The organism is Nonomuraea sp. NPDC049028, assembly GCF_043197735.1.
Taxonomy (GTDB): domain Bacteria; phylum Actinomycetota; class Actinomycetes; order Streptosporangiales; family Streptosporangiaceae; genus Nonomuraea.
On sequence record NZ_JBICTR010000015.1, the window covers coordinates 1 to 113,281 of the forward strand.

The window sequence follows — 113,281 nt, forward strand, 5'->3', positions numbered from 1 at the left end:
TGCGGCCGAGTCGATCGAACAGAGCAAGGAGGAACTGCACGCCGCGCTGACGCAGCTCGACCAGACGCTGGCCCAGGCGTTGCCGGACGACACCGGCGCGGTCCGGCTCGATGACGACGACAAGCTCGTCATCCCGCCGCTGTCGGCCGAAGACGTGCCAGGCGAGGCCAAGGAGCTGAGGGCGGAGCCGGCCGGGATGCTGCCGTTCGCGCCGATCGCCTCCCTGCTGATCGAGCTTGACGTGCGCACGCACTTTCTGGACTGCTTCACTCACGCCGGCGGCCGTAACCAGGCCCGCTCGGCCGATCTCAAGCGCAATATCCTCAGCGTGCTCATCGCCAACGCCACGAATCCGGGGTTGTCCAGGATGGCGGAGGCCTGCGGCATCGGCTATGACGTGCTGCGCTGGACGCAGGAGTGGTACGTGCGGGAGGAGACGCTGCGCGAGGCCAACACCTGCATCATCAACCACCACCATGGGCTGGATCTGTCGAAGGTGTTCGGCGGCGGCACCATGTCGAGCTCGGACGGGCAGCGCTTCCCGGTCCGCGGTAAGAGCACGACCGCCCGGGACATGACCATCCACGGCGGCCAGGTGCTGTCGTCCTACACGCACGTGTCCGACCAGCACTCCACGTTCGGCACGAAAATCATCGTGCCGAACGCCCGCGAGGCGCACTTCGTGCTGGACGACTTCCTGGGCAACGCCACCGATCTGCCCCTGTTCGAACACGCGACCGATACCCACGGCGCCACGTTGATCAACTTTGCCCTGTTCGACCTGGTGGGCAAGCTGCTCTCCCCGCGCATCCGCGACCTCGGCAAGATCACCCTGATCCGGGACGACACCCCCACCGAAGTGGTCAAGCGCTATCCCCACGCGGGCCCGCTGCTGGGCGCCCGCTGGAACGAAGACCTCATCACCGAGTGCTGGCCCGACCTGCTGCGCATGGCCGGGTCGCTGGAGTACGGGCAGGCCACCGCCTCGCTGGTGGTGGGCAAGTGGTCGGCCGCCTCCCGGCAGAACACCCTGGCCGCGGCACTGAAGGAGTGGGGCATGCTGCGCCGCACGCTGCACGCGGCGAAGTATCTGTCGGACCCGGCCTACCGCAGGAAGATCGCCCGGCAGCTGAACAAGGGCGAGAGCCTGCACGCGCTGCGCCGGGACCTGCACTACGCCCACCAGGGCGCCATCACCAAGCCGGCCTTGGCTGACCAGACGGACCAGGCATGGTGTTTGAGCGTTTTGACCAACTCTGTCATCGCGTGGACGACGGAGTACTACTCGCTGGCCGTACGGCAGCTGCGGGCGGCCGGCCGGGACATTCCCGACGAGCTGCTGGCCCACATCTCCCCAGCACACAGCGAGAACGTCAACTTCTTCGGCGTAATCACCGTCGACGTGGAGGCCGAGCTGGCCAAGCTGGACGGCGGCGGCTGGCGGCCGTTGAGGACCGCCCAGCTGCGGGAGCTGGGACTGGCGCCCTGAACCGCAGGGACGACAATGGTGATGGCACGCGTGAGGGGCGGGCCGTCACCATCGACGTGCGGTTATGCCTCACTGATGGTGGTGCTGGTGTCTGATGTCGCGGGATTCGCCGGCCCAGAGGAGGCGAACGGCTGTGCCGTCTTCTGGTGTTTCTGGTCAGCATCTGCCCGCAGGGCTTGGTGGCGGATGCGCAGGCTTACCAGCCCGGTCACGGCCAGGCCGGCCAGGCCCAGCGCCATGCCGATCCAGGCCGGTGCCGCGTATCCGTGCCCGGCCTCGATAGTGAGTCCGGCGAGCAGGGAGCCGAGGGTGTTGGCCAGGTTGAATGCACCGATGTTGGCCGCCGAGGCCAGGGCGGGCGCTTGTGAGGCGCTGTCGAGCATCCACGTCTGCAATGGCGGGATTGTCGCGAAAGCGGCCACCCCGAACAGGACGATCGCGGCGATGAAGGCCGGTTGGTTGTCCGCCGCCACGGCGACGATCGCCGATAGGGCGGTGAGGGTGCCGACGGAGATGTAGACCGCGGGTAGCACGGCCCGGTCGGCCAGGCGGCCGCCGAGAAGGTTACCCGCGACCAGGCCGACTCCGAGCAGCCCCATGACCACGGGCACCGTTCCCGGGGAGAAACCGCCCACGTCGGTCATCATCGGCGCGATGAAGGTGATCACCGTGAAGACGGGCGCGAATCCGAACACGGTCATGGTCAGCGCGAGCCACACGCCGCCCTGCCGGAAGATGCTCAGCTCGCGCAGGAGGCTCTGCTCTTGGGGGCGAGGGCGGGAAGGGACCAGCGCCGCCACCCCCGCAAGGCCGACCACCGCGACGGCGACGACGGCCCAGAAGGTGGCGCGCCAGCCGAACGCCTGCCCGATCGCGGTGCCGGCGGGCACGCCGAGGACGTTCGCCATACTCAGGCCGGAGAACATCACCGACAGCGCGCTGGCGCGCTTGGCCGGTTTCACCAGGTCGGCCGCGACGACGGCGCCGACGCCGAAGAAGGCGCCGTGGGAGAAGGCCGCGGCGATCCGCCCGGCCATCAGCACGCCGTAGGAGGGCGCCAGCGCTGAGAGGATGTTCCCGGCCAGGAAGAGGATCATCAGGGCGAGCAGCATGGTCTTGCGGGGCAGGCGCGCCCCCGCCATGGTGAGCAGGGGCGCGCCGATGACCACGCCGGCTGCGTATCCTGAGACCAGCAGCCCGGCGGCCGGAATGCTGACGTCGAAGTCGGCGGCCAGCTCGGGCAGCAGGCCGTTGATGATGAATTCGGTGGTTCCGATGCCGAATGCGCTGATCGCAAGGGCGAGCAGGGCCACGGGCATGAGGGGCTCCTGTCAGCAAAAAGAGAGAGGTCAGCGCGGGTAGGCGCCGCCGTCCAGGCTCAGCACTTGGTTGGTGAGATATCCGTTGCGCAGGACGGCCAGCGCTAGGTCGGCGACCTCCTGGGGTTGGCCGAACCGGCCGACGGGCAGTGCGCGGGGATCGGCGTTGCCAGGCAGCATGCGGGTGTCGGCGATCAGAGCGGGCGCCAGGGCGTTGACCGTCACGCCGCGGGAGGCGACGCGGGCGGCCAGGAAGTGGGTCAGGCCGTGCAGTCCAGCCTTGGAGGCGGCGTAGTCCGCGCCGATGATGCCGCCGGTGAAGGCGGCGACCGAGGACATGAACAGCACGCGCCCGTACCCGCGTGCGGCCATGCCCGGCAGGGCGTGCTGGGCCAGCAGGAAGGGGGTGCGCAGGTTAACCGCGAGCGTGCGGTCCCACGCCTGGAGTTCGAGCGTGGTGTAGTCCTGCTGGAGCGCATGGCCTGCGTTGGGGATCAGGATGTCCACGGGGCCGCCGAGCGCGTCGGCGGCCTCATTCAGCAGTCTGGCCGGCACGTGAGGGTCGGCGAGGTCGCCGGCGAGCGCGACCGCGTCGACCCTCGCGTTCTGGGCCTGGGCGACCAACGCGTGGGCCGGGTTGGAGTGTGAACCGTAGACGAAGGCGGTCTTTACGCCGGAGGCGATGAGGCGCTGGCCTAGTGCCTGGCCGATGCCGCCTGATGCCCCGGTGAGCAAGGCCACCCTGCCGGACAGGTCGTGATCGGTCATCTCCCGCCCTTTCCGGTGCACGCCGCGGTTGTACGGATGGTCGGGGGATCAAAGGTCTGCCGGGTGGCCTCCTCGCCGAAGGCATGGGACGAGATCCGCTCGTACGGGCTGATGACCGCCGGGCGGAATCCCGCCGTCCACGTCGGGATCGTCATGCCCGTGCCAGAGTGAAGCCGATGCCTGCGCCCATCCCCAGCCCGTACGCGAGCTGAATCAGCAGTTCCACGGCCGGCTCCAGGTAGCGGGCGTTGGCCAGCGGGCCGGCGTCCACGGCGTCGAAGCCGAGCTGCGTGCCCAACTCCAGCACGGTCTTCCTGGCGGCCTCATCGTCGGAGGCCACCGGCAAAAACAGGCCGGGGGTGTCCAGGGTGGCGGCGAACACGGTATTGAAGGCCTTGACCACCCGGGCGCCGGGCAGTGTGGCGGCGACCTGCTCACCCGCCGAGGTGGTGTGCCCGATGGTCAGCGACATGAAGTCGGCCGCCAGCGGGTTGGTGACATCGATCACGACCTTGTCCGCCAGGGCGGTCTTGATCTTGGCGTCGAGCTGGGCGATGGCGGGGAACGGCACGGCCAGCACGGTGACGTCGGCCTCGGCGACCTGCGCCGCGACCTGGTCCGGAGCGGTGGAAGAGTTCGCCGTGGTGACCGCGTGCCCGGCCGTGGCAAGACGGCGCTCCAACGCGGAGCCGACGTTGCCCTTGCCGATGATGCTGATCTTCATGAGTGGCCCTTTCCGAGATGTGAGGCGCGTCGATACACGACACGAAATGCGTCGAATTCGACGCATCGGCGCAACGGAGTCGATCGTACGGATGCGTCGAATTCGACGCAACTCCGGTAGGCTCCTCACATGAGCGAACCGCGGTGGTTGAACGAGACGCAGATGCGCGCCTGGACCGGCTTCCTGGAAACCTCCGGCCTGATCCAGCGCCATGTCGAACGCCAACTTCGAGACGACGCCGGCCTCACCATGATCCAGTACGAGATCCTGCACTGGGCCAACGAGTGCGCCCCCCAACGCCGGTGCATCACCGAGCTCGCCGACCTGATGATCACCTCGCGCAGCGGCCTGAGCTACCAGGTGGCCCAGCTGGAGAAGGCCGGCCTGCTACGCCGCGAAACCGACACCAACGACGAACGCAGGGCCATGGTCGTCATCACCGAAGACGGCCAGCGACTCCTCGAGAAGACCGCGCCCGGACATGTGGAGGCGGTCCGCGACGGCCTGATCGACCTCCTGATCGACGAGGAGATCGCCCAACTCGCCGACATCATGGACGGTGTGCGCACCCGGCTGCGTCCCCGTGTACTGCCGACCGCCTCCCGCAAAAGGGCCACCTGATCGGCACGCCGACCCGCGGCTCTCTCGCGCAGTCCCACCCAGGAACACCCGTCCCACCCAGGACCGCTCGGCAGCGTGACACAGAATGTGAATTATCTGTCACACTGGCTGCCGCCGGGTCACCTTCGCCCAGCTCGGCGCCCGCCGCCGCGCAGGCGACTCGGCTACATTATGTGTCACATCGCCTTTCGGGAGGCGGCTCCGTGTCCATCGTGGCGTTCCCCGGCCAGCCCGACCTTGCGACCGCCAGCGTGACGGTCACGGCTGCGGTCGAGCGTTTCCTCGACTCCCTCGCTGCGGCCACCACCCGCGCCGGCTACGCCGAGACCCTCACCCGGCTGACCGCGGCCACCGGCCCGCACCATCCGGTCGCCGTCCTGCAGCCCGAGCACTACGCCGCGGTGATGGACCACTGGAACGCCGCGGCCGCCGCGACCTGGAACCGGCACCTATCCGCGCTGACCTCGTTCACCGCCTGGGCCCAGCGCCAGGAACTGCTGGCCACCAACCCGGCCCGGCTGCTGCCCCGCCTGCTGACCGGCCGCACGACCGGACCGGTCTTCCTGACCGACCGGCGCGCCCCCACCTCTGGACGCCGAACGCCGACAGCCGCCGACATCTGCCCCGTCACCGGGCGAGGCCGACTGTCCTACCCGCGCGCCGAGTACCTGTTCAAGACCACCTCCGCAAAGCTCGACCCGCACCGGCAAGGGTGGACCTTGCACCAGCTCCGCCACTCGGCGCTGCAGCACCTCGCCCAAGCCGGCCGAACAGCGCCCGAACTGCAGGCCAAGAGCCGCCACCAGCATCTGGCCAGCCTCGGCCGCTACGTGCGACTCGGTGAAGAGACCTCCGCCCGCATCACCGCCGAAGCCGACCCCGTCCAGCGTCGCCGTACCCGCTGACCCCCACATCACCCGGTAGACCACCGCATCACGAGCCGTCCCGCACCAGCGGCACCTGATCATCGTCGGGGTCAGGCTCGACTCGATACCCAGCCTTCACCAGATCGACCCGATACCGCGTAAGCTCCGGCGCGGAACCTCGGCCTCGACGGCGCACGCGACAAGGAACGGCGCCCCGTCGTCCCCGCCCTCGACAAACCCGTCATGGCGTTCGCTGAATTCCCGCCGTTCCGCCTTGCGCAGCACCGTCCGGATGACCTCAGCGTCCCGATCCCGCGCGGTCCACAGCGGCCGACCGCTCGCGCCGTACCCAAACTCCGGCTTGTCGCTCATGGCCCACACGGTAAGTGAATCGAGACTGCAGTCACTTGGGCATGCATCGTCGCAGGTCAGGCAAATCCATTGGAAATTTCCCCAGGACTACAGCGAGGCCAGGGTGGGGTCGGGTTGTGGGCCCACGGTGTTCCCGGCGGGGTGCTCCGGGCTCAGGGGGTCAGGGCGTTGAGGCGGAGGCGGATGATGGTGGCGGTGGCCGGTCCCGCTTCCCAGTTACCGTCCAGCGGGGTGATGGTGACGTTGCCCGCGGCCAGCAGGGTGCGGTCGGCGTCGGTCACCGGGTCGGGGGCGGTGGCCGGCAGGGGCAGGATGCGGTAGCAGGTGGCGCACGCGGCGGAGTCGAGGGTGTAGTCGGTGGAGAACGGCAGCGAGGTTCCCAGCTTGGCGACGGTGACCTTGCCGTTGGGGGTGACGGGGTAGTTGACGTTCAGCGCGGTGCGGGCGGGCAGGACGGCGCCGCGTGAGGTCGCCGCCAGCCGGTCGACGAGTTTGACGGCGAAGGCGATCGACTGGTCGGCGCTGGGGAAGGAGCCGCCGCTCCTGGCGACGCTGACCGCTACGGCGGGGATGCCGCCGGTGATGGCGGTGATCGTCGCGGCGACGGTGCCGGAGTAGTTGGCGGTCGCGGCGACGTTCTCACCCGGGTTGGGGCCCGAGACCACCAGGTCCGGCGGGTTGCCGGCGAACACGACGCGCGTCCCGAACGCGACCGCGTCGCTGGGGCTGCCCCCGACGGCCCAGACGCCGGGCTCCTTCTGGGTGGCCTGCAGCGTGGTGCCGAACTTGGCGTTGATCGCCGTGCCGGTGATGCTGACGTCGCTGTCGGGGGCGACGACCGTCACCTCGTGGCCCGCCTCGATCAGCTTCTGGCGCAGTCCTTGCAGGTAGGCGGAGGTGTAGCCGTCGTCGTTGGTGAGCAGGATGCGCAGGTGGCGCGGCTCGTGCGCCTGGGCCGGGGCGGGGTTCGCCACTCCCAGAAAGGCGAGTAATAGCACAGGGATGAGGGCGATGCGCTTGAACACGGTCTGTCTCCTTGCCGGCTCTTACCTTCGCGCCCGACGCGGCCGCGGTGGCTGAGCGGCCTGATCTCGCTGGGCCGGTGTGTCCGCGGTGACGCTCGGGATGGGGTGACGCTTCGGAATGTAAGAGCCGGCGCGGCGGCGGGGGAAGATCGTGCGACCCCAGATGAACCCCTGATTAACGGGTGAGGCGGTTCATGCCGGGCGGACGGGCTGGCGCAGCAGTGTGCGCGGGTCGGGGTCGTCGAACGCCGTCAGGTACACCTCGTGGTGCGGCCCGTTGGCCACCAGGCCGTGCTCGTCCATGTACTCCTCCATCACCTTCAGGGTCGCGGGTTCCTCGCTGTAGGGGCCGTGGTGCAGCATCTGCACGCACTGTCCCTCGGTGAAGACGGCCACCCGTACGCGGTCGACGGCCGCGCCGCTCGCGCGTACGGACTCGCGGGCCTGTTCCAGGCGTCCGGGCTCGGGGGTGGCGGGCAGGGGCAGCAGCAGGTGCCAGCGCCACTGCTCGCGCGGCACCTGCAGCCCCGGGCGTTCGTCCTCCACCCACCACAGGCCTTCCAGCGGCCCGGCGGGGCCGCCCATCGCGCCGGCGACGGCGTGCAGGGCGCCGATCGCGGACAGGTGCTCGGCTCCGCCTGGCTCGCCCAGGCCGGTGACGTTCAGGCAGGTGACGGGGCCTTGGGTGATCAGTTCGGCGCTCATGGCTCGTCCTCCAAAGGGATCATCAGGTGGGTGATCAGCTGGTCGGGCGGGGTGTGGGCCGGGTCGGACACGTACACCTCGCGGATCGGGCCGCGCATGGGGTGGCGGCGTTCGGCGCACCAGGCCAGGACGGCGTGGGCGGTCAGGGAGATCTGGTCGTAGGGGCCGAGGTGGGTGGCGGCGGCGAAGGTACCGCCGGGCAGCACGTCCACCTGTGCTCCCCCGCCGGTGTGCCGGCCGTCTGCCAGGACGAGCGCGGCGGTCACGTCGAAGTCGTCGGTCAGGTCGACGGGGAACAGGCCGATCAAGTGCGGGCCGCCGCCCGCCGCTCCCCTGCCGGGCAGTGCTGGGGGCGTGTGGGTGTCGGTGTCGGATCGGGTCGCCGGCTCGTACAGCAGGCCGGCTGTCAGGCGTGTCATCGCGGCGGTGGTGGCGCGGGCGATGTCGGCCGGGCCGGTGGCGCGTTCGCGCACGAGTGCGACGCGGTGGGCCGGTTCGGTGACGATGCGGACCTGGGTGGCGGGCAGGCCGTCGGCTATGACGCGTTCCAGGGAGGCCAGTGTGCGCCGCCGCCGGGCCAGTTCGGCCTCCAGTGTGTCGTGTACGGACTCCAGGGCGCCTTCGGTGCCGGCCAGGACCTGGCCGACGACCGGCAGCGGCACGTCGAGGGAGCGCAGCAGCCCGATCGACATCGCCGCGCGGGCCTGGGCGGCGCGGTAGTAGCGGTAGCCGGTGGCGGTGTCCACGCAGGCGGGCCGCAGCAGCCCGATCTCGTCGTAGTGCCGCAGCTGCTTGACGCTCAGGCGGGTGAGCCGGGCGAACTGTCCGATCGGCAGGAGGTCGTCGTCCACGTCCCCCAGCATGGGGCCTCCGGCTGTGGGAGAGTCCAGCCCGGGCTTGTGCCTGACGTAACGTGAGGGTTCATGGTGGGGGTCATGAGCTTTTCCGTGGGGCAGGTGTCCAGGCTGGCCGGTGTCACCGTGCGGACGCTGCATCACTATGACGACATCGGCCTGCTCAGTCCGGGTGAGCGGACGGCGGCCGGTTACCGGCGTTACACCGAGGCGGATCTGGTCAGGCTGCAGCAGGTGCTGCTGTATCGGGAGCTGGGTTTCGCGCTGGAGGAGGCGGCCGTCATTCTGGACGAGCCGCGTGCCGATGAGCTGACGCATCTGCGCCGCCGGCATGAGTTGCTGGTGCGTAGGTCCGAGCGGCTGAGTGAGGTGATCGCCGCGGTGGAGCGGGCGATGCAGGCTCATACGATGAGCGTCGCGCTGAGTCCGGCCGAACGGCTGGAGGTGTTCGGCGGTTTCCGGCCGGAGGTTCACGAGGCGGAGGTTCACGAGGCGGAGGTGGAGCGGCGCTGGGGCGGCGGTGAGCGGTATGAGCAGAGCCGGCGCCGCGTCGCCGCCTACACCGAAGCCGACTGGGTGCGGCTCAAGGCCGAGGCGGCGGCGGTCGTGGAGGATCTGGCGGCGGTGTTCAAGGCGGGCCTGCCGGCGGACGGCGAGGAGGCGATGGACGTGGCCGATTTCCGCTCGGCCATCGCCGCCAACGCCCGCCGCTGAAGGCCGGTGGCGGGGCTCAGCCCGAGCTCGCTCTCGGGCGGCCCTTGCGGCGGATCTTGATGTCGCGCATGTCCGTGACCGCGACGCGCAGCACGTGGTACGGGTGTCCGTGGGCGTCCAGGGCGGCCATCGCGGCCGCGGTGGCCTCGTGCTCGCCGTCGTCGGGGCCCGCGGGGATCTGGCAGCGGAAGGTGAAGGCCGACACGCTCTGGTCGTGGGTGAAGGTTCCGGCCTCGGTGAAGGCGGCGCCTGCCGCGGCCCGTACGGCCTCACGCGTGGCCTCGTCCAGGCCCTGGAAGGTGCCGCGGATCGTCACTCTGAACATGGGTCAGTCCTTACGTGTGGCGTAGGTACGAAGACGGTCTCCGAGCAGGTCCTCGTAGACGTCGATGAGTTCCAGCACGGCCGCGGCGATGGCGTCGGGGCTCTGTCCTGCCGCGGTCCGTTTGCCGATCTCGGCGTAGACCAGCGCGTGGAAGCCGCCGATGTGCCAGGCCACCATGGCGGGCAGGGGGTCGCCGGGCGCGGCGCCGCTCTCCTCGGCCAGGACGGCGGCCAGTTCGTCGGTCATCTGCCGGCCGAGGTCGCCCAGGCGGGCGGTGAGGGTGGGGGCGGCGCTCATCATGTCGAAGACGCGGCCGAAGCCGTCGGTCAGGCCGAGCTTGCGTTCGCGCCGCCGTACCTCCTGGCGCAGGTGTTCCAGGACGGCGGGGACGGCGGCCTGGCCGGCGGGGCGGTGGCGCACGATGTCGGCCAGGCGCTGGGGTGAGGCCTCCTCGGGCGGCAGGACGAGGTCTTCCTTGGTCTGGAAGTAGTTGTAGACGGTGTTGACGGACACCTCGGCCGCCGCGGCGACTTCGGCGATGGTGACGTGGTCGAAGCCGCGTTCGACGAACAGGGCGGTGGCCACGTCGCGGATGCGGTGGCGGGTCTGCTGCTTCTTGCGTTCCCGCAAGCCCTCGGTCATGCCGAATAGCTTAACTCAACTCCAAACTTTAAGTCGATTGCAATTTTGGAGTGGAGTGTGGTTCTATCGGCGGCATGCCTGAACCAGCCATCCACGTCCGGGGCCTGGCCCGTACCTTCACCCTGGCCAAAGGCCCCGTCCACGCCGTACGCGGCATCGACCTGACCGTGCGGCGCGGCGAGATCCTCGGCTTCCTCGGCCCGAACGGCGCCGGCAAGACCACCACCGTCCGCATGCTCACCACCCTCCTGCCGCCCAGCGGCGGCCACGCCGAGGTGGCCGGGCACGACCTGCTCGCCGACCCCGCCGGGGTTCGCCGCCGCATCGGCTACGTCGCCCAGTCCGGCGGCCTCGACCCCGGCTGCGGCGTACGCGAGGAGCTCATCACCCAGGGCCGGCTGCACCGCCTGACCAAAAGCCAGGCCGGCGAGCGGGCCGAGGAGCTGGCCCGCGACCTGGCTCTGGTGGAGCTGATGGACCGGCCGAGCGCCGCCCTGTCCGGTGGCCAGCGCCGCCGGCTGGAGATCGCGCTCGGCCTGGTCAACCGGCCGCAGGTGCTCTTCCTCGACGAGCCGAGCACCGGCCTGGACCCCGGTAGCCGCGCCGAGCTGTGGGAGCTGGTGCGCCGCATCCGCGCCGAGCACGGCACGACGGTCTTCCTGACCACCCACTACCTCGACGAGGCCGACGCGCTCGCCGACCGCATCGTCGTCGTGGACGCCGGAGCGGTCGTCGCCGAAGGCACCCCCGCCGAGCTCAAGTCCCGCCACACCGGCGATCCGGCCGCCAGCCTGCAGGAGGCCTTCCTGGCCATCACCGGCCGCACCACCGCCGGCGAACCCCTGTCCATCTAGTAGACCCACAGGAATACGGACCCCTCATGACCCTCCTCGCCGACACCGGCATCATCTTCGGCCGCTACCTGCGCGCCACGCTGCGCTCCACGACCAGCCTGTGGTTCGGCATGCTGCAACCGCTGCTGTTCCTGGCGCTGTTCGGCCCGCTGCTGACCAGGCTCGACCTCGGCGTGGGCGGATCGTCCTGGCAGGCGCTGGTGCCCGGCGTGCTGGTGCAGCTCGCCCTGCTCGGCGGCTCGTTCGTCGGGCTCGGCCTGCTGATGGACCGCAACCTCGGCGTCATCGACCGCATGCGCGTCACCCCCGTCCACCCGCTGGCCCTGCTGCTGGGCCGCACGCTGCGCGACGTCGTGCAACTGCTGGCCCAGTCGATTCTGCTCGTCGGGCTCGGCCTGGCCTTCGGGCTGCGCGCCCCGCTGGCCGGGATCGTGCTGGGCCTGGCCTTCGTGGCCGTCCTGGCCGCCGCCCTGTCGGCCCTGTCCTACGGGCTGGCCATGAACGTCGCCACGCCGCCGGAGTTCGCGGCCATCGCCAACACCGCCGGCATGCCGCTCATGCTGCTGTCGGGCCTGCTGCTGCCGATGAGCCTGGCGCCGGGCTGGCTCGACGCCGCCTCCCGCGTGGTGCCCCTGCGCTACACCGTCGACGCGGTACGGCAGGTCTTCCAGGGCCACTACGCCAACGCCACGGTCCTGACCGGCGCCGCCGTCACCGTGGCCCTGGCGGCCGTGTGCGTGTTCGGCGGCGCCCGCCTGTTCGGCCGTAGGCGGGCCTGAGCGGCGCTCAGGCGCCCAGGCCGAGAGCCGCCGCCGTCACCGCCCGGGCGCGGCGCGGCTCCAGCAGCAGATCCACCGAGTCCGACAGCTGGTCCACGCACCCCACCACCGGCAACCCCTTGATCACCGGGTCCGACACCGATCCCAGCAGCGCCTGGACGAACCGGTCGCCGCCGATGACGCGGAAGGGCCGGTCGTGGAAGTCCCGTACCCGCTCATCCAGCGGCTCGGCCAGCGCCACCCGGTTCTGCAGCGCCGCCAGCCGCCCATAGGCGGCAGCCAGCCCGTCCTCCCGCTCCCGCCATGACCGGGCGGCCACCGCCAGTCCCAGCGACTCCCCCAGCTCCGTCGAGCCGGGCATCCGCGCCAGGGCGCTGCCCAGCCATTTGGCGTAGGGCGGGTAGCGGCGGCGCAGCAGCAGCGCCAGCCGCATCACCTCCCGGCTCAGCCGTGCCCCCACGACGGCCGAGCCGAGCTCATCCCCCACCTCTCCCGACCGGCCGGGGAACGGCTCCTCCTGGGCGATGCGCCGCCACTGGCACGCCAATACGTACCGCCACACATCGCCCGGATACCAGCGCAGCGCCGCCCGGGCCTCCTCCAGCCCGCCCAGCCCGTCATGGAACACCTCCCCCAGCGTCACCTCCGCCAGGCTCTGCCACGGCACCGACAGCCAGTCCAGCAGCGACACCCCGCGCCGCGGGTCGAACCCGAGCCGCTCCACCAGCCACGCCTCCAGATCGGCGACCACCACGCCCGGCCGCCGGGCACCGTGGTAGTCGAACACCGTCTCCAGTCCCCGAAACCGCTCGGGCAGCCCGGCCAGCACCTGCGCCTCCACCTGCGCCACCCGCTCCGGCTCCACGAACACCAGCACCCGCGGGCCCCAGTCGTGATCGGCGGAGCGGCCCGTGTCGAAGGCCAGCACCTCCGAGCCCGGCCCGATCAGCGCGGCGCTGTGCGGCACCCGCTCCACCAGCGGCGCCACCACCTCGGCATAAAAGTCTCGGGACAACTCGATACCAGGAACAAAATCGGACATCACACTGTCAACTGTGCCTGACGGCCTGCCGAACCTCATCCGATTTTCCGGCCACCCCGAATCCCGGCCCGGACGCCGCCTAGGGATAGCCCTGAGACCGCCACCGATGCGCCCCGCACCCGGCCCCGCTTACGTGGAAACGTCAGAATCCGTTCCCGCCAAAAGGGCTCAGCCATGGCATATCGCTGCTCCTTCGTCCCGCCCCACGTCCTCGACCACATCGCCAAGGTCCAGGCACAGCAGAGCGCCGAACCCTCACCCGCCCAGCGCTCAGCCGTCGTCTCCGCCCAGTTCCGCCGCGGCCGGCGCAGCACCGACGCCCTCCCCCTGGCCCAGCAGCGCATGACCGCCGAACCCGAAAGCGTCCCGCCGGGGCTCACCGTCCCCAAACCCGGCACCGGCGGACGCCTCGTCTACGACGACCTCAACCAGTGGACCTTCGACGTCACCTTCATCCGCGGCGAAGGAGACCCCGCCGTCGCCGCCCAGAACGCCAACGACGCCTACGACCGCCTCGGCACGGTACGCACCTACTACAAGGACCGGCTCGGCCGCGAGTCCATCGACAACGCCGGGCTCAACCTCGTCGCCAACGTCAACTTCGGCATCGCCTTCGACAACGCCTTCTGGGACGACTCGGGCCTGCGCATGGTGTTCGGCAACGGCAGCGGCCAGGTCTTCAAGGACCTGACCGCCAGCATGGACGTGTGCGCCCACGAGCTCACCCACGGCGTCACCCAGTTCAGCGCCAACCTCAACTACACCAACGACCAGAGCGGCGCCCTGAACGAATCCTTCAGCGACATGCTCGGCACCGCCATCGACGCCTACGCGGGCGGCCAGGACGCCCACACCCACAACTGGCTCATCGGCGACGAGATCATGGCCGACGACCTGTACGGCGAGGCGCTGCGCAACATGGCCGAACCCGGCACCGCCTTCGACAACCCTCTGATGGGCCGCGACCCGCAACCTCGCGACATGTCCGGCTACTTCGAACCCGCCGACCCGCACATCATGTCCGGCATCACCAACCGCTGGTTCTACCTCATCAGCCAGGACCTCGGCCTCGACGCCGCCACCGTGATCATGTACCAGACGCTGCAGAACCTGTGGCCCAACGCCAAGTTCGCCGACGCCGCCACCGTCGCCGTCGCCCAGGCCCGCATCCTGGCCCGCGCCGGCCTCGTCCCCCGCCAGTCCCCTCAGACCGTCCGCAGCGCCGCCAGGCAGCAGGGATTCTGGTAACCCTCTGTGCGCGGGTCCGGCGACAAGGCTTGCCGCGAGGGTTGCGCGGCCAAGCCCGCCCGGACCCGTGCGGAGCCCCGTACCGTGGGGTGAACAGCCAGCCGGAAGGACGCAGATGCGTGTCACGCTCGAAACCAGCGGCGGCTTCACCGGCCTGCGCCGTACCGCCACCCTCGACACCGACCTGGACGAGGCCGTCGACGACCTGCTGCGGCACCTCGGCTCCGGCGCGGCCACCGAGCCGCCCGGATCGTCCCAGCCCCGCTACCGGCTGACCGTCCACCGCCCCACCGGCGACCAGGTCACCGAGCTGACCGAGTCCGAGGTGCCCGCCGCCCTGCGCCCCCTGCTCACCGAACTGCTCCGCCACGCCCGCCCATAAGGGCGCAAAACCCGCCGTTCCCGTACGGCAGCGGCCCCCTCGACAGGCCCGCTCTACACCACCTGCGAGGCCATGAGCGCGCGGCGCCGGTAGCCGATCCGCTCGTACACCCCGATCGCCGCCCGGTTGCCCTCATCCCACCATCAGCGCCGCCCGGCCCCTCCCACCAGGTCGGCCTCACCCACCGGCCGATACGAGGGCCCCATCTCGCTCAGCGCGTGCCGTACCAGCCGCGTCGCGCATGCCGCGACAGCTCGGCGATCACAGAATCGAGCCCGGCTGGTAGGCCGCCGCCTCCGGATGGGCTGCCACGATCTCGCCCACCGACCGCGACACCGCCGCCACCTGCTCGGCCGCCGCGCCGGTGAACGACACCCGGTCGGTCAGCAGCGCCGCCAGAGCGTCACGGTCCAGCGGGAAACGCTCATCGGCCGCCAGCCGGTCGAGAAGTTCGTTGGCCGCGCCGCGCGAGCGCATCGCCAGCGCCGAAGCCACGGCGTGCTCCTTGATCAGCTCGTGTGCCCGCTCCCGGCCCACCCCGGCGCGGACCGCCGCCATGAGCATCTTCGTCGTGGCCAGGAACGGCAGGTAGCGGTCCAGCTCCGCCGAGATCACCGCCGGGAACGCGCCGAACTCGTCCAGGACCGTCAGCATCGTCTCCACCAGCCCGTCGAAGGCGAAGAAGGCGTCCGGCAGCGCCACCCGGCGTACCACCGAGCACGACACATCGCCCTCGTTCCACTGATCGCCGGCCAGCTCGGCCACCATCGAGGCGTAACCGCGCAGCACCACCGTCAGGCCGTTCACCCGTTCGCAGGAGCGGGTGTTCATCTTGTGCGGCATCGCCGACGAGCCGACCTGCCCCTCCTTGAACCCCTCCGTCACCAGCTCGTGCCCGGCCATCAGCCGGATCGTCTTGGCCAGCGACGACGGCGAGGCCGCCAGCTGTACCAGCGCCGAGACGACCTCGAAGTCCAGCGAGCGCGGGTACACCTGGCCCACGCTGGTGAAACGCCGCTCGAACCCCAGGTGCGCGGCCACCCGGCCCTCCAGCTCCGCCAGCTTCGCGCGGTCGCCGTCCAGCAGGTCCAGCATGTCCTGGGCGGTGCCCACCGGTCCCTTGATGCCGCGCAGCGGGTAGCGGGCGATCAGCTCCTCCAGCCGGCCGAAGGCCACCAGCAGCTCATCGGCCGCCGAGGCGAACCGCTTGCCCAGCGTGGTGGCCTGCGCCGCCACGTTGTGCGAACGGCCCGCCACCACGGTCGCCTCATGCTCCTCGGCCAGCCGCGCCAGCCGGGCCAGCAACGCCACCACCCGGTCGCGTACCAGCAGGAGGCTGTCGCGTATCTGCAGCTGCTCGACGTTCTCGGTCAGGTCACGCGAGGTCATGCCCTTGTGGACCTGCTCGTGCCCGGCCAGCGCGTTGAACTCCTCGATGCGCGCCTTCACATCGTGGCGCGTCACCCGCTCCCGCGCGGCGATGGAGGCCAGATCGACCTGCTCGACCACTTTCTCGTAGTCGGCGACCGCCTCCTGCGGGACCGTGACCCCGAGCTCCGCCTGCGCCCGCAGCACCGCCAGCCACAGTCGCCGCTCGGCGACGACTTTGTACTCGGGGGACCACAACCGGGCCAGCTCCGCGGAGGCATAACGGGCGGCCAGGACATCAGGGATACGCGGCTTGGAAGTCACGTCGGACAAGTCTATTCACACAGCTCCGCCCGTACGGCACCAGGCCGTACGGGCGGAGCACCCCTCTGCGTTACGGGGTCGGAGCCAGAACCTTCGCCGCTTCTTTCTTCGGCTCGGCCGGCTTGCGGCGCAGCCGCTCCTTGGCCCGCTCGACCATCGTGTAGAGGGTCGGAACCAGGACGAGCGTCAGCAGGGTCGAGGTGATCAGCCCGCCGATGACCACGACCGCCAGCGGCTGGGAGATGAACCCGCCCTGCCCCGTCACGCCCAGCGCCATCGGTGTCAGCGCGCAGATCGTGGCCACCGCCGTCATCAGGATCGGCCGCAGCCTGCGCCGGCCGCCCTCGATGACCGCCTCGACGATCCCCAGTCCCTGTGCGCGGTACTGGTTGATCAGGTCGATCAGCACGATCGCGTTGGTCACCACGATCCCGATGAGCATGAGCATGCCGATCAGGGCCGGCACGCCCATCGCCGTGTTGGTGGCCACCAGCAGCCCGACCGCGCCCGTCGCGGCGAACGGAATCGACACGAGCAAGATCAGCGGCTGCACGAAGCTGCGGAACGTCGCCACCATGATCATGAACACGATCGCGATGGCCGCCAGCATCGCCAGCCCCAGATCCGCGAACGCGTCCTGCTGGTCCGCCGACGCGCCGCCGATCTCGTAGGAGGCGCCCGAGGCGAGCGTGACGCCGTTCAGCTTCGTCGTCAGCGCCTGCGTCACGCTGCCCAGGTCCGAACCCGTCGCCTTGGCCGACACCGTCGCCGAGCGCTCACCGTCGATCCGGGTCACCTGCGTCGGCCCGGCCACCCGCTTGACATCCGCCACCGACGACAGCTTCACCAAGCCCGTCGCCGTGGCCAGCTTCAGCTTCTCGATCTCCTTGACGTCCTCGGGAGCCTCACCCACGCGCAGCACCAGGTCGCTGGCCCGCCCGTCCAGCGTCAGCTGACCCAGCGGCGCGCCGCGGAAGGCCTGCGCCACCGACTGGCCGATCTGCGCCTCCGACAGCCCCTTGGCGGCCGCCTTCTCCTTGTCGACCCGCACCTCGATCCGCGGGGCGCTGGCCTCCAGGTTCGACGACACATCACGCAGGCCCGAGACCTGGCCCATGGCCGTCTTGACCGCGTCGGCCGCGGTCCGCAGCGTCTCGGCGTCGGCCGCCTGCACGACCACGTCGATGGAGTCGGAGGAGAAGCCGCCGCCGCCCGAACCGCCGACCGTCACCTCACCGACGTCCGAAAGGCCGGTCAGCTTGTCGCGCAGCGCCTGCTCCACCGCCGGGGTGTCGGCGCCCTCCTTCAGCGTCAGCGAGTAGGACGCGCGATCCGCGCCGCCACCGGCGCCGCCGCGCATCGCGTTGCCGCCGCCGACGTTCACCTGGTAGGTCTCCACGCCGTCCAGGCCGGCCAGGACGCCCTCCACCTTCTTGGCGGCCGCGTCCGTGGTGGCCAGGTCCGTGCCCACCGGCATCTTCTGCGACACCGAGATCGTGTTCTGGCCGGCGGAGTCCAGGAAGTTGGTCTGCAGCCTGCCCGCCAGTCCCAGCGTGCCGACCATCACCGCCAGGCCGATCAGGATCGTCGCCAGCTTGAAGCGCGTCGCGAAGCGCAGTACCGGCAGATAGGCGCGCTGCAGCGGGCTGCGCAGCTCCTTGGCCTCGGCCGCCTCCCGCTGCGCCCGCGCCTCCTCCGGCGTCAGCACCGGCGCCTTGAGGAACCAGTACGCCATCACCGGCACCACCGTCAGCGACACCACCAGCGAGGCCAGCAACGCCACCGCCACCGTGACCGCGAACGGGCCGAACAACTCACCCACCATGCCGCCGACCACCGCGATCGGCGCGAACACCGCCACCGTCGTCAGCGTCGAGGCCGTCACCGCGCCCGACACCTCGCGTACCGCCGACAAGATCGCCGACAGCTTCGCCTCGCCGTAGCCGAGATGGCGCTTGATGTTCTCCAGCACCACGATCGAGTCGTCCACCACCCGGCCGACCGCGATCGTCAGCGCGCCGAGGGTCAGCATGTTCAGCGAATAGTCGCCCGCCCACAACGCGATCAGCGCGATCACCACCGACAGCGGGATCGACACCGCCGTCACCAGCGTCGAGCGCACCGACAGCAGGAACACCAAGATGACCAGCACCGCGAACGCCAGGCCCAGCAGGCCCTCGGTGGTCAGGCTCTCGATCGACTGCTGCACGTAGGGGGCCTGGTCGAAGACCACCTCCACGGCCGTCTCCGACGAGTCGCCCAGCGAGCGGCCCAGGTCGGGCAGCTTCTCGCGGATCGCGTTGGAGATCGACACCGCGTTGCCGTCGGGCATCATCGTCACTGACACGCCCAGGCTGGTCCGGCCGTCGGTACGGGTGATCGTCGTCGCCTCGGCCAGGCCGCGGGTGATGTCGGCCACCGAACCCAGCTTCACCGGCTTGAGCGGCTTGGGCTGGGCGAGCGCGGTCGTCTGCGCCGGACGGCCGCCCGGCTGCTGCTGCCCGCCCGGCCGGCCCTGCTGCGGCTGCGCCTGCGGCTGTGCTTGGGCCGGGGTGGCCTGCGGCTGGGCCGGAGTCAGGTACAGGTCCTTCAGCTTGTCGATCGAATCGACCCGCTCGCCCACCTGCACCGTGAGCGAGGAGGAGCCGGAGTTCAGCGTGCCCGCCGGGATCGGCGTCCCGTTGGCCTTGAGCACGTCCGGGATCTGCGCCGCCGACACCCCGGCCAGCGCCATCTTCTTCAGGTCCGGCTTGATCGTGACGACCTCGTCACGGGTGCCCGTGACCGTCGCCTCCCGTACGCCCTTCACGGCCTGCAGTTCCGGCACCATGATCTGGCGCAGCTTGTCGGCCATCGCCCGCTCATCGCCGCCGTCGCCCACCGCCAGCACCAGCACCGGAATGTCATCGGTGTTACCCGCGACCACCTGGGGTTCCACACCGGAGGGCAACTGCGGCTGCACCCGGCTGACCGCCTGCTGCATCTTGCTGATCGACGCCTCGATGTCGGTGCCGAAGGCGAAGGCCACCTGAACCTGGGTCATGCCCTCCTTGGAGGTGGAGGTCATCTGCTCCATGCCGTCAATCCCCTGGAAGGAGTCCTCCAGCGGCTTGGTCACCTGGTCTTCCACGATCTCGGGCGAAGCCCCGGGATAGGAGGCGATCACGAACGCGCCGGGGAACGACAGCGACGGCAGCAACTGCTGCTTGAGCTGCGGGATCGTGAACGCGCCGAACGCGGTGATCACGATCGAAAGTAAGATCACGAGGCTGCGGTTGGCAAGACTCAACCGGGCGAATGCGGTCATGAGCGTCCCTTCAGAATTCGCCCCAGACTAACACTTCGCCTTGTACGAATATTTAAGCTGCCTTGGCTTTCCTGATAACCTTCTCAGGAAGCGAGAGGTGAGTGTGGACGACGAACGCGAAGACCTGATCCGCCGGATCACCGAGACCCAGCGCGGCCTCGGGCGGGCCCTGAGCCAGACCCAGTCCGCCTTATTCACCTCCAACCTCACCATGCGGCAACTCAAGGTTGTCATGCTGCTGTCGCACACCGGTTCGGCCTCCGGGCAGGAGCTGGCCCACGACCTCGGCGTCGGCCTGGGCACCGTGACCGGCATCGTCGACCGGCTGGTCAGCCATGGGCTGGTCAGCCGGCGGGAAGACCCCCACGATCGGCGCGTGCGCCGGGTCGAGCTGACGGACGCGGGCGCCAAGCTCCTGGCCGAGATCAACGATGTCGGTCTCGACCACTACCGGCGCATCATGGACCACCTCGACACCGAGACCCTGCGCTGCCTGCTGCAGGTGACCACCCGCGTCCGCGAGGTCGCCGACCAGCTCTACCCGTGACCCTCCGTAAGCCTCTAGCCTCTAAATGAGGGTATTTATTCGATTATGTGTTTGGGTTTTTGTCCCGCCCGGACGCCTTTACAAAGTAGATTTTTTGGACATGCGGGACAAGACCGGCGGCAGGTCGTTCTCGTGGGTGATCGTCAGGCGGCGGGTGGCCCTGGTCACCGCCACATACAGGTCCTGGCCGCCCATCGGTGACTGCGCCATGATGGCCGCCGGCTCCACCACGACGACGGCGTCGAACTCCAGCCCCTTGCACTGGGTCACCGTCAGCACCACCACGGGCGCCTCCAGATCGCCGCCATCCGGCAGCAGCGCCGCCACCCGCGCATGAGCGGTGTCCGGGGTGATGACGGCCAGGCGGCCCTCACCGATCAGCGCCAGTTCCTCGGCCACCAGCGCGGGCAGCCCGGCCAGGCCCGTACGGACCGCGCGGGGCTCGGCCTCCCCGTCCCTGACCGACTCCGGCACGCTCTGGGACGGATCGACCACACGCAGGACGTCGGCCGCGACCCGCATGATCTCCGCCGGCGTCCGGTAGTTGACCAGCAGCCGCTCCTCCCGCCAGCGGCCACGCAGATAAGGGTCCAGCACCTCGCCCCAGGAGCGTGCGCCCGCCGCCGAACCCGTCTGGGCGATGTCGCCCACCACCGTCAGCGAGCGGGCCGGAACCCGGCGCATGACCATCCGCCACGCCATCGCCGACAACTCCTGCGCCTCGTCCACGATCACGTGACCGTAGGCCCACTGGCGGTCGGCCGCGGCCCGCTCGGCGGTGCTCAGGTCCAGGCCGGTGTCGGCGTGGCGATCGGCCAGGACGTCGGCCCGGTCGAAGATGCCCTCCTCCAGCAGGCCGGTGCTCTCCAGCACCTCCCGGGCGTAGCGCTCCTGCTCCTCCCACTCGCCCTCGGCCTGCCGCGACGCCGACCGGTCGGCCGAGTCGTCCTCGCCCAGCAGTTCGGCCGCCTCATCCAGCAGCGGGACGTCGCCGATCGTCCACGGCGAGCCCGCCGGCCGTACCAGCGCCTGCCACTCCAGTCCCGGAGGCGAGACCTGCCACAGCGTCTCCGGGGAGGCCAGCAACTCCCCGATCAGGCGCTGCGGCGTCAGCTCCGGCCACAGCCCCTCCACCGCCTCGTATATCGCAGGCTCCTGCCACAGCCGCGCGGAGGCCAGCGTGAGATCGACCTCGTCCAGATCGCGCTCCAGATCCAGCGGCTCGGCCAGCTCCGGATCCTCGAACTCCATCTCCGCCAGCCGCAGCGCCTCCTCCACCGCCCGCGCCTCGGCCCGCGCCAGCTCCTTCAGCACTTCGGTGACGAACAGCTTGCGCGCCATGTTGTGCGGCAACCGCACCGCCCGCGCCCGCTCCCGCAACGCCACGCACACCGCGCGCGGCACCCGCAGCACCCGGCCGTCCAGCAGCACCTCCAGATCGCCCTCGGGCAGGCGCTGCCGCTCACGCACGGCCGCCGCGACCACCTCGGCCATCCGCGCGTCGCCCTTGACCACCGCCGCCCGCGGCGCGTCGACGTCGACCGCGCGCACCCCGGGGAACAACTCCCCCACCGTCGACATCACCACCTGCGTCTCACCCAGCGCCGGCAGCACCTGGCCGATGTAGCGCAGGAACATCGGATTGGGCCCCACCACCAGCACCCCCCGCCGCTCCAGCGTGTCGCGGTGGGTGTAGAGAAGGTAGGCGGCGCGGTGCAGCGCCGCGACCGTCTTGCCGGTGCCGGGGCCGCCCTGCACCACCAGCGCCCCCTGCAGAGAGGCGCGGATCACCCGGTCCTGCTCGGTCTGGATGGTGGCCACCACGTCACCCATCCGCCCCGTGCGGCCCCGGCGCAGCGCCGCCAGCAGCGCCGCCTCGCCGACCAGCGTGCGGCGCTCGCCCTCGCTCATCCGCTCCAGGTCGAACACCTCGTCATCCAGGCCCACCACCGTGCGCTCGCGGGTGTGCACGTGACGGCGGCGCAGCAGGGCGCCCGGATCGCTGGCCGTGGCCACGTAGAACAGGCGGGCCGCCGGGGCGCGCCAGTCGATCAGCACCGATTCGTGCCCCTCATCGCGCAGCCCGATCCGGCCGATGTAGGTGGTCTCGCCGCCGCTGTCGTCGATCCGGCCGAAGCACAGCCCGCGCTCGACCCCGTCCAGCTGCGCCAGCCGCCGCGCCTGCTCCGAGGCGCTCACCTCACGCTCGACCCTGGCCTGGCGGGTGCCCAGCGCGCCGCCCCGGCCGTACACCTCACGCAGCACCGCCCGCGCCCGCTCACGCGCCGCGTCGAGTCTGCCGTAGAGCATGGACACGGTCCCCTGCTCGACGTCAAGGGCTTCCGCGAGAGCATCTTGACGATTAGCCATTCGCTGGTATACTCCTAACGGGAGGCTTGTATATAGCTTTTGGCTGAAGTGCCAAGTAAGTGAGCGTACCGCCCCTCCCGCCTTCCCGCAACCGCCTCGCCGGCCGGCATCGCGCCCGTCGCCGTGCACATCGACGCCCATGGCGGCCCCGAGTAGGCCGCCACCGCAGAGGTCACCGAGGAGGTCGGCCTGACCGTAACCCGCCTCCACCTGCTGCACCAGGGCTGGCGGTCCAACCGGTGCCGCAGACCCACCGGCGGCACCGTCGGCCACCAGTGGACGATCTTCGAGACCCAGACCTCCGGGCAACTCCACCCCTCGGCCCGCGAGGTGCGCGCCCCCCGATGGCTGCACCCCGACGAGCTCCAGCAGTACGCCCAGCGCACCGCCGCCTTCGCCGGACAGATCACCGCAGCTGAGTCCGCGGCCCGGCCGGGACTGGAACCAGTCTGGGTCCGCTTCCTCCAGACCTGCAACTCGTCGCCATGCCCGGCGAGGCGCTCGACCGGATCGACGATGTGATCTGACCATGTCCCGCAGCCGATGGTCAGTGCGCCCCGACAGCGCGAGCGGCCACCAGCCGGGCTACGTGCGCCCGGATCCGGTCGCGATCCTCGGGAAACACCGACCCCCACTCCTCATCGAGGGCGAACCAGCGCGGCGGCTACCCGCTCTCCCCGCTCAGCGGCGCATCGAGACCGACGATCGCGGCGTACGACAGGCCCAGCGTCGGCGACCAGTCCGAGCGGTAGGAACGCACGCAGACCGCGGCCGGCACCTCCAGCAGTTCCACGTGCAGCCCGGCCTCCTCCACCAGTTCGCGTGCTGCCGCGGCGCGGGGGGTCTCTCCCGGCTCGACCTTGCCACCGGGCGGCACAGAGCCGCGCACCCTGTGCTTAACCAGCAGAATGTGCCCGAAGCCTGGATCACTCACCCAGACATCCGCCGCCAGCGGCTCCATCGGGTGCCGACGCGCCTGCTCCAGCCAAGCCCGCGCGCCATCGAATTCAAGGGCCGCCAGGCCGACATCGACGGCCGCGGCATCCAAGATCGTCTCTTCGTCCTCGCGGTGGATCACCCGCACACCCTATGCCGCCACCTCCGTACGGGATGCCAGCCACCGAACGAACACGGAACCGGAAAGGCAGGTCCACCATGCATCGTGAAGTGACCACACGCGGGCCTGGGTCGTCTTGGGCGGAATCCACCTGCTCAACCAGACCACGCCGCGCCGACCGGACGACCCCATCGTCCTGGTCCAGGTCCCACCCCAGGAAGCGAGCGCTTCCCCAACTACCACCGTTGTCGTCCGCTGGGACGCGCTCGGCCTCTGCCCTGTCCGCCCGCTGACCGCCTCCGGCGACACGCTCGCACCGGACCGCGATATTGACGGCAGTGTCCTCTTCCCCGACGCCATCGCCGGTCCCGATCTGATGGCGATGGCCGGCCCCACCGTGGCTCCCGGCCTCGTACCGCTGTGCTACCTGGCGCAGCACACCGGCGGCTACCACGTCTTCGCCCAGATCCGCTTCCACCCTGAGGATGCCTGCTTCATCCGCATCACCCCCAGGCCGGTTGGCGATGGGCCGGTGGAGGCTCTGCGCTGGCTGCCCCCGCACTCGAGGCCCACGCCTGCGCGGCGCTCCGCCTGAACAACCGTAAGCGGTACTTCCAGACTCACTTCGCCGGGACCGAGTTGGAGTACAAGTTCAACCTGACGCCGGGAACGGGCATCTGGGTGGCCGCCATGGAGTTGCTGAAGGCTCTGCGTCACGGCGTCCTGGACGGCTGCCAGCCGGAGTACCGGAATGAGTTCCAGATCTACTTCACCGAAAACCACCTCTTCGACCTTCATCCAGACGGTGAACGGCGGCCACGTGCTGAAGCGGAAGTGGTATACGGAGGACACCTTCGCGCGCCGCGAGCAGATCTCCCCCGACCTGGACATTTCCCTGGGCGGCTTCGAGGAGTACTACGCGAGGAGATGGGCCTTCAGGTACGGGCCATGCCGCCCTTCCGCCGCGTCCGCTACGACATCCAGTGCGAATCCATGATCACCGGGCACATCTGCGGCATCTTCCTCGACCACTGTTCGCTCCTTGCCGCACCGGACGTGAGGCTCTCGCAATGCGAGCTGGAGTACCGACGCTCGCGCAGCCTCCTGGACCACGACCAGAACGAGGTGCTGGCGGAGATGGAACGCATCAGGAATTGGCTCCAGGACTACCTCACCGCGCGGCCTGACGCAGGAGCGCACCTACTACTCCAAGCGCACCTTCCTCCGCGACGTACTCGCCGTCCGGCTTGACCTCGCCCCGGCCACTGAGCACAGGCTGGGGCCGCTGCCGCTTGGAGGCGCCCGCGATAGAACTCGCCATCACGTAGGAAGTGAATCGATCACGGCAAGCCACGGATTGTCGGGCGTCTGAAACAGTTACGCACAGCGCTCGCTAAGGAGCCCTACGTGACGGCCCGGGGGGGTAAGGCAGTCCGTCGAGTGATGTTCAGGCCGTACGCGCAGTACCGCAGAGCACGCAGTGGCCTCGCCCCGTTCGCCCCCGCACCGGAAAGGAGCCCGCTGATGTGTCCGACAAGGCAACCGTCGCCGATCCCACCCCCGAACAGCACCAGCACGGCGAAGAACAGCAGCACAACGAAGAGCTGACGTTCAACTTCAACGGCGGCGACACCGAATGGACCGATCACCTCACCTGCGCGGTACCGCTCGTAACGCTCCAGAGCGGCGGCGGCACCTCGTACGGCGGCCTCGCTGCGCAGCAGGCAGGCGAGCAGCTCCTCGTCGTGTGGCCGATCGGCCGCGGCCTCCTCCAGCAGTGGCAGCGCCCCCTCGTGAGCGCCGCTCCGGCCCCGGGCTATCGCCGCTACCCGCCGCGCCTCGGCCACCCACTTCGCTGCCATGCTCCTCAACTCAGCGAGCGCGCCCGTGGCACCATCCGAGCCGCCTGCCACGAGAGCCATGCCCTCTTCGGCGCGGCGACGCGCGAGCGCCACGTCGTCCTCGCGCAGTGCGGCCCGTGCCTGCTCCACCAGCGCGCCGAGCATCAGCGCGTCCACCTGGCCGGCGGGCAGCCCGAGCTGGTAACCGCGCGGGATCCGGACCACGACATCGGCGCCGGTAGGCCGCCCTGGTCCGCGAGACGACCACCTGCAGCGCCTTCGTGGGGTTGGCCGGCGCTTCGTCGGGCCACAACTCCTCGACCAGGCGCTCGACACTGACTCCCGCGTGGCCGTGCATGACGAGCACGGCCAGCAGGGTGTGCGCGCGATCGCCGACCACGCGCACACCCCGCCAGCGGACGCCGTCCAGCAGGACCAGTGCAGGGGACACACCTTCAGCTTACGGACGAGTCACCAGGGAGGAGCGTGCCCACGCTTCACGCTCACCCGAATCGTGCTTACGATTGGTGCGATGCCAGGACCGCATTCGAGGTGAACCGAATGGCCATGGACGATAATCGCAATAATGAGGGTCTCGAACCTCTGGAAATTCCAGATCTTGATCTGCGGTCAATGGACGCCCTAGAGGGGACCGCCCTGGGTCAGATTCTCGATGAGCTGTACGGAGCGGACTTAGACGTCGCCGCGGAGAACGGACGGCTCGGCCAGATCTTCAGCTCCCACTCCTCGCACAGCCGGTTCAGTTCGTTCAGCTCCTTCAGTTCGTTCAGCTCTTTCAGCTCTTTCAGCTCATTCAGCTCACACAGTTCCTGGTCCGGACGGTAGCCAGAGTGCCCGGCATGGGACCGCCCCTGGTGACCGCCGAGCCATTCAAGTCGTTCATCTGCAAGGTGGCCTCCCGCTGCAACCTGGATTGCGACTACTGCTACGTGTACCGGCACGCCGACCAGTCCTGGCGTCGCCAGCCGCGGCGAATGTCGATGGCCACGGCCGCCAAGCTCGGGTCGCGCATCAACGAGCACGCACAGGCCCACCACATGTCGCAGGTCGATTTCATCCTGCACGGCGGCGAGCCGCTCATGCTTGGGCTGGACTACCTGCGCGAGCTGTGCACGACGGTGACCAGAAACGCGCCAGACGTGAGAATCCGCTGGAACGGCCAGACCAACGGCACGACGTACACGCCCGAAGTGCAGGAGTTTTGCCGGGAATGGGATATGTCTTTCGGGCTGAGCATGGACGGGCCGCGCGTGGCCAACGACCGGCACCGGTTGGACCACGCCGGACGGTCGATGTTCGACCGGCTGGAACGCGCGCTCGAGTTGCTGAGCAGCGCTGACGGGCGTCGGCTGTGGGGCGGGATTCTCGCGGTCATTGATCTGGCGAACGACCCGCTGGAGACGTACTCCTATTTCCGGTCGTTCAACCCACCGTCGATCGACTTCCTGCTGCCGCTCGGTCATCACGACCACCGGCCGCCCGGAAAGGAAGGCGACCTGTCGGCCACGCCGTACGCGGACTGGCTTCTGGAGATTTTCGACGCCTGGTACGCCGAGCGCCCGCAGCCCATTCGCATCAGGCGCTTCCGCGACATCATCGCCCTCTACTTGGGGGCCACCCGCAGCTCCGAGGAATGGGGCCTGCAACCGGTGGACTTCGTGGTGGTCGAGACCAACGGTGAGATCCAGGCCGTGGATACGCTGAAGGTCACCTATCCGAACGCGTGCGATCTCGGCATGAACATCTTCACCCACAGTTTCGACGCCGCGCTCGTCTCGCCCATGGTGCATGCGCGCCAGCAGAACTGGCACACGCTCAGCGACGTCTGCCGCGCCTGCGACCTGGTCAGGGTCTGTGGCGGCGGCTATTTCCCGCAACGGTATTCGCGGGCGAACGGATTCCGGAATCCGTCGGTCTACTGCGCCGACTTGATGAAACTCATCCGCGTGGTGACCGGTCGGGTCCAGGGAGACCTGCTCAGGATCTCTGCCCAGGGAGCGAGATGAACGCGGAGACGATCGCCTCGTTCGTGACCGCGGCCGGGTGGACCCCGGCCAATCAGGTGGCGTTCACGGCGCGGTACTACCACACCCTCGTCGGCATCCGGGAGCTGCGGCGGCGGCTGGGCGAGATCGCGCCCCGGTGCCTGGCGGAGTCGGGGTTCGAGGCGAGCTTCGAGGCGATCGCGGGCGCGCCAAGGGAGGTGCAGCGGCGCGTGCTCGGGCATCCGAGTGCTGGATTCTGGGTGGACGTGGCGTGGAACCTGCTTGTCCGGCGGGCTCCGGAACGATTCCCCCGAATGCATGTGGTCCCGCACCTGCGGGAGTTCGTCAGGTTCGCGGCCAGTGCGGCGCTGCTGGCGGGAAAGGGGACTGTTTCCGGGATGGTCCGTGCGGATCTCGTCGGCCGAGTGAGTCTGCCGGGTGCCGGGGTGAGCATCGGGGGCGGTCAGCCGTACACCATGGTGGAGCTGCGGGTGGACGGTGGCGAGTTGGCAGGGGAGCCACTCCGGGTGCCGCGGCTGGCGGCGGGCCCCGAGTTGAACTGGCTGGACGGGGATCTGCGGCTGGGTGGGAGAACGCCGTACAGCTTCGCGGACCTGGACGCGGCGCAGGCGCGGCACTGGCGGCAGGTGCTGGACGGGCACCTGGACACGATCGCGGCGGCCTGGCCAGAGCTGGCCGAGGAACTGGCCCGGGGGGTCGCGGCGATTGTGCCGATCCTGTCCCCCGACCCGGCGCTGCACGTCAGCGGCAGCTTTCGAGAGGCTCCTGGCATGATCGCTCTCTCCCTGGGGGAGCCGCTCGCCACCGTCGAGGCGCTCGTGCACGAGTACGGTCACCAGAAGCTCTACGCCGTTCTCATTCTCGACCCCTTGATCGTGAACGATCCGGGGGAGGCCGTGCACTACTCGCCCTGGAGGCCGGACCCGCGTCCGCTGAGCGGGTTGTTGCAGGCGACCTACACGTTCGTGCAGGTGCTCGACTTCTACCTGGCGCTGCTCGACGTACCGAACGAGCTCGACCGTACGGCGGTGATCGAGCGTGCCTACCAGGTCGGCCGCCAGGTGGAGACCGGTCTGGAGGTACTTACCGGGCAGGCGGCCTTCTCGCCGGCCGGTGAGGTACTGGTCACCACCATGGTCAAGCGCCTCAATGAGGTCCGTGACGCCCTGCCTCGACCGCCGATCGAGGTCCGCGACCGGGTGGACACGGCCTGCGCGGCCCACCGCGCCCGGCACACCCGGCACACCCGGCAGCCCCCCATGAAGACCGAGATCTCTGCAGACGGTGATTCGGAAACCCTCGCCTCGCTCGGGCTCCCCCCGAACTGGACGGCGGACGCCATCCTGGGCCGCTGGTACGCCGGGGACTCCCTCCTCGACGCGGTCCGCGCGGCCCCCGCCGATCTCGCCGTGCCCTCGGGAGACTCCCTGGTAGCCGACCTTGCCGCCGCTCATCTCGCCTACGTCCTCGACGACTATGCGACCGCCGCCGAACGGTACGCGGCCTGTGTCCGGCGCAGCCCGCGCACCCCCTATTTCTGGCAGTGCTACGCCTTCGCCCTGCGCCATCTCGGCCGAAGTGACGAGGCACTCCACGTGCTCACCCACACCCCTGCCCTGATGGAGAGCGAAGACCTGCCCACCGGACAGACCTTGCGCATCACCCTGCCCGATCCCGAGCCGAGGCCGGTCGTTCCGAACGAGCCGCCGCCGAACTTCACCGAGCTCTTGGGCAGCCCCTACGCCGTGCGGGAACTGTGGTCGAGCCGCTACCGTGACTTCGTCGAAGCCACCGGCGGCACCCAGTTCCCCACCCTGATCGCCGTCGCCTGCGGCCTGAAGCCGTCCATGGACCTCTGGATCCCGGCCGAAGGCTGGCAGGCGTTCCTGCGCGTCGTCCACGACGCGGGCTTGCTTTACTACGTGGACGCCTGCTTCGACCGCAACTCCCCCCAGATCACCCAGGTCCCTCCGGACCAGCTCACCACCACCCGCGCCGCCTTCTCCGCCACCCTGCTCCCCGGCACAGAAGCGCACGTGTTCCTCGCCCGTGATCCCGTTGCCCTCGACAAGGTCGTCGGGGCGGGCTGGTACCCGCTGATCATCGATGGCGTGGTCGTCAACAAACACCGCGCCGACCACGACAAATTCGGCGACGCGCTGGGCTATCCCCCCTGCTGCCAGGACTTCTTCCGCCACCGCAACAACTGGAACGACGACAACACCTACTATGCGGCCCTGCTGAACACCGAGGGCGTCCCTTCCCCCCTCTGCAACCCGTTCTTGAGGCACACCGTCTTCGGGCTCGTGCCGTACATGCCGTGCTCCTACTCCTGTCCCGCCACCATCGAGTACGCCTCCCGCTTGCGCGAGCGCATCGCCCCCGACCTTCCCGGCTACCTGGCAGCCACGGACCACGCCCTCCGCAAAACCGTGCTCTGCGTCTCCGAACTGCGTATGTACTGGTTCGACGGTGAGCGGGTGAACCGCCACGGCGGCCAGGTCGAGATCCGCTACGACGGCGTGGACTCCCTCTACCGCATCGAAGCCGAGGACCCGCTGCACGGACTCCTGAGCGCGGGCGACCGCTGCGTACTCGACGGCGAGGTTCTGCGCGTCCACCGTGGAAACGCCTATGTCGGCGGCTACCAGACACGAGGAGACCGACATGGCCCAGAGTGCCCATTCGTCATCTCCTTCTCCGGATAAATCTCCTTCTCCGGCTGACCGCGCGGCCCACAGGCGACGGCTGCTCGCGATCATCGGCTGCGCCTTCGTCGCGCTCGGCCTCGGCGGGTACGCGCTGTGGTCCGGGCTCGAACAGGGCGACCAGCTTGCCAGCGTGGTCGCGGCCATCTCCGGTATGGTCGGCCTCGCCATCACCGTCCACGATCGCCGTTCCCAGCGCGCGCCGGACGTCCCGCCCACCCCCAAGGCCTTCGTGTACGGCGATCTGCCGCGTGGACCGCTTGGCCGCCAACCCCGCGAACACATCCAGAGGGCGCTGCGCGACGCCTGGCCCGCGACCGGTAACGATCCCGTCGTCACCGTGCTCACCGGCATCCCGGGCGCGGGCAAGACGATGGCAGCGGCCTCCTACGCGCGCGCCCGTCAGGCCGAGGGCTGGCGGCTGGTGTTCTGGCTGTCCGCCCAGTCGGCCGACCAGATCCAGGCCGGGCTGAGTTCGCTCGCCCACCACCTCAACCTCCCACAGGAAGGCGAGGAGGCAGCGGTGTCCGCCGGGCGGGCCCGGCAGTGGCTGGCCTCCTTCGACGGCCCCGGCCTGGTCGTCTTCGACAACGCTGAGGAGCCCACCGACGTGACGCCGTGGCTCCCACCCACCGGCAGGCTGCACATCATCGTGGCCACGCGCAACCGCGCCTTCGACCGGGTGTACCCCTGTGTCGAAGTCGGTGTCTTCACGCCGGAGGAGGCGGAGAGCTTCCTGCGGGAGCGGACCCTGCTCGACCAGTCGGCCGAGGCGTCGGAGCTCGCCGCAGAGCTGGGCTACCTGCCCCTGGCGCTCGGCCAGGCAGCTGCGGTCATCCGACAGTTGCACATCGGCTACGACCGCTACCAGAAGCTGCTCCGCGGCTCAGCGCTGCGGTCCCGGCTCCCCGCCGTGAACGGCGAAGGCTATCCCGACAGCGTGGTGGACACGATCCTGGTCTCGGTCGCCCGGATCGAGCAGGTGGATCCCGACGCCCAGGTGCTGCTGGAGGTGATTGCGCTCCTCTCGCCCAGTGGCGTGCCACGGAACCTGTTCTCGGCCGCGCTCGGGGTCGCCGGAAACCGGCTCGACGACACCTTCGCGGTCCTCTCCGACGCTTCGCTCATCACCTTCAGCCAGGACAACGAGACCGTCCTCATGCATCGCTTGGTGCAGCGTGTGCTCCGTGAGCGCGCCCAGCCCAGGATGCCCCAGGTACTTCGGCACACGATCGGCCTGCTGCGTGGTTTCGACCGCCACCTCGCGCGCAACCCCGTGAGGTGGCGGGCTCGTCCCCAGATCGAGGCCCTGGCCCAGCAGGTCTCCACTGTGTACGGCGTGGCGAGGTCGCATGGTTCCACCGGCCTCGCGCTGTTGCGTCTCTGCGCCGCCACCGGGGGATACCTGCTCGAGCTGGCCGAGCCGACCCGCGCTGCCGCGCTGCTGGAACCCACCCTGGCCGACCAGGAACGCCTGCTCGGCGCTGACGACCGGGTCACCCTGATCACCCGCAATGACCTCGCCGAGGCATACCGGATGGCAGGCCACTTCGACCAAGCCCTGGACCAGTTCAGGGCCACGCTGGAGGCCCGGGAGCGGACGCTCGGTCCCGACCATCCGGAGACGCTGATCAGTTACAACAATCTCGCCGGGGTCGAACGGGCCAGGGGAAACCCCCGACGCGCCATCGAACTGCTGGAGGACGCGCTAATCAGGCTCCGCGCGGCGCTGGGTGACGAGCACGAGTACACCCTGGTCAGCCTGGGCAACCTTGCGGGCGCGCTGCGAGAGAGCGGCCTGGAGGACGAGGCGATCCATCTCTTCGAAGGGACCCTGGCCGAGCAGGAACGCCTGCTGGGGCAGGACCACCCGCACACGTTGTCCACCCGCGGCAGCCTGGGGACCGCCGTGGGGTCGCGCCGGCATCGGTCGCGGGAGGCGATCGCGCTGCTGGAGAAGACGGTAGAGACGCAGTCGCGGCTGCTCGGCGACACTCATCCGGAGACGCTGGCCGGTCGTGCGAGGCTCGCCGGGGTGCTGCTCAGCGCGGGCCGGAAACGCGAGGCCATCGCGATCCTACGGACCGTCCTCCCGGAACAGGAGGCCCTGCTCGGCGACACTCACCCGGACACGCTGGCCACCCGCAGCGGCCTGGCGAGCGCGCTGCGCGCGTCCGGCCAGGTGCGGCAGGCCATGGAACTGCACCAGCGGACGCTCGCGGGCCGGGAGAAGACGTTCGGGCCGGACCATCCCCTGACGGTCTCCAGCCGGGGCAGCGTGGCCGGGACGTTGTGGCAATTGGGACGGGAGCGGGAGTCCCTGCTGGTGTACGAGCGTGCGTTGGCCGACGCCGAGCGTGTGCTCGGCCCCGATCACCCGGATACGGCGGCCATCCGACGGAGGTTCGACCGAGCCCGCGCCCCCCGGACCAGCCGGTTCGTGCGTTGGCTCTCCTCTCGGCGGTACTACCTGCCGAGGCTGAACGTTTGAGCTGCAGGCCCCCATACATCGGGTGGAACGCCGCGTGAGCCAGTCACGTCGAAGATCACATGGAGGCCACCCCACGAAGGATCAAAATCGCGATCGCCTCGATCCTTTCCCCTGCCCCGGCCTGAACCGTGATGGCACTGATCACGCTGCTCGCCCACGCTCAGAGCTCACTCACCCTGCCGCACTACCAGGACCCGCGAGAGATCTCTGCGGCGATGTGGCACTCAGCGGCAAGCCAGTCCAGCACGGACCTCCGTGACCAGCTCCTCGGGCTGGGAATACTCGCCGCGGTGGCCACCGCGGCGTTCGGCGTGACCGCATGGAAGATATGGCGTGGCACACGCCGGCCCACGCTCCTCCTCGCCGTGGCCGCCGGACTGACCGCCCGTCGAGCAGGGCGCCTTCGTGATGGGCGGCGCCGGAGCCGGGCCGCAACGCGACCGCGGTGAACAGACCGGTCTCGGGTTCGACCGCGAGATGGGCTTTGAAACCGTCTTGGCGGTGCGTGCGGTCTTGTGCACATGCCGGGACTCGGGATCGATGGTGGAGACCATCCGATCAGGGGCGGTGCGCTGGGCGATGTGCCATCGCCCGTCACGGCCGTCGGAGTCGTCGGCCGGTTCCACGTCCTGGCCCGCTACCAGGGCCAAGATGCCCACCGCGTTCGCGGCTTTCTCTCCCAGAGCCTGCTCGGCAGATCCGCCAGCAACCGGATGGCATCGCTGACCAGCGCGTCCACCAGCACCACCCGGGCCTGCCCGTCATTCCAGGCGATGCGCGGCTTACCCGGATCGCTGCCCGGCACCCGAGGTCAGGGTGTGGGGGTGTCGGCGTTGTACTGGCTGGCCTGCAACGCCCACAGCTCGGCGTATTCGCCCGCCAATTCAAGGAGCTCCCGGTGGGTGCCGTTTTCGGTGATCACGCCGTCCTGCAAGACGAGGATCCGGTCGGCGTGCTGCACCGAATGCAGGCGGTGGGTGATGAGGACGACGGTGCGGCCGCCCGCCAGTGCCCGCACCCCGGCGAACGTCGCGGCCTCGGCGCGGGGATCGAGGGCGGCGGTGGGCTCATCGAGCACCAGGAGCGGCGCGTCGCGGAAGTAGGCGCGGGTGAGGGCGATGCGCTGCCACTGCCCGCCGGACAGGTTGACCCCGCCTTGAAACTCGGGCGCCAACAGGGTGTCCCAGCCGTCTTTCAGCCCTTCGATGAGGTCGACCGCGCCGGCCGATGCGGCTGCTCGGGTGAGGGCCTCGGCCGTCGGATCGATCTCATAGCGGCCGATCGCGACGTTGGAGCGGACGGTGAAGGGCCAGCGTTCGAAGCCCTGCGACAGCAGGGCCACGCTGTCGAAGGCGCGGTCGCGGTCGAGGTGGGCGGTGTCGACGCCGTCCCAGGTGACCGACCCTTCCTCGGGCAGGTACAGGCCGGTGAGGAGTTTGGCCAAGGTGGTCTTCCCGGACCCGTTGTGGCCGACCAGGGCGACCACTTCGCCGCGACCGATCGTGAGGTTCACCCCGTTGAGGGCGGGCTTGCCGGCGTTGACATAGCTGAAGCGCAGGTCTCGGACCTCGATCCGTTCCGGGCCGGTCGCCGGGGTGACGGTCCCTCCGGCGGGGATGGCCAGCTCCTGGGCCTGCCGGCAGGCATCCCTCCAGTCCGCGGTGTACAGGCCGTACTCGTGCATGTAGGCCAGCGAGCTGACCACGCTCCCGAGCTGGTTGGTGCCCGTGCGGATGGCCAGGACGGCGGTACCGGCGGCGGCCAGCGCCATCCGGCCGGTGGCCAGCAGCCAGCCGAGCAGCACGTAGGTCGCCGCTGTCGTCAGCCCGCTGAGAGCGCCCGCGACCAGATCGGCTTTGGCGTCGGCGCGGGCCAGACGCGCCTGCTCAACCGCCGAGTGGGTCGCGAGCCGGTCGTAGTGGCCCAGCAGGAAGTCCCCAGCGGCGTGAGCACGGATCTCCTCAGCCGGATCTTTGCTGGTCAACAGGCTGGTGAGGCTGGCTTGCTGCCGCATGTGCGACAGCCATGTCAGCCGGGACTCGTTGCGCATCCGGGTGGCGCGGACGGCGGCCCAGCCCCGGGGAACGACGATGAGAGGCAGAAGCGGGAGCAGCAGGGGGTGCAGCACCCCCAGGACGCCGGCGGCGGCGATGATGCCCATCACCGCGGTGACGGTCTTGATGAGCTGCTCGATCACCAGGTCGATCCACCCGGCCCCGTACTGCGCGGCATCCAACAGATCGTGGAAGTCGGCGCGTTGGAAGTGCAGGAGCTCCACCCGGGCGGACCTGGCCAGCAGTTCGGTGTAGGCCAGGTGTTCCACCTTGGGCTTGAGGCGGCCGGACATGGCGTTGGACCAGGCGGTCATCACCGCGATGGCGATGCCCGAGACGCCGACCAGCGCGAGCGCGGGCAGCGCGGCCGCGATCCGGTCCGGGGTCGGTCCCGCGGTCAGGAGTTGCTGCAGGACGCTGTTGGTGGCCAGGAGCCCGCCCGCTGTGGCGGCCCCGACCAGGAGCTGGCAGCCGGTGACGATGATCAGGGCGTTGCGGTCGGCTCGCCAGCTCAGCTTGAGGCAGATGCCGACCAGCTCGGGCAGACGGCGCATCATCCGGCCGAACCCGGCCGTCCTGTCCCCTTCGTGGCGGGCCCAGCCCATGGTGTAGCGGATACCGCTCCCAAACAGTGGATCGGGCGCGCCGGCCTGCGCGTCACCCTCCTTCGGGGTGTCGTGCTGCGAGGTGTCTTCTGCCTCAGGGGGGTTGGTCCTGGCACTCACTGACGAGCTCCGTTCAGTCGGGGGATGGACTCGCGGCGGGCGCTCGACGACAGGCCCGTCTTCGGTGCAGGTGAGGTCGTGGGCAGGCTCCTCCCGTTGCGTGATCAGTGATGCTTGGCAGGGCGGTGCGCCGTGGGCGTGCGGGTGCGCCGGTCCGTGTCGGGGCGGACCCGGTTGGCGTAGATGTCAGTGACCGTCCGGTCGGGTCCGGGCAGGCCGATGGCGTGCGTGTCGAAGGCGACCATGTTGGTGAGGATGTCCAGGACGGGGCGCGGTTCGGCGCGCGGCGGGCTTAGAAGATCACAGCCGCAGGCGAGGCAGTACCGCAGACCGCGTCGAACAGGACGGCGTCGGGGATCGCGTGCTCGGCGTCGGCCAGCACGACCGTGACCCGGCCTCCGTACCCGGTCGCATCCAGCAGCCTGGCCGCCCGGTCGGTCACCTCAGAGAAGATGTCGACACTGACCACCCGGCCGGCTGTGCCCACGAGCTCGGCGATGAGCGCGGCGTAGCACGCTCATGCCCGGCCGCAGGTCGGCGTGCTGCAGCATCAAGGCCTGGATCTGCGGGGCGGAGACCGAACTGATCGCGTTGCCGTGCTCATCCCACTTGGTGCGCACCGCCTCGTAGGGGGCGTAGGCCTGCTCAAGGGTCGCCGCGGAGGTGAACTCGTGCCGGGGCACCGTCCGCATCGCCGCTTCGACCCGCGCCTGGGTGATGGTGCCATCGGCCACGAGCGCGTCGACGAGCTGGTCACGCCACTCGTCCGGGGAAGCAGCGGCGGTGCTGGTGCTCACATCGGTCACGAGGAGTCCCTTCTCGGCGCAGCGCCAGACAACCCCAGGGCGGGGCGGCGGCGCACAGCCCGCACCCGACGGGCCGCGTGCATAGTCCTACCGGAGCGGCAGCCGCCGCGCCCGCACATCCGCGCTACACGACCGTGTCTGCCAAGGCGTCACCTTCATCCCCTCACGGCCTGGACGGGGGATCCAGCGCCGCCCCTGCCCAGGGTGCCGCGCGTAGGCGCGGATGCGTGCCCTGTCCTGCGGAAATGCGCTCTTCGAGTCGTGGTTCAAGAGGGTCCACGTTGCTTCCTGCCAGCTCTCCCCCACCGGGGGTCAGCGCAGGGATACCGGCGCGGCGCGCCGCCGCCGTCGCCGACTACGAGCAGGTGGGGCACGGGTACGCGGTCACGGCGCTCCTCCACACCCCGGACGGCCCCGACCCGCTCCTGTTCACCCGCAACCGCGCCGTCGAGCTGCCCCGCTCACCACCGAGCAGTGGGTCACCCTCGCCTCCGGCGCCGAGGACGCCCTGGAGGCGCTGATCGCCCTGCTCGGCGAGCGTCCGTCCGCACCGCCGCTGGGTCACATCGCCCGCGCTGCGAGGCTCCTGGCCGACCGCCTGCCCAAGGACCACCCCGCCCGTACGACCGCCGCCGCCCGCCTGCGTGACCTGCACGAACACGTCATCAGCCCGGACACGACCCTGCCCATCGCCGCCGGGGTCACCTCGGTCACCGCCCTGGAACGAGCCGCCGGAGCGACCGCCGCCCACCTCCCAGAGAGCAGGCTCGCCATCGGCGAAGCCCTCACCCTGGACCCCGCCGGAGACGGCTACCGCGTCCACCTCCGCCCGTCCCGCTGGTCCGACCTGGACGCGCTGACCCCGGCCCTCCGCCACGGCGGCGCCACCGATGTCGCCCTGGTCATGGAGGACCTGTGCTTCCTCCGTTCGTCCGAGCCACTGCAGGCCGCGGCCCGGCTGGAGGCTCTGAGGTCAGCCAACCCTTCAGCGGCGAGCTCCGCATGTGCCGTCCGCGTTGGTGCCAGGTCTGGTCAGTGCGCAGGTCTCCCTGCCGCCTTGCTGGATTAGGCGCAGGATGCGGAACTCGGCAGGAGGCTCACACTCAAGCCCACATCAACGATCAGGCGGCCGCTGCGTACGTTATAGCCGTACATCGTGACGGCCTTCGCTTTACCAGCTAGCGACCCTGACCTGGGCAAACTCAGCATCCCCCGCGTCGGTCGAACCGTTGGGGAGCGTCATGGCCACACTGCGCGCTGCCGGCCCCATGCTGGCACTCGCCATCGACCACCTGCCCGAACCGGCCAGTCGCCACGGAGGGTGTCTTTTACGAGCCGAAATATGACGGGTATCGCGCGTTGGCCAGGATCGACAACGACGGCGGCGTACAACTGCAATTGCGGCACGGCACCCGGCTCAACGAGATGTTCCCTGAACTCGCTTTCGCCCTATGGGAGCACCTCCCGAAACGGACAATCGTCGAGGGGGAGATCGTCCGTTGGAGCGAGGCGGGCAGGCTCGACTTCGAAGCGTTGCAGCGTCGCGTGGGCGGCGACCAGCGTTATCTTTGGTGACTCTCAGTCGTGCGGCAAGTACTTCAAGTAGTATTGGCGGCTACTTGACGCACAGTATCTGGGAGTCCATACGGCATGTTGGGCAGGTCAGGTGCGGCCGAGCGGCACTACCGGGCCGAACGAGCCGCAGCCGCCGAGGTCACCAGCGAGCGGCAGCGCCGGCCAACGCCACACCGCATGGGCCTGGTGATCGACATGTTCGGTAACATATGGTAACGATTTGGTGACATATAGTACCCGGCGGGCGTGCACCAGCCTCAAAGCCGCGAACAGATACGGAGATCTCCATGCGGGCAGCAACCACACGAACCAACTCCCGATCCAGACGGCCGATCACCGTCAGCGCGGCCGTCGGCAGCGCACTGTTGACGGCCCTCATGGCCGCACCGGCCTACGCCGGCGAAACGCCGAACGTCCCCGGCAAAGCCCGCGCATCCACGGCCACCGTAGCCTCCCAATCGGGAGGCCAGGAATGGATCCAGACCGATCCGCTCACCTTCAGCCACACTCTCACCGGCGCCGACCGCGTCTACGAGCAAATCTCCGAGGTCCCGGCACTCACGATTCCCTTTCCCGGCGTGTGGGAGTTCTCCTATCACGCCCGCCCGGTCGTTCAACCCACGACGAGCGGGGCGATGTACATCCGCACAGCGTTGTTCAAGAACGGCACGCGTATCCCCGGAAGTGAGGCCGTGACCGGCCTCACTGGCCCGAATCAGATAATTCAGGCCACCGCCGGACAGACGTTCACGCACACCTTCGCCGCCGGGGACGTCGTGACGCTCCACGCGGCCCGCATCCATCCTCAGGCTGGCGCGGCCTCCATCGCTAGCAACGAAGACGGACGCACCACAGTCACGGCGCACTGGGTGAGCCCAACCTGATCCGAACCAAAGCAACTCCCGCATTGAGGTGATCTCGCGCCGTCGGGGAAGCCGTGGCCTCGTTGCCCGCCACGGCACCACACGCGGTCCGGCTGGCCACCGACGGCCGCAGCGGGGAGACCGGGAACGACGGACGGCCATCGTTCCCGGATCTCGTCGACGTTCCCGCCTCGGCGCTCTCGTCGGCGTCACTCGAACCGGTGAACAAACGTTCCTGCTCCCGACGGACACGTCGGAGTGCAGTGACGCGCTCTTAGACCCCGAGGCGCTCTCCGCATGCCTGGTTCTTCTTTGGGTCCGGGCGGAGCTCGGTCAACTTGGCCTACGTGAAAGAAGAGATCATCATCCTCTGACCTGCTGGAAGGGTCCTACAACCCCAGATAAGGTGGGCGCCCGCCACCTGTCGACAATGGAGCCCTGCCGCTACGTGATCTTCGAACTGCTGGAGATCGACAGCGTCGACGTCCGCACTCAACCCCTGGCCGAGCGCCGCAAGCACCTGGAGAAGTTGTTCGCTGGCATCCCGGCCGCGTGCCCGCTTGCCCTGTCCATGCAGACGAGCGACCCCGGCGAGGCCAGACTGTGGTTCACGTCCCTGGCCGGGCACGGCATCGAGGGCCTGATGATCAAGCCTGCCGGTGAGCCGTATCAGCCGGGCGACCGGAACTGGTGGAGGTACAAGTCCAGGACCACCACCGAAGCGATCATCGGAGGGGTGACCGGCAGCCTGGCCCGGCCCTCAGGGCTTGTGCTGGGCCGCTATCCCCCTAAGGGAGGACATCTGCGGGTCGTCGGCCGGACTACCCGGCTGGGCCACGACCTGGCCGCCGAGGTGGCGGCGTATCTTCGCCCGGCCGCCGCGGCTGACCATCCGTGGCCCGAGCAGCTGCCCGCCGGGTGGGCGAGCGGCCTACACGGCAAAGGCGACCCCGTGACCTACAGGCGGATCGTGCCGGAGCTGGTGGTCGAGGTGCTGGTCGACGTCGCCCGCGAGCGCGGCCGGTGGCGGCACCCGATGCGCTGCCTGCGTCTGCGGCTGGACCTGTCCCCGGACGCTGTACCGCGCGGTACCAGGCCGGACGGCGGCCTGACGGCCACGCCGACGCAAGATGGGCTCCCGGTCAAATTTTGTCTTGAGCCCCGGCACCGATTGATCTTGCTCTCCCGCCTGCAGGAGTGAGACGACTTAGGTCAGCAGCCGGCGACTCCGGCACCGCCCGGCCAAACCACAGCTCCAGCGCACGCGATGGCCTGGACCGTGAGGCGCAATCACGGGCCGCCAAGAACGAGGGTGACGCCGCTGCCTGAGCGGGCGAGGTTGGACGAACGGCAGAGTTCGGTCCCCGCCGTACACGCTGAGGCCGTTCGATGCCCGGTGGTTCATGCCGGGCCTGGTCGCGGAGGCGCCCACGGCGGTCGACTGCTTCCTGTTCGAGAACGAGGACGGCACCGATTGGCGCATCCTGATGTGGGACGTGCTGGCCACCGGCTACGACCAGCGCAGCACCGTGGCGATCCCTTGCGCACGAGCACCTCCAAGGAGGTGTGGTCGAGGATCGCGATCCCGCCGGGCCCGTCGTTGCCGTCGGCGCCGCCGAGCGCCGACAGGTAGATCCCGCCGGGCCCGCAGTGCACGGTGTGGGGCCGGGAGTAGCCGGCCCGTTTGGCCAGTTCGTCGGCCTCGATGACCTTGACCAGTTCCGGGCTGAGGCGGTCCTTGGTGTCGAAGACGTGGATGCGTGAGGAGCGCAGTCCGGGCACGATGAGGTAGCGGCGTTCGACATGCGGGTGCGGGGCGCTGGGGCACAGGGCGGTGCTGCAGGCGTTCCAGCCGAAGTGGTGCAGCTCGTCGCCGGTGTTGGGCAGGTTGCTCCAGCCCACCACCTGGCCGTAGTGCGGCGAGGCGGTATCGGTGTCGAGTACGGCCAGCGCGTCCGGCCTGGTCGCCGACCGGTCGAAGGCGACGACATAGGCCAGTTTCTCGGCGGGTGCGCCGGCCGCGTCCCTGGGCGAAGGATAGAACGTGGGGTCCGGGGTCCAGAGGCTCATCCCTTCACGTGTCCACCAATTTCCTACGTCAACCGGGTATGGGCCACGTTTTGTGAATGATCACGCAGCGCTTCAGTTCGGATGCGGGTAGTCCGGTGAGCGATGCTGGAAGGACAGGATGGCGGGGTTCTGGATGACGCCGTCACGGATCTCGATGGCTCGCCGGATGGTGTCGCCCTCGTCCCAGGCCTTGGGGCCGGTGAGCACCGTCCGCAGATGCGGCAGCAGGGACTCGCTGATCTCCCAGGTGGCGGAGTCCCACAGGTAGGACGGGCTGTGGTCGACGGCGTAGTAATGGACCTTGTCCCCCACCTCGAACATCGGCTGGGTGAACGACGTGGGCCGCGCCCAGCTGAAGCCCATCCCCTCATCGCACGACACGTCCACGATGAGAGTGCCCGGCGCGAAGGCGGCCAGATCGTCCTCGTTGACGAACATCAGCGGATTGTCGGTGTTCTGGAGCACGCAGTTGACGACGATGTCATGGTCGGCGATGAACGAGGCGAGCGGTATCCGGCCGCTGTCGGTGAGCGCGTAACTGCGGTTGGGGTCGTCGGCCTCGTGCTCGAAACGCACGATGCGCGCCGAGTGGATGGGAGAGGCGACCGCGGTGACGTCGCGAAAGGTGAGCAGATCGATGTCGTTGACGCCGTGCGCGTTCAGTGCCGTCACCGCGCCCCGGCCGGTCGCGCCGAAGCTGATGACGACCGCCCGCAGCCGCCGCCCGTAGTCGCCGGTCTTCCCGGTGAGCGCCAGGGCGTGCAGAACCGAGCAGTAGCCGGCCATCTCATTGTTCTTGTGCAGGACGTGCAGGTTGAAGCTGCCGTCACTGTTCCAGTGGTTCATCGCCTCGAAGGCGATCAGAGTGAGTCGCCGGTCGATCGCCAGCTGTGTCACTTCCTCATCCTGTACGCAGTGCGGCCAGCCCCACAGGATCTGTCCGTCGCGCAACTCCTTGAGGTCCTGGGCCAGGGGCTTGGGGAGCAGAATGACATCGCAGCGCACCACCAGCTCCTCCCGTGACAGCAACCCGGCCACGTGCGGCGCCAGTTGCTCATCAGAGATGCCGAAACGCTCGCCGTAGCCGCGTTCGAGGTAGATGAGGTGCTGAAGATCGGCTTCGATCCGCTCAAGGTGCAGCGGGTGGATGGCCAGCCGGTGCTCGTTCTCCTTGCGGGAGTGTGCCACGACGCCGAGACTGAGCTGATCCATACGGGCTCCCTTGGGTTGACCCTATGTCTAGCAGGTCCACATCGGTGTTACGCGCAGTGGCCATCAGCGTGAGGGTTCCCAGCCTCGCCGAGGCGCGCGGGCGCTGGTGGGCTGGTCGGCGCGGCTGACGGTAGACGATGTAGGGGCGGGTCAGGTAGCCGATGGGCGCGGTGAGCATGTGCACCAGCCGGGTGAACGGCCAGATGGCGAACAGCAGCAGCGCGCTGAGCGTGTGCACCTGGAACAGGATCGGCGCACCGGCCATCAGCGCGGGATCCGGGCTGAAGAAGAAGATCGACCGGAACCACGGCGAGATGGTGGCGCGATAGTCGTAGCCGCCCCCGATGACGTTGGCCGCCACCGTGGCGGCCAGACCGAGCACGATGGTGATGCCCAGCACGGCGTACATGAGCTTGTCGTTGCGGGTGGTGTCGGTGAAAACCGGTCCGACGGTGCGTCGCCGGTAGATGAGTACGGCCAGGCCGCCGAGGGTGGCGGCGCCCGCGATGGTGCCGAGCGCGACGGCCGGAGCGGCAGCAAGCCGTCTACGAGGCGGTCACGTCCGCCTGCCCAAAGGTTCGTACCACCAGCCCGTGGCCGGCAGTAGCAGGGCTCCCCCGCACCGCCGGCCAGTGCTATGGGCTGCGATCGTGTCAAGTGCGGCGTCGCTCCTGTCCTTGGTCGGCCGGGCGGTTTTCGCCGCGGTAAGTTGGGCGCGGCGGCGGGCGTGCGGGCGGATCGAGGTCTTTTCCGGCAGAATCGGTGTGGTCCTGTCCGGCGGGAACACCGCCTGGACCACGTTGCGGTCGCTCCTCGGCCGCGCCGAGACTGCTGGGGGAGATGGTGGGGTGCCTACCCTGCACGCCTGGAGCGGGCAGCAGCCAGTAGGCGCTGCATGACGGTGTCGCCCTGTTCACCCAGTACATGAGCCCACAGCGGATCGGCGCCATCGCCTACGGGGGCGCCGATCCCGCTGATGACCCACGATGGCACGCCTCGGGGGCACGCACCCGCGCCGAGTACGGCCGCTGGTGCCGGCACGCGTGCGGCATGGCCTGCCTGCAGATGGCCCTCGATCACCGCGACGGGCACGCCCAGCCGCTGCTGGAGCTCCTGTGCGGCTGCCGCGCCTACGGCGGCTACGTCGAGCACGACGACGGCCGGATCAAGGGCCTGTACTACGCGCCGTTCGCCGACTACGTACGCGCCGCGCATGGCCTGCACGCCGAGGTGCACCCGCACCTGGCCGTCGCGGACCTGCCCGGCCTGCTCGCCGACGGGCACCTGGTCATGGCCTCGGTCCACAAGGAGATTCGCCGCCCCGAGCTGTCGGCTCCCGGCCGGGGCGGGCACCTGGTCCTGCTTACCGGCCACGACCACGGCCTGATGAGGGCGTAGCTGCGCGGCACCAGACGCTGCTCAACGGCGCGGCCCCAAAACGCCAGCGCCTCCACATAAGGGACGGCGTCGCGGTGGCCGAGGCCGCAAAAGCGTGGAGGGCGGTCGCCGGAATGCGGGATCTTCATGAAGGTATAGCCTCCTCGGACGGGTTTGAAAATCGATGCCGAGCAACGGTGTAGGCGATTCCGTGGTCCGTCAGAAAGGCGGCTCATCGGAGAAGTCAGCGGGTCAAGGGCAGGAGGCGGGGCGGTGCCCGGGGAGCGGTCGCCCGCCAGTCAGAAGAAGGAGCCCCGCACCGGAATCAGTCCACCGTAGGTGGCCCCTTCGGCACACGCCCGCAACATCAGCTCGGCGGGGTCCCTCTGATCATCGGTGAGCCAGCCCGGCGGCAAGACCAGCAGCACCGCTTGACGGCGGGCTTTGCCCGCCTTCTTCCACTCAACGTCGACGTTTCCGGTCGCGGCATCGGCCCGCCACCACGCTCCTGCACCGCGGCGGGTGATCTCGGCGACGCGGCCGCGCTCCATCCGCACCTGCCAGCCCGCGACCTCCTCGATCCGGTCGCGTGTCAGGTCGACCGGACGCAGGCCCATGGTCAGCATGTCGGCCACATGTCCGAGGGTGCCGAAAGGGTGAAGCTGGCCAGGCTGGATGATCAGCAGCAGATAGATCGTGCTGTGGTGGCGGACTCGGGTGGATCTCCTCCTGGCTCAGCAGCACGTCCATGCCCGCGGCCACGTGGTAGACCGCCAGAGCCATCGCCACGCTCGAAGTGGCTTCCTCCCCCAGTTCCCCGCCTGGGTTCATCGCCGGGTTCGGATGCGGTGCCTGTACGCATCTCTCCCAGGACGTCAATGAGGACCGGCACGAAATCGAGCACGTCCTCCAGCACATCTGCCAGGACCGCACGATCCAGGCCTCCCACGTGAACCACCAGCGTGCGCACACCGTCATCACTGTGATCGGTGGCCAACTGGTAGACGGCCGCGGTCGCATCACCGGAGAACTGTCCGGGAGGTCCTGGCAGCAGCGACAGCAAACCCAACCAGGCTCGTGGCGGCCACCCGGTCACCGTCCAGCACCCGGTCAGCCAGGGCCTCCTGACAAGCGCGGCACCCGTCCATCACCGCACGATCAACTGCCCGACAGCGTCCATGCGCACCAACCCCGGCCGTCCGAACGCGCTGGCGTCGATCGGCGGCACAACGGGGCCGCGATGCTGGTGCAGCGTCCCGGCGGCGACGTGAGAGAGAACTCGGTCATATCGCCCAGCTGCGTCGCCACGGTCATCGCCGACTCGCCGTTCACGGCAACGGCGCTGGCGACAGTGTCGGCTGGTCGGAACCTGCGCGCACGCGCATCCCCCTCGCACGAAGGCACGCACGCCGCTCCCTCCCGACAGGCCGCCCGGCCCCGCACGTCCACCGCATGGCGTTGCAAGCGGACGGCCCCCGCGCCGACGCGATGCGGGGGCCGAAGGTCTCCAGGCAGTGCTGGTGGCGTGCCGGCCGTGGTTCTCGCCGCCCCAGCGGCGGTCCTGGACCACACTTGCGCCGTCGGCGTGGCCCACATCGGCTACGTCCGGGCACAGACGCCTGACGCTCATGGGGTTCGGCGACGCCAGATCTGGTTGAGGCGATCCTTGCAGATCGCCTGCAGGACGTTGGCGCCATGGGCGCGGCTGGCGTCCTGAACGTCCAGGCACAGGCCGCTGTGCCGGGCGATCAGCTCGAAGGCGCCGGTGCCGCGCCATTTCGCCCCGGGCGGCGTCCGCATCCTCCACTGCTGGTTGTAGCCCGGCTCCCAGCACCTCGCCTGAAGGACGTTGGCGCCGTGGAAGCGGCTGGCGTCCTGGACGTCCAGGCACTTGCCGCTGTGCCGGGCGACGAGCTTGAAGTAACCGCTGTCGGTCGGCACGAAAGACCACTGCTGGTTGTATCCGCTCACGCAGTACGCCTGCAGGACGTTGGCGCCATGCGCGCGGCTGGCGTCCTGGACGTCTAAGCATCTGCCGCTGTGCTCGGCGACGATCTCGTAGTAGGTGGTTTCGGCGTGGGCGACCCCGGGTGCGGTGAGGGTGAGGCCGGCGGCCGCGGCCGAGGCCACGGCGAGAGCACGGCGGATTGCTGCGAAAGACATGATCATTTTTCCTCTCATGTGATCCAGAGTGGGGGTGAGGAGCCGATTGCTCATCCGTCGCACAGGCGCAACGACCGCCCCAGGTCGACGATGAAGCGAGCCAGTGCGGCCCGTGCGCGGAACAGGTCGTGCAGTTCGGGAGTGGGGTCATGGTCAAGGAGCTCCACGGGGATCGCGGTCCACGCACTGCGCAGCACGAGCGCGGCGGCGTAGCCGAAGGAGACCTCGCGGGGGTCGGCGATTGCGGCCGTCGCGGCGGCGTAGGCGGCCTCGATCACCTCATGGACGGCGGGCAGGTCCGCGGGATCGAGCTCACCGGTGTGGGCCCGGCCGACCAGGAGCTGGCCGAGGTCGAAGCCCACGGCCGCCGGGTGCGGCCAGCTCCAGTCGACGGCCACGAACTGCGCCGAGCCGTCGGCCGGGACCAGCAGGTTCATGGGGCCGGCGTCGCCGTGCACGAGGGTGTGCGGCAGGCGCTCCAGCGCCTCCAGCAGCGGGCCGATCCGGTCGGCCAGAGCCAGCAGGTCGGCCCGCAGCAGGGGATCGGCATGCCGGGCGACCAGAGGGTGGCGCCAGGTGGCCGGGTCCCGCAGGATCGGCAGGAACAGCCTGGCGACAGGACCCGCGCAGTACCAGCGCAGCCCAAGGTTGAGCGGCTCGCGCGGCGCCGACGAGCGGCCCGCCACGGGCCGTGCGGCGGCGAGGTCGCCGAGCAGGCGGGCGGCGGCGCGGTAGCGGTCCAGGCCCCACGCGGTGGGCTCGACCCGCACGTCCTCCAGCCACATGACCAGCCGGTCGTCCCCCAGGTCCTCCAGCCGGTACATCCGGGGCAGCCGCAACCCGTCGGGAAGCGGGGAGCGGGCCAGGTAGGCGTCCGCGTCGGCCCGCCAGGGGAACTGCGCCAGCGCCTCGGCCCGCAGCTCCTCCGGCATCCGCGCGAACCAGGCCGAGTGCTTGATCGCGTGGATCGACTTGACGAAGAACGACCAGCTCACGCCGCTGGTCGTCGTGCCGCGCACGCGGTGGAGCGAGGCCGTCGACAGCGACCCGGAACCGTGGTGGACGGGCTCGACGCGCTGCTCGGCGATCTCGGCCAGCGGATCGCCGAGGCTCGCGCGGACGAGGTCGGTCAGGCCGGTGGCCGGTGTGTTGGTCATGGCTCCAGCCTGCCGAGCGCGATACTGCCTCGCATGAGCACGGCCTACTCAAATAGGCTTTCGCCGTGGCAGCCTCCTGGCCGTTCGTCGGGCGTACGGCGCAACTCGCGGCCATCAGGTCCGCCGACCGGGGCGTGGTCGTCGCCGGACCGCCGGGCACGGGCAAGAGCCGCCTGGTGGCGCAGGCCGTACACGATCTCGACGGGGTGGCCTGGGCGCGGGCCACGGCGGCCGCCGGAGAGCTGCCGCTGGGCGCCTTCGCGCCGCTGCTGCCCGCCACGCCGCCCACCGGCAACCCGCTGGGCTGGGCGGCCGCCGCGCTGCGCGCCCCGGTGCTCGTCGTGGACGACGCCCACCTGCTCGACCCGGCCTCGGCCGCGCTCGTCCACCACCTCGTGACGCGGGGCGGCACCCGGGTGATCGCCACGCTCCGCAGCCGCACAGCCGTGCCGGACGCGGTGCACGCCCTGTGGAAGGACGGCCTGGTGCCGCGGCTGGAGCTGGAGCCGTTCTCCCTGGAGGACACCGCGGCCGTCCTGGAGGCCGCCCTGGGCGGCCGGGTGGAGTCGGCGACCGTGGCCCGGCTGTGGCGCGTCAGCCAGGGCAACGCGCTCTACCTGCACGAGCTCGTCCTGTCCGGGATCCTCATCGAGGACGGGCAGGTGTGGCGCTGGCGCGGGCCGCTGACGATCACGCCCACGCTGCGCGAGACCGTCGCCGCACGCATCGGTGACCTGACCGTGCGCGAGCGTGAGGCGATGGAGCTCCTGGCCTACGGTGAGCCGCTCGGCGCCGACCTGCTGGCCGTCCTGGGGTCCCTCGACGCCGTCCAGCAGCTGGAGGACCGTCAGCTCGTCACCGTGCAGCGAGACGGCCTGCGGCTCCAGGTACGGCTCGCGCACCCCCTGTACGGCGAGGTCATCAGGGACGGCTGCGGCGTACTGCGCGCCCGCACGATGATGCGCCGGCTGGCCCAGGCGGTCACCGAGGCCGGGCTACGACGGCGCGAGGACGTGCTCAGAGTGGCGCTGTGGCGGCTGGACGGCGGCATGAGCGGCGATCCCGGGCTGCTGCTGGCCGGCTGCGAACGCGCCAGGGTCATCCGCGACCTGGAGCTGGCCGTACGGCTCGCACGCGCGGCCGTGGCCGCGGGCGGCGCGACGCCCGCGCTGGCCGCGCTCGGCACCGTGCTGTTCTACACCGACCGGCACGCCGAGGCCGAGGAGATGTACGCCGGCGTCTGGGCGGCGGAGATGGGCGAGACGGCCCGGATCGACCTCGGCGTGCAGCGCGCGCTGAACCTGACCGTCGGGCTGGGGGACGTCGCACGGGCACGGGCCGTCCTGGAAGAGACCACCCGGCTGGCCCGCGGTGTCGAAGGACGGCAGGGCACGCTCATCATGCGGGCCGTGCTGGCCGCCCTCACCGGCGACATCGCCGCCGCCGAGGACCTGCTGGCACGGACGCGGGACATGGGCCCGCTCAGCCCGCACGGCCTGCGCATGATCGGCGGGGCCGAGGCGGCCGTCCTGCTGGCGCGGGGCCAGGCTACGGAATGCCTGGCCCGCGTGCAGGAGGCCGGCGCCCGGCTGGCGCAGCAACCAGACGCCATGCGCAGCCTGTCGGCCGCGCTGACCGGGTACGCCGCGAACGCCGCCCTGCTGCTCGGCGATCTGGACACCGCCGAGCGACTGGCCGACGAGGGATACGACCTGGGAGGCCAGTGGGGCAGCTGGACGCGGGCGATCCTGGAGTTCGGCGCGGCCAAGGCCCGCGTGCTGCGGATGCGCGGCCGGCTCACCGACGCCCTCGCCTGGGCCCGCGACACCGTCGTGCGGCTGCCCGTCCCCAGCACGCTGGCCGGAGCCTGCCTGGGCGAACTCGCGCACGCCTACGCGCTCCTCGGCGACGTCGCCGCGGCCGAGCAGGCGCTGGCGCGAGCGGAGGGCGCGGGCACGCCGATCGGCCCGTACGGCGTCCTGCCCCTGCGATTCGCCCGCGCGTGGACCATGGCCGGGCGCGGCGACGCCGCCGGTGCCGTCGAGGTCTGTTTGGAGAGCGCCGAGAGCGCGCTGCCGTGCGACGTGCCGTTCGCGCTGCACGACGTCGTCCGGCTGGGCCGCCCCGACCTCGTGGCCGCCCGGCTCGCCGCGCTCGAGGTCGACAGCCCGCTGGTCGCCCTGTTCGCGCGGCATGCCGCCGCCCGCGACGGCGCGCAGCTCGACGTGGTCTCGGAGGGCTTCGAACGGCTCGGCCTGCTGCTGTACGCGGCCGAGGCGGCTGCGCAGGCGGCGGCCCGCTACCGCGAGTCCAGGCTGTGGCGCGGCATGCGGGCGGCGCAGACCCGGGCCTGGCGGCTCTCCCAGCGCTGCCAGGGTGCCCGTACGCTCGCGCTGATGGACCTCGACGTCCCGGGCCTGACGCCGAGGCAGCGCGAGATCGCCGTGCTGGCCGCCCAGGGGCTGACGAACCGCGAGATCGCCGAGCGGCTCGTCGTGTCCGTTCGCACGGTGGCCAACACGCTGTACGCCATCTACGAAAGGACAGGCGTCAACGATCGCACCGCCCTCGCCTCCCTGCTGAGCGGGCCGCAGGGATAGTGCTGCCGGGTTCGGACGGGTGCTCACCGCGCTCATTCGCTGGTAGCCGCTCGTGCCTCAGCCTTGGTCGAAGTGCGGCCCGGCCGCCTGCCGCAGGGTCTGCAGGGCGTCGGCGAGCAGGGGGTTGCCGTTGGCCTGGCGGTGCAGGGCGACCACGGTGCGGTGGGCGGCGGGCAGGTCCAGGCGCGTCGCCACGACGCGATCGTCGGGGACATGGCCCAGAGCGGGCACCACCGCCACCCCCAGCCGGGCGGCCACCAGGTGGCGGACCACGTCATAGTTGTTGCTGCGGAAGGTGACCGCGGGCACGAACCCGGCCGCCGCGCACAGCCGGGCCAGCGACAGGGCGCCGCCGGTGCCTTCGCGGCTGGTGATCCAGCGCTCCCCGGCCAGCTCCGGCAGATCGGCACCCGGGGCGTGGTCGCGGGGCCGTAGCAGCAGCAGGTCCTCGCGCAGCAGGTGGTGGGCGGCCAGGCCGTCGGGCCACTGCTGCGGGGTGAGGCCGTACTCGTAGACCAGCGCCAGGTCCAGGGCGCCGTCGATCACCCGCGGGATCAGCTCCTCGGGCTCGCCCTCTTCCAGGAGGATCTCCGCGCGGGGGTAGCGGCGGGTGAAGGCCGACAGGGTGGGCGGCACCAGCCGTACGCTGGCGGTGGGGAAGCTGCCCAGCCGCAGCCGGCCGGTGGTGCCGGCGGCCAGTTCGCGCACCTCGTAGCCGAAGTCCTCCAGCGTGGCCAGCACCCGCTGGCTCAGCTCGACCAGCCGGTGCGCCGCGGCGGTGGTGCGCACGCCGCGCGCCTCACGCTCGAACAGCTCCAGCCCGGTGTCCTTCTCCAGCGCCGCGATCTGCTGCGACACCGCCGAGGCCGTGTAGCCGAGCTCGCGCGCCGCCAGCGCGAACGATCCGGTCCGGCACACCTCTCGCAGGGTGAGCAGATGCAGGGGTTTGATCATGCCGACTCCGCGCCGCCAGTAGAGCACCCTAAGCAGTTCTTGGGCTTTGGCGGGAAATCTATCGGTCTGCTGGGGCTTGGATTCACCCGGGATCGCCTCCATCGTGGACAAAGCCATCCGTACCTGGAGGAGATAACGCATGGTCATGGTCTCTCAAGGGCGGCTGCGCGCGGCGTTCGCGCGGCGCCTGTCGGAGATGTACGGGCAGGAGGTGCCCGCCTACCGGACGCTGGTGGAGGTCTGCCAGAAAGTCAACGACGGCGTGCTGCGGCGGGCGGGAGCCGGCGCCGAGCGGCTGGGCTCCATCGAGCGCGTCACCGCCGAACGGCACGGCGCCATCCGCGGCGGCACCCCGGCCGAGCTGCGGCAGGTCGCGCGGATCTTCGGGGCGCTGGGGATGCGCCCGGTCGGCTTCTACGACCTGCGTGAGGCCGCCGCCAGCGCCGTGCCCGTCGTCTCGACCGCCTTTCGGCCCGTCGCGGCCGACGAGCTGGCCGGCGATCCCTTCCGGGTCTTCACCTCGATGCTCACCCCGGCCGATCCCCGCTTCTTCGACCCGGATCTGCGCGAGCGGCTGGACAGGTTCCTGGCCGCGCGGCAGCTGTTCCCGCCGGAGCTGCTGGAGCTGGCCGATCGGGCCGGACGCCAGCGCGAACTGCCGCGCGAGCAGGCCGAACGCTTCACGCACCTGGCCGTCCAGGCGTTCGCGCTGGGCCGGGAGCCGATCGACCAGGCCTGGTACGAGACCCTGGAACGGGTCTCGGCGGTCGCGGCCGACATCGGCGGCGTGACCAGCACCCACATCAACCACCTGACGCCGCGCGTACTCGACATCGACGAGCTGTACGCGCGGATGACCGAGCGCGGCATCACCATGATCGACCAGATCCAGGGGCCGCCGCGCTGGTCCGGCCCGGACGTACTGCTGCGCCAGACCTCCTTTCGCGCCCTGGCCGAGCCGCGCGCGCTGCGCCGGCCTGACGGCGGCCTCACCACGGGATCGCTGCGGGTGCGCTTCGGCGAGGTGGAGGCGCGCGGAATCGCGCTGACCCGGGCCGGCCGCGAACGCTACGACGACCTACAAGCCAGAGCCGACGCCAACCTTGCCGACCGCTCGGCCGACCGCTCGGCCGACCGCCGCGTCGGCGGCGTCGACGGCCGTGCGCGGGCCGCCCGGACGCTCTGGGAGCGGGAGTTTCCCTCGACGGAGCGGGATCTGGCGGTCGAGCGGCTGGCGTACTTCACCTATCGGCCGGTGCCGGATCGCCCGCGTGACGGGCGGCGGCCCGGCACCGGGCTCGCCGACCTGATCGACCACGGCTGGGTACGCGCCGAGCCCATCGTCTACGAGGACTTCCTGCCCCGCTCGGCGGCCGGGATCTTCCAGTCCAACCTCACCGGGCAGGGCGTCAGGGACGACAGCCGCGCCGCCGCCGACTACGACAGCGACTGGCTCGCCGGCGCCATCGGGGCCGAGGTGCTGGACCCGTTCACCCTGTACGAGAGCCAGCAGCGGCGCTCGCTGGAGGACGCCGCCCACGCGCTCGGCCTGCCCGAGATCAGCTGACCCCCCGAGCCCGACCTCGTACTGCTACGGAGAACCGTTCATGACCACGACCACCCTGCCCGCCACCGGCGTCCTGCGCCGACGCGCCCTCGACATCCTGGCCCGCCTGGACGTCACCCTGAAGGAGGGCGACGACCTGCACGCCCGTACGCCGATCACCGGCGGGACCCTGCTCGGCCTCACCGCCGCGACGCCCGCCGACGCCGACGAGGCGATCGGGGCCGCGCACGAGGCGTTCCTGGCATGGCGCACGGTGCCCGCCCCCCGTCGCGGCGAGGTGGTACGCAGGCTCGCCGAACTCCTGCGCCGGCACCGCGACGACCTGGCCGACCTCGTCACCATCGAAGCGGGCAAGATCCGCTCGGAGGCGCTCGGCGAGGTCCAGGAGATGATCGACATCTGCGAGTTCGCGGTCGGTTTGTCGCGCCAGCTGTACGGGCGCACCATCGCCTCCGAACGGCCCGGCCACCGGCTGTCGGAGACCTGGCACCCGCTGGGCGTCGTCGGCGTGATCTCCGCGTTCAACTTCCCGGCCGCCGTGTGGGCGTGGAACACCGCCATAGCGCTGGTCTGCGGCGACACCGTCGTCTGGAAGCCGTCGGAGTTGACGCCGCTCACCTCCCTGGCCTGCGACCGGCTGCTGGCCGTGGCGGCGGCCGGCAGCGGCGTGCCCCGTGACGTGCACCGGCTGCTGCTCGGCGAGCGCGCCATCGGGGAACGGCTGGCCGACGACCGGCGGGTGGCGCTGGTCAGCGCCACCGGCTCGGTCGGCATGGGGCGCCAGGTCGGGCCGCGGGTCGCCGCCCGCTTCGGGCGTTCGCTGCTGGAGCTGGGCGGCAACAACGCCGCCGTGGTCACCCCGTCGGCCGACCTTGACCTGGCCGCCTCCGCCATCGTGTTCGCCGCGGCCGGCACCGCCGGGCAGCGCTGCACCACCCTGCGCCGGCTCATCGCGCACACCGACATCGCCGGCGACCTGATCGACCGGCTCACCACCGCCTACGCGAAGCTGCCCATCGGCGACCCGTTCGACGACACCACCCTGGTCGGGCCGCTCATCTCCGCTCAGGCCCACGAGGCGATGCGGCGGGCGCTGAGCGCCGCACGGTCCGAGGGCGGCGAGATCCTGGCCGGTGGCGGGCGCCGGCTCGCCGACGCCGCCCCCGCCGCCTACTACGCCGAGCCCGCCATCGTCCGCATCGACGCACAGCCGGGCAGCGACGGGCAATCGGGCATCGGCGCACAGCCGGGCATCGTCCGGGAGGAGACCTTCGCGCCCATCCTGTACGTGCAGACCTACCGGACACTGAGCCAGGCCATCGCCCTGAACAACGACGTGCCCCAGGGGTTGTCCTCCAGCATCTTCACCCGGGACCTGCGGGAGGCCGAGCGGTTCCTGGCCGCCGACGGCTCCGACTGCGGCATCGTCAACGTCAACATCGGCACCTCAGGCGCGGAGATCGGCGGGGCCTTCGGCGGCGAGAAGGAGACCGGCGGCGGGCGCGAGTCCGGCTCGGACTCCTGGCGCGCCTACATGCGCCGCGCGACCGGCACCGTCAACTACTCCGACCAGCTGACCCTCGCCCAGAACGTGAGCTTCCTCTAACAACCGCACCACGACCCAGACCAGCGATCCGGCCCACACCACCGGACCTGACCATCGGCCCTGCGGCGACCTGCCGCTCGACCGAGCCCGCGTCATCGGCGGCTGCTCCTCCCACAACGGCTGCTCCCAGACCGTCGGCCACGCCATCGACTACCGGACATGGGGACCGTCCTGGACCGACGCCTCGCTCACCGAGCTGATGCGGCACGCGGCTGCCAGACTGCGCGTCCGCCGGGACTCCGACGACGACCTCACCCGTTCCAGGCGGCGATGGAGGCCATGATCCTTTGTGGCGTACCGCGCACGGATGACCTGGACGACCTCTTCGGCGGCGCCGGCTGCGGACCTTCACCGGTCAACAACCCTGACGGCGTCCGCTGGAACAGCGCCTTCGCCTACCTGGACCCCGTACGCGACCGCCCGGAGCCGGGGCGGAGCGATCGGCGGCTGCGCGTGGTGGACCACGCGCTGGTCGACCGCCTCGAACTCCACGGCTCGGTGGTCCACCGCGCACACGTACGCCACGGGCAGGAGCGGCTCACCGTGGACCACCCCACCCTGGAGTTGCGGTTCGCCGCGAGCGAGGAACTGGTACGACGGCTCGCCGACTACAAGCGCGGGCGGCCGGTCCCGGACGAGCAGGTCATCGGAAAGGCCCTGTCGACCGGCGGCCGCGCACCCTACGACCTGCATCTCCTCCCGTGGACCGGCAAGGAGCCCGGAGGCTGGACCTGCGTACTGCCCGCCGCGTGTCTCACGCCGCGATCCCGGGGCACGCTGCGACTGACCTCACCCGACCCCGCGGCCAGACCCCTCATCGACCACGCGTACCTGACGGACCCCGGCGGGAGCGACCTTGAGGTGCTGCGGCACGGCATCGACCTGTGCCGGCGCATGGCCACCTCACCGGCGCTGGCCCCTCTCTTGGGGCAGCCTCTCGACGAGTTCACCGCGGCCTGGCTGGAGGAGTTCGCCGAGGACCCGCGCGACGGACTCGCCAGTCATCGACGCGAGAGGCACGCCATGGATCCGCGCGACGGGCTTGCCGCGGATCCCTCCCGCGACCAACCCGCAGGTCTGTCCGGCGGCAAGCTCACGGGCCCGCGCGAGGCCGCGATGCGCGCCGCCGCCGCTCACTACTGGCACCCAGTGGGCACCTGCGCGATCGGCACCGACCCGGCCGCGGGCGCCGTCGTCGACGCCACCGGGCGGCTGTACGGCAGCGACAACCTCTGGGTCATCGACGCCTCGATCATCCCGGTGATCCCCCGGGCCACGACCAACCTCCCGGTCGTCGCCCTCGCCGAACACCTTGTCCGCACCCTGCTCTGAGACTCCGCAACGGCGCTACCGGGCCGATCCAGGCGGGCGCGTCAGCCGGCCGAGCCGGCCGGCCGATGACGCGCCCCGGCTTGCCGACCCGCGAATCGGAGGGTTTCGGGTCGGCGGGGCTCAGGAGGGCTCGCCCTTGGCCAAGGCACGCGCCGTGAACCGCTCTGCGTCGATGATCACCCGCTCGTGCGTACCCTCCCCGATGACGTCCACCCCGTCACCGGCCGCCACCTCGAACCGCAGCCGCCGCCCCTCCACCGACACCAGCCGCACCCGGCAGGTCACCGTCATCCCCGCCGGCGTGGGCACCTGGTGGGTGATGTCGACGCGCGTGCCGACCGTCTGCTCGCGCGGCCAGTCCAGGTACGGCAGGACGGCCCGCACACACGTCCACTCCAGCAGCCCCACCAGGAACCCGGTGGCGAACACCGGCGGCATCACCCCGAACTCCGCCGACTCCGGATACAGCCCCGCCACGATCTTGCTCTCCGGCACCAGGAACGCGAACTCGTGCTCCAGCCCCGCGACCAGCCCTTCAGCCATGTACACCACCGATCATCCGGGCGGCCGCGGCCTTGGCCCGCAGCATCGCCGACCGATCCCCATCCACCACGACCCGGGCATTGGCCCCGTCGATGAGCAGCAAAAACGCATAACCCAGCCCGTCAGGGTCGGCCAGCCCGGCCTGCTCGGCCAGCTCGGTCAACCGCTGCCGCAACCACCCCTTGTACGCGGAGATCACCTTGCGCGCCGGATGGTCCGGATCGGGCAGCTCCACCGCGGCGTTGGTGAACGGGCACCCGCGAAACCCCTCGCTCCCATGCCCCCGCGCCAGCCAGTCGAACACCGCCAGCAGCCGCTCCTCGGCCGACCCGCCGCTGTCGAGAAGGAACTCGGTCAGCTCCGCCTGCCGTACGGCCCGCCGCCACTCCAGTACGGCGGCCACCAGGTTCTCCTTCGACCCGAACTGGGCGTACAGGGTCGGCTTGGACACCCCGGCCCGCTCCACCAGCGCGTCAACGCCGGTGGCCCGGATCCCCTCGGCGTAGAAGACCTCGGTCGCCACCTCCAGCAACCGCCGCCCGCCGGGACTGTACTTCTCCACCCCGCCATACTTACAGGTCTGTAAACCAGGCACAATCGCCCGCCTCTCGCCGACGCGAACAACTCGTGGAGACTGTTACGGGCTCATCGCTCGGCGTGCGATGCCCGGCAAGGGCGGCTACGGCGAACACGTGCTGACATCGGCCTGGCGGAAGGTTGCGCGCACGCACCTCGACGCTCTCGTCGAACCCCTAAGGGCCATCGCCGCCCGCCGAAGTGGCGTGCGCGGTGCCATAGTTGGCAGGCCACGTTCAGCCATGCGGCGGTGGCGATCGGCGACCGGCCGCGGGTGGAGCAAGCGCACCCATGCCGGCGTAGCCGAAGGCGCTAGCGCACCCAGCCGGTGTAGCGACGGCCGCCCTTCGGCTCCTCGCGCCATCCGGAACGGCGCCCTCCACCATCGGGTTCGAGTGCGGCCGAGACCGCCCGGACGAGCCAGGCGTTGACGGACAGCCCTTCGCGACCCGCCGCCTCCTCGATGCGCGGCTTGAGGCGCTCGGGGACGCGCAGCGAGATCCGCGACGTGCCACCGTCCTCACCCTCCTGCGGCACCCCCACACCGGCCGGCGCCCCAGCCTCCGAAGCCCCCCGCGCTCCTGGAGCGCCCGATACCCCTGGACCGCCCGAAGCTGTCCGCCGCCGACCACCCGCCACACCGGGCAACGCGTCAAAACCGCCCTCACCCCCGTCCTCGAATGGACGGTCCGTGGGCGGCGGCGTCACGACAAAGGAGGGGTCGCGCCCGCGCAACCGTACGTCGACCGAGCCCGGTGCGAGCTCCCGGGTGATCTCGTCGGCGGCGGCGGACAACGCCTCCAGCAGAACAAGCCGCGTCGCCGACTCCAACGGCAAGGTGAGGCGCTCGGCGAGGGCGCGCGCGTCATCGCCACCCGCCTCAGCGGCGACCGCGAGTTCGCGGCGCAGGTTGTCGACGTACGGCGCGAGATCCATGACATCACTATGACGCCATAAAGGCGCCATAGCAACTCTTACAGCTGGGGTGAAGCGCCGTTCACCTCTGACGTCATCGCCTGTGTACGGCTGCCGCCGCCATCACTCCAGCCGGATCGTGTCAGTACGGGACACGACCTCGCAACCGGCCGCGAATATAGCAGGATGATCACCCGGGGGACGGCGGCGCGAGCTGCCGCCCCGGCAGCGACGGAGGCATGACCTACCCCGCAGGCAGCATGGCTTGCCGCCCGGCTAGCGCGACTCGCCCCTCAGACACCGCGGCTTGTCGCCCAGCCAGCGCGACTTGCCCCTCAGGCGCCGCGGCTTGCCGCCCGGCTAGCGCGGCTCGTCTCTCAGGCACCGCGGCTTGTCCCAAAGACTCCGGCCGTTCGAACTCACCCGCGGCGATCATCATGCCGTTAACCGGCGCCGGGATACCGTACCCAGATGGAAACCGTCACCCTGGACCGCCTGGACCGCTGCCTGGCACACGCGCTCCAGATCGACGGCCGAGCACCCTTCAGCAAGATCGGCGAAGTGCTCGGCGTCTCCGAGAACACCATCGCCCGCCGATACCGGCGACTGCGTTCGGCCGGGATACTCCGCGTCGTCGGCGTGGTCGACGGGCTCCGGCTCGATCACGTCTCCTGGGCGATCCGACTGCGCTGCACACCAGACGCCGCGGGCGCCGTCGCCACCGCCCTGGCACGCCGCAGTGACACCGCCTGGGTGAGCCTGCTCTCCGGCGGTACCGAGATCGCCTGCGGCACACTGGCCCGCACGCCAGCCGAACGCGACGCCTTCCTGCTGGAGAAACTCCCCCGCAGCCGGCAAGTGGTGGGCGTCACCGCGCACCGCATGCTGCACAGGTTCGCGGGCGGCCCGGCAGGCTGGGCGGGCCTGCGGGCGCTGTCCACCGAGCAAGCAGCCGCACTCCTCGTCGATCCCACCGTGCATGCGGAAACCGCCCCGCCCATCGACGAAACCGTCCAGCTCGACGAAGCGGACCACGCGCTCCTGGAGACCCTGTCGAAGGACGGGCGTACCACCCATACCGACCTGGCCGCGATCACCGGCTGGTCGGAGTCGACCGTACGACGGCGCATGGCACACCTGCGGCAGGCCGGAATCCTCTACTTCGACGTCGACATCCCACCCGAACCCCTCGGCTTCCACGCCGAAGCCTGGCTGTGGATGTCCGTGAAGCCCGCCAAACTCGCCGCCGTGGGCGAGGCCCTGGCCCAGCACCCGGAGGTCACGGTCGCCGCCGCCACCACAGGTCCGGCCAACCTCTTCGCCGGCGTCACCTGCCGCAACTCCCGCGACCTGTATCGGTACCTGACCGAGCGCATCGGATCCTTGAAGGCCGTACGGCATGTAGAGACGGCGCCCCTGATCCGGACCGTCAAGCGAGCAGGCGCCATCCTGCCCGGCTTCCACTAGGAGAGACCCGATCCAGGAGGGACACGGTCCAGGAGGGGCCCGGTCCAGGAGGGGCCCGGTCCAGGAGGGGCCCGGTCCAGGAGGGGCCCGGTTCCCGCCGGGAGGAGTCCGCCTTCCCGCAGGGGATCCGGCCGACCTCCGCCAAGAGAGCCCCGGCCCCCGGCAGGAGAGGCCCCGCCTCCAGTAGGAGAGGTTCGACTTTCGGCAGGAGAGGTTCGACCCGATCTGAGACCGCTCGCCGGATTCCGGCTGATTGCCTGCCCATCATGCCGGAAACCGCCGCATCACAGCACCTGGATCGCCCTCGCCCGGGTCCGACGCCGACAGTTGCCGATGACCAGAAGGGAATCACCACCATGCATGTGATCGTCATCGGCGCCGGACTCGGCGGCCTGTGCCTGGCCCAACGACTGCGCCGTCTCGGCATCAGCGTTTCCGTACACGAGCGAGACACCACGCCGGTCTTCCGCCACCAGGGCTACCGCCTCCACATCAACGCCGACGGCCGGCGCGCCCTCGAACACGCCCTCCCGCCACAGCTATGGCGACTCTTCCTGGCCACGACGGGGACACCCGGCCCCCGCTCAGTGTTCCTCGACGAACAACTCCTTCCGCGATGGACAGCGGAGGCCGACTCCGGACCCGCGCCCCTGGCGGCCGACCGGCTGACCCTGCGTCAGATACTGCTGACCGGACTGGAAGACGTCGTCACCTACGGCAAGACATGCACCGGCTTCGAAACCACCCCGACCGACGGCACCGCGACAAACCACACCACCACCGCCACCGCGATGAACCACACCGTCATCCCGCGCAGCCGCATCACAGCGAACGGTCGTGACACCGCCGCGAACGATCCCGTTGCCACCGCGAACAGCCGCACAACCGCCCACTTCGCCGACGGCAGCACCGTGACCGGCGACGTGCTGGTAGCCGCCGACGGCGTGAACTCCGTCATCCGCCGCCAGCGGCTCCCCCACGCCCGCGTCATCGACACCGGCCTGCGCCAGCTCTACGGCAAGATCCCCTTGACCGCCCAGACCAGAGCGCTGTTCAGCGACGACATGTTCAACGTCTTCACCGCGATCGTCGGCCCCGGCAACGCCTTCGTCGGCGTGGCTCCAGTGGAGTTCCCGGAGCCGATGGACCAGGCCGTCGCCCGGCACGCCCCCGACATCCGGCTCCACGACGTACGGGACTACATGACCGTCAGCTTCGGAACCCGCCGCGAGCACCTCCCCCGCACCGACGACGAACTCCATCGGATGACCGGCACCGAACTCCGCGCGATGGTGCTGGACCTGATCGACGGCTGGCATCCCCGCGTCCAGCGCATCGTGCGGGAGTGGGATCCGGCCAGCATCTTCCCCGCCATCCTGCGTACCAGCGTCCCCATCGAGCCATGGCCCACCAGCGCCGTCACCCTGCTCGGTGACGCCATCCACGCGATGAGCCCGGCCGGCGGGGTGGGCGCCAACACCGCGCTGCGCGACGCGGCCACGCTGGCGGACGCACTGAACGAGGCGGCACACGGACGCCCGCTGGCCGCGGCGCTGGGCGAATACGAAGCCGCGATGACCGGCTACGGGTTCGCCGCAGTACGCGCCTCCGCCGACAACGGCCACCGCTTCCTCGGCCAGAATCCGCTCCCCACCGCATGAACCCCCGGGCCACCGCCCCTACAGAGGCCCCTTTGGCGCTGACTCGGACACCTGAGAGCCAGCAACCCGCCGACCCTGGTAGCAGGGCAATCCGCCGGTAAGCGCCGAAAGGCCCGGTCCACCGCTTCCTGCCAGTGGGGCGGTGACCGGTTCGTCGCCCGATGTGGTGGCTGGGGAGCAGCAGGCTGAGTCGGTCTCCTTGGTCAGGGTGCCGGCGTCGCCCTTGCCCCTCGTGAACTGGTAGACGTTGGCCGACGTCCGCCACCATCGGCGAGCCTGCGGACGAGGTGGACGTTGGACGGACACCGGCGTCGACCTGGCCGGCCCGCACCCCGACGATCTCCTGGAAGACTCCCGGTCGTACAACCAACAACCCCATGCCCCTCCGGCCCTGCCCCGTCGCGGACGGCCGTGCGCCGGATGCTAGCTTGACCCTTCGTGTCTGACTATCTTCGTGATCTCTTCTCCCTGGACGGCCGGCGAGCCCTGGTGACCGGCGGCAGTTCAGGGATCGGTTATGCCATGGCCGAGGCGATCGGCCGCGCCGGAGCCGAGGTGGTGATCGTGGCTCGCCGGGAGGCCGAGCTCGACAAGGCCGTGCACCAGCTGCGGCAGCACGGCGTGACGGCCTCCCGCATCAGCGCCGATCTCGGCGACCGCGCCGCCGTGGAGCGGGTCTGCGCCGGCGCCGGCCAGATCGACATCCTGGTCAACGATGCCGCCAACAACATCCGCAAGCCCATGGCCGAGCTCACCGACGACGACTATGAGCAGACCATCGCGGTCAACCTGACCGCCCCCTACCTGTTGGGCCAGCACTTCGGGCCGAGCATGGCCGAGCGGGGCTGGGGGCGGATCATCAATGTGGGCTCCCAGCAGACCGTCAGCGCCTTCGGCAACAGCGGTGTGTACGGTGCGGCCAAGGCAGGGATCGGCGGCCTCACGCGGTCGCAGGCCGAAGCCTGGTCAAGCCGGGGCGTATGCGTCAACACGATCATTCCCGGATTCGTGCTGACGCCGCTGACCGAGCCGGCTCAGGCCATCCCCGGCCGGGTCGAGGCGCTCGCCGCGCGCCACATGGTCGCCCGTAACGGCGTGCCAGACGATTTCGCCGGTGCCGCGGTGTTTCTGGCCGGTGACGCCTCCGCGTTTGTCACCGGACAGATGCTGTTTGTTGATGGTGGCTTTTTCGTGCACTGATTCAGCCGAGCGCCTTTACTTTGTAGATTACTTGCGGCGGATGTGTCGTACCTCCGCGCCTTCGTGCCAGGTGTCGATGACCAGTTCGTCGCTCTCGACCCGAGTCCACACCACCTCGGACAGGTCGATCCTGAACAGGTGCGAGTCGGTGCCGGGCAGGCCGGCCTCGGCCAGCACCTTCGGGTCGGTGATCTCCACCGCCCGGCCGGCCAGTTTCACGTCGCCGGCCCATGACGACGGATCCGCCTCATCAGGGTCGGGCGAGGTGACGTGGATGGCCATGCGCGGATCTCGCCGCAGGTCGAGCGCCTTGACCGCACCGGGCATGGACCCCATCCACAGCTCGCCGCCGTCAAGGCGCGACTCGGTGCCGCTCACCCTGGGAGAGCCGTCCTTACGGAGCGTGGCCAGCACCTTGTGCTTGTGACGCTCCATCACTCCCCGAGCGACCGCCGCCAGCTCGGGGGCCTGGATCTCGAACTCTTTCCACGACGTCATGTGAGCATCATGAACGAAGGCACCGACAAAAACCCCGGCCGGGAGGTACGGGCCCGAAGTACGGACCCACCGCGTCCATGCGACGGTCGAGGTCTAGACGGTCGAGGTCTAGACGGTGTTCTGACGGCTCGGCAGCGCGTTCCCCTCTCAGTCCCGGTCCGGCTCCTGGGACAGCTCGTGCGACAACTGTTCCAGCTCCGCTCCCCCCGCCATCAGCCCCGTCAGCTCCTCCCGCGTGATGTCCCCCTTGCCGTACTCCCCCAGGCTCGTCCCCCGGTTGAGCAGCAGGAACCGGTCCCCCACCGGATAGGCGTGGTGCGGGTTGTGCGTGATGAAGACCACGCCGAGACCCCGGTCGCGGGCCCTGGCGATGTAGCGCAGGACGACACCCGCCTGCTTGACGCCCAGCGCCGAGGTCGGCTCGTCGAGGATGAGCACCCGGGCGCCGAAGTGGACGGCCCTGGCGATCGCCACCGACTGCCGCTCGCCGCCGGACAGCGTGCCGACGGGCTGGTCGACGTCGCGGATGTCGATGCCCATGGCCCGCAGTTCCTCGCGGGCCACCCGCCGGGCCGTGGCGACGTCGAAGGCCAGGCCCTTGCGGGGTTCGGAGCCGAGGAAGAAGTTCCGCCAGACCGACATGAGGGGGATCATCGCCAGGTCCTGGTAGACGGTGGCGATACCGCGGTCCAGCGCCTCGCGCGGGCTGGCGAAGCGCACCTCGGTGCCGTCCACGAGGAAGGAGCCGGTGTCGTGCTGGTGCACCCCGGCGAGGATCTTGATGAGCGTCGACTTGCCGGCGCCGTTGTCACCCAGGACGCAGGTGACCTGGCCCGCCTCGACGCTCATCGACACCTCCCGCAGCGCCAGGACCGAGCCGAAGGTCTTGCCGATGTCGCGCGTCTGGATGATCAATGCTTCACCTCCTCGGCGTACCGCCGGACCAGGCGGTTGGCCAGCGTGGCCAGCAGGAGCATGGCGCCGAGGAAGAACTTGAACCAGTCGGCGTCCCAGCCCAGGAAGACGATGCCCTTGTCGGCCATGCCGAAGATGACCGCGCCGATGGCGGCGCCGATCGCCGAGCCGTACCCGCCCGTGAGCAGGCACCCGCCGATCACGGCGGCGATGATGTAGATGAACTCCTGCCCGATGCCGATGTTGGCCTGCACGGAGGTGTAGCGCAGGGCCAGGATGGAGCCGACGAGCCAGGCGGCGACCGCGGTGGTCATGAACAGCGCGATCTTGGTACGGGCGGCGGGCACGCCGACCGCGCGGGCGGCCTGCTCGTTGCCGCCGACCGCGAAGATCCAGTTGCCCACCCTGGAACGCATGAGCACCCAGGTCGCCGCGGCGGTGACCAGCACCCACCACAGGATCGCCACGCGGAAGGAGGTGCCGCCGATGTCGATGGTGCCCGCGAAGATCGTCCGGGCGGTCTCGTAGCCCGCCGCCCTGCGCAGTCCGCTGACCTGTACGGTGCCGGTCAGGGCCTTGGTGACGCCCAGGTTGATGCCCTGCAGCATGAGGAACGTGCCCAGCGTCACGATGAAGCTGGGCAGCCGCGTCCTGGTGACCACCAGCCCGTTGGCCAGTCCGATGAGCAGCGCGACGACCAGCCCGACGAGCATGGCCGTCCACACGTCGAAGCCGTAGCGGGTGGCGAGCGTGACCAGGATGAGCCCGGTCGTGCCGGTCAGCACGCCGGCCGACAGGTCGAACTCGCCGCCGATCATCAGCAGCGCGATCGCGACGGCCATGATGCCGAGCGTCGCGGCCGGGTCGAGCCAGTTCGCGATGCCCGCCGGCGAGCGGAACACCGGGGACTGGGCGGCGAAGAAGGCGAACACCGCGACCAGGCCGACGACCGCCCCCAGCTCCGGGCGGATCAGCAGCCGGCGGGCCAGGCCGACGCTGCCGATCCGTTCATCGGCGGGAACAGTGGTCACCTGGTGCCCGCTTCTGCCAGTTTGGCCACCTGCTCGGCGTTGTCCTTGGTCACGAAGCCGGGGCCGGTGTTGACGGGCAGGCCGCCACCGACGGTGTTGAGGTTGTTCTTGTACAGGTAGAGGAAGACGATCGGCAGGTAGCCCTGCAGGTACTGCTGCTGGTCGACGGCGAACAGGATCTCCCCGTCCTTGATCGCGGCCACCACGTCGCCCGACAGGTCGAACGTGCCCAGCTTGGTCTGCGTCCCGGCGTCCTTGATGGCGTCGCGGGCGGCGATGGCGACCGCCGGGTTGAGCGTGAGCACGCCGTTGAGCTGCTTGTCGGACTGCAGCTTGGCGGTGACCTTGGAGGTCACGTCCGCCAGGTTGCTCACGTCGACCTGCAGCCGCTCGACCGTGCCGCCCAGCGTCGCCTCGGCGCCCTTGCACCGCTGGTCGAGGCCGACGTTGCCGGCCTCGTGGATGACGCACAGCAGCTTGGTGACGCCGGCGGCCTTGAGCTGTTCGCCCGCGCCGCGCCCGGCCACCTCCTCGGACTGCCCGACGTGGGTGATGGCGCCGAACGCCTTGGAGGAGTCGGCGCCGGAGTTGATCGTCACGACGGGGATCTTGGCGGCGACGGCCTTGCCGATGGCCTCCTTGAGGGCGTCGGGGTTGGCCATGGACACCACCACGCCGTCGACCTTCTCCGAAACCGCCTGGTCGATGAGCTGCGACTGCTTGGCCGGGTCGCCGTCGCCCTGGTAGGTGACCTTCACGGCGTACTGCTTGCCGGCGGCCTCGGCGCCGTTCTTGACCACGTCCCAGAAGGAGTCTCCGGGTCCGGCGTGGGTGATGACGGCGAAGGTGCCGCCGCTCGCCGCGGCGGGCGCGGATCCTGCGGCCGGTGCGCTGCTCTGCGCGGCGGGTTGCGGCGCAGAGGAACAGCCGCTCAACGCCAGAGCGCCCAGCAACGCCACCACGATCGGGATTCGTCTCATCCGACACCTCCAAGACCAACGGGCTCGTCCCTGGTTCTACCCCAATGTCATCTGCTTGTATAGACATACGGACCAATGGTGACAATCATGGTTTCGTCCTGATGTCAGGACATGATGGTCGCCACGCATTCCAAGAAGAAGGAGCCGCGATCACCCTCGATTCTACGCCGCCTACCTGGCCGAACACCTGACAGTAGAACGGAATCGTACGTTCCCATATGCTAGGGGGATGACGACCCCAGCACCGATGAGCGGCCGCAAGGCACAGGCCGCCCGCAACGACACGTTGATCCTCCAGGCGGCACGGGCGGTGTTCACGGCCGACCCGGGCGCTCCGATCGCCGCCGTGGCCGAGCGGGCGGGCGTCGGGATCAGCGCACTCTATCGCCGATATCCCAGCAAGGAAGCCCTGTTGCAGAAGCTCTGCTTCGACGGGCTGATGCTGTACATCGCCGCCGCGGAGAAGGCGCTGGCCGACCAGGGCGACCCCTGGGACGCCTTCGCCACGTTCATGCGGGAGATCGTCGAGGCCGACACCCACTCCCTGACGATCGCGCTGGCCGGGACGTTCCAGCCGACGGAGGAGCTGTACGAGGCCGCCGTACGGGCCAGTGACCTGGCGACCCAGGTGCACGGCAAGGCGTCCACCGCCGGTGTGCTGCGGCAGGACGTCACGGTGTCGGACGTGGCCATGCTGTTCGAGCAGCTGGCCTCGGTCAAGCTGGGCGAGCACGAGCGCACCGAGCAGCTGCGGCACCGCTACCTGGCGCTGTTGCTCGACTCGCTGCGGCGGCCGCCGGCCCACCGGCCGCTGCCCGGCCCGCCGCCGCAGGACGCCGAGCTGCGGGCCCGCTGGACGCCCGGCTCGCCCTGATCCCGCCTCCGCCTTCCCGCCTTCCAGCGGAAGCCTCAGTCCTCCCCCGCCTTCCAGTGGAACAGGTACGACATCACGAAGCCGAACAGCCCGGTGGCCCCGGCCGCCACGGTCATCGCCAAGCCGAGGCTCGACACGGCGCCGGAGACCAGCCCCGGGGTGCCGGCGACCAGGCCGACGGCCTGGATCAGCACCACCACGACGCCGAGGACGAGGAACACGACGAGCCCGATCTTGAACAGCGCCATCGTCACGCGCTTGAGGGTGTCCACTGCGGATTCCTTTCGGGGAGATCAGATCAGATCGGCAGCACGCCGGTCGCCACCAGCACGCCGAGGGCCAGGATCGGGATGACGAACCAGATGATGAGCCGTCCGAAGGTCCTGGCCGGGTCCACCCCGGCGATGCCGCTGGCGATGTAGATGGGTGCCGCGCCGGGAGGAGAGGCGCCCTCGGTGGAGGCGAAGATCATGATGGCGGTGGCCGCGGCCACGGGCGAGACCCCGGCCGCCGTCAGGGCGCTGAAGGCCACCCCGCCGACGGCGGCGATCGTCGCGCTCCCGGTCAGCGGCGCCGCGATGATCACGATCAGCAGCCCGACCAGCGTGGCGATGACGGCGACCGGCGCGTTCAGCCCCTTCATGATGGCGGTGAGCTGGTCGACCAGGCCGAGCTCGCCCAGGCTGGCCGCGGCCGCGAAGGCGAAGAACAGCGTCGCGCCGATCACGGCGTAGCGCGGGGCCATGTCGCCCAGCAGCTCGTTCCAGGCCCGCCCGGTGCGCGGCAGCCGCTTCCAGGCCACGGCCAGCGTGGCCAGGATGGTCAGCACGGGGATCCAGACGACGATGCTGATGTCGTCCGCAGCCTCGCCGACGCGCGACTCCATCCACTTGACGCCGAAGTCGAGGGTCATGACCACCGGTACGGCGATGCCCGCGTACACCAGCAGCGACGTCCACCCGGCGCGCAGGGCGGCCCGCAACGGAATCAGGTCGGCGGCGTCGGTGGCCTCGATCCGGTGGCGCCGTACCCAGACGAACACGACGATGAAGCGGTAGAGCACGGTCCACAACCCGCCGACGAGCGCGGGCACGAACAGCTGGTCGGCCGTCAGCACGGGCGCCACGGCGGCCGAGCCGAGCAGCAGGAACATCGACGAGCTCGGCGGGATCGAGATGCCCAGCCCGGCGTTGCCCGCCACCAGCGCGGCGGCCAGGTCGGGCCGCCAGTTGGACCTGGTCATCCACGGGATCGTCACCGACCCCACCGAGGCGGCGATGCCGGACCCGGACCCGGCGGGCCCGCCGAGCAGCGCCGCGGCGGAGGTGGAGACGTACCCGGCGCCGCCGCGCAGCCGCCCGAAGATCGAGTTCAGTACGGTCACCTGCTCCTGGATCAGCCCCAGCTTGGTGAGCAGGTAGCCCATGAACACGAAGGCCAGGGCGGCGAAGACGACCTCCTCGGCCAGCGCGTCGGAGATGCCCGCCCAGGCCAGGCCGAGGAAGCCGGTACCGCCGAACAGGCACACCCCGAGGAAACCGATGAGCATGGCCTCACCGATGTTGCGTTTCAGCACGCCGTTCCAGACGACGATGATGGCGATATAGGCGACGAGCGCCCAGACGGCGATGCCCATGGCGAAATGGCCTCCGTTGGGGGTGGTGGCGAAAAGGGAGCTGCGGCTTATGGAGTCGGTGCTCGGGCGCGCAAAAGCCGGCCGCGGCGAAAGATCAGCCTTCGGGCGCGGGAAAACCAGCCGCCGCTAAAGGTCAGTCCTCGGGCGTGCGATGTCGGCCGCTGTGAAAGGTCAGCCCTCGGGCGCGAGCCGCTCGGCGAGATCTAACGTACGACGGGCCCTGGCGACGATCGGCGCGTCGACGAAGCGGCCGTCGGGCAGCGCGACAGCGCCCGCCCCGGCGCGCTCGGCCTGCTCGGCCGCCTGGACGATCTCGGCGGCCCGGTCCCTCTCCTCCCGTGTGGGAGCGAACGCCCGCCTGATCACCGGGATCTGGCGGGGATGGATCGCGGTCCTGCCGAACAGGCCCAGCGCGCGGCCCGCCCGGCAGGAGGCCGCCAGACCGGCCTCGTCCTTGACATCGGGGTAGACCGACATCGGCACGGGCGGCAGTCCGGCGGCCGCGGCGGCGATGACCGCCTGGAGCCGCAGGTGGTTCATGGCGCTCTCGTCGGTGATCGACAGCTCGGCGGCCAGGTCCTGCTCGCCGAGCGCGATGCCCGCCACGGCCGGGTGGGCGGCGATGGCCTGGGCGGCGACGATCCCGGCCGCGGACTCCAGCAGCGCGTACGCCCTGACGCCCAGCCCGTCCAGGACGCCGGCCGACTCGACCTTGGGCAGCCGGACCGCGTCGAGCCCCGGCAGGCCGGCCAGCGCGTCGAGGTCGTCGCGCCCGCGCCCGCCCGCCAGGTCGTTGATCCTGACGTGCACCTCGACGGATCCGCTGCGGCCTCGGCTCGCCAGGTAGGCGGCGGCGTTGGCCCTGGCCTCGTCCTTGCGGACGGGCGCGACCGCGTCCTCCAGGTCGATGATGACCACGTCCGCCCCGGAGGCGGCGGCCTTGTCGAACCGCTCGGGCCGGTCCCCGGGGACGTACAGCCAGGTGACGGGGGTGTTCACGCGATCACCCCGTCCTCGCGCAGCCGGGCTATCTCCTCGGGCCCGTAGGCGAGTTCGCCGAGCACCTGGTCGGTGTCATGGCCGAGGGGGCGCCCCGGCCAGGAGACCGCGCCGGGTGTGTCGGACAGGCGGAACAGCACGTTCTGCATGGTGACCGTGCCCAGTTCCTCGTCCGGCACCTCGATGAAGGTGTCGAGGGCGGCGTACTGCGGGTCCTTGGCGATGTCGGAGACGTCGTAGATGGGGGCGACCGCCGCCTGGGCCTCCTTGAAGCGGGCGATGACCTCGTCGGCGTCGCGTTCGGCGATCCAGGAGGCCACGGCCTCGTCGAGTTCGTCGACGTGCTGGACCCGGCCCTGGCCGCTGGCGAACCAGGGCTGCTCGACCAGGTCGGGCCGGCCGACCAGGGTGACCACGCGTTCGGCGATGGGCTGGGCGCTGGTGGAGATGGCCAGCCAGCGGCCGTCGCGAGTGCGGTAGGTGTTGCGCGGCGCGTTGCTGCTGGAGCGGTTGCCGGTGCGCTGGGGCACGACGCCGAGTGCCTTGTAGGCGCTCATCTGCGGGCCCAGGATGCCCAGGATCGGCTCGATGATGGCCATGTCGACGACCTGGCCGCGGCCGGTCTGCTCGCGGGCGCGCAGGGCGACCATGATCGCGTACGACATGGCCAGCCCGGCGATGCCGTCGGCCAGGGCCAGGGGCGGCAGGGTGGGCGGGCCGTCCGGCTGGCCGGTCATGGCCGCGAACCCGCTCATCGCCTCGGCCAGCGTGCCGAAACCGGGCTGACTGGACATCGGGCCGAACTGCCCGAAGCCGGTCATCCGCGCCACGATCAGGCGGGGGTTGATGTCCATGAGGTCGCCGGGGGCCAGGCCCCAGCGTTCCAGGGTGCCGGGGCGGAAGTTCTCGACCAGCACATCGGAGCGTTCGACCAGGCGGCGCAGGATCTCCTGTCCCTCGGCGCGCGACAGGTCGACGGCGGCGGCGCGCTTGTTGCGCGACAGCGTCTTCCACCACAGGCCCACCCCGTCGACCGAGGCGCCGTGCCCGCGCGAGGGGTCGCCGCGGCGGGGATGCTCGATCTTGATCACGTCGGCGCCGAAGTCGCCGAGCATCATCGCGGTGGATGGCCCGGCGAACAACGTCGCGGCGTCGATGACCCGCAGGTCGGCGAGGCTCGTCATAACGATGTAACTTATAAGAAATATGTCATAGGTCAATACGCTTCTCAGATTGCGGGACACTGATGGTCATGCCGACCAGCGAGCCGCGTCCTCCCTTGAGCAAAGCCGAATACGTCTACAACGTGCTGCTCGAGGAGATCCGCACGGCCAGGATCCCCGGTGGCACCGCCCTGCGCGCCGGAGCGGTGGCCCGCAGGCTCGGCGTCTCGGTCACGCCGGTCCGCGAGGCGCTGCGCAGACTGGAGAAGGACCGGCTGATCAGCTACGAGGCCCACCACGGCGCGACCGTGGTCGACCTGGGCGACGAGGCGGTGGAGGAGTACTACGGCCTGCGGGCGGTCGTCGAGGGCCTGGGCGCCCGGCTGGCCGCCACCCGGATCACCGCCGCCGACCTGGCCGCGCTGCGCGAGCTGCACGCCTCGATGATCCTTGATGCCGAAGAGGGCCGGCACGAGCGGCTGGGCGAGCAGAGCAGGCTCTTCCACCTGCGCATCGCCGACATCGGCGGTCCCGCCTTCCTCGGCCAGCACGCCAGGGCGGTCCGCGACAGTTTCCCCGTGCCCGCCGGGGCGTCGCTGTGGCTCGACGACGAGCAGGTCAAGCTGCAGCTCGACGCGCACGAGGGCATCCTGGCCGCCCTGGCCGCCGCCGACGGCGCCGCGGCCGAGCACATCATGATCGAGCACGTACGCCTGGCCGGCGACTACCGCAAGGGCCACTGACCGCCCTCAGCCGGACACCCCCGGCGGTGGTCCTCACAGGTCGGGCACGCGTCACCCAGTCGCGTCGAGGGCGGGACGGAGTTCGGCCCAGGCCCATGCTCCGAGCGTCGTGTCGGTCGTGGTCACGGGGGTCCTCGGCTGCTCGGGGACGAATCCATCGCGCAGCCCGGTCGACATGCCCATGATGGCCTCGACCCACGCCGGGGACATGCCGGCACCGGCCAGCGTGGCGCGCATCTCGTCGTCGGCGACGCGGTGGGCGGTGACCGTGCGGCCCAGGACGTCGCCGACCACGGCCACGGCGTCGTCCCAGGACAGGTCCTGTGGTCCGTGCACGGCCTGCACCCGGCGCCCCGACCAGTCGGCGCGCAGCAGCAGGGACGCGGCCACCGCGGCGATGTCGGCCGGCGCGACCCAGGAGAACCGCTGGCCGGTGGGCAGGAGCACGGCCACGGTGCCCGAGCGGATGCTGTCGAGCTCGAACAGCAGGTTGCTGAAGAAGTAGCCGCACCGCAGGTGGGTGACGGCGAGATCGGCGTGCTTGGCGACGACCCGGTCCAGCGCCTCCTCGGCAAGGGCCAGCCCGTCGATCTCACCGGCGCCCTCGCGCAGCTCCGCTCCGACGCTGCTCTGCAGGACGGTGCGGGGGACGCGGTTCTCGGCGACCGCGGCGGCGACGACCTCGCCGACCTCGGCGTACGCCGCGACGGGGTCGGCGGCCTCGCCGGGCGGCACGACCAGGAACAGCGCGTCGACGCCGCGGGTCGCCTCGGTGACGGCCGCGGCGTCCCGCAGGTCGACCTCGCGGGCGTCGACGAGGTCGCCCCAGGTCGCGCGGGGCTGCTCGGGGTGGCGGCTCAGCAGCCGCGGACGGATACCGGCCCGGACCAGGTGACCGACCAGGAAGCGGCCGACGTTGCCGGACGGTGCTGTGATTGCGATCTCCATGACCTCCACCGTATGGGGAGATGTGGCCGGATCCTGTCCGCGATTGTGGCGACACTGGAGTCATGACCGATTTCGCCCCTGCCGATGGCGATCCCGCCGGACGGACCCTCCTGCTGCTGGAGTTGCTGGCCGCCCGGCCGAGCTGGTCGGCTTCCGATCTGGCCGGGCGGCTCGAGGTCAGCACCCGCACTTTGCGTCGCGACGTGGCCCGCCTGCAGAGGCTCGGCTACGCCGTCGAGGGCCGGCCTGGGCCGGGTGGCCACTACGCGCTGCGCCCGGGGCACCGGATGCCGCCGCTGGTCTTCCAGGACGACGAGGTCGTGGCTCTGGTGGCGGCCCTGCGCATGGCCGAGGGGATCCTCGCCGGGGACGCCGCGCACCGGGCGCTGGCCAAGCTGTCGCAGGTGCTCCCGCGGCGGCTGCGCACCGTCCTGGACACCGCCGCCGCGGGCAGCGAGAACGTCGACGGCGAGGGTGAGGGCGTGGAACCCTCGACCCTGGCGGCGCTGCTCCATGCGGCCGATCAGGACCTCGTGCTGCGGTTCGGCTACCGCGACCGGCATGGGACCGCCAGCCGGCGGCGGGTGGAGGCGGTGCGGTGCATCTACACCCGCGGACGCTGGTACGTTCTCGCCCACGACCTCGACGCCGGCGACTGGCGGGTGTTCCGCCTCGACCGCGTGCGGGAGCCGGAGGCGGGGGAACCGGGGTCCGGCGACCGCGGCCGGCCGGCCGACGACCTCGCGACCTGGCTCGCCACGGACTTCGGCCGCCGGCCCAAGGACTGAGAGCTCAGGTGGTCGCGGCGGCAGCAGCGGTAATGAGCGCCGGGCCGCCGACGCGGACCGGCATCGCGACGCTCAGCAGACCGGCTGCCAACAGTACGGCCCCGCTCAGGGCGCCACCTCGGCGAGGGCGGAGCCGCGCAGGTCGAAGCCGCCCACATGCGCCAGATAGTCGCCTGCCTCCAGCGGGTCGCCGACGTAGACGCCGCCCGCCTGCCGGACCAGCAAAGCGCCCGCCGCCACGTCCCACGGGTGGGAGCGGGTGCCGTACGCGACGTCGGCCCACCCGGCGGCGACGTGCGCGAGCTTGAGCGCGGCGCTGCCCGGACGGCGTACGGCGGCGAAGGACTCCAGGAAGCGGCCGAATCGGCGCAGCGCCCGCTCCCCGTCGAGCTCCAGGTCCAGCGGCGTGGGGTAGCTGGACAGCAGCATCGCCTCCCTGTCACGGGTGGCCCCCTGGCTGCGGATCGGGGTGCCGTTGCACCAGGCGCCCAGCGTGGAGGCGGTGAACTCGTCCTCACGCACCGGGTCGTACACGACGCCCGCCACCAGCTCACCCGCCACCGCGGCGGCGATGGAGACACAGAAGAACGGCAGGCCGGCGGCGAAGTTGGCGGTGCCGTCGATCGGGTCGACGTACCAGCGCAGCTCGCCCGAGCCGGTGACGCCGCCCTCCTCCCCCACGATCGCGCTGCCGGGCCAGCGGGCGGTGATGACGGCGCGGATCGTCTCCTCCGCCGCCCGGTCATGCTCGGTGACCGGGTCGTGGAAGTCGCGCTTGGTGGCGACCGGCGGCCTCGACCTGAAGGCCTTGCGCAGCCTCGGCCCGACCGCCCTGGCCGCTTCCGAGGCGGTGTCGAGCAACTGTGTCGCGTCCATGTCTCCTCCAGGGGCACTTCACGCTCATCAGCACGGTCATGCCCAATTCCGGGCATTCGACGTACTTCTTCAATTATGTCAAGACAGCAGATTGTCATGACCTACTGCCTACGCGCGAGATTTGTCAGGACATTCTGACCTGGGTTAATCTGATCAGCATGACCGCGAACCTGGCGATCGACCTGGACCGCTCCAGCCCCGTGCCGCTCTACTTCCAGGTGGCCGAGCAGATCGCCGAGGCGATCCGGCGAGGCGACCTGGCGCCCGGCTCCCGGCTGGACAACGAGATCCTGCTCGCCGACAAGCTGGGCCTGTCCAGGCCCACGATCCGCCAGGCCATCCAATATCTGGTGGACAAGGGCCTGCTGGTCCGCAAGCGCGGCGTCGGCACCCAGGTGGTGCACGGGCAGGTCAAACGCTCGGTCGAGCTCACCAGCCTCTACGACGACCTGCGCCGCTCGGGCCAGGAACCGGCGACCCAGGTTCTCGCCCTGGAGCCGCGGCCGGTGAGCGAGGAGATCGCCGCCGTCCTGGGCGTCGAGCCCGGCGCCGACGTGCTCTACCTCGAACGGCTCCGCTTCGCCGCCGGCGAGCCGCTGGCCGTGCTGCACAACTGGCTGCCGCTGGGCCTGGCCCAGCTGACGGCGGCCGACCTGGAGGGCCGCGGCCTGTACGAGCTGCTGCGCGGCGCGGGTGTGCGGATGCGGGTGGCCAACCAGCGCATCGGCGCCCGCGCGGCGAACCAGGCCGAGGCCAAACTGCTGGACGAGCGGCGCGGCGCCCCGCTCCTGACCATGCTCCGCACCACCTACGACGACCAGGGCAGGGCCGTCGAGCACGGCTCACATGTCTACCGGGCCTCGCTCTACTCCCTTGAGGTCACCCTCATCGAGCGCTGAGGCCGCGCGCCGCTTGACGTACCAGGTGGTGGCGATGCCGCACAGCACCGCCGCCACGAGCCCCACCCATGAGAAGCCCTTCAGCCACTTCTCGGCGACCATGCCGAGATAGAAGATCACCGCGGTGGTGCCGCCCGCCCAGACGATCCCGCCGAGCACGTTGGCGATCAGGAATCGCCAGTACGGCATGCGCAACGCCCCCGCCAGCGGCCCGGCCAGGATGCGCAGCAGCGCGATGAAGCGCCCGACGAACACGGCCCACACCCCGAACCGGTCGAAGTAGTGCTCGGCCTTGCCGATGTGGTGGGGCCCGAAGTGCTTGGGGAAGCGCCGTCCGAGTCGCTCGAACAGTGGCTTGCCGCCCTTGCGGCCGATGGCGTAGCCGATGGAGTCGCCGACGATCGCCCCCGCGCTCGCGCAGACGCCCACCCACACGGGGCTGACGACGCCCTTGGCGGACAAGAGCGCGGCGCTGACCAGCACGATCTCGCCGGGCAGCGGGATGCCGAGGCTCTCGACCCCGATCACCAGGCCGACCAGGGCACACAGCCACGCGGGCGGGATGGCCTGCAGCAGTTCGTCGATGTGCACGCAGCAACCCTAGCCCGGCCGACCGCCATAGGCGGACGTTCGTCTTCAGGCGGTGGCCTGGTCGAGGAGTTCGAGCAGATGGTGGTACGGCCGGCCGGTGGCGCGGGTCAGGCCGAGCTCGCAGGTGCGGTTGACCGAGGCGTGCGCGGCGAAGTCGCCGGCTCGTACGGCGGCGGCTTCGGCGTGGGTGGCCGAGGCGGTGAGCTCCGGATGGAGCAGGCCGCGGTCACCGGCAAAGGCACAGCACTGCCACCCGTCGGGGACGACCACCCGCTCGGCGACCGCTTCGGCGATCCGGGTGATGGCGGCGTCCAGGCCGAGGCGGGTGGAGGAGCAGGTGGGATGCAGGGCCAGGGACGGGCGGCGGCGGAGTACGGTCAGGCGGGGCAGGAGGTGCTCGGCGGTGAAGGCGACCGCGTCGAGCACCCGCAGGTCCTGTCCCAGCGAGTCGGTCAGGCGGTGGAAGCCCTCGGTGCAGGAGGCGGCGTCGCTGACGACCGGGATCCGGCCCTGGCCGGAGGCTTTGAGCCCAGTGGCTTCGAGCCCAGTGGCTTCGAGCAGGGTGTCGGCCACGCGGCGGGCCATGAGGTCATGGCCATCGGTGTAGCCCTTGGACGACCAGGGAGTGCCGCAGCACAGGCCGCCGATCCCTTCCGGGACGTGCAGCCGCACGCCCGCGCGCGCGGCCAGGCGGGTGAACGCGTCCATTACGCCGGGGCCGCCGTCGGCGGGGGCGAACAAGGTGTTCAGGCAGGACGGGACATACACCGCGTCCGCGTTCTCCACCGGATCCGGCCGGCGGCGCTTCCCGCCCCGCGGCAGGTCGCGGGTCCACCCCGGAACGGCCTCGGAGCCGGTGACGGAGCGAGCGGCACGACTGGCCGCCTCCGGCAAAAGGGGCGGGACCGCCTTCGCCGTGTCCAACGCCAGGTCGAGCGCGCCGGTCACCCCGCTCCAGTGCTTGGCGGCGGCCTTCCAGCCCTTCTGGGCAAGGCGACCGTGACGCTCGCCGCGCAGGCGCTTGGTCAGGTCGCCGGTGTTGATCAGGACCGGGCAGGCGGTGGCGCACATGCCGTCCACGGCGCAGGTGTCCACGGCGTCGTAGCCGTACTCCTCCTCCAGTCGCCGGGCGAGCTCGTGGTCGCCCGCGGCCTGGGCGGCGGCCAGCTCGCGGCGCAGCACGATGCGCTGGCGCGGGGTGGTCGTCAGGTCGCGGCTGGGGCAGACCGGCTCGCAGTAGCCGCACTCCACGCACCGGTCCACCTCGGGCTCGACGGTGACGACGGCCTTGAGGTCCCGCAGGTGCGCGTCGTCGCGGTCGGTCAGGACGACGCCGGGGTTGAGCGCGCCGGCCGGGTCGCACAGGCGCTTGACCTCGCGCATCACCTCATACAGCTCATCACCGTACTGGCGGCGCACGAACGGGGCCATGACCCGGCCGGTGCCGTGCTCGGCCTTGAGCGTGCCGCCCCGGGCCAGGACGGCCCGCACCATGTCCTCGGTGAAGTCGGCGTAGCGCTCCAGGTCGGTGTCGAAGCGCTCGTTGAGCATGAAGTGCAGGTTGCCGTCCTTGGCGTGGCCGAAGATGACGCTGCGCTCGTAGCGGTGCTCGGAGAACAGGGCGATCAGCTCGTCGCACAGGTCGGCCAGGGCGGGCACCGGAACGGCGACGTCCTCCAGCAGAGCGGTGGTGCCGCTGGGGCGGGCGCCGGCGACGGAGGCGTACAGACCTTTGCGGATATGCCACAACGCGGCCCGGCCGCCCGCCTGCCTGCTCAGCCGGGCCGGGGCCGACAGCGCCAGCCGCGGGAACAGCTCCTCGGCCGCCCGTTCTCGTTCGGCCAGGAGATCCGGGTCCGCTTCCTGCCATTCGATCAGCAGGGCGGCGTGCTCGGCGACGGCGAGCGTGCGCAACACCTCGTCGGCCTTGGGGTCGGTCTGGGCCACGCGCAGGGATTCGGCGTCCAGCAGTTCGACGGCGGCGGGCGTGGCGGCGACCAGATCGGGCATCGCGGCCATGGCCTGGCGCAGGGTGGGGAAGACGAGCAGGCCGGTGGCGGCCAGCGGGTGGGCGGGGACCGTACGCAGCACCGCCTCGGCGACGAAGCCCAGGGTGCCCTCGCTGCCGATGGCCAGGTGGGCCAGGATCTGCGCGGGCGATGAGTGGTCGAGGAAGCTGTTGAGGCCGTAGCCCATGGTGTTCTTCAGCGAGAACTGGGCGGTGACGCGACCCACCGAGTCGGGGTTGCCGCGCACCCGGTCGCGCAGCCGTTCCAGGCCCTCGGCCAGCGCGGGCTCCAGGGCGCGCAGCCGCTCGTCGGCGTCGGGGGCGCCGGTGTCGATGACGGTGCCGCTGGGCAGTACCAGCGTCATCGACTCCAGGGTCTGGTAGGTGTTGGCGTGCGTGCCGCAGGTCATGCCGCTGGAGTTGTTGGCCACGACGCCGCCGATCGTGCACGCCGACTCACTCGCCGGGTCCGGGCCGAGCTTGCGGCCGTACGGCGCGAGGCGGGCGTTGACCTGCCGCAGCACCACGCCCGGCTGCACCCGCACCCGCGCCCCGCCGTCCAGCACCTCGATGCCGCGGAAATGCCGCCGGGTGTCCACCAGGAGGTGCTCACTGACCCCTTGCCCGCTCAGGCTGGTGCCGCCGGAACGGAAGGTGAGCGGCAGGCCCGTACGCAGCAGCGCCGCCACCTGCTCCGCGCTCTCGGGCACCAGCACCGCCTGCGGCGTGAGCAGGTAGTGCGAGGCGTCGTGCGCCATGCCGAGCCGGTCACTGGCCCTGGTGCGGGCGATCCCGGGGACGGCTGCCTCCACCGCCGACAGTACGGCGGCATCGGGGACGGGCATCGTGCTGCTCACGCGTGCTTCTCTCACAGTCGCGGATCTCACAGTCGCGGATCTATGTGGATCTTCGGGCCGGGGCCGGCGTCGTCAGGCCGGTGCCCGGCCAGGACCTCGGCCGTCGCGGCCAGGCCGACCGTCGCGGCCACCAGCGGGCGGGGGGCCGGCGAACCGTCGGCGTAGGCGGCGATGGCGCCCGCCAGCCCGGCCGAGCCGCCGAGGATGCCGACCGCGGTGACGTCCCGCAGCAGCAGGTCGCGGGTGTCGAGGGTACTCGGTGTCCCGGCCAGGCCGATGTAGACGACGCGTCGCGCGGGCTCGACGAGGTCGAGCGCCAGGGCGGGCAGCTGCGGGGCGTTGGAGGCGTCGACCACGGCATGCCACGGCAGCTCCGGCAGCGTCTGCCGGGTCCAGACGCCGGTGAGTCCGAGGGCCCGCGCGACATCCGGGGTGTGCAGCCCCATCAGGTGCACCTCTACGCCTTCCGCGCGGGCGAACAAGGCCACGAGCAGGCCGATCGCGCCCGTGCCGAGGACCAGCAGCCGCTCCCCCGGCCGCAGCCCGGCGGCGCGGAAGGCCCTGAGCGCGTTGGCGCCCGGCTCGACCAGTGCGCCGAGCGTGGCGTCCATCATGTCGGGCAGCGCGTGCAGGGCCGTGGCCGGCACGGCGAGCTGCTCGGCCAGGGCTCCGGGACGGCCGCGGCTGATGCCGATCTCCACCATGTCGGCGCAGACGTGGTGGTTGCCGGCCTGGCAGCGGTCGCAGTGGCCGCAGCCGAGCATGGTGTCGCCGGTGACCCGGCGGCCCAGCCAGCCGCCGTCCACGCCCTCGCCGACCGCGCTGACCACCCCGGTCCACTCGTGACCGGGGCGCAGCGGGTACCAGGACCGGCCGGTACGCAGGTAGCTCATCTCGCCGGTGAACAGCTCCACGTCCGTGCCGCACACGCCGACCCGCTCGACGTCGACGACCACCTCGCCGGGGACGGCGAGCGGCGGCTCCACCTCCCGCACCTCGGCCTTGCCCGGGCCGGTCAGGACGAGGGCACGCACTAGCGGGGCCCTACGACCTGCTGGCGCTGGCTGCCGAGCCCGTCGATGCCGAGCTCCATCACGTCGCCGGGCTGGAGCCAGATCTGGGGGTAGTGACCCATGCCGACGCCGGGCGGGGTGCCGGTGTTGATCAGGTCGCCGGGCTCCAGCACCATGAACTGGCTCAGGTGGTGCACGATGACGTACGGATCGAAGATCATCGTCTTGGTGGTGCCCGTCTGGCGGCGCACGCCGTTGACGTCCAGCCGCATGCCGAGGTCGGTGACGTCGGCGATCTCGTCGGGGGTGACCAGCCAGGGGCCGGCCGGGTTGAACGTCTCGGCGGACTTGCCCTTGCTCCACTGCCCGCCGCGCTCCATCTGGAAGGCGCGCTCACTGACGTCGTTGACCACGCAGTAGCCGGCGATGACGTCGCGGGCCTGCTCGACCGAGTCCAGGTAGGAGGTGCGGCGGCCGATGACGATGCCCAGCTCCACCTCCCAGTCGGTCTTCGTCGAGCCGCGCGGGATCCGCACCTCGTCGTACGGGCCGACCAGCGTGTTGGGCGACTTGGTGAACAGGATCGGCTCATCCGGGACGGCCTGGCCGGTCTCGGCGGCGTGGTCGCTGTAGTTGAGGCCGATGCACAGGATCTGGTGCGGCCGGGCGATCGGCGCCCCGACCCGCTCGCCGGCGAACTCCGCCACCTGACCGGCCGCGATACGTTCGGCGACCGGCCCGGCCAGCAGAGCCGTGCCGTCGGCGCCGAAGAAGCGCTCGTCGAAGTCGGGCGTCAGATCAGAGACGTCCACGTAGTGGGTGTCGTCCACGCGGACGACGGGCTTTTCGGCGCCGGGGGCGCCGATGCGCATGAGGTACAAGATCAGTCTCCGTGAATCTGCGGTAGGGCGGTGGCGGGCCTCACGAGAGGTCCTTGCCGGACACGATGGCTCGGATGGCGGGCAGGTCGGCGACGAGTTTGTCCAGTGGCGTGCGGTAGGCCAGGCCGCTGACGCTGATCGCGCCGCTGGGCACGGCGGGTGAGTTCAGGTACGCCGGGACCGCCAGGCAGTTGACGCCCGGCTCGTTCTCCTGGTCGTCGACGGCGTAGCCCTGCTCACGGACGCGTACCAGCTCGGCGTGCAGTTCCTCGGCCGTGCCGACCGAGCGCTCGGTCGGCCGCTCCAGCGTCCGGCCGCCCACCCACGCGCGCACCGCGTCCTCGTCCGGCAGGGAGTGAGCGAGCAGCATCTTGCCGACACCGGTGCAGTGGGCCGGGTTGCGGCCGCCGACGACCGAGGTCAGCCGCACCGCGCCGGCGGCCGGGTCCAGCTTGGAGCGGTAGACGACCGAGGTGCCGTCCAGCACCGCGTAGTGCACCGTCTCGCCGTACCGCTCGCACAGCGCCTTGAGGATCGGGGTGACCCGGACGTGGTCGGGCCGGGCCTCGTGGTGGGCGAAGGCCATCCGCAGGAACTCATCCCCCAGCACGTACTGGCCGTGGCCGTTCTGGGTGGCGAACCCGGCGCGGCGCAGCGCGGCCAGGGCGCGATGCGCGGTCGGCTTGGGGCTGGCCACCGCGCGGGCCATCTCCTCCAGGCCGATCCCGTCGGGGTGGCGGGCCAGCTCGGCCAGCACCGCCAGCACCCGGTCGGACCCGACGAGCTTGGGTTCCTCCATAGGCTCGGACATGATTCCGAATGTTAGACCATCATTCCAAAAGCACGAAGTTCTCCTCTCAACCAGCTTCAGCCGAGTGCTTGGGCGAGGGCCGCCACGACGGACTTGCCGCGATCCCCATCGCCCATGCGGTTCGTCAGATAGGCGAACCCCATCCGTGCCTCAGGATCGGCGAACGCCACCTGTCCGCCCGCCCCGTCATGCCCGAAGGACGCCGGTGAGAGGTAGCGCTGCCAGTCCGAGGGCACCATGACCCCGGCGCCCCAGGACTGATAGGGCGGCTCCACGAAGAAGTACGGGGCTCCCTCGCTGCGCACCTCGCAAAGCGCGTGCACGGAGTCGTCGTTGATCAGGCGCACGCCGTTCGTCGGCGTAACGGTCGCCGACCACATCCGGGCCAGTCCGCTCGCCGTCGCCGTGCCGGTCACGCCGGCCAGGCCGGCACGGCGGAAGCGCGGTTCGGTGAGGTGGTCGATCGTGAGACCACAACCCAGGTTTATCGCGCGTTCCAGCCAGAAGATCGCCTCGGGGTCGCCCGTCGGCGTTGCCTCCTCCAGCGCGTCCGTGACGACACGGGCCACGCGTGGCTCCTCCGAGTCCGGAAGCCCGATCCAGACGTCGGCTTTCAGCGGGCGAGCGACGTGCTCCTCGAAGCAGCGCCCGATCACCTGGCCGGTGCCGAGCGTGACGAGCTTGGCGGTGATCGCCCCGTGCGTGACCGCGTGGTACTGGTGATGCTCGCCGGGCGCCCACAGCGGCTCCTGGGCGGCGAGGGCGTCCGCCGTCAGCAGGTTGTCCAGCACCTCCTCGAAGGTGAGGTCGCGGCGCGGAGCCGACAGACCGGCCCGGTGCGCCAGAGCGTCGCCGATGGTCACCCCGTCCTTTCCGTGTACGCCGAATTCGGGCCAGAGATCGACGACCGGGGTGTCCAGCGCGGGCAGCGCACCGCGTTCCATGAGCATCGCCACCAGGACCGACGCCATACCCTTCGTGCATGAGTACGTCAGCACGAGGGTGTCGGACGTGAACGCGCGCCCCGTGCGCTCATCCGCGACACCGGCCTGCAGGTCGACGACCGGCGTCCCGTCCATCCACACCGACAGCGCGGCGCCGGCGCGCTCGTCGCCGGCGACGGTGCGCAAGAAGGCGTCCGCCACCTTGTCGAAACCGGTCTCTACCAAGGTCATCAGGGTGTTTCCTCTCCGTTCGTGGAGCCGGTCAACGGACGACGACCCGCATGCGGCCCAGGTTCTGGATCTTCGTGAAGGGTGTGTTCGCGTCACCGTCGCGCTGGGCGATGGCGCGCAACGCCGGGAAGTAGGTCCCGGGCTTGGTGTAGGTGAACGTCATCCGCACCTCCGCGGAAGCGCGGCGAGGGCCGAAGGGTCGCGCGCTGAACGTTCCGTCGCCCTTGAAGTCCCACTCGGTTGACACGATCGCGCCTGTTCCCGCAGGTGTCTGGATCTCGGCCGTGAAGGAGACCGGCTTGCCCGCGGGAACCTCGATGGTGGTACGACCTCGCGCGGTCAGGTCGATGACGGGCTGCACGCCTCGGCGTGCCGCGGCCCTCGCCGGCACGGCGACCTGGCTGTCGGTCACGTTGTACCGAGTGGACTTCGCAGGTGTCACCCCGCGCTCGGCCCACGCGCTCACATCCCGCAGCGCCTGCTGCAGGATGCCCGTGCCGTCGATCAGGTAAGGGGTGTGGGGACCGATGTGGTCGGCGTTGTCGGTGAACCAGACACGGAAGTTGTCCTCCGATCCCACCTGCTCGCGGTACCAGTCGGCGTCCCAGGGGAAGGCATCGACGTCCAGCAGGTTGGCGACCATGATGACTTTTCCGGTGAACGTGCCGGTGTGCGTGCCGCCGCCGCTGACGCCGAGGGACACGCCCGGGCCCACCTCGACCGCGCGCTGCGGGTAGAGCGGCCGCCCGTTCGCGTCACGGAACTGGTCCCAGGCGTAGAAGCCGGGCCGGGTGGGGACCTGGTGGCGGTGGTAGGAGGTGAGCGCGAGCGACCAGCGGTTGTCGACGCGCAGTTTGACGCCCGCCGCGAGCGCCTTCAGCACCTCGGGCGCGTTGCCGCTGCCGAGCGTGAACACCTTGCCGTTCAGCGAACCCGTGAGGGCGCCGATCTTTGTCGTGCCGTCGGCGGCGTAGACCGTGAAGTCCAGGAAGGTCCTGCTCGCCGGCGGAGCGCTGTCCAGGGTCAGGCTCGTGGGATCGACGTGCGTGATGGTGGCCAGGTGGTCGACCTTCGCGGCGCGGAACAGCTCGCCGAGCGGCGACTGCTCGGCACCCAGGTAGCCGGGTTTGCTCCAGAAGTCGTCGGCGTAGGTGGGGTCTGTGGCGCGAATCGTGCCCGCGTAGCCGAGCAGACCCTGGGGGTCGGTCAAGCCGAGCAGGTAGGAATGATCCTCCCAGCCCCGCAGCGGCACACCCATCCTGGTCACCTCACGCAGCACCGCGCGCTCCACCGAGGTGAGACCGGCGTAGGGGTCGCCCGAGCCCCCCGGGCTCACCGCGTCCGCGATCTGCTGCGCCTTGTCCCGCAGGACGACCCGGGCGAAGGCGCGGACGAAGAAGTTGTTCGGGATCGAGGTCGGCACCCCGGGGATGAACGGCACCGCGCCGTCCCACACGCCCGTCGTGTTCTCCATGGCACCGATGGTCTGGTACGAGCCGCCGCTGCCGCCCCAGATGTAGCCGTAGATCCTTCTCTGCTCGCCGTAGTAGTTCGCGGCGACTGTCCTGGCGAACTTGGCCGCCGCGGCATCGGCCCGGTAGCCGATGGTTCCCTTGATCTGGACGGTGTAGGCGCCGCTGTCCGCACCGAAGCGGATGTTGTCGTCTGTGGCGTTCTCGTCCTGGAGGGGGTAGACGTACTGGAAGAAGCGGCCCTTCCACTGGCTCTTGGGTGGGAGGTAGACGGTGAACTTGACGGTGGTGCCCTCGAAGTGGCCCGAGACCTTGTGATGCGGCACGGGGCCGGCCGGATCCGTCTCACTGTCGATGACGGGTCGGTCGAACTGCGGGTCGACGCAGCCGGCGGTGACCCACACGGGCCCGCCGGGCGTGCGGGCCGCGCACTCGGCGGCCTGGGCCGCCCTCGCGCTCTGCGCCGGTAGTAGACCGAGCAGGACTCCGACGGTGACCGCGCTGGTAAGTGGCAGCGTTCTTTTCATTGGATGCTCCGAGAGGTGTGTACGCGCGAGGTCGGGATGACTAGCCTTCGAACGCTTCCTGCATCTTCTGGAGCACCTCGTCGATGGTGTCCTTGCCGAGCAAGATCGCCTGCACGCCCTGCTGGGCCACGTCGTTGACCTTGGGGTTGGGCCAGTCGGCGATCTTGGCGGACTTCCCCGCGGCGATGGCCTCGTTCAGGGCCGCCAGGTTGGCGGGCGGCTTGAAGCCGGGGACGGGGATCAGCGGCACGCTCGCGTAGCCCTTGGCGTACACGCTGATGTTCTCCGGCTCGGCCAGCATGTTGAGGAACGCCTTGGCCGCGGCCGGGTTCTTGGCCTGGGCGTTGGCCGAAACCGTGAAACCGGGCAGAGCCGGGAAGTAGGTGCCGGCGGGATCGTCGGTGGCCGGCATGGGCAGGATCGTGAGCTCGCTCTTCGGCGCCGCCTTCTCGATGGGCGCGATCGCGGCGCCCACGTCGACGATCCCGAGGGCCTTGCCGGCGGCCACCTCATCGCTACCCTGGGTCCGGGTCCGGCCCATCACGCCTTCGCCGAAGCAGCCGGCGTCGTTCATCTGCTTGTACTTGTCGAGGACCTGCCGCCACGGCGAGGCCGGCACCGTGGTCTTCTTCTCCTTGAGCTGGGTGGAGAAGTCCGGGGTAGGTCCGTACACCAGGTCCGCGGACAGGGCGAGGAACATCATCTGGGGGCCCGCGCTGTCATTGAGCCCCTGCGCGTAGGCGTAGAGGCCGTGGTCCTTGGCGCTCTTGCACAGGCCGAGCACCTCACTCCAGGTCTTGGGGGGCTTCAGCCCCAGTTCCTTGAGCTTGGTCATGTTGTAGATGGCGCCCAGCCCCTGGAGCGTTCCCGGGTACGCGTACGTCTTGCCGTTGAACGCCATGTCGCTCTGCCACAGCCGCGGGATGCCGGACACCCACGGCGAGTCCGACAGGTCGAGGAGCTTGCCCTGCGCCGCGAGGGTGTGAACGTTCATGACGCCGCCGGATCCCGGCAGCGTGACGAAGATGTCGGCGGCGGTGCCGGCCTGCAACTGCGTTCCGATGAGGTTGCCGACATCCCCGCTGACGTAGTTCACGTCGACCTTGGTGCCGGGGTATTTCTGTTCGAACGCCTTGACGACCGGCTCGAGGGCGGGCTGGAACATCTTGACGTAGAGGATGGTGAGCGTGCCGCCGATGGCTCCCGACGCGGTGGAGGTGGGGGCCGGGCCGCCGCTGTCGGCGGGCGCGGTCGAGCAGGCGGCCAGCGAGAGCCCGGCGAGCAGGGCGCAGCCCATCGCCTTGGTGGAAATCCGCATTGACTTTCTCCAGGGGGGTTGGAGCCGAAGGGTCAGCCCTTCAGCCCTCCGGCGAATCCGTGGATCACGTAGCGCTGGAAGACGAGATAAAGGATCAGGATCGGGGCCATCGAGATGAGGAGGCCGGAGAAGACCAGCGGCCATTCGACGGTGTACTGGCCGACGAACTGGAAGATGACCACCGGGGTCGTCTCCTGGTGGCTGCCGGCCAGGTAGAGCAGCGGCGTGAAGAAGTCGTTCCAGATGCCCACGGCGTTGAGGATGACCACGGTGCCGAGGACGGGCCGCAGGAGCGGCACGACGACGTGGATGAAGGCACGCACGTCGCCACAGCCGTCGATGCGCGCGGCGTGCTCGTACTCCATGGGCACGCTGGTTCTGAGGAACGTGGTCACCAGGAAGATCGCGAACGGCATCTGCAGGCCCGCGTAGTAGATGATCAGCGACCATACCGACCCGAGCAGCCCCAGGTCCCGCATCGTCAGGTAGAGCGGCAGCAACGCCACCTGGAAGGGCAGCAGCAAGCCGACGAGGAACAGGTAGAAGGTGGCGTTGGACAGCTTGGCCGTCGATCTGGCCAGGGGGTAGGCCGCCATCGTGGCGAGCACGACGATGGCCAGGCAGGAGATCGTCGTCAGGACAGTGCTGTTGACCATGGCCGGGCCGATGTTCGACTCCGTGAGTGCTCGGGTCAGATTGTCCGTCGTGGGCCGGGTGGTCGGCAGGAACGCGGGCGACAGGTCGTCGACGGGTCGAATGGCGAGGTTGATCAAGATGTAGAGGGGGACGACGAAGAGCAGGGCACTGCCGTACGCGAAGACATGGTTGAGCGCGCCGCCCAGCCGCTTGGCGTTCATGAGTTGCCCTTCTGCCGGCGCAGGACCGTGAACTGGATCAGGGACAGGACGGCGACGGCGACGGCCATCGCGACAGCGAGCGCCGCGGACGCGGCGTAGTCACCCACGATGTTGAACTGCTTGAAGATCAACGTGGAGATCGTCTCCGTCTGCCCGGCGGGCCCACCCTGCGTCGTCGCGTAGATCTGGTCGAAGATCTTCAGGCCACCGATGAGGCCGAGCATCAGATTGATCGTGATGGCCGGGGCCAGCATCGGCCGGACCACGTACCAGAACCTCCGCACCGCGCCGGCGCCGTCGATCGACGCCGCCTCGACGATCTCGGCCGGCACGCCCTGGAGGCCTGCCAGGTAGATGACCATCGACATGCCGACGAACTGCCAGCAGACGACGACGATCACCGCCGTGAGCGCGGTGTCCGGCCGGCCGAGCCAGTCCTCCTGGAGGCTCCCCAGCCCGACCGCTTGGAGGATGTCGTTGACGGCTCCGATGCCCGGCGGAGCGAACAGGTACTTGAACAGGTAGCCGCAGACCAGCGGCGAGACGATGACGGGTGCGAAGATGACGGTCCGCAGCACGTTCCGTCCGAACACCCGCGCGTTCAGGACCAGCGCCAAGACCATGCCCAGCACGTTCTGGATGATCGTCGTCGCCACGGCGATGACCAGCGTGCGCACCAGAATGTCGGACGAGGTGGCGTCGTTGAAGATTGTCTTGTAGTTGCGCAGCCCCACGAAGTCACGGGACGGCGAATACACGCTCCAGTTGGTGAACGACATGTAGACGCCCTGTGCGGTGGGGATCACCACCACGTAGAGGTAGAGCACGAGGCCCGGTATGACGAACCACCACAGGTTCCGGCCGATGGTGCGGCGCCGGCCAGGTGGACGGGCTCGGGGCGCGCGGCGCCGCACCTCGTGGCTGAGGACTGTCGCCATCGTTTCCTCCAGAAAAGAAAGGTCGGTCAGTAGGTGGCGCGGCCGCCGCTGATGTCGTAGACGGCTCCGGTGGAGAAGCTGACCTTGTCGGAGGTCAGCCAGGCGATGAGCTCGGCGACCTCCTCGGGCCGGCCGATCCGGCGCATGGGGATGAGGCTGGTGATGTGCGCCAGCGCCTCGGGGCCGGTGTCGGCGTTCATCGGGGTCTCGATGACGGCCGGGGCGATGACGTTGGTGAGCACGCCACTAGTGGCGAGTTCCTTGCCGAGCGATTTGGTGAGCGCGATGACGGCGGCCTTGGTGGCGGAGTAGGGCGCCATGTTGGGGTTGCCGTCCTTGCCGGCCATGCTGGCGATGTTCACGATGCGGCCCCAGCCGCGCTCACGCATGCCGGGCACGAAGGTCCGGCAGGTGTGGAAGGTGCCGTGCACGTTGACCTCGAAGGTGCTTCGCCAGCCGTCGAGAGGGATCTCCCACAGCGGCGCGGTGGGTCCGACGACTCCGGCCGAGTTGACGAGGATGTCGATCGGGCCCACCTTTTCGGCGACGGCCTGCACGGCATCGGCGTGGGCAACGTTGCACACTATGTCGGCGTCGTCGGCGATGTCGAGGGTGATGACCTTGACGCCTTCGGCCGCCAGACGGGCGGCGGCGGCCTTGCCCAGGCCGCCGGCGCCGCCGGTGATGAGCGCTGTGCGCATGCTGTCCTTTCAGTGAGATTCACGCGGCACGTGATCGCCGCTGGAGCCGACGAGGAAGTCCAGGTCGGCACCGGTATTGGCCTGCTGGACCGTTTCGAGGTAAAGGCGCTGCCAGCCGCGGGACGGTCGGGCGAAGGCGTTCACGGCGGCCGGAGCGGGTTCGCGCGCGGCCAGTTTCTCGTCGGGGATGTCGATGTCGAGCCGCCGCCCCGGGACGTCGAGGATGATCATGTCGCCGGTGCGGACCCTGGCCAGGGGGCCGCCGGCGGCGGCCTCCGGAGCGACGTGCAGCACGACGGTGCCGTACGCGGTGCCGCTCATCCGGCCGTCGCAGATGCGGACCATGTCACGGACGCCCTGGGCGAGCAGCTTGGGAGGCAGGGGGAGGTTGGCGACCTCGGGCATGCCGGGGTAGCCCTTGGGGCCGCAGCCGCGCAGGATCAGCACCGAATCCGGGGTGACGTCCAGGCCGGGGTCGTCGAGGCGGGCGTACAGGTCCTCGACGGAGTCGAAGACGAGGGCGGCCCCGCGGTGCTTGAGCAGGTGGGAGGAGGCGGCGGCCGGTTTGATGACGGCGCCGTCAGGGGCGAGGTTGCCGTACAGCACGGCGATGCCGGCGTCCTGCAGCACGGGCTGGTCGCGGGTACGGATGACGTCGCCGTCGTGGATGGTGGCGTCGTCGAGGTGATCGACGAGGGGGCGGCCGGTGACCGTGATCGCCTCGGGGTCGAGCAGGTCGCGGACCTGGTTCAGCACCGCGTGCAGGCCGCCGGCGCGGTACAGGTCGTCCATGAGGCGCCGGCCCGCTGGCTGCAGGTCGACCAGCAGCGGTACGCCGGAGCCGGTGCGATCGAAGTCATCGAGCGTCAGCTCGACGCCGAGTCGGCCGGCGATGGCCAGCAGGTGCACCACGGCGTTGGTGGAGCCGCCGATCGCGGCCAGAGCGACGATGGCGTTGGAGAACGATGCACGCGTGAGCACGGCGCTGGGACGGCGTCCGGCGGCGACCATCTCCACGACGAGGCCGCCGCTTTCGTGGGCGCCCGCCAGCAGACGGCTGTCCGGGGCGGGGGTGCCGGCCAGGCCGGGCAGGGTCATGCCGAGCGCCTCGGCCAGCAGGCTCATGGTGGAAGCGGTGCCCATCGTGTTGCAGTGGCCCTTGCTGCGGATCATGGACGACTCCGAGCGCAGAAACTCGGCCTCGCTCAGCCTCCCGCCGCGCACCTCCTCGCTCAGCCTCCACACGTCAGTGCCGCAGCCGAGCGGCCGGCCACGGAAGTGACCGGTGAGCATCGGGCCGCCGGGGACGACGACCGCGGGCAGGTCCACCGAGGCGGCGGCCATGAGCAGGGCGGGGATGGTCTTGTCGCAGCCACCGAGCAGCACCACACCGTCGATCGGGTTGGCCCGCAGCATCTCCTCCGTCGCCATCGCCGCCATGTTGCGCCACAACATGGCGGTCGGCCGTACTTGCGTCTCGCCGAGCGAGACCACCGGAAGATTCAGCGGGACACCGCCCGCTTCCCAGACGCCCCTTTTGACATGCTCGGCGACCTCATCCAGGTGCATGTTGCACGGGACGAGATCGGAGGCGGTGTTGGCGATCGCGATCTGCGGCCGGCCGTCGAAGGCGCGAGACGGCAGCCCTCGCCGCATCCACGCCCGGTGAATGTAGGCGTTGCGGTCGGTGCCGGCGTACCACCGAGAACTGCGGCGCATGGGGCTATCACATCCAGAAATTCCATTTATTGGAACTTAAATCGATTTTGTGGAACGTGCGGCGAGACTAGCTCAGACTTCACCGCCCAGGGAAGAGGCAGTTGAGGAAAAGTTTCGATTTCTGGAACGTGGGTCTAACGTTCGGAAACCCGGGTTTCGCCGCCCAGAACGGCCACAGCCGCTACGTGCGGGGGGCGAGATCCGCGGATGGCCTTCGCCACCGCGAGGCGTGGCCCGGACACGCCGCACGGCACCTCATGAATGGCCTTCCCCCTGGTAGCGGAAGTGCGCGAAGCGGACGACGCCTTGCCCGCGCCGTGACCTGCGTCCCGGCTCCCGCCGACGACGACGCAGCTGGGATCGGGATTGAACCCGGGAATCAACGGGTTGGGAAGCCGGCTCATCGAGTCAGTCCTCGATCGCCCGCAGGCGGATCGCGTGGAAGGGGCGGCCGGGCAGCGGCAGCGCGAATTCTCCTTCGTAGCTGCCGGGTAGTTCGGTGATGGTCATGTTCCAGGTGTCGAGGATGTCGGCCCGGTAGCGGGGCCCCGGGCGCAGTGAGAAGGTCCGCCGGCGGGGCTGCATGTGGCCGAGGTAGGCGAGGTAATAGCGGCCTTCGACACCACCGACCGGGACGTCGAAGTCGGCCGGCAAGGGATCGATGCCGGCGACGTCGGACGGCAACTCGTCGAGGACGGCCCGCAGGAACCGGATGCGGGGCGTGCTCTCACCCTTGAGAGCCCCGCCCTTGGCCCACCACAGAACGTCGTCGTCGGCCAGGAAGCACTCGCCGTGCGTGACGTAGCCGCCGCGTACCACGCCTTCCCAGCAACGGCGCACCATCTCCTGCGGCATGAGGTTGCCCCAGCCCCATTCGATGTCGCCCTCATAGCCGCACTCGTCGACCACCACGGGCTTGCGCCAGCGGGTGCGCCATTCGGCGGTGTCGTCCGGCGCCCGTTGAATGCTGGCGTGGGTGACCCAGGACGCGTCGTTGTCCCAGAGCTCTACCCAGTTGTGCACGCTGAGCAGATGGCCGTGCGGATCGTGCTCGCCGATCACGGCGGCGAAGCGGTGCCAGTCGGTGACGTCTTTGGCCCACATGAGGTCGTACTCGTTGGCCAGCGACCACCACACGTTCGGATAGGCCGCCAGGCGGGACACCACATAGCGCAGATAGCGGTCGTCGGCCGCGGCGCCCATGTCGGAGAACCCCCAGCGGTCGTAGGGGTGGAAGAGGATGAGGTCTGCCTGGATGCCGAGCGCGCCGAGCTGCGCGATGCGCCGCTCGAGATGGCGGAAGTAGCCGGGATTGGGACGCTGGAAGTCCCAGCCGTCATCGAGCGAGCCCTCGAAGGGGTAGCGCGGCGGCTCATTGGTGCTGTGGACGAACGACTTGGGGAAGACGCACATGCGGATCTTGTTGAACGGGCTGCTCCTGAGGGTCTGGAGGGTCTGTTCCTCCAGTTCGTCGCCCTGATGGGTCCAGGCGTAGGCGGTGGTGCCCACGGGGAGGTAGCGGGTGCCGTCGGCGTGGCGGAAGTGGTGGGTCCGGTGCGCGTGGACCGGACCGTGATCGCCGCTGTCAGCCGGCCCGCAGCGGAACTCCCCCGCGATCGCGTCCAGGGAACGGGCGTTGCTGAACGTCTGGAACGTCCAGTCGCCTTCCTCGTCGGGCAGGAACCGGATGCGGTAGACCCCGTCGCCGTCGTAGAAACCATGTGCCGCGAGGCTGCGCTCGCCGAGGCGGAATTCGGCCCGCAGGGTGACCTCGGTGAACGGGTTGCCGTGTGCCGGGCCGTGCAGTTCCAGCTCGAACGTCCGCCATTGGGTGGCGCCCTCCTGCCGCAGAAGCCGGGCGCTGCCGATGGGCACATCCGCGGACTCGTAATCCAAGGATGGAACGGCCGGCGCCTCGGCAGGGGGCGGCGGCTGGTGAGCCGTTTCCGCGACCGTGGCCAGTTCGGCGTAGAAGGCCTCCTTGGCCGCGGGATTGGTCCGTATCCCGGCCACGATGCCGGTGACCTGCTCCAGCGTGCCATGCATGCACTGCACGCTCATGTCGCGCTGGAGGCCGGGCAGGTGTTTGCGGACCACGTCCGCGGCCCGCTCGTCGCGCAGCACGTCGCCGAGGATGGATGAAGGACCGTAGGGCATTACCAACTCCTGTGAACAATGGCGTGTGGGCGGGCACGCTCTGTGGTCAGCGGGCCCGCGCGACATCGATGGGACGCGTCGAAGTGAGCGGTGACCCCAGCTGATCGCCTCGATGCAGCGAAGATGACGCTCAAGCGGCCGTCGCGCTGCCTGCCGGGAGGTCCGCCGTTCAGCGTGTGCATCGATCGACACCGAGGCTAGGAACCTCGTTGAAACGAGTCAAGGGACCCCTGCGGACCAGTGGTCACAATTCAGCAACGCGCGGAGTTAGCAGCAGGTTTCGCCGCACCGTCCACCCACATAATGGGGAGGGCGACTCGTACCCGATCGGCGATTTGCCTTCCAGGTGGAAAGTTAGAGTCATGACCGAGAGCATGCCCACGATGAGCGCCCGCGCCTCGGCGACGCGAGCCGTCATCCTCCGCGCGGCCTTCGACAGCTTCGCCGAACGCGGTTTCGCCGCCTCCTCCCTCCGGGAGATCGCCCAGCGGGCCGGGATCACCCACACCGGCTTGCGCCACTACTTCAAGGGCAAGGACGAGTTGCTGCGTGCCCTCATCGAGCGGCAGGACACTGAGACAGAGCGACGAGGGTCGCCCGAACCCGATGACCGGACGAGTGGCCCCGACGCGCTCGTCGCGCTCCTGCACAGGGCAGCCGACGAGTGGCGGCGTTCGCCCGAGTTCGCGCTACTCCGTACCGAATCAGCAGTGGCCGCTTCTCGGCCCGACCACCCTTCACACGACTACTTCAGCAACCGCTACCGGCGTGTCCGCGAGCGCCTGCGCAACGACTTCCTGGAGTGCGCGGAGGTGGGGACCCTCCGAGAGGGGGTCGATCCGGAACGGGCGGCGGCCCTCTGGCTCGCGGTGCAGGACGGGCTGATGGTCCAATGGCTTCTGGACCCGGAGTTCGACATCAAGGGTCCGATCGAAGAGTTCGTCCGCGCGCTCTTCGCCGAGCCCGCTGCCACGCAGGCCCAGGATGGGCCGGCGTATTCGAGCAGGCAGGACCCGGTACACGACCGCAGCAGCGTCTCGCCGCACGACGTGGCGAGCGCCGGCGGCGGTGTGTCCGCGGAGACCTCACGTAGCCAACGTCCCGAGTCGTGGGGACGCGGGCCCACCGACGACCAGGCCGTGCGCCGCGCGACGATTCAGGACGTCGCCCGCAAGGCGGGCGTGTCCCCCTCCGCGGTGAGCAAGGTGCTCCGCGACGCCTACGGCGTGAGCCCGCAGATGCGCGCCCGTGTGAGTTCCGCCATCGAAGAGCTCGGCTATCGGCCGAACGCCGGAGCGCGTGGCATGCGCGGCAGGTCGTACACCGTCGGTGTCACGCTGACGGCGATCTCCTCGCCCTTCCAGCCCGAACTCGTCGAGGGGTTGACGGGCAAGTTTGGGACGACCCCCTTTCAGCCGATCATCGTCAACGCCGGCAGCGACCCCGGATTGCAGCGGCGAAGCATCGAGGCGCTGCTGGACCGCCAGGTCGATGGACTCGTCCTCATCTCACCGTTCATGGACCCCGAGTGGCTCGAGGACCTCGGAAAGAGGGTGCCGACGGTGGTCGTCGCCCGGCACGGCGGTTCGACGAGCTACGACACGGTCGTCGACGACGAGGACGAAGGCACCCGGCTCATGGTCGAGCACCTCGTCGACCTCGGACACGAACGGATCGTGCACATCGGCCAGTCCTCATGGGGCCTGGAGCGACCGTTCGTGGTGTCCAACACGCTGCGCTCCGACGGGTACACGCAAGCGATGCGGCGGCTTGACCTGGAGCCCGACGTCATCGTCACCTCCCACACCGAGCAGGGCGGCTACGAAGCGGCGGTCGAGGCGCTCGCTCGTCCCACTCCCCCCACCGCGATCTTCGCAGGTGCCGACATCGCCGCTCTCGGCGTCCTGCGGGCCGCGGAGGAGCGGGGGCTCCGTGTGCCGGAGGACCTCACGGTCGTCGGGTACGACAACATCTACATGTCCACGATCGGGCGAATCTCCCTCACGACGATCGACCAGTCCGCGCAGACCACTGGCGCGGACAGCGCGCGGCTCCTCCTCGAACGGCTCGCCGGCCGAGTCGAGCCGGTGCACCACGTGATCAGCCCGCGGCTCGTCGTACGCGGCACGAGCGCCCCGCCGCCAGAGCGGGACCGCACCTGACGGCACCGCGGGAACGCCGACCGGCGCGACCAGGCCCAGCTCTGCTCTGACCGCTCAATCACTGAGGAGCCCACATGCCGACAGCCACCCCCTGGTGGACGAACGAGCTCGCCTTCGAGGCGGCCCGCGAGCACGTCAACCCCTATCGCGACCTCGACGTACAGGTGGTCTTCACCGGGCCGGGCGACGTCCAGGTGCGGCGGCCCGCCTTCTGGGACGGTGGACGGACCTGGCGGGTACGCTTCGCCCCGACGGCCCCGGGCCGCTGGAGCTACCGCACGACGTGCGGCGACACCTCGGACCACGGGCTGCACCACAGAACGGGGGAGCTGGAATGCCGGCTCGAGGAGACGGACCGGCCGATCTACCGCCACGGCTTCCTGCGCAGGGGACCGGATGGACGCTTCCTCGCACACGCTGATGGCACGCCCTTCTTCTGGCTCGGAGACACTCACTGGCAGCTGATGTGCGAGCGGTGGGACGAGGCCAACAAGCCTGGTTGGAGCTCGCAGTTCCGGGACACGGTCGACCTGCGGGTGAGGCAGGGTTTCACGGTTTATCAGACGAACCTGATGGTGACCGACAAAGCAGACTCAGACTGGGCAGGCACGGCGTCGTATTGGCTGGAGGGCCGGGAGTTCGAGGACATCGACGTCGACTACTTCAAGACGGCTGTGGACCCGCGGCTCGCCTACATCGCCGAGCGAGGACTCGTCAACGCCCTCGGGCTCGGGTGGTACTCCGTCATCGACCGTCACCTCGAAGGAGTCCAGCGGTTCGCCCGCTACGTGGTGGCGCGTTACGGCTCCTACCCCGTGGTGTGGACGCTCGGCGGCGAGGTCGCCGGCTACGAGCCCGAGCTGCGTCAAGACCGGATCGACGCGTGGCGGGAGGTGGCTCTGACGATCCGCGCGGCCGACGGCTACTGTCACCCGATCACCGCCCACGCCACGGCGGAGCGGCCGATCGTCCCCTACTACCAGGACGAGGACTGGCTCGACCTGACGCTCAACCAGCACGCGCACGGGGACTTCGACCTGTCCACGGACCACTACCGCGCCCACCTGGCCACGCATCCCGGCCGGCCTCTGGTGGAGGGCGAGAGCCTGTACGAAGGACTGCTCACGGTCGAGCGCGCCGGGCGGCGCCCCGTCACGGACACCATGGTCCGCCAGGTCGCCTACCGGGCCATGCAGTCGGGATGCTGCGGTTACACCTATGGCGCGCAGGGCTGCTGGAACGCGGCCTGGGAGCCGGGTGAGCGGGCGAGCATGTGGGGCGACATGCCTTGGCGTGAGGGAGTCGATCTCCCGGGCGCCGAGCAGCTCGGCCACCTCCGCCGCTTCTATGAGGAGGTCGGCTGGTCACGCCTGCGTCCGGACCCTTGCTGCTTCCGTGCGACGTACATCCATAACAACCACATGTACGCACCCTCTGTGTCCGCCGACGAGGACATGACCACCGTTGTGGCCCACTTCGGGGAGACCTACCGCATGGAAGGCCGCGCCGATTTCGTTGGTCTGCGGGCGGTGCCGTACAGGTTGGACTGGTTCGACCCACGCGAGGGGCACTGGCGCGTCGAAGAGGAACGGGCAGAGCCCGTAGGCGGGACGCTGGCCGTCCCGGCGAAGCCGGACGGCCGGGACTGGCTCCTCGTCGCTCGCTCCGAGGACGATCGGTCCTCACAGGAATGAGCGTGCAACGTTGCACGCCAGGCCATGAGGCAGCGGGGCAGGAAGCAGCTTCAGACGTCTCGGCCCGGCCGTTACGACCGGGGCGGCGGCGCGCTCGTGTGGCGGGCCATCAGGCGCGGCGCCACGACGTAGTTGACGGGTTGTGTGCGGCCGTCGAGTCGTTCCAGAAGAAGTCTCGCGCTGCTCGCGCCGGTGAGGTTGCCCGACTGATCGATGGTGGTGAGAGAGATGCGGCCGATCGTCGTGACGTAGATGTTGTCGTAGCCCGTCACCGTGAGGTCCTCCGGCACTCGGATACCGCGCTCCTCCGCCGCGCGTAGCACGCCGAGCGCGGCGATGTCCGCGCCGGCGAAGATGGCGGTCGGCGGAGTGGGGCCGGCGAGCGCTTCGGCGGCTGCCCGATAGCCGCCCTCTTCCGAGTATGTGCTCTCGATGACGTACGGTTCGAGCCCGTGCCGGCGCATGGCCTTGACGTAGCCCTGGCAGCGCGCCGTGTGGGAAAGGATGAAGGGTTCCGGCAGGTCCTGCGACGGTGCGCTGATGTGCGCGATGCTCCGGTGACCGAGAGCCACGAGGTGATCGACCATGAGACGCGCGCCCGCATGGTCGTCGTCCACGACCGTGTCGTAGACGGAGGTGTGGCCGTGGCGCGCGATCACCACGGTGGGCAGTCTCGACGCGAGCTGCTCCAGCCAGGCCTGACTCGTCCACGGCTGGATCAGGATGAGCCCGTCGACCTGCCGATCGACGAGAGCCTCGATGCTGCGCTGATGGCGCTCGGGCGTGGTGCCGCCGGCGATGAGGATCTCCTGGAACGGGCTGGTCTCGAGCTCGCCGGTGATCCCTTGGACGATCTCCGGCTGGAACGGAGAGGTGAGCTCGGTGAGCATGACCCCGATCGTGTACGAGCGCCCCCGCATGCCCCGCGCGCCCGCGTGGGGTCGGTACCCCAGCTTCTCGATCGCCGCGGTGACCTTCTCCCGCATCTCGGGGCTGACGCCGTAGGCGTCGCGCACCACCTTCGAGACGGCCGACATCGAGACGTCCGCCTCACGCGCGACGTCATGAATCGTCACGCGATGCGGGTCGGAGGACGGCGGCGCGGAACCACCTCGTGCCCGGCGCCGCGCCGTCTGTCCGGCACCTGAACCAGGGCCCGGATCGGCCTTGTCGTTCCCCTGAGCAGTGTCGGCCGCGCCGTTGTCCACACGGGCAAGAGTATCGGATCTGTGTAGACCGTTGCCTAAACGACCCAGAAGGTCCTTGACGGGGCTTAAATCGCCTCTATACGCTGCCGTGTCGAACGTTGCACATGATCCGGATTCCCCTTCCGAGCGCCACGGCGTCGCGCCCATCCGCCCCGGCACCTTCCGGTGAACCCTGAAGGCGCGCGTACCGCGACATGATCCTCACTCATCGCACCAGGAAGTGACATGAGGCCCCCTGCGACAACCCTTCGTGTCGAGCACCTCGACGAGACGCTCGGCATCCGCGTCACCCAACCTCGGCTGTCATGGCGGCCGCCCGCGGGCGCCGCCGAACAGAGCGCCTATCGGATCCGGACGAGCAACGGCTGGGACAGCGGCCGGATCTCCTCTGCCCAAAGCGTCCTGGTGCCCTACGCCGGACCGCCGTTGCGCTCGGCCGAACAGGTGGAATGGCAGGTCAAGGTATGGACCGACACCGGCGAGAGTGAGTGGTCGGCGCCGGCCGCCTTTGAGATGGGGCTGCTCGCCGCCGCCGACTGGCAGGCCGAATGGATCATCCCCGGTGAGAGCCCCGGCGGCCCGCCCGGCGAGCGGCCCGCGACCTTGCTGCGGTGGGAGTTCGAGGTGGCCGCACCCATCGTCTCGGCCCGCTTGTACGGCACGGCGCACGGCATCTACGAGGGCTTTCTCAACGGCGAACGGATCGGGGACGCCGAACTCGCGCCGGGTTTCACCCAGTACCGCACCCGGCTGCAGGTGCAGACCTACGACATCACGGCCGCTGTCCAGCCGGGCCGCAACGCGCTCGGCGTCATCCTGGCCGATGGCTGGTACCGCGGCCTCATCGGCTACTTCCGCGTGGCCGATCAATGGGGTGAGCGGCCGGCCCTGCTGACGCAACTGCACCTGACCCATACCGACGGCACGGTGACGGTGCTCGGCACCGGGCCGGGGTGGCGCGGCGCGCACGGCCACGTGGTGGCCGCCGACCTGACCGCCGGGGAGCGGTGGGATCTGCGCCGTCTGCCGCGCGGCTGGTCACGGGCGGGATTCGACGACTCGGCATGGCTACCGGTCACGACCGTCCCGCGCGGCCTCGATGAGCTGGTCGGCTCCCCCGCGCCGCCCGTGCGGCGGGTGCAGGAGCTGACGCCGGTGTCGGTACGACGGCTGGATGAGCACCGGCAGGTCGTCGACCTGGGGCAGAACATCAACGGCTGGGTCCGGCTGGCCGAGCTCGGCCCGATGGGGACGACGATCCGCCTGGTCCACGGCGAGTCACTCGACGCCTCGGGCGACGTGACGACCGACCACCTGCGCCCGTGGGTGCCCGGCGTCGCGGAGCCGTTGCCGGCCGGGCAGATCGACGAGGTGATCTCGGCCGGTGTCCCCGGTGACGTCTTCGAGCCACGCCGCACGACCCACGGATTCCAGTACGTCCGGATCGAAGGCCACCCTGAGGACCTGACGCCGCAGGATGTCACCGGCGTCGTGGTGCACACCGATCTGCGGCGCACGGGCTGGTTCTCCTGCAGCGACGAGCGGATCAACCGGCTGCACGAGGCGGTGGTGTGGAGCCTGCGCGGCAACGCGTGCGACATCCCGACCGACTGCCCGCAGCGCGAGCGCGCCGGCTGGACCGGGGACTGGCAGCTGTTCGTGCCCACCGCCGCGTTCCTGTTCGACGTGGCCGGATTCTCCACCAAATGGCTGCGCGACCTGGCCGCCGACCAGTGGCCCGACGGGACCGTCACCAACATCGTTCCCTGCTCTCCGCATGACGCGCAGGGCAGCGTGGCCGCCCACCTCCACGGATCGGCCGGGTGGGGCGACGCCGCCGTGATCGTGCCGTGGGAGCTGTATCGGGCCTACGGCGACGCCCGGATCCTGGCCGAAGCGTGGCCGAGCGTCGTGGCGTGGCTGAACCGTACCGAACACCTCGCCCGCACCCGGCGGCACCCCTCGCGAACGGCCGTTCCCGCGCCCCATGAGGAATATCTATGGGATACGGGCGCACACTGGGGCGAATGGTGCGCGCCCGGCGAACACCTCGACATCGCCGACCTTGCCCGGCTCGACCACGGAGCCCTGGCCACCGCCTTCTACGCGTACAGCTCTGGGCTGGCGGCGCGGATCGCCGAGGTGCTCGGCCGGAGGCAGGAGGCGGAGCGGTATCGCGATCTGAGCGAGAAGGTCCGCGCCGCGTGGCAGGCCGAGTACGCCGGCGGGCCGCTGACGCAGGCCGATCACGTGCGCGCCCTGGCCTTCGATCTCGTCGACGATGCCCTGCGGCCCCCTGTGGCGGCACGGCTGGCCGAGCTCGTACGCGAGGCGGGCACACACCTGGGCACCGGGTTCCTGGCGACACCGTACCTGCTGCCGGTGCTGGCCGACACCGGTCACCTCGATCTCGCCTACGAACTGCTGACGCAGGACACCGAGCCGTCCTGGCTCCTGATGATCGACCGGGGTGCGACCACCGTCTGGGAGCACTGGGACGGCATCTCCTCGGACGGGGAGGCCACCGCGTCGCTGAACCACTACTCCAAGGGCGCGGTCGTCTCGTTCCTGCACAGCTACGTGGCCGGACTTGAGCTGCTCGAACCGGGCTACCGGCGCTTCCTGGTACGACCTCGCCCCGGCGGCGGCCTGACCTGGGCCGAGGCGGTCCACGAGTCGCCGTACGGGCGGATCGAGGCCGGGTGGCGGATCGACGACGGCGCTCTTCACCTACGCCTGGCCGTGCCCGCCGGAACCGAGGCCACCGTCGTCCTGCCCAGCGGCCGTCACGAGAGCGCCGGTCCGGGCACCCACACCTTCATCGGCATCATCGACTGAGGAACCGACAGTGACGAACTATTGGGATACCGGCTTGCCGGCCGATGACCGAGCCGAGTTGTTGCTGAGGGAGATGACCCTGGAGGAGAAGTGCGGCCAGCTCACCTCGGTCATGCCGTGGTCCCTGGTCCGCGCGGACGGCTCAGCCGCGGAGGGCGCCGAGGAGCTGCTGGTGAATCCGCCGGGTCATGTCGCCCAGCTGATCGTCGACGACCCCGCTCAACTGGCCCGCCTGGTGGGAACGATCCAGCATCGGTTCGTGACGGGGACCAGGCTCGGCATTCCGGCGCTGCTCCATGCCGAGGCGCTGAACGGGTTCCTCGCGGGCGGTCACATGATCTTCCCGACCGCCATCGGGCTCGCCGCCACCTGGAGCCCTGAGCTGGTGGAGGAGATGACGGACCTCATCCGCCGCCAGATGCGCCGCACAGGGCTGCCGCATGCGCTGTCACCGGTGATGGACGTCGCGCTCGATCCCCGGTGGGGCCGGGTGCACGAGACCTACGGCGAGGATCCGTACCTGGCGGCCGCGTTCAGCGTCGCCTTCACCCGCGGTCTGCAGGGCGCCGACCTCGCCGAAGGCGTGGTCGCCACGGGCAAGCACTTCCTCGGCTATGCCGTCACGGCGGGCGGGCGCAACCAGTCGGCGTTCGAGGCGGGTTCCCGGCAGACCCGGGACCTGTTTGCCTACCCCTTCGAGGCGGCGATCCAGATCGCCGGCCTGAAGTCGGTGATGAACGGCTACGCCGACATCGACGGCGTCCCGGCGGGCATCTCCCGGGAGACGCTCACCGGCCTGCTGCGCGGGACACTCGGCTTCGACGGTTTCGTGTCGGCCGACTACGCGACCCTCGAACAAGTGGTCACCCGGCAACGGGCCGCGTCGACCCCCGGCGAGGCGGGCCGGCTGGCGATCACCGCCGGGCTGGACGTCGAGTTCCCGACACCGTTCGCCTACGGGTCCGCGCTCGTCGCGGAGGTGGAAGAGGGGCGGCTCGACGTGCGCGACGTCGACGCCTGCGTACGGCGGGTGCTGCGGGCCAAGTTCGAGCTCGGGTTGTTCGAGAACCCGTATCCGCAGGAGCACATCGACATCACCGCCGTGGCGCGCGAGGGCGAGACGCTGTCGCAGCGGCTCGCCCGCCGGTCGGTGGTGCTCGCCAAGAACGACGGCATCCTGCCCCTGCCTCAGGAGGGGCCGACCGTAGCGGTCATCGGCCCGCACGCCGACGCCGTGATCCGGCAGTTCGCCGCCTACACCTATCCGGCGTGGCGGGAGGCGGTCAACGGCCTGGAGCTCGGCGAACACGGCACCATGGCGGGCGCCGAGGAGATCAAATCATCATGGTTCGACAGGCTGTTCTCACCGGTGAACGTGGCGGCCCTGGCCCGCGACCGTTATGGAGCCCGTCCGCTCGCCGAGGAGATCGCCGCATTCGCCGGCGACGTGCTGACCGAGCCGGGCTGCACGATGACCCGGCCACTGGGGCAGGAGGCGGTGGAGCGGGCCGTGGAAGCCGCCCGCGGAGCCGATGTCGTGGTGCTCGCCCTGGGCGGCGCGAGTCTGTGGTTCACCGGTGAACGCACCGAGGGAGAGGACAGCGACTCCGCCGACATCTCGCTGCCTGCCGCTCAGGCCCGGCTCGCCGAGGCGGTGGCCGCCACCGGCAAGCCACTCGTGGTGGTGCTCGTCCAGGGGCGGGCCTACGCGCTGCCCGAGGTGGTACGCGACGCCGCCGCGATCGTGGTGAGCACCTTCGGCGGGCCGTACGGGGCCAAGGCGGTGGCCGAGGTGCTCTTCGGCGCCGTCAATCCCAGTGGCAAGCTGCCCTACAGCGTCCCCCGCCACAGCGGCCAGATCCCGGTCCATCACCACCAGAAGGCAGGCACCGGCTACCGCAGCCCGCTCCCGGCCCACATCCCCCGGCACTACCTGGACATGGAGGCCACGCCGCTGTACGCCTTCGGCCACGGTCTGAGCTACACCGACTTCACACTCACCGACCTGGCATGCGATCCCGAGGTGGACACGACCGGCACGGCAGACATCAGCGCCACCGTCACCAACACCGGAGCGCTCGCCGGAGCGCTCGCCGGAGCCACGGTCGTCCAGCTCTACCTGCGGATCAACACCTCGGGCGTCACGCGCCCGGCGCAGCAGCTCGCCGGATTCCACCGCGTCGAACTCGCCCCCGGCCAGTCCTGCCGCCTCACCTTCCACGTCTCGGCCGCCCAGCTCGGCTGCACCAACCTGGCCCACGACTTCGCCGTCGAACCCGCCACCGTCGAGGTCTTCCTCGGCTTCGACTCCGACGACCGCGCGCTGACCGGATCGTTCGAGCTGATCGGCAAGCCCCGCGTGCTCACCAGCAGCGAGCGCGCCTTCCTGTCCGAGACCACGACCGCAAAGGAATCCGCATGTCGCGAGTACTGTTCGGCGCCGCCTACTACCCCGAATACCACCCCGCCGAACTGCTGAAGACCGACCTTGACCTGATGGCCGAGGCGCGCTTCTCCGTCATCCGGGTCGGCGAATCCGTCTGGTCCACCTGGGAGCCGGACGACGGCCACTTCAACCTGGACTGGCTGCAACCGACGCTGGACGGCGCGCACGAGCGCGGCATCGGCGTCATCCTCGGCACGCCCACCTACGCCGCGCCGCCATGGCTGGCCCGCCTCTACCCGGAGATCGCCGGCGAGGCGGCGACCGGGCAGCGTATGAGCTGGGGTGCGCGCCAGGAAATGGACTTCACCCACGCGGCGTTCGCTTCCACGCCGAGCGCGTCATCCGCAAGGTCGTCGAGCGCTATGCCGATCACCCAGCCGTCATCGGTTACCAGGTCGACAACGAGCCGGGCCTGCACCTGCTGCACAACCACGGCGTCTTCCAGCGCTTCGTGAACCGGCTGCGCGAACAGTACGGCGACGTGCGGAGGCTGAACGAGGAGTGGGGCCTGGTCTACTGGTCGCACCGGCTGTCGGACTGGGCCGATCTGTGGACGCCGGACGGCAACACCCAACCGCAGTACGAGCAGGCCTGGCGGCGTTTCCAGGTCGACCAGGTCACCGAGTTCATCGCCTGGCAGGCCGAGATCGTCGGGGAGTACAGCCGCCCCGGTCAGTTCGTCACCACCTGCGTCGCCTACGATCGGCCCGCCGTCGCCGACGACGACCTGACCCGGCGGCTCGACGTCGCCACCGGCAACCCGTACTACGGGATGCAGGACGCTCTCGCCCTGCCGGCACAGCGGGGCGGCGGCCAGAACTGGGCGAGCCAGGACACGTGGGCGTTCTACCGAGCGGCCGACAGGATGTACTCCTCCCGCCAGGAGCCGTTCCTCGTCACCGAGACCAACGCCCAAGCCATCGGCCCGTCCTGGGTCAACCAGCCCGGATACGACGGGCAGTGGCGCCAGGCCGCATGGGCGCTCGTCGCCCGTGGCGCGTCCATGGTCGAGTACTGGCATTGGCGGACGCTGGTGTTCGGCAGTGAAACCTACTGGGGCGGCGTGCTGCCCCACAGCGGGCGGCCCGGCCGCACCTATCGGGAGATCGCCCGCATCGGCGTCGAGCTGGAGCGGGCCGGCGACCTGGTGGCGAATCTGACGCCGGACGCGGACGTCGCGATGCTGTACTCCCACCTACGTCGGCACCATCCCGAACCCTGCCCTGGGCGAGAGCCTGTTCCGCTGGCTGCTGCCGGATGCCGGACCCTGGGGGCCGCTGCCGACCGGCGTCACCTGCACCGGCGCCACCGCCACGGACGGCCGCCGGGTCCGTTTCCTGCACAACTGGACCTGGCAGGAGACGACGGTGACCATCCCGGTCGCAGTGCGCGATGTGCTCGACGACATCGGGCACGAGCCCGGCGCACAGGTACGGCTCGGCCCCTGGGACGTGCGCGTCCTGCTGGAAACATGATCGTGAGGGTACGCACCGCGTGAGGTCCTTGCGACGGGACGACCCCGCTGTCCGGGCTCCTCGACCGGGCGACGGACGCTCTCAGCGAACTGAGCGGGGTCGGGTATGACCTGGAAACACCCTCGTAAACCGATCGGTTTTGTTTCGCCGGAACCGCGTCATCCTCGCGGTTTGACCATCGAGGCGAAGCCGAGTTCGGACGGGCTGATCAAAGCCACGCAGGAGGCCATGCGTGGCGCCGCGCCCATGAACCCCGCCTGACCGGCGCCGACTGGGCCTCCAACCGCCTGCGCGGCGGGTGCCGGAAGGCTCCCTCGCGTGGAATTCCCCCAGGCCTACAGCAAGCTCCAGAGGCGCCCGTCGGAGCAGTTGGTGAACTGTGGTCATCATTTCTGGCTGGTATCACAGCTCTTGACCCTACGAGCGCCAAAGGACTTGTACACTTCGTTCTGGAAGCACATAGTTACACAAAGTGATAATCCACACATCTGGTGCAAATCGCATTTGCGATTCCTCGTGGCGTCCGGACCCCGCGCCACTTCAGGTGTCGAAGTTGGCGGCCGGGCATACCCCAGAAGGCTCCCACAGTCGGCAGATGTTCCAGTGTGGGAACACAACAGGGGAGCCGAGCGCATGGAGCCACTGCACCTGACGACGAACCGTCAGGGGGCGAAAGTTATCGTGCACGTCTCCGGGGAGCTGGACATCGCCACCACATCGGTGCTGCGTGACCACCTGCTCGACATCCTGAGGGAGACCTCCAACGGACACCGGAAGATCGACGAGGTCGTCATGGAGCTGAGCGGGCTGTCGTTCATCGACGCGGCCGGCTTGGGCGCTCTGGTGAGCATTCAGGACCACGCGCGGCGCAACGCCATACCGTTGCTGCTGTCCGGGGTCCCACCGCAGATCGACCGGCTACTCCTGATCACCGGGCTCAACCGCCAGTTCCCCACAGACCCGCCGCCGTACAAACCCCTATAGGACTAACGGCGCCCCAGGGAGCGCGCCGATCACCTCCTCGCGCACCCGCATGGGCAGCGCGCTCACCGCGGCGAACCCATGGTCGCGGGCCTGCTGGGCGAAGCGCGGCCACCTCCGGCGCGCCTCGGCGCCGTCCGTGTCCGGGCAGTGCACGACCTCGCCGCCGCCGACGCAGTCGAGGCAGGGCCCCTGCGCGTACCGCAGCTGGAACAGCTCCAGTGACCGGGCCCGCTCGCCGGAGGCGGCCATCAGCCGCAGCTCCCCAGGCTGATCGGTCACCAGCAGCCCGGCGGCGTCCACACCCAGCAGCTCCACGCAACGTTCGGCGAGCAGACCCATGAAGTCGGCCGCGTCGGAACCGGTGACCAGCATGTCGGCCAGAGCGACGAACGCCTCCGCGACCCCCCGCCCCGATACCGTTGGCGCCGCCGCCACGGCGCTCACATGAGCCAGCTCGGTGTCCACCGCCGTAGGAGACTCGGATCCCACAGCCGCAGGAGACGCGAAGACCGGCCAAATCACCGGGAATCACCCACCTGACGGATCAGGTCATACAGTCCCGGACCGCGGCATGAGCGGCCTCGCGCAGCCGGGCGTGCACCACGGCGTTCGCCTCCCGGTCCGTACGCACCTCCACCAGGCGCGGCCCCTCTCCCCGCAGCGCCTTGGGCAGGTCGGACAGATCCTCCACCAGCTGGTACGGGGTGCCCGTCGAAGCGGCCACGTAACCGAGATCGACACCGTGCGGCGTACCGAAGACCCGCTCGAACGGATCCCTCACCGCAGCCTGCGGCAACAACGAGAAGATGCCGCCACCGTCGTTGTTCACCACCACGAGGCACAGGTCCGGCCGCGGCTCCCGGGGACCCAGGATGAGGCCGTTCTGGTCGTGCAGGAACGACAGATCGCCCATGAGCGCGTACGACGGCCCGTTGTGCGCCAGCGCCGCCCCCATCGCCGACGACACCAGCCCGTCGATACCCGACGCGCCCCGGTTGGCCAGCAGCCGCAGCCCCCGCCGGGGGCGCATCGCCTGGTCCAGGTCGCGGATCGGCATCGAGGAGCCGCAGAACAGCAGCGCCCCGTTCGGCATCGCGTCGACCAGGTCGCGGGCCAGCCGGGGCTCGCTGGTGCCCGAGGCGTCGAGCACCTCGTCGATGGCCGATCTGGCCGCCTGATCGGCCTGCCGCCAGGCGTGCAGCCACGTGTCGTCACCCGAGGCGACCGGGATCTCCACCGCCTGCGCCACCTGCGTCGCCGACCGGGTCGGATCGGGCCAGCGATCGAGGTCGGTGGCGACCACGATGTGCTCCCCGGCGCGCCGCAGCCACGACAGCAGCGGCCGCGACAGCCCGGGACGGCCGAGCGTGACCACCACGTCGGGGCGGTGCGCGTCGGCGAACTCGGGCGTGCCGAGCAGATAGTGGTAGGTGGACACGGCGTGGTCGCCGTAGCGTCCGCCGCCGTTCGGCTCCGACACCACCGGCCAGCCCGCCATGCCGGCCGCGGCGACGTAGCGGCGGACGTTCGCGGCGCCGTCGCCGACCACGAGCACGCCGCGCCTGGTCGGCGGGATGTGCAGGGCGATGGGCGGCGGCGCGACGCGGGCGCGCACCCAGGGGCCGTTGGCGTCGCCGTCGAGCGACTCACACCACGAGGTGTCGCCGTCGGGGATCAGCGGCTCCCTGAAGGCCAGGTTCAGGTGCACCGGCCCCGGAGCGGCGGGCCCGGCGGCGCGCTGGTAGGCCCGGCAGGCCAGCGACCGCCAGTAGGCCACCTGCCCCGGCCGGTCCTCGGGCACGCCGACCTCGGCGAACCAGCGCACCGCCGAGCCGTACAGCTTGATCTGGTCGATCGTCTGATTCGCGCCGGTGCCACGCAGCTCGGGCGGGCGATCAGCGGTGAGCACCAGCAGCGGAACGCCCGACTCGCTCGCCTCGACGACGGCCGGATGGAAGTTGGCGGCGGCCGTGCCGGACGAGCAGATCAGCGCGACCGGCCGCTCGGCACGCCTGGCCAGCCCGAGCGCCAGGAAGGAGGCCGACCGCTCGTCGATGCGCACATGCAGCCGCACCCGCGACTCGGCGTGCAACGCCAGCGCCAGCGGGGCCGAGCGCGAGCCGGGCGCGATCACGACGTCGGTGAGGCCGCAGCGCACCAGCTCGTCGACCAGGACCGTGGCCAGCGCGGTAGCGGGGTTCACAGTGACGCCTCCTGCATCCGGCGAAGCCACGACGGAGATTCAATCTCAAATGCCGACAAAAGCTGAAAATTCACCGCAGGACGTCGCACGGCCAGCCGCCCGTCCACGGGCACCAGCGAATCGTCCACCACATCACCCGTGAGCAGCGGCATCGTGCCCAGCCCGCACGCGTACGGCAGCTCCGGCAGCGCCGCGGCCAGCGCGAGCCCCGCCGCCAGCCCCACCGAGGTCTCCACCGCGCTCGACACCACCGCCGGCAGCCCGCACGCCTCCACCACCCGCAACGCGTTACGCACCCCGCCGAGCGGCTGCGCCTTCACCACCGCGATGTCGGCCGCCTCCGCGGCCCTGACCCGCAGCGGGTCCTCGGCGCGCCGGATCGACTCATCGGCCGCGATCGGCACGTCGACCGCCCGCCGCACCGCCGCCAGCTCCTCGAGCGTGGCACACGGCTGCTCGGCGTATTCCAGGTCGAAGCGGTCGAGCTCCTTCAGGTGGCGTACGGCCTCGCCGGCCTCCCAGGCGCCGTTGGCGTCGACGCGCAGCCTGCCCGCCGGGCCGAGCGCGTCACGCACCGCCTCCACCCGGGCCAGGTCCTCGGCGAACGTCTGACCCCGCTCGGCCACCTTGACCTTCGCCGTGGCGCAGCCCGACCCGCGTACGAGCTCGAAGGCCTGCTCGGCGGCCACGGCGGGCACGGTCGCGTTGACCGCCACACTGTCGCGCACCGGCTCCGGCCAGCCCTCGAAGGCGGCTTCGCGGGCGCACGCCAGCCAGCGGGCGCACTCGCGCGGACCGTACTCGGGGAACGGCGAGAACTCGCCCCAACCGGCCGGACCGTGCAGCAGAACGCCTTCTCTGACGGTCTGACCACGGAAACGGGTGCGCATCGCGACCCGGAAGACGACGGGAGCCCGGAATTGCACGGGAGAACGCGTCACGACCCTCCCTGCACCGCTGACCGACCTGTCGCCATTAACCTTACGAGCATGTTGAGGAAGCCGTCGCATCCGGACCGGCCGTTGCACGCCGTGGTCGGACCTCCAGGACCCGAGCTCTTCGCGGCGATCCGTGCCGCCCTGTCCGGCGACGGCCCGGCGATCCTCCCCCTGCCCGCCGGAAGCGCCGCCGGCGCGCTCCGTCCGACGCACGTCAACGGCGTCCGCCAGGACGACGGCGAGGGCGTGCCCGACGACGTGGCGGTGGTCATCGCCACCAGCGGCAGCACGGGAGCGCCCAAGGGCGTGATGCTGTCGGCCAGCGCGTTGCGCACCTCGGCGGCCTCCTCACTGCGCCGCCTGGAGGCGGTCAAGGGCGAGCGCTGGCTGTGCTGCCTGCCGCCCTCCCACGTGTCGGGCCTGCAGGTGCTGGTCCGCGCCCTGCTCTGCGAGAGCGAGCCGATCATCCACCCGCGCTTCGACCCCCACGAGGTGCTCACCTCGGGCGCCGACCACGTGTCGATGGTGCCGACCCAGCTCCACCGGCTGGTCGAGCTGAACGCCGACCTGTCGGTGTTCCGCTCCATCGTGCTCGGCGGCGCCGCCCCGCGGGCCGGCCTGGTCGCCGAGGCTCGGGCGCTCGGTGCTCGGGTGTTCACGACGTACGGGATGAGCGAGACGAGCGGCGGTTGCGTGTACGACGGCCAGCCCCTTTACAATGTAGATCTCAAAATCGGCGACGACGGGCGCATCCGCGTCGCCGGGCCGGTGCTCTTCTCCGGCTACCGCTTCGGCGAGCCCGCCCCCTTCGACGGCGACTGGTACGTCACCTCCGACCTGGGCGAGCTGACCGGAGGCAGGCTGCGCGTGCTGGGCAGGGCCGACGACGTCATCAACACCGGCGGCGAGAAGGTGGTGGCCGCCTCGGTGGCCGAGGTGCTCGGCGGCCACCCCGAGGTGGCCGACGTGGCCGTGATCGGCCGGCCGGACCCCGAATGGGGCGAGATCGTGGTGGCCGTCGTGGTGCCCGCCGACCCCGCGGGCCCGCCCACGCTGGACCAGCTCCGCGCCTACTCCGCCGACCGGCTCCCCGCCTACGCCGCGCCGCGCCAACTGCGACTGATGTCCCGTTTGCCGCTGCTAGCGAATGGTAAAACGGATCTCGTTAGCCTTAGGACAGGAACCTGATGAGTTGCGGGTGCGTCTTATGGAGGAGAGCAAGGAGGGAGCCTTCATGAACCAGACCCGCAAGATGTGGGCATCCGCGGCGGTCGTCGGTGTGATCCTCGTCGGCGGAGTCTCAGTCGCGGCGGCCGCCTCGGCGGGCAGGCTCGAGAGGGTCGGCAGGGAGACCAGAGCAGTGGTGGAGAAGGAACCGTCCGCCCAGCCGCCGTCCGTCCAGAACGATCAGCTTTCGGAGCTGACCGTCTCGCCCGCGCCGAGTGATGGCAGCGTCGTGTCCAAGGAGCTCAACCCTGACCCGCAGAAGGTCATCGAGTATTGGACGGACAAGCGCATGGAGGACGCCCAGCCCATGCCGATGCCCGAGGTGAAGCCAGGCGAGTTCACCACCGGGGAGTGACGCTCCTCGCGTGTGGGGTGGGTCACCTTTAGGGCGGTCCGCCCCCTTTTTTGTCCCTCCGGGAACAAATAACGCTGAACGGCGTTATTGATACTGGTGCGCCGAGCGGCCGCAGCCGCCCCACCACAATCTTGGTCTGATCGAATTCGACTCCGTATGGAGGAGGTGTCCTCATGCCCCGAACCGCCGTGGCGACCCCACCCACGACCCTCGACCAGCTGATTGACCGAGGGCGAGCTCAGGGTCACCTCTCCTTGGCGGAGCTGCGTGACGCGTTCGCCGAAGCCGGCATCAGCCCCTCGGACGGCCGGTCGATCCTGCGCGAGCTCACCGAGGCGGGTGTCAGTCTCGCCGCCGAGGACGAGCCGTCCCTCGGGCGGGCGCCCTCGCGCAAGGCCACCCGCAAAACCACGACGAAGACCACGACCAAGCGAGCGAACTCTACCCGCTCGAAGGCCGCGGAGCCAAAGACGGAATCCGCCGCACAGGATGAGGACGCCCCCGACGAGCTCGCGCTGGGCCCGGACGCCACGGCCCCGGACGACGCCGAGCTGGAGTCCGAAACGATCGACCTCGACGACAACCAGTCGGTCATGGGCGACTCGGTCCACACCTACCTCAAGTCGATCGGCCGCCGTACGCTGCTCACCGCCGCACAGGAGGTCGAGCTGGCCAGGCGGATCGAGGCCGGCCTGTACGCCGAGTACAAGCTGGAGACCGACCCGGACCTGTCCCCCGCCGCCCGTGACGACCTCGAACTGGTCATCGAGGACGGCAGGGCGGCCAAGGACCACATGCTGGAGGCCAACCTCCGGCTGGTCGTCTCGGTCGCCAAGAAGTACACCGACCGCGGCATGTCCCTGCTCGACGTGGTCCAGGAGGGCAACCTGGGCCTGATCAGGGCCGTGGAGAAGTTCGACTACACCAAGGGCTTCAAGTTCTCCACGTACGCCATGTGGTGGATCAGGCAGGCCATACAGCGCGGCTTCGCCGACTCGGCCCGGACGATCCGCCTGCCCGTACACGTGCTGGAGATGCTCTCCAAGCTGTCGCGCATCGAGCGCGACATGCACCAGAGGCTGGGCCGCGAGCCCACGCCCGAGGAGCTGGGGATCGAGCTCGACAAGACCCCTGACCAGATCGAAGAGCTGCTGCGCACCAGCCGCCAGCCCATCTCGCTCAACGCGACGATCGGCGAGGACGGCGAGACCACGATCGGCGACCTCATCGAGGACGTCGACTCCCCCGAGGCGTCGGAGATCGTCGACCGCCAGCTGCTGGGCGACCAGCTGCGCGGCGTGCTCGGCAACCTCACGCCGCGCGAGGCGAAGATCATGGCCCTGCGCTTCGGCCTGGTCGACGGCAAACCGCACACACTCGACGAGATCGGCAAGCACCTGGGCCTGACCCGGGAGCGCATCCGCCAGCTCGAGAAGGAATCGCTTTCGAAGCTGCGCCACCCGAGCAATACCCGCCCCTTGCTCGACTGGGCCAGCTGATCCGCGACGAAGCCCCGGCACTCCTCGTGCCGGGGCTTCGTCATGTCTCCAGCGGACCGCCTTCGCCCTCTCCCCCGACTCCTGAGGGACCCCAGCCACGACGGACCGTCACAGAGATCGAGACGGTCGCGTGACGAACCACCCGGGAAAGAGTCGGAAGGCTAACGGACGGCGGGCACCGGGCGTGGCACGCGCGGGATCCCCCACAGCCGGTTGTCCTCGCGCAACGTACGCAGCCGATCGACCTCGGCGGTCCACGTGGCCCCCGCGGGCGTCGCCTTGGCCTTGCGGCGGGCGATGCGGTCGTCATAGGCCTTGACCCCGAACGTGGCCCGCTGCCCGCTCTCGGCCGCCCGCAGCGCCTCGCTGAGCGCCTTGTCGAACGCCACTCCGGCGGCCAGCAACTCGAGCTCGTCCGCGGCGGCGGCTCGCAGGTCGCGCAGCGTCCCCTCAGCCAGCCTGGCCTTGTCGAGCAGCTCGGGGTAGCTCTTGGAGATCTCCACGTCCGCGTGGTAGCGGACCTCAGCCTCGCGGCTCACCCGCGGCCGGAAAAACGCCATCGACTCTGCCCCTCATCCCAATCGGCTCCTATCAGGCGACCAGGGTACGCCCGACCGCGACACGCTCCATAATCGGACCCGCGCCGCGCCCTTTACATAGTAAGATGATCTCCATGCCCGCCAAGAGACCGCCGGTTCCCCTCTCCCGCGAGCGCATCATCGATGCCGCCCTCCACATCGCCGACTCCCAAGGGCTCAGGCGCCTGACGATGCGCAGGCTCGGCGACGCCCTGCAGGTGGAGGCCATGGCCATCTACCATCATCTGCCCCGTGGCAAGGAAGCGCTGATGGACGCGCTGGCCGAGCATGTCACCGCCGTCCACGTGGAGCAGGGTCCCACCTGGCAGGACACGGCCAGGGCGTGGTGCCGGGCCGGTCGCGAGCTGCTGCGCGAGCACCCCGGCGTCCTGGCGCTCGCGCTGACCAAACCGCCCAAGGGCGGCACCGCGCTGGCCATCAGGGAGCAGACGGAGCAACTCGCCGACGCGGGCCTGAACGACGCGCCGGAGGCCGTACGAGCACTGCGGGCCTTCGTGTTCGGCAGCGTGGCGGTCGAGGTCCAGCAGTCAGGCTGGGCCGACCCCGAGGTCGACGAGTGGACCAGGCGCGACGAACGCGCCGACGTCGACTTCGAGCGTGGTCTCGACGCCTTGCTGAAGGGCTTGCAAAGCTAGTGGGCGTGTCGAGCTTGGACCGTTATCCTGTATAAGGCACGCTGTGTCGAAGGTCACACTTTCGCATCCTCCTGTAACAGTCCTAACGGACTATGTCCGAACGTGTGACATACGCCGCACACTGAAAGAAAGACAACACCCACGCTGTTCCCGCCCCTTTCCTACCCGCGGGAGCCATTCACGAGATATCGGAGGCACGCCGATGTGCCCGCACGACCCGGCCTGTCCGGCAGCCGAGGCGCCCGACCGCGAGGCCGCACGTACCCTCGCCTGCCACCCCGAGCAGGGGTGGAGCCTTCTCTGCAACGGCGTCGTCCTTTTCGAGGACACCGGGGAGCTCCTGCCTGGCGGCACCGCCATCGCTCCGCACCGCCCGGATCCGCTCGTCGGCGCCGCCTGAGCCGCTACCCGCTCACCGGCACCCCATAGCCGACGATCCACTCGGCGACCACCTCGCCCACCCGGGCGGGGTCCTTTTTCAGGTCGTGCCCCTCGCCCGGCAGCACAACCAGGCGTGCCGCGTCGGCAGCGTCGGGCACGCCGAACGGATCCCGGTCCCCATTGACCACCAGCACGTCCACGCCCGCCTCGCGCAGCTCGCCGGCCCTCGACTTCTCGGGCCTGCCCGGCGGGTGCAGCGGGAACGCCAGCGCCACCACCGCCACCGCGCCGACCACCTCGGCCGTACGGCAGGCCACCCTGGCCCCGTTGCTCCGGCCGCCCTGCACCAGCGGCAGCCCCGGCCAGCGCGCCCGCAGCTCTCCCAGGACGACCTCCCACGCCTCGTCCTGCCGTACGGCCGAGCCTGGCGCCCGCGCCCCGGCGAGCCGGAACGGCTGCGTCACCCTGGCCACCACGGCCCCCACGTTCAGCGCCGCGTCGCGCACCGCCAGCAGATCGGGCGCGTCCACTCCCCCGGCCGACCCGTGCGTCAGCACCAGCAGCAGCCGGGGCCGCTCCACCTCGTCGAAGTCGACCTGCGCCGGGCCGCGCGGGGTCATGATCCGCATGTCAGAACCGTACCTGGGGATGAGTTCACCATGGCCCTCAGGGTTGATGACGGCGCGCCGCGCAGCCGCGATGATGAGCCTCATGCCAGACATGCGCCCCATCCGCGAGGACCTGCAGGCGACGCTCGACGCCCGCCGCGACCTCGGCCCCGAATACGAAGCCGCCCTGGTCGAGTCGTTCGTGGAGCGGCTCGACGCCACGATCGCCGCCCGGGTGCGCGCCGAGCTCCAGGCCCACGGCAGCGGTCCCGTCCCGGCCAGGTCCAAGAGCCCGGGGGCGGCCATGATCCCGATCGCGCTGGGGTCGATGGGCATCGGCATCCCACTGACGGCCATCGCGGCGTCCCGTGGAGGCGGGCTCGGCTTGGCCATCGCCTGGTTCGCCATCGTCCTGATCAACGTCGCGGCAGCGGCCGCCATCATGCGCCGCGGCTGACCGTTCCCGGAAACCGTCCAGTCCCTGACCGCCTGACGCGGACGAGACCCGTTCGGATCCGGCCTCGCGAACCGGGAGTAATGCCTATCGCGGATAGTGAGTGATTATCTGCGACCGCGTGGGTGCCGTCCTAGGAGAACAGCTCGTTGCGGCGGCGATGACCCTCACTGTTTACCTGCGATAGAGCTCGCGGTAGCCGCAAGCCCCGAACGGCCGTCCCGCACAGCGGGCTAGCGAGGTTCTGGAGGCGCAGGGGGGCTGGGCTGTTCGGTTTCGCGTACATGCTGGAGGCGCTGGTGAAGGTCGTGGGCGTGGCGAAGGTGGACGTGTGCTGTCGTGTGGTCGCCGGCGGATTGGGCCAGGTGGGCGAGTTCGGTGTGTGCGTTGGCTTGTCCTTGGACGTGGCTGATCTGGCTGGTGAGGGTGAGGGCGGTGGTGGCGTGCTCGTGAGCGGTGGCCAGAGAGCCCAGCCCGCGATGGACGACGGCCAGGTTGTAGTGGGTGTCGGCCTGGTTCATGAGATCTCCCAGCTTCTCGAACAGGGAGAGGGCTTGGTCCAGGTGGGCTCGCGCGTCGTGGTAGCGACTCAGGTGCTCGTCCAGCATACCGAGTTGCCGGTGGCAGATGCCGAGGCCACGGCGTTGCCCGGCCTGCTCGAACAGTTCCATCGACCGGGTGAGGTGTTCGCGTGCAGTGGTGTAGCTGCCTTCCAGGCGGTCAAGGATGCCGAGGCTGGAATGGGCGAATGCCCGTTCGGTGAGGCCCCCTTCTGAGTCGGCGGCTTTGAAGCAGAAGGTGGCGTGCGCCCGGGCCTGGGCGAAGTTGCCGAGCCACTTGTGGACATTGCAGAGCTCGTGGTGGATCACCCTTTGGCCAGCTCGGTTGCCGACTTGGGTGTATAGCTCAAGCGATGTCTGAAAGCGTGCGAGCGCGGTGAGGTAGTTGCTTGTACGCATGTCGACCAGGCCGAGGTTTTGATGCATGGCTGCCTGGCCGAGCAGGTCG

At 70.2% G+C, this 113,281-nt stretch carries 102 protein-coding genes and 3 pseudogenes (1 of these 105 cut by a window edge); 45 read left to right on the forward strand and 60 right to left on the reverse strand.

All coding sequences use genetic code 11. The annotated features are described in order from the left end of the window. A partial coding sequence (locus ACGFJ2_RS47570) for a Tn3 family transposase (RefSeq protein WP_393479922.1) occupies positions 1–1,489 on the forward strand: 1,489 nt, incomplete at its 5' end. 62 nt (positions 1,490–1,551) lie between these two features. On the opposite strand, the gene ACGFJ2_RS47575 is transcribed toward ACGFJ2_RS47570, so the two are convergent. Both ACGFJ2_RS47575 and ACGFJ2_RS47580 read right to left on the reverse strand, forming a co-directional pair. Next, the gene (locus tag ACGFJ2_RS47575) at positions 1,552–2,808 is read right to left on the reverse strand and encodes an MFS transporter (RefSeq protein ID WP_393479925.1); all 1,257 of its coding nucleotides are present in this window, start codon (positions 2,806–2,808) and stop codon (positions 1,552–1,554) included. A 30-nt stretch (positions 2,809–2,838) separates the two neighbouring features. Beyond that, positions 2,839–3,576: an SDR family NAD(P)-dependent oxidoreductase gene (locus tag ACGFJ2_RS47580; RefSeq protein WP_393479928.1), complete on the reverse strand. Its 738-nt coding sequence runs from the start codon at positions 3,574–3,576 to the stop codon at positions 2,839–2,841. Between the two features lie 36 nt (positions 3,577–3,612). Between ACGFJ2_RS47580 and ACGFJ2_RS47585 the strand changes: the two genes are divergently transcribed. Further along, complete coding sequence (locus ACGFJ2_RS47585; protein WP_357961418.1) at positions 3,613–3,747, forward strand: hypothetical protein; 135 nt, start codon at positions 3,613–3,615, stop codon at positions 3,745–3,747. On the opposite strand, the gene ACGFJ2_RS47590 is transcribed toward ACGFJ2_RS47585, so the two are convergent. Then, positions 3,728–4,300, reverse strand: coding sequence for an NADPH-dependent F420 reductase (locus ACGFJ2_RS47590; protein WP_393479932.1), 573 nt, complete (start codon positions 4,298–4,300; stop codon positions 3,728–3,730). The two genes, ACGFJ2_RS47585 and ACGFJ2_RS47590, sit on opposite strands and share 20 nt — an antisense overlap. 129 nt (positions 4,301–4,429) lie before the next feature. Here ACGFJ2_RS47590 and ACGFJ2_RS47595 point away from each other — a divergent pair, with 129 nt between their 5' ends. Both ACGFJ2_RS47595 and ACGFJ2_RS47600 read left to right on the forward strand, forming a co-directional pair. Beyond that, complete coding sequence (locus ACGFJ2_RS47595) at positions 4,430–4,921, forward strand: MarR family winged helix-turn-helix transcriptional regulator (protein ID WP_393479934.1); 492 nt, start codon at positions 4,430–4,432, stop codon at positions 4,919–4,921. Between the two features lie 203 nt (positions 4,922–5,124). Further along, entirely contained in the window at positions 5,125–5,826 is a 702-nt protein-coding gene (locus ACGFJ2_RS47600; RefSeq protein WP_393479936.1) for a site-specific integrase, read from the forward strand. Between the two features lie 96 nt (positions 5,827–5,922). Here the strand turns inward: ACGFJ2_RS47600 and ACGFJ2_RS47605 are convergent, their stop codons facing one another. From ACGFJ2_RS47605 to ACGFJ2_RS47620, 4 genes are all read right to left on the reverse strand, one after another. Beyond that, positions 5,923–6,159 carry a hypothetical protein gene (locus ACGFJ2_RS47605; RefSeq protein ID WP_357961408.1) on the reverse strand — a complete coding sequence of 79 codons (237 nt, stop codon included), beginning with the start codon at positions 6,157–6,159 and terminating at the stop codon, positions 5,923–5,925. Between the two features lie 152 nt (positions 6,160–6,311). Next, positions 6,312–7,184 (reverse strand): 5'/3'-nucleotidase SurE, encoded by an 873-nt coding sequence (surE, locus tag ACGFJ2_RS47610; RefSeq protein WP_393479939.1) that lies wholly within the window; start codon positions 7,182–7,184, stop codon positions 6,312–6,314. A gap of 192 nt (positions 7,185–7,376) precedes the next feature. Further along, positions 7,377–7,889 carry a GyrI-like domain-containing protein gene (locus ACGFJ2_RS47615; protein ID WP_357956804.1) on the reverse strand — a complete coding sequence of 171 codons (513 nt, stop codon included), beginning with the start codon at positions 7,887–7,889 and terminating at the stop codon, positions 7,377–7,379. Further along, positions 7,886–8,740, reverse strand: coding sequence for a GyrI-like domain-containing protein (locus tag ACGFJ2_RS47620; protein WP_393479942.1), 855 nt, complete (start codon positions 8,738–8,740; stop codon positions 7,886–7,888). The genes ACGFJ2_RS47615 and ACGFJ2_RS47620 overlap by 4 nt, the downstream gene beginning before the upstream one ends. Positions 8,741–8,824: 84 nt before the next feature. Between ACGFJ2_RS47620 and ACGFJ2_RS47625 the strand changes: the two genes are divergently transcribed. Further along, positions 8,825–9,457: a MerR family transcriptional regulator gene (locus ACGFJ2_RS47625; protein WP_393479944.1), complete on the forward strand. Its 633-nt coding sequence runs from the start codon at positions 8,825–8,827 to the stop codon at positions 9,455–9,457. A gap of 16 nt (positions 9,458–9,473) precedes the next feature. Here ACGFJ2_RS47625 and ACGFJ2_RS47630 read toward each other — a convergent pair whose 3' ends face one another. Together ACGFJ2_RS47630 and ACGFJ2_RS47635 are read right to left on the reverse strand one after the other, a co-directional pair. Then, entirely contained in the window at positions 9,474–9,782 is a 309-nt protein-coding gene (locus ACGFJ2_RS47630; protein ID WP_357956798.1) for a DUF6204 family protein, read from the reverse strand. A gap of 3 nt (positions 9,783–9,785) precedes the next feature. Then, the gene (locus ACGFJ2_RS47635) at positions 9,786–10,424 is read right to left on the reverse strand and encodes a TetR/AcrR family transcriptional regulator (protein ID WP_357956796.1); all 639 of its coding nucleotides are present in this window, start codon (positions 10,422–10,424) and stop codon (positions 9,786–9,788) included. Positions 10,425–10,498: 74 nt separating this feature from the next. Between ACGFJ2_RS47635 and ACGFJ2_RS47640 the strand changes: the two genes are divergently transcribed. Further along, positions 10,499–11,278 (forward strand): ATP-binding cassette domain-containing protein, encoded by a 780-nt coding sequence (locus ACGFJ2_RS47640; protein ID WP_357956794.1) that lies wholly within the window; start codon positions 10,499–10,501, stop codon positions 11,276–11,278. 26 nt (positions 11,279–11,304) lie between these two features. Beyond that, complete coding sequence (locus ACGFJ2_RS47645) at positions 11,305–12,057, forward strand: ABC transporter permease (protein WP_357956792.1); 753 nt, start codon at positions 11,305–11,307, stop codon at positions 12,055–12,057. 7 nt (positions 12,058–12,064) lie between these two features. Here the strand turns inward: ACGFJ2_RS47645 and ACGFJ2_RS47650 are convergent, their stop codons facing one another. After that, complete coding sequence (locus ACGFJ2_RS47650) at positions 12,065–13,099, reverse strand: DUF4037 domain-containing protein (RefSeq protein ID WP_393479948.1); 1,035 nt, start codon at positions 13,097–13,099, stop codon at positions 12,065–12,067. Between the two features lie 174 nt (positions 13,100–13,273). On the opposite strand from ACGFJ2_RS47650, the gene ACGFJ2_RS47655 reads away from it, so the two are divergent. Both ACGFJ2_RS47655 and ACGFJ2_RS47660 read left to right on the forward strand, forming a co-directional pair. Then, positions 13,274–14,347: a M4 family metallopeptidase gene (locus tag ACGFJ2_RS47655; protein WP_393479951.1), complete on the forward strand. Its 1,074-nt coding sequence runs from the start codon at positions 13,274–13,276 to the stop codon at positions 14,345–14,347. A 115-nt stretch (positions 14,348–14,462) separates the two neighbouring features. Continuing rightward, a complete protein-coding gene (locus ACGFJ2_RS47660) occupies positions 14,463–14,729 on the forward strand; it encodes a protealysin inhibitor emfourin (RefSeq protein WP_393479953.1) in 267 nt (88 codons plus the stop codon). Positions 14,730–14,990: 261 nt separating this feature from the next. Here the strand turns inward: ACGFJ2_RS47660 and purB are convergent, their stop codons facing one another. Continuing rightward, positions 14,991–16,421 carry an adenylosuccinate lyase gene (gene purB / locus ACGFJ2_RS47665; RefSeq protein ID WP_357956784.1) on the reverse strand — a complete coding sequence of 477 codons (1,431 nt, stop codon included), beginning with the start codon at positions 16,419–16,421 and terminating at the stop codon, positions 14,991–14,993. 70 nt (positions 16,422–16,491) lie between these two features. After that, on the reverse strand, positions 16,492–19,728 hold the full coding sequence (locus ACGFJ2_RS47670) for an efflux RND transporter permease subunit (protein ID WP_393479956.1): 3,237 nt from the start codon (positions 19,726–19,728) through the stop codon (positions 16,492–16,494). A gap of 97 nt (positions 19,729–19,825) precedes the next feature. Between ACGFJ2_RS47670 and ACGFJ2_RS47675 the strand changes: the two genes are divergently transcribed. Further along, positions 19,826–20,275 carry a MarR family transcriptional regulator gene (locus tag ACGFJ2_RS47675; RefSeq protein ID WP_357956780.1) on the forward strand — a complete coding sequence of 150 codons (450 nt, stop codon included), beginning with the start codon at positions 19,826–19,828 and terminating at the stop codon, positions 20,273–20,275. Between the two features lie 78 nt (positions 20,276–20,353). On the opposite strand, the gene ACGFJ2_RS47680 is transcribed toward ACGFJ2_RS47675, so the two are convergent. After that, positions 20,354–22,645, reverse strand: coding sequence for a HelD family protein (locus ACGFJ2_RS47680; RefSeq protein ID WP_393479958.1), 2,292 nt, complete (start codon positions 22,643–22,645; stop codon positions 20,354–20,356). A gap of 171 nt (positions 22,646–22,816) precedes the next feature. Here ACGFJ2_RS47680 and ACGFJ2_RS47685 point away from each other — a divergent pair. Further along, positions 22,817–23,167: pseudogene (locus ACGFJ2_RS47685) on the forward strand (hypothetical protein); the annotation flags it as partial. Between the two features lie 142 nt (positions 23,168–23,309). On the opposite strand, the gene ACGFJ2_RS47690 reads toward ACGFJ2_RS47685, so the two are convergent. Next, positions 23,310–23,723, reverse strand: coding sequence for an NUDIX domain-containing protein (locus ACGFJ2_RS47690; RefSeq protein WP_393479961.1), 414 nt, complete (start codon positions 23,721–23,723; stop codon positions 23,310–23,312). Between the two features lie 115 nt (positions 23,724–23,838). Between ACGFJ2_RS47690 and ACGFJ2_RS47695 the strand changes: the two genes are divergently transcribed. Further along, on the forward strand, positions 23,839–24,297 hold the full coding sequence (locus ACGFJ2_RS47695) for a hypothetical protein (protein WP_393479963.1): 459 nt from the start codon (positions 23,839–23,841) through the stop codon (positions 24,295–24,297). A 44-nt stretch (positions 24,298–24,341) separates the two neighbouring features. Then, positions 24,342–24,953: a hypothetical protein gene (locus ACGFJ2_RS47700; protein WP_393479965.1), complete on the forward strand. Its 612-nt coding sequence runs from the start codon at positions 24,342–24,344 to the stop codon at positions 24,951–24,953. A gap of 152 nt (positions 24,954–25,105) precedes the next feature. On the opposite strand, the gene ACGFJ2_RS47705 is transcribed toward ACGFJ2_RS47700, so the two are convergent. Then, entirely contained in the window at positions 25,106–25,768 is a 663-nt protein-coding gene (locus tag ACGFJ2_RS47705; RefSeq protein ID WP_393479968.1) for a BTAD domain-containing putative transcriptional regulator, read from the reverse strand. Between the two features lie 635 nt (positions 25,769–26,403). On the opposite strand from ACGFJ2_RS47705, the gene ACGFJ2_RS47710 reads away from it, so the two are divergent. Genes ACGFJ2_RS47710 through ACGFJ2_RS47720 form a run of 3 tightly spaced genes read left to right on the forward strand, consistent with a single transcriptional unit; the run spans position 26,404 to position 32,769 of the window. Continuing rightward, a complete protein-coding gene (locus ACGFJ2_RS47710) occupies positions 26,404–27,570 on the forward strand; it encodes an FxsB family cyclophane-forming radical SAM/SPASM peptide maturase (protein WP_393479970.1) in 1,167 nt (388 codons plus the stop codon). Continuing rightward, complete coding sequence (locus ACGFJ2_RS47715; protein ID WP_393479973.1) at positions 27,567–30,278, forward strand: aKG-HExxH-type peptide beta-hydroxylase; 2,712 nt, start codon at positions 27,567–27,569, stop codon at positions 30,276–30,278. The genes ACGFJ2_RS47710 and ACGFJ2_RS47715 overlap by 4 nt, the downstream gene beginning before the upstream one ends. Further along, positions 30,238–32,769: a tetratricopeptide repeat protein gene (locus ACGFJ2_RS47720; protein WP_393479975.1), complete on the forward strand. Its 2,532-nt coding sequence runs from the start codon at positions 30,238–30,240 to the stop codon at positions 32,767–32,769. The genes ACGFJ2_RS47715 and ACGFJ2_RS47720 overlap by 41 nt, the downstream gene beginning before the upstream one ends. Positions 32,770–33,171: 402 nt before the next feature. Here ACGFJ2_RS47720 and ACGFJ2_RS47725 read toward each other — a convergent pair. The 5 genes and pseudogenes from ACGFJ2_RS47725 to ACGFJ2_RS47745 form a co-directional block, all read right to left on the reverse strand. Further along, positions 33,172–33,562 (reverse strand): annotated as a pseudogene (locus ACGFJ2_RS47725) (IS5/IS1182 family transposase); the annotation flags it as partial. 18 nt (positions 33,563–33,580) lie between these two features. Next, on the reverse strand, positions 33,581–35,548 hold the full coding sequence (locus ACGFJ2_RS47730) for an ABC transporter ATP-binding protein (RefSeq protein ID WP_393479977.1): 1,968 nt from the start codon (positions 35,546–35,548) through the stop codon (positions 33,581–33,583). A gap of 104 nt (positions 35,549–35,652) precedes the next feature. Continuing rightward, a complete protein-coding gene (locus ACGFJ2_RS47735) occupies positions 35,653–35,793 on the reverse strand; it encodes a hypothetical protein (protein WP_357952875.1) in 141 nt (46 codons plus the stop codon). Between the two features lie 47 nt (positions 35,794–35,840). Then, complete coding sequence (locus ACGFJ2_RS47740) at positions 35,841–36,035, reverse strand: hypothetical protein (RefSeq protein WP_357952876.1); 195 nt, start codon at positions 36,033–36,035, stop codon at positions 35,841–35,843. Then, positions 35,992–36,354, reverse strand: coding sequence for a hypothetical protein (locus tag ACGFJ2_RS47745; protein WP_393479980.1), 363 nt, complete (start codon positions 36,352–36,354; stop codon positions 35,992–35,994). Before ACGFJ2_RS47745 ends, ACGFJ2_RS47740 begins: the two co-directional genes overlap by 44 nt. A 223-nt stretch (positions 36,355–36,577) precedes the next feature. On the opposite strand from ACGFJ2_RS47745, the gene ACGFJ2_RS47750 reads away from it, so the two are divergent. From ACGFJ2_RS47750 to ACGFJ2_RS47765, 4 genes are all read left to right on the forward strand, one after another. After that, a complete protein-coding gene (locus tag ACGFJ2_RS47750; RefSeq protein WP_393479983.1) occupies positions 36,578–37,423 on the forward strand; it encodes a hypothetical protein in 846 nt (281 codons plus the stop codon). A gap of 188 nt (positions 37,424–37,611) precedes the next feature. After that, complete coding sequence (locus tag ACGFJ2_RS47755; RefSeq protein WP_393480480.1) at positions 37,612–37,929, forward strand: hypothetical protein; 318 nt, start codon at positions 37,612–37,614, stop codon at positions 37,927–37,929. Positions 37,930–38,216: 287 nt separating this feature from the next. Next, on the forward strand, positions 38,217–38,813 hold the full coding sequence (locus ACGFJ2_RS47760; protein ID WP_357952879.1) for a hypothetical protein: 597 nt from the start codon (positions 38,217–38,219) through the stop codon (positions 38,811–38,813). Between the two features lie 385 nt (positions 38,814–39,198). Further along, positions 39,199–39,993, forward strand: a complete 795-nt coding sequence (locus ACGFJ2_RS47765) for a hypothetical protein (RefSeq protein ID WP_393479985.1) — start codon at positions 39,199–39,201, stop codon at positions 39,991–39,993. Between the two features lie 200 nt (positions 39,994–40,193). On the opposite strand, the gene ACGFJ2_RS47770 is transcribed toward ACGFJ2_RS47765, so the two are convergent. The 3 genes from ACGFJ2_RS47770 to ACGFJ2_RS47780 form a co-directional block, all read right to left on the reverse strand. After that, on the reverse strand, positions 40,194–40,862 hold the full coding sequence (locus ACGFJ2_RS47770) for a selenium-binding protein SBP56-related protein (RefSeq protein ID WP_393479988.1): 669 nt from the start codon (positions 40,860–40,862) through the stop codon (positions 40,194–40,196). A gap of 72 nt (positions 40,863–40,934) precedes the next feature. Next, entirely contained in the window at positions 40,935–42,074 is a 1,140-nt protein-coding gene (locus tag ACGFJ2_RS47775) for a N(5)-(carboxyethyl)ornithine synthase (RefSeq protein WP_393479990.1), read from the reverse strand. After that, entirely contained in the window at positions 41,992–42,582 is a 591-nt protein-coding gene (locus ACGFJ2_RS47780) for a respiratory nitrate reductase subunit gamma (RefSeq protein ID WP_393480483.1), read from the reverse strand. Before ACGFJ2_RS47780 ends, ACGFJ2_RS47775 begins: the two co-directional genes overlap by 83 nt. A 416-nt stretch (positions 42,583–42,998) precedes the next feature. Between ACGFJ2_RS47780 and ACGFJ2_RS47785 the strand changes: the two genes are divergently transcribed. After that, complete coding sequence (locus ACGFJ2_RS47785) at positions 42,999–43,472, forward strand: peptidase (protein WP_393479993.1); 474 nt, start codon at positions 42,999–43,001, stop codon at positions 43,470–43,472. 278 nt (positions 43,473–43,750) lie between these two features. Here ACGFJ2_RS47785 and ACGFJ2_RS47790 read toward each other — a convergent pair whose 3' ends face one another. The 3 genes from ACGFJ2_RS47790 to ACGFJ2_RS47800 form a co-directional block, all read right to left on the reverse strand. Continuing rightward, entirely contained in the window at positions 43,751–44,086 is a 336-nt protein-coding gene (locus ACGFJ2_RS47790; RefSeq protein WP_225302967.1) for a hypothetical protein, read from the reverse strand. 991 nt (positions 44,087–45,077) lie between these two features. After that, positions 45,078–45,614 carry an RICIN domain-containing protein gene (locus tag ACGFJ2_RS47795; protein WP_357952886.1) on the reverse strand — a complete coding sequence of 179 codons (537 nt, stop codon included), beginning with the start codon at positions 45,612–45,614 and terminating at the stop codon, positions 45,078–45,080. Positions 45,615–45,664: 50 nt separating this feature from the next. Further along, the gene (locus ACGFJ2_RS47800; protein WP_393479997.1) at positions 45,665–46,771 is read right to left on the reverse strand and encodes a hypothetical protein; all 1,107 of its coding nucleotides are present in this window, start codon (positions 46,769–46,771) and stop codon (positions 45,665–45,667) included. Positions 46,772–46,836: 65 nt separating this feature from the next. Between ACGFJ2_RS47800 and ACGFJ2_RS47805 the strand changes: the two genes are divergently transcribed. Next, entirely contained in the window at positions 46,837–49,371 is a 2,535-nt protein-coding gene (locus ACGFJ2_RS47805) for a LuxR C-terminal-related transcriptional regulator (protein WP_393479999.1), read from the forward strand. Between the two features lie 57 nt (positions 49,372–49,428). Here the strand turns inward: ACGFJ2_RS47805 and ACGFJ2_RS47810 are convergent, their stop codons facing one another. Continuing rightward, positions 49,429–50,325 carry a LysR family transcriptional regulator gene (locus tag ACGFJ2_RS47810; protein WP_393480002.1) on the reverse strand — a complete coding sequence of 299 codons (897 nt, stop codon included), beginning with the start codon at positions 50,323–50,325 and terminating at the stop codon, positions 49,429–49,431. Positions 50,326–50,464: 139 nt separating this feature from the next. On the opposite strand from ACGFJ2_RS47810, the gene ACGFJ2_RS47815 reads away from it, so the two are divergent. From ACGFJ2_RS47815 to ACGFJ2_RS47825, 3 genes are all read left to right on the forward strand, one after another. Continuing rightward, entirely contained in the window at positions 50,465–51,892 is a 1,428-nt protein-coding gene (locus ACGFJ2_RS47815) for a 2-oxoadipate dioxygenase/decarboxylase family protein (RefSeq protein ID WP_393480004.1), read from the forward strand. Positions 51,893–51,932: 40 nt separating this feature from the next. Further along, positions 51,933–53,498 (forward strand): aldehyde dehydrogenase family protein, encoded by a 1,566-nt coding sequence (locus ACGFJ2_RS47820; RefSeq protein WP_393480007.1) that lies wholly within the window; start codon positions 51,933–51,935, stop codon positions 53,496–53,498. A gap of 279 nt (positions 53,499–53,777) precedes the next feature. Beyond that, positions 53,778–54,830, forward strand: coding sequence for a GMC oxidoreductase (locus ACGFJ2_RS47825; protein WP_393480009.1), 1,053 nt, complete (start codon positions 53,778–53,780; stop codon positions 54,828–54,830). Between the two features lie 120 nt (positions 54,831–54,950). Here the strand turns inward: ACGFJ2_RS47825 and ACGFJ2_RS47830 are convergent, their stop codons facing one another. The 3 genes from ACGFJ2_RS47830 to ACGFJ2_RS47840 form a co-directional block, all read right to left on the reverse strand. After that, positions 54,951–55,373, reverse strand: a complete 423-nt coding sequence (locus ACGFJ2_RS47830; RefSeq protein WP_393480012.1) for a thioesterase family protein — start codon at positions 55,371–55,373, stop codon at positions 54,951–54,953. Then, positions 55,366–55,935, reverse strand: a complete 570-nt coding sequence (locus ACGFJ2_RS47835; RefSeq protein WP_393480014.1) for a TetR/AcrR family transcriptional regulator — start codon at positions 55,933–55,935, stop codon at positions 55,366–55,368. The genes ACGFJ2_RS47830 and ACGFJ2_RS47835 overlap by 8 nt, the downstream gene beginning before the upstream one ends. Before the next feature lie 326 nt (positions 55,936–56,261). Then, on the reverse strand, positions 56,262–56,885 hold the full coding sequence (locus ACGFJ2_RS47840) for a hypothetical protein (protein ID WP_393480017.1): 624 nt from the start codon (positions 56,883–56,885) through the stop codon (positions 56,262–56,264). 450 nt (positions 56,886–57,335) lie between these two features. Here ACGFJ2_RS47840 and ACGFJ2_RS47845 point away from each other — a divergent pair, with 450 nt between their 5' ends. From ACGFJ2_RS47845 to ACGFJ2_RS47855, 3 genes are all read left to right on the forward strand, one after another. Further along, positions 57,336–58,331: an Lrp/AsnC family transcriptional regulator gene (locus ACGFJ2_RS47845; RefSeq protein ID WP_393480020.1), complete on the forward strand. Its 996-nt coding sequence runs from the start codon at positions 57,336–57,338 to the stop codon at positions 58,329–58,331. 356 nt (positions 58,332–58,687) lie between these two features. Next, positions 58,688–59,992: an FAD-dependent oxidoreductase gene (locus tag ACGFJ2_RS47850; RefSeq protein WP_393480022.1), complete on the forward strand. Its 1,305-nt coding sequence runs from the start codon at positions 58,688–58,690 to the stop codon at positions 59,990–59,992. A 522-nt stretch (positions 59,993–60,514) separates the two neighbouring features. Further along, the gene (locus ACGFJ2_RS47855; protein WP_393480025.1) at positions 60,515–61,192 is read left to right on the forward strand and encodes an SDR family NAD(P)-dependent oxidoreductase; all 678 of its coding nucleotides are present in this window, start codon (positions 60,515–60,517) and stop codon (positions 61,190–61,192) included. 27 nt (positions 61,193–61,219) lie between these two features. Here ACGFJ2_RS47855 and ACGFJ2_RS47860 read toward each other — a convergent pair whose 3' ends face one another. The 4 genes from ACGFJ2_RS47860 to ACGFJ2_RS47875 all read right to left on the reverse strand — a co-directional run bounded on the left by ACGFJ2_RS47860 (position 61,220) and on the right by ACGFJ2_RS47875 (position 64,616). Continuing rightward, positions 61,220–61,690 carry a pyridoxamine 5'-phosphate oxidase family protein gene (locus ACGFJ2_RS47860; protein WP_393480027.1) on the reverse strand — a complete coding sequence of 157 codons (471 nt, stop codon included), beginning with the start codon at positions 61,688–61,690 and terminating at the stop codon, positions 61,220–61,222. A gap of 147 nt (positions 61,691–61,837) precedes the next feature. Then, entirely contained in the window at positions 61,838–62,605 is a 768-nt protein-coding gene (locus ACGFJ2_RS47865) for an ATP-binding cassette domain-containing protein (RefSeq protein ID WP_357952913.1), read from the reverse strand. Then, entirely contained in the window at positions 62,602–63,636 is a 1,035-nt protein-coding gene (locus ACGFJ2_RS47870) for an ABC transporter permease (protein WP_357952915.1), read from the reverse strand. The genes ACGFJ2_RS47865 and ACGFJ2_RS47870 overlap by 4 nt, the downstream gene beginning before the upstream one ends. Beyond that, positions 63,633–64,616 carry a sugar ABC transporter substrate-binding protein gene (locus tag ACGFJ2_RS47875; RefSeq protein ID WP_357952917.1) on the reverse strand — a complete coding sequence of 328 codons (984 nt, stop codon included), beginning with the start codon at positions 64,614–64,616 and terminating at the stop codon, positions 63,633–63,635. Before ACGFJ2_RS47875 ends, ACGFJ2_RS47870 begins: the two co-directional genes overlap by 4 nt. A gap of 229 nt (positions 64,617–64,845) precedes the next feature. Here ACGFJ2_RS47875 and ACGFJ2_RS47880 point away from each other — a divergent pair, with 229 nt between their 5' ends. Continuing rightward, positions 64,846–65,490: a helix-turn-helix domain-containing protein gene (locus tag ACGFJ2_RS47880; RefSeq protein WP_357952919.1), complete on the forward strand. Its 645-nt coding sequence runs from the start codon at positions 64,846–64,848 to the stop codon at positions 65,488–65,490. A 35-nt stretch (positions 65,491–65,525) separates the two neighbouring features. On the opposite strand, the gene ACGFJ2_RS47885 is transcribed toward ACGFJ2_RS47880, so the two are convergent. From ACGFJ2_RS47885 to ACGFJ2_RS47900, 4 genes are all read right to left on the reverse strand, one after another. Further along, positions 65,526–65,762 (reverse strand): hypothetical protein, encoded by a 237-nt coding sequence (locus tag ACGFJ2_RS47885; RefSeq protein WP_357952920.1) that lies wholly within the window; start codon positions 65,760–65,762, stop codon positions 65,526–65,528. Positions 65,763–65,788: 26 nt separating this feature from the next. Then, complete coding sequence (locus tag ACGFJ2_RS47890; protein ID WP_357952922.1) at positions 65,789–67,126, reverse strand: TRAP transporter large permease subunit; 1,338 nt, start codon at positions 67,124–67,126, stop codon at positions 65,789–65,791. A 171-nt stretch (positions 67,127–67,297) separates the two neighbouring features. Next, positions 67,298–68,125: a CoA ester lyase gene (locus ACGFJ2_RS47895; RefSeq protein WP_357952924.1), complete on the reverse strand. Its 828-nt coding sequence runs from the start codon at positions 68,123–68,125 to the stop codon at positions 67,298–67,300. Further along, positions 68,122–69,309, reverse strand: a complete 1,188-nt coding sequence (locus tag ACGFJ2_RS47900) for a CoA transferase (protein WP_357952925.1) — start codon at positions 69,307–69,309, stop codon at positions 68,122–68,124. The genes ACGFJ2_RS47895 and ACGFJ2_RS47900 overlap by 4 nt, the downstream gene beginning before the upstream one ends. Positions 69,310–69,377: 68 nt before the next feature. On the opposite strand from ACGFJ2_RS47900, the gene ACGFJ2_RS47905 reads away from it, so the two are divergent. Continuing rightward, entirely contained in the window at positions 69,378–70,031 is a 654-nt protein-coding gene (locus ACGFJ2_RS47905; RefSeq protein WP_393480034.1) for a GntR family transcriptional regulator, read from the forward strand. Positions 70,032–70,082: 51 nt separating this feature from the next. Here the strand turns inward: ACGFJ2_RS47905 and ACGFJ2_RS47910 are convergent, their stop codons facing one another. Continuing rightward, positions 70,083–70,979 (reverse strand): NAD(P)H-binding protein, encoded by an 897-nt coding sequence (locus ACGFJ2_RS47910; protein ID WP_393480037.1) that lies wholly within the window; start codon positions 70,977–70,979, stop codon positions 70,083–70,085. A gap of 62 nt (positions 70,980–71,041) precedes the next feature. Here ACGFJ2_RS47910 and ACGFJ2_RS47915 point away from each other — a divergent pair, with 62 nt between their 5' ends. Continuing rightward, positions 71,042–71,767 carry a helix-turn-helix transcriptional regulator gene (locus tag ACGFJ2_RS47915; RefSeq protein ID WP_393480039.1) on the forward strand — a complete coding sequence of 242 codons (726 nt, stop codon included), beginning with the start codon at positions 71,042–71,044 and terminating at the stop codon, positions 71,765–71,767. A 105-nt stretch (positions 71,768–71,872) separates the two neighbouring features. On the opposite strand, the gene ACGFJ2_RS47920 is transcribed toward ACGFJ2_RS47915, so the two are convergent. After that, positions 71,873–72,643 (reverse strand): inositol monophosphatase family protein, encoded by a 771-nt coding sequence (locus ACGFJ2_RS47920; protein WP_393480042.1) that lies wholly within the window; start codon positions 72,641–72,643, stop codon positions 71,873–71,875. A gap of 158 nt (positions 72,644–72,801) precedes the next feature. Here ACGFJ2_RS47920 and ACGFJ2_RS47925 point away from each other — a divergent pair, with 158 nt between their 5' ends. After that, on the forward strand, positions 72,802–73,542 hold the full coding sequence (locus tag ACGFJ2_RS47925) for a GntR family transcriptional regulator (protein ID WP_357952934.1): 741 nt from the start codon (positions 72,802–72,804) through the stop codon (positions 73,540–73,542). Here the strand turns inward: ACGFJ2_RS47925 and ACGFJ2_RS47930 are convergent. The 13 genes from ACGFJ2_RS47930 to ACGFJ2_RS47990 form a co-directional block, all read right to left on the reverse strand. Further along, positions 73,486–74,133, reverse strand: coding sequence for a DedA family protein (locus ACGFJ2_RS47930; RefSeq protein ID WP_393480044.1), 648 nt, complete (start codon positions 74,131–74,133; stop codon positions 73,486–73,488). The two genes, ACGFJ2_RS47925 and ACGFJ2_RS47930, sit on opposite strands and share 57 nt — an antisense overlap. Positions 74,134–74,178: 45 nt before the next feature. Continuing rightward, positions 74,179–76,998 (reverse strand): FAD-binding and (Fe-S)-binding domain-containing protein, encoded by a 2,820-nt coding sequence (locus ACGFJ2_RS47935; RefSeq protein ID WP_393480047.1) that lies wholly within the window; start codon positions 76,996–76,998, stop codon positions 74,179–74,181. A gap of 26 nt (positions 76,999–77,024) precedes the next feature. Beyond that, positions 77,025–78,032 (reverse strand): alcohol dehydrogenase catalytic domain-containing protein, encoded by a 1,008-nt coding sequence (locus ACGFJ2_RS47940; protein ID WP_357952940.1) that lies wholly within the window; start codon positions 78,030–78,032, stop codon positions 77,025–77,027. After that, a complete protein-coding gene (locus tag ACGFJ2_RS47945) occupies positions 78,032–78,892 on the reverse strand; it encodes a fumarylacetoacetate hydrolase family protein (protein WP_393480049.1) in 861 nt (286 codons plus the stop codon). The genes ACGFJ2_RS47940 and ACGFJ2_RS47945 overlap by 1 nt, the downstream gene beginning before the upstream one ends. Positions 78,893–78,932: 40 nt before the next feature. Beyond that, positions 78,933–79,703 (reverse strand): IclR family transcriptional regulator, encoded by a 771-nt coding sequence (locus ACGFJ2_RS47950; protein WP_357952943.1) that lies wholly within the window; start codon positions 79,701–79,703, stop codon positions 78,933–78,935. 56 nt (positions 79,704–79,759) lie between these two features. Then, on the reverse strand, positions 79,760–80,878 hold the full coding sequence (locus ACGFJ2_RS47955) for a serine hydrolase domain-containing protein (RefSeq protein WP_393480052.1): 1,119 nt from the start codon (positions 80,876–80,878) through the stop codon (positions 79,760–79,762). 31 nt (positions 80,879–80,909) lie between these two features. Then, a complete protein-coding gene (locus ACGFJ2_RS47960) occupies positions 80,910–82,877 on the reverse strand; it encodes a PKD domain-containing protein (RefSeq protein WP_393480055.1) in 1,968 nt (655 codons plus the stop codon). 40 nt (positions 82,878–82,917) lie between these two features. Continuing rightward, positions 82,918–84,195: an ABC transporter substrate-binding protein gene (locus tag ACGFJ2_RS47965; protein WP_393480057.1), complete on the reverse strand. Its 1,278-nt coding sequence runs from the start codon at positions 84,193–84,195 to the stop codon at positions 82,918–82,920. A gap of 32 nt (positions 84,196–84,227) precedes the next feature. After that, a complete protein-coding gene (locus ACGFJ2_RS47970) occupies positions 84,228–85,052 on the reverse strand; it encodes a carbohydrate ABC transporter permease (protein ID WP_393480060.1) in 825 nt (274 codons plus the stop codon). Then, on the reverse strand, positions 85,049–85,990 hold the full coding sequence (locus ACGFJ2_RS47975; protein ID WP_393480062.1) for a carbohydrate ABC transporter permease: 942 nt from the start codon (positions 85,988–85,990) through the stop codon (positions 85,049–85,051). Before ACGFJ2_RS47975 ends, ACGFJ2_RS47970 begins: the two co-directional genes overlap by 4 nt. A gap of 26 nt (positions 85,991–86,016) precedes the next feature. Further along, positions 86,017–86,691 carry an SDR family NAD(P)-dependent oxidoreductase gene (locus tag ACGFJ2_RS47980; protein WP_357952954.1) on the reverse strand — a complete coding sequence of 225 codons (675 nt, stop codon included), beginning with the start codon at positions 86,689–86,691 and terminating at the stop codon, positions 86,017–86,019. Between the two features lie 9 nt (positions 86,692–86,700). Further along, on the reverse strand, positions 86,701–88,410 hold the full coding sequence (locus tag ACGFJ2_RS47985; RefSeq protein ID WP_393480066.1) for an IlvD/Edd family dehydratase: 1,710 nt from the start codon (positions 88,408–88,410) through the stop codon (positions 86,701–86,703). A gap of 408 nt (positions 88,411–88,818) precedes the next feature. Then, on the reverse strand, positions 88,819–90,567 hold the full coding sequence (locus tag ACGFJ2_RS47990) for a DUF5605 domain-containing protein (protein ID WP_393480069.1): 1,749 nt from the start codon (positions 90,565–90,567) through the stop codon (positions 88,819–88,821). Between the two features lie 362 nt (positions 90,568–90,929). Between ACGFJ2_RS47990 and ACGFJ2_RS47995 the strand changes: the two genes are divergently transcribed. Beyond that, complete coding sequence (locus ACGFJ2_RS47995; RefSeq protein WP_393480071.1) at positions 90,930–92,729, forward strand: substrate-binding domain-containing protein; 1,800 nt, start codon at positions 90,930–90,932, stop codon at positions 92,727–92,729. Positions 92,730–92,803: 74 nt separating this feature from the next. Then, the gene (locus tag ACGFJ2_RS48000; protein ID WP_393480074.1) at positions 92,804–94,423 is read left to right on the forward strand and encodes a DUF4038 domain-containing protein; all 1,620 of its coding nucleotides are present in this window, start codon (positions 92,804–92,806) and stop codon (positions 94,421–94,423) included. A gap of 71 nt (positions 94,424–94,494) precedes the next feature. Here the strand turns inward: ACGFJ2_RS48000 and ACGFJ2_RS48005 are convergent, their stop codons facing one another. Then, positions 94,495–95,499 (reverse strand): LacI family DNA-binding transcriptional regulator, encoded by a 1,005-nt coding sequence (locus ACGFJ2_RS48005; RefSeq protein ID WP_357952962.1) that lies wholly within the window; start codon positions 95,497–95,499, stop codon positions 94,495–94,497. Between the two features lie 357 nt (positions 95,500–95,856). Here ACGFJ2_RS48005 and ACGFJ2_RS48010 point away from each other — a divergent pair, with 357 nt between their 5' ends. From ACGFJ2_RS48010 to ACGFJ2_RS48030, 5 genes and pseudogenes are all read left to right on the forward strand, one after another. Next, a complete protein-coding gene (locus ACGFJ2_RS48010; protein WP_393480078.1) occupies positions 95,857–98,469 on the forward strand; it encodes a glycoside hydrolase family 78 protein in 2,613 nt (870 codons plus the stop codon). 34 nt (positions 98,470–98,503) lie between these two features. Continuing rightward, entirely contained in the window at positions 98,504–100,948 is a 2,445-nt protein-coding gene (locus ACGFJ2_RS48015) for a glycoside hydrolase family 3 N-terminal domain-containing protein (protein WP_393480081.1), read from the forward strand. 17 nt (positions 100,949–100,965) lie between these two features. Continuing rightward, a pseudogene (locus ACGFJ2_RS48020) lies at positions 100,966–101,990 on the forward strand (beta-galactosidase); the annotation flags it as partial. Between the two features lie 292 nt (positions 101,991–102,282). After that, the gene (locus ACGFJ2_RS48025; protein WP_393480486.1) at positions 102,283–102,390 is read left to right on the forward strand and encodes a hypothetical protein; all 108 of its coding nucleotides are present in this window, start codon (positions 102,283–102,285) and stop codon (positions 102,388–102,390) included. Positions 102,391–103,023: 633 nt separating this feature from the next. Then, the gene (locus tag ACGFJ2_RS48030; RefSeq protein ID WP_357952970.1) at positions 103,024–103,374 is read left to right on the forward strand and encodes an STAS domain-containing protein; all 351 of its coding nucleotides are present in this window, start codon (positions 103,024–103,026) and stop codon (positions 103,372–103,374) included. Here ACGFJ2_RS48030 and ACGFJ2_RS48035 read toward each other — a convergent pair. From ACGFJ2_RS48035 to ACGFJ2_RS48045, 3 genes are all read right to left on the reverse strand, one after another. Continuing rightward, positions 103,369–103,839, reverse strand: coding sequence for a GAF domain-containing protein (locus tag ACGFJ2_RS48035; RefSeq protein WP_393480084.1), 471 nt, complete (start codon positions 103,837–103,839; stop codon positions 103,369–103,371). The two genes, ACGFJ2_RS48030 and ACGFJ2_RS48035, sit on opposite strands and share 6 nt — an antisense overlap. Positions 103,840–103,918: 79 nt before the next feature. Further along, entirely contained in the window at positions 103,919–105,577 is a 1,659-nt protein-coding gene (menD, locus tag ACGFJ2_RS48040; protein ID WP_358194566.1) for a 2-succinyl-5-enolpyruvyl-6-hydroxy-3-cyclohexene-1-carboxylic-acid synthase, read from the reverse strand. After that, the gene (locus ACGFJ2_RS48045) at positions 105,574–106,467 is read right to left on the reverse strand and encodes an o-succinylbenzoate synthase (RefSeq protein ID WP_393480488.1); all 894 of its coding nucleotides are present in this window, start codon (positions 106,465–106,467) and stop codon (positions 105,574–105,576) included. Before ACGFJ2_RS48045 ends, menD begins: the two co-directional genes overlap by 4 nt. A 99-nt stretch (positions 106,468–106,566) precedes the next feature. On the opposite strand from ACGFJ2_RS48045, the gene ACGFJ2_RS48050 reads away from it, so the two are divergent. From ACGFJ2_RS48050 to ACGFJ2_RS48060, 3 genes are all read left to right on the forward strand, one after another. Further along, positions 106,567–107,703, forward strand: a complete 1,137-nt coding sequence (locus ACGFJ2_RS48050) for an AMP-binding protein (protein WP_358194579.1) — start codon at positions 106,567–106,569, stop codon at positions 107,701–107,703. A 46-nt stretch (positions 107,704–107,749) separates the two neighbouring features. Beyond that, positions 107,750–108,097, forward strand: a complete 348-nt coding sequence (locus tag ACGFJ2_RS48055; protein WP_357952980.1) for a hypothetical protein — start codon at positions 107,750–107,752, stop codon at positions 108,095–108,097. 173 nt (positions 108,098–108,270) lie between these two features. Continuing rightward, the gene (locus tag ACGFJ2_RS48060) at positions 108,271–109,596 is read left to right on the forward strand and encodes a sigma-70 family RNA polymerase sigma factor (RefSeq protein WP_357952981.1); all 1,326 of its coding nucleotides are present in this window, start codon (positions 108,271–108,273) and stop codon (positions 109,594–109,596) included. Between the two features lie 161 nt (positions 109,597–109,757). On the opposite strand, the gene ACGFJ2_RS48065 is transcribed toward ACGFJ2_RS48060, so the two are convergent. Next, entirely contained in the window at positions 109,758–110,156 is a 399-nt protein-coding gene (locus ACGFJ2_RS48065; protein ID WP_357952983.1) for a hypothetical protein, read from the reverse strand. 113 nt (positions 110,157–110,269) lie between these two features. Here ACGFJ2_RS48065 and ACGFJ2_RS48070 point away from each other — a divergent pair, with 113 nt between their 5' ends. Continuing rightward, the gene (locus tag ACGFJ2_RS48070; protein ID WP_357645222.1) at positions 110,270–110,830 is read left to right on the forward strand and encodes a TetR family transcriptional regulator; all 561 of its coding nucleotides are present in this window, start codon (positions 110,270–110,272) and stop codon (positions 110,828–110,830) included. Between the two features lie 202 nt (positions 110,831–111,032). Beyond that, positions 111,033–111,230: a DUF5999 family protein gene (locus ACGFJ2_RS48075; RefSeq protein ID WP_214634349.1), complete on the forward strand. Its 198-nt coding sequence runs from the start codon at positions 111,033–111,035 to the stop codon at positions 111,228–111,230. Positions 111,231–111,234: 4 nt separating this feature from the next. Here ACGFJ2_RS48075 and ACGFJ2_RS48080 read toward each other — a convergent pair whose 3' ends face one another. Next, positions 111,235–111,840 (reverse strand): alpha/beta family hydrolase, encoded by a 606-nt coding sequence (locus tag ACGFJ2_RS48080; RefSeq protein ID WP_393480091.1) that lies wholly within the window; start codon positions 111,838–111,840, stop codon positions 111,235–111,237. Positions 111,841–111,922: 82 nt separating this feature from the next. Here ACGFJ2_RS48080 and ACGFJ2_RS48085 point away from each other — a divergent pair, with 82 nt between their 5' ends. After that, on the forward strand, positions 111,923–112,276 hold the full coding sequence (locus ACGFJ2_RS48085) for a hypothetical protein (RefSeq protein ID WP_358194610.1): 354 nt from the start codon (positions 111,923–111,925) through the stop codon (positions 112,274–112,276). A gap of 230 nt (positions 112,277–112,506) precedes the next feature. Here ACGFJ2_RS48085 and ACGFJ2_RS48090 read toward each other — a convergent pair whose 3' ends face one another. After that, positions 112,507–113,281, reverse strand: the 3' end of a protein-coding gene (locus ACGFJ2_RS48090; RefSeq protein ID WP_393480094.1) for a tetratricopeptide repeat protein. 1,484 nt of this gene lie beyond the right edge of the window; 775 of the gene's 2,259 nt are visible here — the last part of the coding sequence; the start codon falls outside the window, past its right edge; its stop codon occupies positions 112,507–112,509.

What these genes read in the sequence shown, in the direction of transcription:
- ACGFJ2_RS47815 (WP_393480004.1), top strand. Translation starts at nt 50,465, where the DNA reads ATGGTCATGGTCTCTCAAGGGCGGCTGCGCGCGGCGTTCGCGCGGCGC.
- ACGFJ2_RS48080 (WP_393480091.1), bottom strand. Translation starts at nt 111,840, where the DNA reads ATGCGGATCATGACCCCGCGCGGCCCGGCGCAGGTCGACTTCGACGAG.
- ACGFJ2_RS47645 (WP_357956792.1), top strand. Translation starts at nt 11,305, where the DNA reads ATGACCCTCCTCGCCGACACCGGCATCATCTTCGGCCGCTACCTGCGC.
- ACGFJ2_RS47970 (WP_393480060.1), bottom strand. Translation starts at nt 85,052, where the DNA reads ATGAACGCCAAGCGGCTGGGCGGCGCGCTCAACCATGTCTTCGCGTAC.
- ACGFJ2_RS47825 (WP_393480009.1), top strand. Translation starts at nt 53,778, where the DNA reads ATGATCCTTTGTGGCGTACCGCGCACGGATGACCTGGACGACCTCTTC.
- ACGFJ2_RS47590 (WP_393479932.1), bottom strand. Translation starts at nt 4,300, where the DNA reads ATGAAGATCAGCATCATCGGCAAGGGCAACGTCGGCTCCGCGTTGGAG.
- ACGFJ2_RS47660 (WP_393479953.1), top strand. Translation starts at nt 14,463, where the DNA reads ATGCGTGTCACGCTCGAAACCAGCGGCGGCTTCACCGGCCTGCGCCGT.
- ACGFJ2_RS47920 (WP_393480042.1), bottom strand. Translation starts at nt 72,643, where the DNA reads ATGGACGCGACACAGTTGCTCGACACCGCCTCGGAAGCGGCCAGGGCG.
- ACGFJ2_RS47880 (WP_357952919.1), top strand. Translation starts at nt 64,846, where the DNA reads ATGACGACCCCAGCACCGATGAGCGGCCGCAAGGCACAGGCCGCCCGC.
- ACGFJ2_RS47855 (WP_393480025.1), top strand. Translation starts at nt 60,515, where the DNA reads ATGGCCGAGGCGATCGGCCGCGCCGGAGCCGAGGTGGTGATCGTGGCT.
- ACGFJ2_RS47760 (WP_357952879.1), top strand. Translation starts at nt 38,217, where the DNA reads ATGCGGGCAGCAACCACACGAACCAACTCCCGATCCAGACGGCCGATC.
- ACGFJ2_RS47770 (WP_393479988.1), bottom strand. Translation starts at nt 40,862, where the DNA reads ATGAGCCTCTGGACCCCGGACCCCACGTTCTATCCTTCGCCCAGGGAC.
- ACGFJ2_RS47955 (WP_393480052.1), bottom strand. Translation starts at nt 80,878, where the DNA reads ATGACCTTGGTAGAGACCGGTTTCGACAAGGTGGCGGACGCCTTCTTG.
- ACGFJ2_RS47985 (WP_393480066.1), bottom strand. Translation starts at nt 88,410, where the DNA reads ATGCGCCGCAGTTCTCGGTGGTACGCCGGCACCGACCGCAACGCCTAC.
- ACGFJ2_RS48050 (WP_358194579.1), top strand. Translation starts at nt 106,567, where the DNA reads ATGTTGAGGAAGCCGTCGCATCCGGACCGGCCGTTGCACGCCGTGGTC.
- ACGFJ2_RS48045 (WP_393480488.1), bottom strand. Translation starts at nt 106,467, where the DNA reads ATGCGCACCCGTTTCCGTGGTCAGACCGTCAGAGAAGGCGTTCTGCTG.
- ACGFJ2_RS47810 (WP_393480002.1), bottom strand. Translation starts at nt 50,325, where the DNA reads ATGATCAAACCCCTGCATCTGCTCACCCTGCGAGAGGTGTGCCGGACC.
- ACGFJ2_RS47680 (WP_393479958.1), bottom strand. Translation starts at nt 22,645, where the DNA reads ATGGCTAATCGTCAAGATGCTCTCGCGGAAGCCCTTGACGTCGAGCAG.
- ACGFJ2_RS47890 (WP_357952922.1), bottom strand. Translation starts at nt 67,126, where the DNA reads ATGGGCATCGCCGTCTGGGCGCTCGTCGCCTATATCGCCATCATCGTC.
- ACGFJ2_RS47860 (WP_393480027.1), bottom strand. Translation starts at nt 61,690, where the DNA reads ATGACGTCGTGGAAAGAGTTCGAGATCCAGGCCCCCGAGCTGGCGGCG.
- ACGFJ2_RS47605 (WP_357961408.1), bottom strand. Translation starts at nt 6,159, where the DNA reads ATGAGCGACAAGCCGGAGTTTGGGTACGGCGCGAGCGGTCGGCCGCTG.
- ACGFJ2_RS47875 (WP_357952917.1), bottom strand. Translation starts at nt 64,616, where the DNA reads ATGAGACGAATCCCGATCGTGGTGGCGTTGCTGGGCGCTCTGGCGTTG.
- ACGFJ2_RS47640 (WP_357956794.1), top strand. Translation starts at nt 10,499, where the DNA reads ATGCCTGAACCAGCCATCCACGTCCGGGGCCTGGCCCGTACCTTCACC.
- ACGFJ2_RS47575 (WP_393479925.1), bottom strand. Translation starts at nt 2,808, where the DNA reads ATGCCCGTGGCCCTGCTCGCCCTTGCGATCAGCGCATTCGGCATCGGA.
- ACGFJ2_RS47585 (WP_357961418.1), top strand. Translation starts at nt 3,613, where the DNA reads ATGGTCGGGGGATCAAAGGTCTGCCGGGTGGCCTCCTCGCCGAAGGCA.
- ACGFJ2_RS47715 (WP_393479973.1), top strand. Translation starts at nt 27,567, where the DNA reads ATGAACGCGGAGACGATCGCCTCGTTCGTGACCGCGGCCGGGTGGACC.
- ACGFJ2_RS47960 (WP_393480055.1), bottom strand. Translation starts at nt 82,877, where the DNA reads ATGAAAAGAACGCTGCCACTTACCAGCGCGGTCACCGTCGGAGTCCTG.
- ACGFJ2_RS47635 (WP_357956796.1), bottom strand. Translation starts at nt 10,424, where the DNA reads ATGACCGAGGGCTTGCGGGAACGCAAGAAGCAGCAGACCCGCCACCGC.
- ACGFJ2_RS47735 (WP_357952875.1), bottom strand. Translation starts at nt 35,793, where the DNA reads ATGGTCGCCTTCGACACGCACGCCATCGGCCTGCCCGGACCCGACCGG.
- ACGFJ2_RS47925 (WP_357952934.1), top strand. Translation starts at nt 72,802, where the DNA reads ATGACCGCGAACCTGGCGATCGACCTGGACCGCTCCAGCCCCGTGCCG.
- ACGFJ2_RS48055 (WP_357952980.1), top strand. Translation starts at nt 107,750, where the DNA reads ATGAACCAGACCCGCAAGATGTGGGCATCCGCGGCGGTCGTCGGTGTG.
- ACGFJ2_RS47720 (WP_393479975.1), top strand. Translation starts at nt 30,238, where the DNA reads ATGGCCCAGAGTGCCCATTCGTCATCTCCTTCTCCGGATAAATCTCCT.
- ACGFJ2_RS47785 (WP_393479993.1), top strand. Translation starts at nt 42,999, where the DNA reads ATGAGCCCACAGCGGATCGGCGCCATCGCCTACGGGGGCGCCGATCCC.
- ACGFJ2_RS47775 (WP_393479990.1), bottom strand. Translation starts at nt 42,074, where the DNA reads ATGGATCAGCTCAGTCTCGGCGTCGTGGCACACTCCCGCAAGGAGAAC.
- ACGFJ2_RS47845 (WP_393480020.1), top strand. Translation starts at nt 57,336, where the DNA reads ATGGAAACCGTCACCCTGGACCGCCTGGACCGCTGCCTGGCACACGCG.
- ACGFJ2_RS47990 (WP_393480069.1), bottom strand. Translation starts at nt 90,567, where the DNA reads ATGCCCTACGGTCCTTCATCCATCCTCGGCGACGTGCTGCGCGACGAG.
- ACGFJ2_RS48030 (WP_357952970.1), top strand. Translation starts at nt 103,024, where the DNA reads ATGGAGCCACTGCACCTGACGACGAACCGTCAGGGGGCGAAAGTTATC.
- ACGFJ2_RS47915 (WP_393480039.1), top strand. Translation starts at nt 71,042, where the DNA reads ATGACCGATTTCGCCCCTGCCGATGGCGATCCCGCCGGACGGACCCTC.
- ACGFJ2_RS47615 (WP_357956804.1), bottom strand. Translation starts at nt 7,889, where the DNA reads ATGAGCGCCGAACTGATCACCCAAGGCCCCGTCACCTGCCTGAACGTC.
- ACGFJ2_RS47650 (WP_393479948.1), bottom strand. Translation starts at nt 13,099, where the DNA reads ATGTCCGATTTTGTTCCTGGTATCGAGTTGTCCCGAGACTTTTATGCC.
- ACGFJ2_RS48060 (WP_357952981.1), top strand. Translation starts at nt 108,271, where the DNA reads ATGCCCCGAACCGCCGTGGCGACCCCACCCACGACCCTCGACCAGCTG.
- ACGFJ2_RS47850 (WP_393480022.1), top strand. Translation starts at nt 58,688, where the DNA reads ATGCATGTGATCGTCATCGGCGCCGGACTCGGCGGCCTGTGCCTGGCC.
- ACGFJ2_RS47900 (WP_357952925.1), bottom strand. Translation starts at nt 69,309, where the DNA reads ATGACGAGCCTCGCCGACCTGCGGGTCATCGACGCCGCGACGTTGTTC.
- ACGFJ2_RS47830 (WP_393480012.1), bottom strand. Translation starts at nt 55,373, where the DNA reads ATGGCTGAAGGGCTGGTCGCGGGGCTGGAGCACGAGTTCGCGTTCCTG.
- ACGFJ2_RS47965 (WP_393480057.1), bottom strand. Translation starts at nt 84,195, where the DNA reads ATGCGGATTTCCACCAAGGCGATGGGCTGCGCCCTGCTCGCCGGGCTC.
- ACGFJ2_RS48075 (WP_214634349.1), top strand. Translation starts at nt 111,033, where the DNA reads ATGTGCCCGCACGACCCGGCCTGTCCGGCAGCCGAGGCGCCCGACCGC.
- ACGFJ2_RS47800 (WP_393479997.1), bottom strand. Translation starts at nt 46,771, where the DNA reads ATGACCAACACACCGGCCACCGGCCTGACCGACCTCGTCCGCGCGAGC.
- ACGFJ2_RS47905 (WP_393480034.1), top strand. Translation starts at nt 69,378, where the DNA reads ATGCCGACCAGCGAGCCGCGTCCTCCCTTGAGCAAAGCCGAATACGTC.
- ACGFJ2_RS48065 (WP_357952983.1), bottom strand. Translation starts at nt 110,156, where the DNA reads ATGGCGTTTTTCCGGCCGCGGGTGAGCCGCGAGGCTGAGGTCCGCTAC.
- ACGFJ2_RS47750 (WP_393479983.1), top strand. Translation starts at nt 36,578, where the DNA reads ATGCGTGCCCTGTCCTGCGGAAATGCGCTCTTCGAGTCGTGGTTCAAG.
- ACGFJ2_RS47980 (WP_357952954.1), bottom strand. Translation starts at nt 86,691, where the DNA reads ATGCGCACAGCGCTCATCACCGGCGGCGCCGGCGGCCTGGGCAAGGCC.
- ACGFJ2_RS47950 (WP_357952943.1), bottom strand. Translation starts at nt 79,703, where the DNA reads ATGTCCGAGCCTATGGAGGAACCCAAGCTCGTCGGGTCCGACCGGGTG.
- ACGFJ2_RS47630 (WP_357956798.1), bottom strand. Translation starts at nt 9,782, where the DNA reads ATGTTCAGAGTGACGATCCGCGGCACCTTCCAGGGCCTGGACGAGGCC.
- ACGFJ2_RS48085 (WP_358194610.1), top strand. Translation starts at nt 111,923, where the DNA reads ATGCCAGACATGCGCCCCATCCGCGAGGACCTGCAGGCGACGCTCGAC.
- ACGFJ2_RS48010 (WP_393480078.1), top strand. Translation starts at nt 95,857, where the DNA reads ATGAGGCCCCCTGCGACAACCCTTCGTGTCGAGCACCTCGACGAGACG.
- ACGFJ2_RS47910 (WP_393480037.1), bottom strand. Translation starts at nt 70,979, where the DNA reads ATGGAGATCGCAATCACAGCACCGTCCGGCAACGTCGGCCGCTTCCTG.
- ACGFJ2_RS47625 (WP_393479944.1), top strand. Translation starts at nt 8,825, where the DNA reads ATGAGCTTTTCCGTGGGGCAGGTGTCCAGGCTGGCCGGTGTCACCGTG.
- ACGFJ2_RS47595 (WP_393479934.1), top strand. Translation starts at nt 4,430, where the DNA reads ATGAGCGAACCGCGGTGGTTGAACGAGACGCAGATGCGCGCCTGGACC.
- ACGFJ2_RS48000 (WP_393480074.1), top strand. Translation starts at nt 92,804, where the DNA reads ATGCCGACAGCCACCCCCTGGTGGACGAACGAGCTCGCCTTCGAGGCG.
- ACGFJ2_RS48070 (WP_357645222.1), top strand. Translation starts at nt 110,270, where the DNA reads ATGCCCGCCAAGAGACCGCCGGTTCCCCTCTCCCGCGAGCGCATCATC.
- ACGFJ2_RS47975 (WP_393480062.1), bottom strand. Translation starts at nt 85,990, where the DNA reads ATGGCGACAGTCCTCAGCCACGAGGTGCGGCGCCGCGCGCCCCGAGCC.
- ACGFJ2_RS47795 (WP_357952886.1), bottom strand. Translation starts at nt 45,614, where the DNA reads ATGTCTTTCGCAGCAATCCGCCGTGCTCTCGCCGTGGCCTCGGCCGCG.
- ACGFJ2_RS47655 (WP_393479951.1), top strand. Translation starts at nt 13,274, where the DNA reads ATGGCATATCGCTGCTCCTTCGTCCCGCCCCACGTCCTCGACCACATC.
- ACGFJ2_RS47710 (WP_393479970.1), top strand. Translation starts at nt 26,404, where the DNA reads ATGGGACCGCCCCTGGTGACCGCCGAGCCATTCAAGTCGTTCATCTGC.
- ACGFJ2_RS47840 (WP_393480017.1), bottom strand. Translation starts at nt 56,885, where the DNA reads ATGGATCTCGCGCCGTACGTCGACAACCTGCGCCGCGAACTCGCGGTC.
- ACGFJ2_RS47820 (WP_393480007.1), top strand. Translation starts at nt 51,933, where the DNA reads ATGACCACGACCACCCTGCCCGCCACCGGCGTCCTGCGCCGACGCGCC.
- ACGFJ2_RS47995 (WP_393480071.1), top strand. Translation starts at nt 90,930, where the DNA reads ATGACCGAGAGCATGCCCACGATGAGCGCCCGCGCCTCGGCGACGCGA.
- ACGFJ2_RS47580 (WP_393479928.1), bottom strand. Translation starts at nt 3,576, where the DNA reads ATGACCGATCACGACCTGTCCGGCAGGGTGGCCTTGCTCACCGGGGCA.
- ACGFJ2_RS47670 (WP_393479956.1), bottom strand. Translation starts at nt 19,728, where the DNA reads ATGACCGCATTCGCCCGGTTGAGTCTTGCCAACCGCAGCCTCGTGATC.